Origin of the sequence: Janthinobacterium sp. Mn2066, from assembly GCF_049319705.1 — a bacterium.
Classification (GTDB): Bacteria; Pseudomonadota; Gammaproteobacteria; order Burkholderiales; family Burkholderiaceae_D; genus Janthinobacterium.
The window spans coordinates 115,343-230,685 of record NZ_JBMOUF010000007.1; the positions used below are offsets into that span (position 1 = coordinate 115,343).

The 115,343-nt window shown below is 59.0% G+C and carries 79 protein-coding genes, 2 tRNA genes and 1 pseudogene (2 of these 82 running past the window's edge); 47 read left to right on the forward strand and 35 right to left on the reverse strand.

Annotated elements, in window-relative coordinates; genetic code table 11:
- Positions 1-1,053: the 3' portion of a transketolase gene (gene tkt, locus ACL9RI_RS15065; protein WP_422727333.1), read on the forward strand. It extends 945 nt beyond the left edge of the window; the window shows 1,053 of its 1,998 coding nt (coding positions 946-1,998); its start codon lies off the left edge, out of view; the stop codon is at positions 1,051-1,053.
- A 98-nt stretch (positions 1,054-1,151) separates the two neighbouring features.
- On the forward strand, positions 1,152-2,162 hold the full coding sequence (gene gap, locus ACL9RI_RS15070; RefSeq protein ID WP_422727334.1) for a type I glyceraldehyde-3-phosphate dehydrogenase: 1,011 nt from the start codon (positions 1,152-1,154) through the stop codon (positions 2,160-2,162).
- Positions 2,163-2,222: 60 nt separating this feature from the next.
- Here the strand turns inward: gap and ACL9RI_RS15075 are convergent, their stop codons facing one another.
- The 3 genes from ACL9RI_RS15075 to glnE all read right to left on the reverse strand — a co-directional run bounded on the left by ACL9RI_RS15075 (position 2,223) and on the right by glnE (position 8,734).
- Complete coding sequence (locus ACL9RI_RS15075) at positions 2,223-2,411, reverse strand: hypothetical protein (RefSeq protein WP_422727335.1); 189 nt, start codon at positions 2,409-2,411, stop codon at positions 2,223-2,225.
- 252 nt (positions 2,412-2,663) lie between these two features.
- The gene (locus ACL9RI_RS15080; protein WP_422727336.1) at positions 2,664-5,528 is read right to left on the reverse strand and encodes a TonB-dependent receptor domain-containing protein; all 2,865 of its coding nucleotides are present in this window, start codon (positions 5,526-5,528) and stop codon (positions 2,664-2,666) included.
- Positions 5,529-5,962: 434 nt separating this feature from the next.
- The gene (gene glnE / locus ACL9RI_RS15085) at positions 5,963-8,734 is read right to left on the reverse strand and encodes a bifunctional [glutamate--ammonia ligase]-adenylyl-L-tyrosine phosphorylase/[glutamate--ammonia-ligase] adenylyltransferase (protein WP_422727337.1); all 2,772 of its coding nucleotides are present in this window, start codon (positions 8,732-8,734) and stop codon (positions 5,963-5,965) included.
- A gap of 264 nt (positions 8,735-8,998) precedes the next feature.
- Here glnE and ACL9RI_RS15090 point away from each other — a divergent pair, with 264 nt between their 5' ends.
- From ACL9RI_RS15090 to tldD, 3 genes are read left to right on the forward strand one after another with little or no spacing between them, the layout of a single operon-like run.
- On the forward strand, positions 8,999-13,198 hold the full coding sequence (locus ACL9RI_RS15090) for a YhdP family protein (protein ID WP_422727338.1): 4,200 nt from the start codon (positions 8,999-9,001) through the stop codon (positions 13,196-13,198).
- Positions 13,199-13,234: 36 nt separating this feature from the next.
- Positions 13,235-14,035, forward strand: a complete 801-nt coding sequence (locus ACL9RI_RS15095; protein ID WP_422727339.1) for a carbon-nitrogen hydrolase family protein — start codon at positions 13,235-13,237, stop codon at positions 14,033-14,035.
- Between the two features lie 24 nt (positions 14,036-14,059).
- Positions 14,060-15,520 (forward strand): metalloprotease TldD, encoded by a 1,461-nt coding sequence (gene tldD / locus ACL9RI_RS15100; protein ID WP_422727340.1) that lies wholly within the window; start codon positions 14,060-14,062, stop codon positions 15,518-15,520.
- Between the two features lie 55 nt (positions 15,521-15,575).
- Here tldD and ACL9RI_RS15105 read toward each other — a convergent pair whose 3' ends face one another.
- Together ACL9RI_RS15105 and ACL9RI_RS15110 are read right to left on the reverse strand one after the other, a co-directional pair.
- Positions 15,576-18,452 (reverse strand): TonB-dependent receptor, encoded by a 2,877-nt coding sequence (locus ACL9RI_RS15105; protein WP_422727341.1) that lies wholly within the window; start codon positions 18,450-18,452, stop codon positions 15,576-15,578.
- Positions 18,453-18,654: 202 nt separating this feature from the next.
- Complete coding sequence (locus ACL9RI_RS15110; RefSeq protein WP_422727342.1) at positions 18,655-21,315, reverse strand: TonB-dependent receptor; 2,661 nt, start codon at positions 21,313-21,315, stop codon at positions 18,655-18,657.
- 722 nt (positions 21,316-22,037) lie between these two features.
- Here ACL9RI_RS15110 and aroG point away from each other — a divergent pair.
- Together aroG and ACL9RI_RS15120 are read left to right on the forward strand one after the other, a co-directional pair.
- Positions 22,038-23,102, forward strand: coding sequence for a 3-deoxy-7-phosphoheptulonate synthase AroG (gene aroG / locus ACL9RI_RS15115; protein ID WP_422727343.1), 1,065 nt, complete (start codon positions 22,038-22,040; stop codon positions 23,100-23,102).
- Positions 23,103-23,205: 103 nt separating this feature from the next.
- Complete coding sequence (locus tag ACL9RI_RS15120) at positions 23,206-24,174, forward strand: IS1595 family transposase (RefSeq protein ID WP_422727344.1); 969 nt, start codon at positions 23,206-23,208, stop codon at positions 24,172-24,174.
- 67 nt (positions 24,175-24,241) lie between these two features.
- Here the strand turns inward: ACL9RI_RS15120 and ACL9RI_RS15125 are convergent, their stop codons facing one another.
- The 4 genes from ACL9RI_RS15125 to ACL9RI_RS15140 all read right to left on the reverse strand — a co-directional run bounded on the left by ACL9RI_RS15125 (position 24,242) and on the right by ACL9RI_RS15140 (position 36,082).
- The gene (locus tag ACL9RI_RS15125) at positions 24,242-26,791 is read right to left on the reverse strand and encodes a TonB-dependent receptor (RefSeq protein ID WP_422727345.1); all 2,550 of its coding nucleotides are present in this window, start codon (positions 26,789-26,791) and stop codon (positions 24,242-24,244) included.
- A 486-nt stretch (positions 26,792-27,277) separates the two neighbouring features.
- The gene (locus tag ACL9RI_RS15130; protein WP_422727346.1) at positions 27,278-29,839 is read right to left on the reverse strand and encodes a TonB-dependent receptor; all 2,562 of its coding nucleotides are present in this window, start codon (positions 29,837-29,839) and stop codon (positions 27,278-27,280) included.
- Positions 29,840-30,296: 457 nt separating this feature from the next.
- Entirely contained in the window at positions 30,297-32,966 is a 2,670-nt protein-coding gene (locus ACL9RI_RS15135) for a TonB-dependent receptor (protein ID WP_422727347.1), read from the reverse strand.
- Positions 32,967-33,289: 323 nt separating this feature from the next.
- Positions 33,290-36,082, reverse strand: coding sequence for a TonB-dependent receptor (locus ACL9RI_RS15140; RefSeq protein ID WP_422727348.1), 2,793 nt, complete (start codon positions 36,080-36,082; stop codon positions 33,290-33,292).
- 611 nt (positions 36,083-36,693) lie between these two features.
- Between ACL9RI_RS15140 and ACL9RI_RS15145 the strand changes: the two genes are divergently transcribed.
- The 5 genes from ACL9RI_RS15145 to ACL9RI_RS15165 all read left to right on the forward strand — a co-directional run bounded on the left by ACL9RI_RS15145 (position 36,694) and on the right by ACL9RI_RS15165 (position 44,220).
- Positions 36,694-38,538 carry an ABC transporter substrate-binding protein gene (locus ACL9RI_RS15145; protein WP_422727349.1) on the forward strand — a complete coding sequence of 615 codons (1,845 nt, stop codon included), beginning with the start codon at positions 36,694-36,696 and terminating at the stop codon, positions 38,536-38,538.
- Between the two features lie 28 nt (positions 38,539-38,566).
- Positions 38,567-39,505 (forward strand): ABC transporter permease, encoded by a 939-nt coding sequence (locus tag ACL9RI_RS15150; RefSeq protein ID WP_183680874.1) that lies wholly within the window; start codon positions 38,567-38,569, stop codon positions 39,503-39,505.
- A gap of 7 nt (positions 39,506-39,512) precedes the next feature.
- Positions 39,513-40,634 (forward strand): ABC transporter permease, encoded by a 1,122-nt coding sequence (locus tag ACL9RI_RS15155; RefSeq protein WP_422727350.1) that lies wholly within the window; start codon positions 39,513-39,515, stop codon positions 40,632-40,634.
- 9 nt (positions 40,635-40,643) lie between these two features.
- Positions 40,644-42,335, forward strand: coding sequence for an ABC transporter ATP-binding protein (locus ACL9RI_RS15160; protein WP_422727351.1), 1,692 nt, complete (start codon positions 40,644-40,646; stop codon positions 42,333-42,335).
- Between the two features lie 64 nt (positions 42,336-42,399).
- The gene (locus ACL9RI_RS15165) at positions 42,400-44,220 is read left to right on the forward strand and encodes an ABC transporter substrate-binding protein (RefSeq protein WP_422727352.1); all 1,821 of its coding nucleotides are present in this window, start codon (positions 42,400-42,402) and stop codon (positions 44,218-44,220) included.
- Between the two features lies 1 nt (position 44,221).
- Here ACL9RI_RS15165 and ACL9RI_RS15170 read toward each other — a convergent pair whose 3' ends face one another.
- A complete protein-coding gene (locus ACL9RI_RS15170) occupies positions 44,222-45,238 on the reverse strand; it encodes an alpha/beta fold hydrolase (protein WP_422727353.1) in 1,017 nt (338 codons plus the stop codon).
- Positions 45,239-45,378: 140 nt separating this feature from the next.
- Between ACL9RI_RS15170 and ACL9RI_RS15175 the strand changes: the two genes are divergently transcribed.
- The 10 genes from ACL9RI_RS15175 (at position 45,379) to typA (ending at position 59,843) form a co-directional block, all read left to right on the forward strand.
- Positions 45,379-46,341 (forward strand): DedA family protein/thiosulfate sulfurtransferase GlpE, encoded by a 963-nt coding sequence (locus ACL9RI_RS15175; protein ID WP_422727354.1) that lies wholly within the window; start codon positions 45,379-45,381, stop codon positions 46,339-46,341.
- Between the two features lie 377 nt (positions 46,342-46,718).
- A complete protein-coding gene (locus tag ACL9RI_RS15180; protein ID WP_422727355.1) occupies positions 46,719-47,738 on the forward strand; it encodes a glucokinase in 1,020 nt (339 codons plus the stop codon).
- Between the two features lie 455 nt (positions 47,739-48,193).
- Positions 48,194-48,994 carry an SMC-Scp complex subunit ScpB gene (gene scpB, locus ACL9RI_RS15185; RefSeq protein WP_183680857.1) on the forward strand — a complete coding sequence of 267 codons (801 nt, stop codon included), beginning with the start codon at positions 48,194-48,196 and terminating at the stop codon, positions 48,992-48,994.
- Complete coding sequence (gene rluB, locus ACL9RI_RS15190; RefSeq protein ID WP_422727356.1) at positions 48,987-51,008, forward strand: 23S rRNA pseudouridine(2605) synthase RluB; 2,022 nt, start codon at positions 48,987-48,989, stop codon at positions 51,006-51,008. The genes scpB and rluB overlap by 8 nt, the downstream gene beginning before the upstream one ends.
- Before the next feature lie 348 nt (positions 51,009-51,356).
- On the forward strand, positions 51,357-51,845 hold the full coding sequence (gene rimP, locus ACL9RI_RS15195; protein WP_422727559.1) for a ribosome maturation factor RimP: 489 nt from the start codon (positions 51,357-51,359) through the stop codon (positions 51,843-51,845).
- Entirely contained in the window at positions 51,842-53,407 is a 1,566-nt protein-coding gene (gene nusA / locus ACL9RI_RS15200) for a transcription termination factor NusA (protein ID WP_183680853.1), read from the forward strand. The genes rimP and nusA overlap by 4 nt, the downstream gene beginning before the upstream one ends.
- Before the next feature lie 46 nt (positions 53,408-53,453).
- Positions 53,454-56,318, forward strand: a complete 2,865-nt coding sequence (gene infB, locus ACL9RI_RS15205) for a translation initiation factor IF-2 (protein ID WP_422727357.1) — start codon at positions 53,454-53,456, stop codon at positions 56,316-56,318.
- Between the two features lie 118 nt (positions 56,319-56,436).
- A complete protein-coding gene (gene rbfA, locus ACL9RI_RS15210; RefSeq protein ID WP_422727358.1) occupies positions 56,437-56,853 on the forward strand; it encodes a 30S ribosome-binding factor RbfA in 417 nt (138 codons plus the stop codon).
- Positions 56,854-56,855: 2 nt separating this feature from the next.
- Positions 56,856-57,791, forward strand: coding sequence for a tRNA pseudouridine(55) synthase TruB (gene truB / locus ACL9RI_RS15215; RefSeq protein WP_422727359.1), 936 nt, complete (start codon positions 56,856-56,858; stop codon positions 57,789-57,791).
- Between the two features lie 219 nt (positions 57,792-58,010).
- A complete protein-coding gene (gene typA / locus ACL9RI_RS15220; RefSeq protein ID WP_422727360.1) occupies positions 58,011-59,843 on the forward strand; it encodes a translational GTPase TypA in 1,833 nt (610 codons plus the stop codon).
- Positions 59,844-59,933: 90 nt separating this feature from the next.
- Here the strand turns inward: typA and ACL9RI_RS15225 are convergent, their stop codons facing one another.
- From ACL9RI_RS15225 to ACL9RI_RS15235, 3 genes are all read right to left on the reverse strand, one after another.
- Entirely contained in the window at positions 59,934-61,118 is a 1,185-nt protein-coding gene (locus ACL9RI_RS15225) for a phosphatidylinositol-specific phospholipase C1-like protein (RefSeq protein ID WP_422727361.1), read from the reverse strand.
- Positions 61,119-61,138: 20 nt separating this feature from the next.
- Positions 61,139-63,391 carry a TonB-dependent receptor gene (locus ACL9RI_RS15230; protein ID WP_422727362.1) on the reverse strand — a complete coding sequence of 751 codons (2,253 nt, stop codon included), beginning with the start codon at positions 63,389-63,391 and terminating at the stop codon, positions 61,139-61,141.
- A 134-nt stretch (positions 63,392-63,525) separates the two neighbouring features.
- Positions 63,526-64,779 (reverse strand): TetR family transcriptional regulator, encoded by a 1,254-nt coding sequence (locus tag ACL9RI_RS15235; RefSeq protein WP_422727363.1) that lies wholly within the window; start codon positions 64,777-64,779, stop codon positions 63,526-63,528.
- Positions 64,780-65,123: 344 nt separating this feature from the next.
- Here ACL9RI_RS15235 and dusA point away from each other — a divergent pair, with 344 nt between their 5' ends.
- From dusA to ACL9RI_RS15265, 6 genes are all read left to right on the forward strand, one after another.
- Positions 65,124-66,110, forward strand: coding sequence for a tRNA dihydrouridine(20/20a) synthase DusA (dusA, locus tag ACL9RI_RS15240; RefSeq protein WP_422727364.1), 987 nt, complete (start codon positions 65,124-65,126; stop codon positions 66,108-66,110).
- 566 nt (positions 66,111-66,676) lie between these two features.
- The gene (locus tag ACL9RI_RS15245; protein WP_422727365.1) at positions 66,677-68,440 is read left to right on the forward strand and encodes a methyl-accepting chemotaxis protein; all 1,764 of its coding nucleotides are present in this window, start codon (positions 66,677-66,679) and stop codon (positions 68,438-68,440) included.
- Between the two features lie 12 nt (positions 68,441-68,452).
- Positions 68,453-68,803: an energy transducer TonB gene (locus ACL9RI_RS15250; protein ID WP_422727366.1), complete on the forward strand. Its 351-nt coding sequence runs from the start codon at positions 68,453-68,455 to the stop codon at positions 68,801-68,803.
- 30 nt (positions 68,804-68,833) lie between these two features.
- Entirely contained in the window at positions 68,834-69,181 is a 348-nt protein-coding gene (locus ACL9RI_RS15255; RefSeq protein WP_422727367.1) for an energy transducer TonB, read from the forward strand.
- A 182-nt stretch (positions 69,182-69,363) separates the two neighbouring features.
- Positions 69,364-69,936 carry a hypothetical protein gene (locus ACL9RI_RS15260; protein ID WP_422727368.1) on the forward strand — a complete coding sequence of 191 codons (573 nt, stop codon included), beginning with the start codon at positions 69,364-69,366 and terminating at the stop codon, positions 69,934-69,936.
- Positions 69,937-70,104: 168 nt separating this feature from the next.
- Complete coding sequence (locus ACL9RI_RS15265) at positions 70,105-70,506, forward strand: hypothetical protein (protein WP_422727369.1); 402 nt, start codon at positions 70,105-70,107, stop codon at positions 70,504-70,506.
- A gap of 317 nt (positions 70,507-70,823) precedes the next feature.
- Here ACL9RI_RS15265 and ACL9RI_RS15270 read toward each other — a convergent pair whose 3' ends face one another.
- From ACL9RI_RS15270 to ACL9RI_RS15280, 3 genes are all read right to left on the reverse strand, one after another.
- Positions 70,824-71,273, reverse strand: coding sequence for a hypothetical protein (locus ACL9RI_RS15270; RefSeq protein ID WP_422727370.1), 450 nt, complete (start codon positions 71,271-71,273; stop codon positions 70,824-70,826).
- Between the two features lie 280 nt (positions 71,274-71,553).
- Positions 71,554-71,766 carry an FxDxF family PEP-CTERM protein gene (locus tag ACL9RI_RS15275; protein WP_422727371.1) on the reverse strand — a complete coding sequence of 71 codons (213 nt, stop codon included), beginning with the start codon at positions 71,764-71,766 and terminating at the stop codon, positions 71,554-71,556.
- 81 nt (positions 71,767-71,847) lie between these two features.
- Complete coding sequence (locus tag ACL9RI_RS15280; protein WP_422727372.1) at positions 71,848-74,016, reverse strand: TonB-dependent receptor family protein; 2,169 nt, start codon at positions 74,014-74,016, stop codon at positions 71,848-71,850.
- Positions 74,017-74,281: 265 nt separating this feature from the next.
- On the opposite strand from ACL9RI_RS15280, the gene ACL9RI_RS15285 reads away from it, so the two are divergent.
- From ACL9RI_RS15285 to ACL9RI_RS15295, 3 genes are all read left to right on the forward strand, one after another.
- The gene (locus tag ACL9RI_RS15285; protein WP_422727373.1) at positions 74,282-74,731 is read left to right on the forward strand and encodes a response regulator; all 450 of its coding nucleotides are present in this window, start codon (positions 74,282-74,284) and stop codon (positions 74,729-74,731) included.
- 93 nt (positions 74,732-74,824) lie between these two features.
- Positions 74,825-75,085 (forward strand): type II toxin-antitoxin system Phd/YefM family antitoxin, encoded by a 261-nt coding sequence (locus tag ACL9RI_RS15290; protein ID WP_422727374.1) that lies wholly within the window; start codon positions 74,825-74,827, stop codon positions 75,083-75,085.
- A gap of 2 nt (positions 75,086-75,087) precedes the next feature.
- Positions 75,088-75,414 carry a type II toxin-antitoxin system RelE/ParE family toxin gene (locus ACL9RI_RS15295; RefSeq protein ID WP_422727375.1) on the forward strand — a complete coding sequence of 109 codons (327 nt, stop codon included), beginning with the start codon at positions 75,088-75,090 and terminating at the stop codon, positions 75,412-75,414.
- Between the two features lie 96 nt (positions 75,415-75,510).
- On the opposite strand, the gene ACL9RI_RS15300 is transcribed toward ACL9RI_RS15295, so the two are convergent.
- The 4 genes from ACL9RI_RS15300 to ACL9RI_RS15315 form a co-directional block, all read right to left on the reverse strand.
- Positions 75,511-75,586 (reverse strand) — tRNA-His (locus ACL9RI_RS15300).
- Positions 75,587-75,735: 149 nt separating this feature from the next.
- Positions 75,736-76,617: a glutamate racemase gene (gene murI, locus ACL9RI_RS15305; protein WP_422727376.1), complete on the reverse strand. Its 882-nt coding sequence runs from the start codon at positions 76,615-76,617 to the stop codon at positions 75,736-75,738.
- 66 nt (positions 76,618-76,683) lie between these two features.
- Positions 76,684-78,225 carry a fumarate hydratase gene (locus tag ACL9RI_RS15310; protein ID WP_422727377.1) on the reverse strand — a complete coding sequence of 514 codons (1,542 nt, stop codon included), beginning with the start codon at positions 78,223-78,225 and terminating at the stop codon, positions 76,684-76,686.
- Positions 78,226-78,312: 87 nt separating this feature from the next.
- Positions 78,313-78,924, reverse strand: a complete 612-nt coding sequence (locus ACL9RI_RS15315; protein WP_422727378.1) for a YqhA family protein — start codon at positions 78,922-78,924, stop codon at positions 78,313-78,315.
- Between the two features lie 292 nt (positions 78,925-79,216).
- Between ACL9RI_RS15315 and acs the strand changes: the two genes are divergently transcribed.
- The 4 genes from acs (at position 79,217) to ACL9RI_RS15335 (ending at position 86,331) form a co-directional block, all read left to right on the forward strand.
- Positions 79,217-81,223 (forward strand): acetate--CoA ligase, encoded by a 2,007-nt coding sequence (gene acs, locus ACL9RI_RS15320; RefSeq protein WP_422727379.1) that lies wholly within the window; start codon positions 79,217-79,219, stop codon positions 81,221-81,223.
- A 161-nt stretch (positions 81,224-81,384) separates the two neighbouring features.
- Positions 81,385-81,475, forward strand: a tRNA-Ser gene (locus tag ACL9RI_RS15325).
- Between the two features lie 578 nt (positions 81,476-82,053).
- Positions 82,054-85,245 (forward strand): metallophosphoesterase, encoded by a 3,192-nt coding sequence (locus ACL9RI_RS15330; RefSeq protein ID WP_422727380.1) that lies wholly within the window; start codon positions 82,054-82,056, stop codon positions 85,243-85,245.
- Positions 85,169-86,331 (forward strand): IS3 family transposase gene (locus ACL9RI_RS15335; protein ID WP_422727560.1). Its coding sequence is split into 2 segments (ribosomal slippage): positions 85,169-85,424 and positions 85,424-86,331, totalling 1,164 coding nucleotides; the frame shifts between segments, so codons are not numbered across the junction. Before ACL9RI_RS15330 ends, ACL9RI_RS15335 begins: the two co-directional genes overlap by 77 nt.
- Positions 86,332-86,595: 264 nt before the next feature.
- Here ACL9RI_RS15335 and ACL9RI_RS15340 read toward each other — a convergent pair.
- The 7 genes and pseudogenes from ACL9RI_RS15340 to udk all read right to left on the reverse strand — a co-directional run.
- Positions 86,596-86,709 (reverse strand): annotated as a pseudogene (locus ACL9RI_RS15340) (IS481 family transposase); the annotation flags it as partial.
- Between the two features lie 360 nt (positions 86,710-87,069).
- Positions 87,070-87,495 carry a helix-turn-helix domain-containing protein gene (locus ACL9RI_RS15345; RefSeq protein ID WP_422727381.1) on the reverse strand — a complete coding sequence of 142 codons (426 nt, stop codon included), beginning with the start codon at positions 87,493-87,495 and terminating at the stop codon, positions 87,070-87,072.
- On the reverse strand, positions 87,483-87,764 hold the full coding sequence (locus tag ACL9RI_RS15350) for a type II toxin-antitoxin system HigB family toxin (RefSeq protein WP_422727382.1): 282 nt from the start codon (positions 87,762-87,764) through the stop codon (positions 87,483-87,485). Before ACL9RI_RS15350 ends, ACL9RI_RS15345 begins: the two co-directional genes overlap by 13 nt.
- A 189-nt stretch (positions 87,765-87,953) precedes the next feature.
- Complete coding sequence (locus tag ACL9RI_RS15355; protein WP_422727383.1) at positions 87,954-89,690, reverse strand: MAG1210 family protein; 1,737 nt, start codon at positions 89,688-89,690, stop codon at positions 87,954-87,956.
- Positions 89,687-90,424: a LemA family protein gene (locus ACL9RI_RS15360; protein WP_422727384.1), complete on the reverse strand. Its 738-nt coding sequence runs from the start codon at positions 90,422-90,424 to the stop codon at positions 89,687-89,689. Before ACL9RI_RS15360 ends, ACL9RI_RS15355 begins: the two co-directional genes overlap by 4 nt.
- Before the next feature lie 229 nt (positions 90,425-90,653).
- Entirely contained in the window at positions 90,654-91,457 is an 804-nt protein-coding gene (locus ACL9RI_RS15365; protein WP_422727385.1) for a hypothetical protein, read from the reverse strand.
- A gap of 428 nt (positions 91,458-91,885) precedes the next feature.
- Positions 91,886-92,527: a uridine kinase gene (udk, locus tag ACL9RI_RS15370; protein ID WP_422727386.1), complete on the reverse strand. Its 642-nt coding sequence runs from the start codon at positions 92,525-92,527 to the stop codon at positions 91,886-91,888.
- Between the two features lie 249 nt (positions 92,528-92,776).
- Between udk and ACL9RI_RS15375 the strand changes: the two genes are divergently transcribed.
- Positions 92,777-93,952 carry a lactonase family protein gene (locus ACL9RI_RS15375; RefSeq protein WP_422727387.1) on the forward strand — a complete coding sequence of 392 codons (1,176 nt, stop codon included), beginning with the start codon at positions 92,777-92,779 and terminating at the stop codon, positions 93,950-93,952.
- A 44-nt stretch (positions 93,953-93,996) separates the two neighbouring features.
- On the opposite strand, the gene ACL9RI_RS15380 is transcribed toward ACL9RI_RS15375, so the two are convergent.
- A complete protein-coding gene (locus ACL9RI_RS15380) occupies positions 93,997-94,695 on the reverse strand; it encodes an SDR family NAD(P)-dependent oxidoreductase (protein WP_422727388.1) in 699 nt (232 codons plus the stop codon).
- Between the two features lie 123 nt (positions 94,696-94,818).
- On the opposite strand from ACL9RI_RS15380, the gene ACL9RI_RS15385 reads away from it, so the two are divergent.
- A complete protein-coding gene (locus ACL9RI_RS15385) occupies positions 94,819-95,442 on the forward strand; it encodes a TetR/AcrR family transcriptional regulator (RefSeq protein WP_422727389.1) in 624 nt (207 codons plus the stop codon).
- A gap of 74 nt (positions 95,443-95,516) precedes the next feature.
- Here the strand turns inward: ACL9RI_RS15385 and ACL9RI_RS15390 are convergent, their stop codons facing one another.
- Positions 95,517-96,125, reverse strand: coding sequence for a LysE family translocator (locus ACL9RI_RS15390; RefSeq protein ID WP_422727390.1), 609 nt, complete (start codon positions 96,123-96,125; stop codon positions 95,517-95,519).
- 190 nt (positions 96,126-96,315) lie between these two features.
- Positions 96,316-96,936 (reverse strand): TetR/AcrR family transcriptional regulator, encoded by a 621-nt coding sequence (locus ACL9RI_RS15395; protein ID WP_422727391.1) that lies wholly within the window; start codon positions 96,934-96,936, stop codon positions 96,316-96,318.
- Between the two features lie 112 nt (positions 96,937-97,048).
- Between ACL9RI_RS15395 and ACL9RI_RS15400 the strand changes: the two genes are divergently transcribed.
- A complete protein-coding gene (locus ACL9RI_RS15400) occupies positions 97,049-97,459 on the forward strand; it encodes a nuclear transport factor 2 family protein (RefSeq protein ID WP_422727392.1) in 411 nt (136 codons plus the stop codon).
- 59 nt (positions 97,460-97,518) lie between these two features.
- Here ACL9RI_RS15400 and ACL9RI_RS15405 read toward each other — a convergent pair whose 3' ends face one another.
- The gene (locus ACL9RI_RS15405; RefSeq protein ID WP_422727393.1) at positions 97,519-99,099 is read right to left on the reverse strand and encodes an isocitrate lyase; all 1,581 of its coding nucleotides are present in this window, start codon (positions 99,097-99,099) and stop codon (positions 97,519-97,521) included.
- 484 nt (positions 99,100-99,583) lie between these two features.
- Complete coding sequence (locus ACL9RI_RS15410; protein ID WP_422727394.1) at positions 99,584-100,105, reverse strand: DUF1993 domain-containing protein; 522 nt, start codon at positions 100,103-100,105, stop codon at positions 99,584-99,586.
- A gap of 182 nt (positions 100,106-100,287) precedes the next feature.
- On the opposite strand from ACL9RI_RS15410, the gene ACL9RI_RS15415 reads away from it, so the two are divergent.
- The 5 genes from ACL9RI_RS15415 to ACL9RI_RS15435 all read left to right on the forward strand — a co-directional run bounded on the left by ACL9RI_RS15415 (position 100,288) and on the right by ACL9RI_RS15435 (position 106,334).
- Positions 100,288-101,247, forward strand: coding sequence for a bifunctional helix-turn-helix transcriptional regulator/GNAT family N-acetyltransferase (locus ACL9RI_RS15415; RefSeq protein ID WP_422727395.1), 960 nt, complete (start codon positions 100,288-100,290; stop codon positions 101,245-101,247).
- A 112-nt stretch (positions 101,248-101,359) separates the two neighbouring features.
- On the forward strand, positions 101,360-101,998 hold the full coding sequence (locus ACL9RI_RS15420; protein WP_422727396.1) for a TetR/AcrR family transcriptional regulator: 639 nt from the start codon (positions 101,360-101,362) through the stop codon (positions 101,996-101,998).
- A gap of 114 nt (positions 101,999-102,112) precedes the next feature.
- Positions 102,113-102,919 carry an alpha/beta fold hydrolase gene (locus tag ACL9RI_RS15425; protein ID WP_422727397.1) on the forward strand — a complete coding sequence of 269 codons (807 nt, stop codon included), beginning with the start codon at positions 102,113-102,115 and terminating at the stop codon, positions 102,917-102,919.
- A gap of 150 nt (positions 102,920-103,069) precedes the next feature.
- On the forward strand, positions 103,070-105,265 hold the full coding sequence (locus ACL9RI_RS15430; RefSeq protein ID WP_422727398.1) for a TonB-dependent receptor: 2,196 nt from the start codon (positions 103,070-103,072) through the stop codon (positions 105,263-105,265).
- 73 nt (positions 105,266-105,338) lie between these two features.
- Positions 105,339-106,334, forward strand: a complete 996-nt coding sequence (locus tag ACL9RI_RS15435; protein ID WP_422727399.1) for an alpha/beta hydrolase family esterase — start codon at positions 105,339-105,341, stop codon at positions 106,332-106,334.
- A 7-nt stretch (positions 106,335-106,341) separates the two neighbouring features.
- Here ACL9RI_RS15435 and ACL9RI_RS15440 read toward each other — a convergent pair whose 3' ends face one another.
- Entirely contained in the window at positions 106,342-107,289 is a 948-nt protein-coding gene (locus tag ACL9RI_RS15440) for a nucleoside hydrolase (protein ID WP_422727400.1), read from the reverse strand.
- Positions 107,290-107,444: 155 nt separating this feature from the next.
- On the opposite strand from ACL9RI_RS15440, the gene ACL9RI_RS15445 reads away from it, so the two are divergent.
- The 3 genes from ACL9RI_RS15445 (at position 107,445) to ACL9RI_RS15455 (ending at position 109,534) form a co-directional block, all read left to right on the forward strand.
- Entirely contained in the window at positions 107,445-108,296 is an 852-nt protein-coding gene (locus ACL9RI_RS15445; protein WP_422727401.1) for a hypothetical protein, read from the forward strand.
- A gap of 95 nt (positions 108,297-108,391) precedes the next feature.
- On the forward strand, positions 108,392-109,057 hold the full coding sequence (locus ACL9RI_RS15450; RefSeq protein ID WP_422727402.1) for a hypothetical protein: 666 nt from the start codon (positions 108,392-108,394) through the stop codon (positions 109,055-109,057).
- A gap of 42 nt (positions 109,058-109,099) precedes the next feature.
- Positions 109,100-109,534 carry a DUF695 domain-containing protein gene (locus tag ACL9RI_RS15455; protein ID WP_422727403.1) on the forward strand — a complete coding sequence of 145 codons (435 nt, stop codon included), beginning with the start codon at positions 109,100-109,102 and terminating at the stop codon, positions 109,532-109,534.
- Between the two features lie 3 nt (positions 109,535-109,537).
- On the opposite strand, the gene bla is transcribed toward ACL9RI_RS15455, so the two are convergent.
- Together bla and ACL9RI_RS15465 are read right to left on the reverse strand one after the other, a co-directional pair.
- Entirely contained in the window at positions 109,538-110,428 is an 891-nt protein-coding gene (gene bla / locus ACL9RI_RS15460; protein ID WP_422727404.1) for a class A beta-lactamase, read from the reverse strand.
- 18 nt (positions 110,429-110,446) lie between these two features.
- Positions 110,447-113,443 carry a PAS domain-containing protein gene (locus ACL9RI_RS15465; protein ID WP_422727405.1) on the reverse strand — a complete coding sequence of 999 codons (2,997 nt, stop codon included), beginning with the start codon at positions 113,441-113,443 and terminating at the stop codon, positions 110,447-110,449.
- A 525-nt stretch (positions 113,444-113,968) separates the two neighbouring features.
- On the opposite strand from ACL9RI_RS15465, the gene ACL9RI_RS15470 reads away from it, so the two are divergent.
- Positions 113,969-115,343, forward strand: the 5' portion of a protein-coding gene (locus ACL9RI_RS15470; RefSeq protein ID WP_422727406.1) for a TonB-dependent receptor. Its footprint extends 896 nt past the window's final position; only the first 1,375 of its 2,271 coding nucleotides appear in the window; it begins with the start codon at positions 113,969-113,971; its stop codon lies beyond the right edge, outside the window.

Here is a 115,343-nt window from a genome sequence, read left to right on the forward strand (position 1 = left end):
TACAGCCGCGAATTCCCGCAGCAAGCTGCTGAACTGAACCGCCGCATGAAGGGCGAGCTGCCGGAAGCCTTTGAAGCGGCACTGAGCGCCGCCATCGCTTCCTGCGTGGAAAAGAAAGAAAACATCGCGACCCGCAAGGCCAGCCAGAACGCCATCCAGGCGCTGGCGTCGTCCTTGCCGGAATTCCTGGGCGGCTCGGCCGATTTGACCGGGTCGAACCTGACCAACTGGAAAGAGTGCGTGGCCGTGCGTTCGGGCCAGCCTGGCAACCATATCAACTACGGCGTGCGCGAATTCGGCATGAGCGCCATCATGAACGGCATCACCTTGCACGGCGGTTACATCCCGTTCGGCGCCACCTTCCTGACGTTCTCGGACTACAGCCGCAATGCCCTGCGCATGGCCGCCCTGATGAAACTGCGTTCGATCTTCGTGTTCACCCACGATTCGATCGGCCTGGGCGAAGACGGCCCGACCCACCAATCGGTCGAGCACGTTTCGTCGATGCGTTTGATTCCTAACCTGGACAACTGGCGTCCATGCGACACCGTCGAGTCGGCTGCTGCCTGGGGCGCCGCCGTGCGCCGCAAGGATGGCCCGTCGACCCTGATCTTCTCGCGCCAGAACCTGCCATATCAAGAACGCAGCGCCGAACAGATCAACAACATCTACCGCGGCGGCTATGTGCTGAACGACGTGGCTGACGCCAAGGCGATCCTGATCGCCACCGGTTCCGAAGTGGAACTGGCAGTGGCCGCCGCCAGCGCGCTGGCCGCCGAAGGCATCGCCGTGCGCGTGGTGTCGATGCCGTCGACCGACGTGTATGACCGCCAGGATGCCGGCTACAAGGCCAGCGTCCTGACCAAAGGCGTGCCACGCGTGGCCATCGAAGCGGGCGTGACCAGCTTCTGGTACAAATACGTGGGCCTGGAAGGCGCCGTGGTCGGTATCGATACGTTTGGCGAATCGGCCCCGGCTGGCGTGCTGTTCAAGCATTTCGGCTTCACGGTCGACAACGTCGTGGCCAAGGTCAAGACTGTTATCGCTGGTTAATTGCTTAGTTGCAAGTTCCTGCCGCCAGCGTCTCGCAGATGGGCGCGGCGGCACGCATTTTTTGAATGTGTTCAGTTTTTTTCTATCAGGAGCAGAGTATGACGATCAAAGTTGCAATCAACGGCTACGGCCGCATCGGCCGTAATGTCTTGCGCGCTTTCTACGAAGGCGGCAAGAAACAGGATATCCAGATCGTTGCCATCAACGACCTGGGCGACGCCAAGTCGAACGCCCACCTGACCCGCTACGACACTGCCCACGGCAAGTTCCCGGGCACCGTCACGGTCGAAGGCGACAACATGATCGTGAATGGCGATCCGATCCGCGTGTTTGCACAACGCAACCCTGCTGAAATTCCATGGGGCGAGCTGGGTGTGGACGTGGTGCTGGAGTGCACCGGTTTCTTCACCACCAAGGAAAAAGCCTCGGCCCACCTGAAAGGCGGCGCTAAAAAGGTCATCATTTCCGCACCAGGCGGCAAGGATGTGGACGCGACCGTCGTGTTCGGCGTGAACCACTCGGTACTGAAAGCAACCGACACGGTGATTTCGAACGCTTCGTGCACCACCAACTGCCTGGCGCCGCTGGTCAAGCCGTTGAACGACGCGATCGGTATCGAAACCGGCCTGATGACCACCGTGCACGCCTACACCAACGACCAGGTGTTGTCCGACGTGATGCATGAAGACCTGCGCCGCGCCCGTTCGGCCACCATGAGCATGATCCCGACCAAGACCGGCGCCGCCGCTGCGGTTGGCCTGGTGCTGCCTGAACTGAACGGCAAACTGGACGGTTTCGCCATCCGCGTGCCGACCATCAACGTGTCGCTGGTCGACCTGTCCTTCATCGCCAAGCGCGACACCACCGTGGAAGAAGTCAATGCCCTGATGAAGTCCGCGTCGGAAGGCGCCCTGGAAGGCATCCTGACGTACCAGACCGAGCCGCTGGTATCGATCGACTTCAACCACAATCCAGCTTCGTCGAACTTCGATTCGACCCTGACCAAAGTGTCGGGCCGCCTGGTCAAGGTATCGTCATGGTACGACAATGAGTGGGGTTTCTCGAACCGTATGCTCGACACCACCGTAGCGCTAATGAATGCCAAGTAATTCTTGATCTTTCAAGAAAAAACGCCCGGGATACCCGGGCGTTTTTTTTCGCTATGACATTTATTCTTTGGGTTCGCACTGATTACGCCACTGTTCGCACCATGTCTCCATGCCCTGATAGCACATATTGAGAATGTAATCGCAGTTTGTCGACGGATCCCACGACTGCACGGCTGCGCTGCTCGAGACCGAGGCGGCAAGGCTGACAGCGGCAGTGAAGGCAAACAGGGCTTTTTTAATGGAAATCATTTTTTCGCTTTCAAAATTGGACAACGATAGATAGGGTGCCACATCAAAAGGCCGTCCATCCAGGCCTGCTGGGCCCGCCGGACGCAGAAAAATATTAGCATTAAAATCAGACTGTTATTGCCTTAAAGAAAAATATTTTTGATAAGCAACTGCGCTCTCCTGGCATGATTCGCCTGGCAGCGCAGCATGAAAAAACCCTCCCGGCTTGCACCGGGAGGGTTTTTTTTCGGACTGCTGCGAGAACCGATGTGATTAACGGAACTTGTATTCCGCAGTCAGGCGCACGGCACGGCCGCTGACGTCGGCAGTGTCTTGCGGAATCACGCCGCCGGCATCGCTGAAGGCGCGCAGATCCACCGGTGGGCGACGGTTGGTCACGTTGCGGATGAACATCGACAAGGTCAAGTCCTTGATGCCGGTGTAGTTGACGTTGTAGTCCAGGCGCTCGTAAGCCTTGACCTGGCAATCATCGGCCGACCATTTCAACGCCTTGCAACCCGCCTGGGTGTAATCGGTGTCGTAGTAGTCGGTGTTGAGCGAAGTCCTGCTTTGGTAGTTCAGGCGCAGGCTATTGCTGAAGTTGCCGGTCTGAATCGAGGCGCCAATGTTGGCCGACATTCTCGAGTAGCCATAGCGGCCTGCCAGGTTGTCGCCGAAGGCGTTCAGCTTGCTGCTGAAGTTTTTCAGGTCCAACAGATAGGTTGCGTTGGCAGTCAGGTCGACGCGGCCGAAGCGGGTAGGAATACGGCTATTGCCGCTCAAGTCCAGGCCACTGGTCTTGGTGCGCGACACGTTCAGGAATTCGCCCGAGATCGATGACAGCGGGCCGGCGGTCACGCCATACTTGGCTTGTTCCGCGGCGGTAAAGGTCTTGTCGGCCGACAGCGGCAGGCGGTTGATGATGCCAGCCGGTTGATCCGCTTCCGAGGCCAGCAGGTCAGCCGTCGATTTCAGGCCAATTTCATCCTTGCGCTGGATATTCCAGTAATCGAGCGAAATGCTGGTGCCCTTGACCGGTTCGATCACGAAACCCACCGTGCCGCTATGCGTGGTTTCCGGCTTCAGGTTCGGATTGTTGCGCACGATGCTGGCAACGCCTCCAGCGCACTCATTGCTGTGGACAGAATCGGCGCGTGCCAGCAGCAGTGCCTTGTTCGGATCGCTGGCTGGCAGGGCATTGGCCTGGGCGGTCAGGTCGCTGGCCAATGCTTCGGCCTGGTGACAACGCTTGGGATCATTGGTGCTGTTGTTGAAGGCGAACTTGGTCGATGGCGCACTTTCGGTCAGGTTGGGGGCGCGGAAACCCGATTCCAGCGTGCCACGGAACAGCAGGAAAGGCGTGGCTTCCCAACGTGCGGACAATTTCGGCGAAGCATGGGTTTGGAAGCCAGGGAATTTATCGACGCGCGCCGCACCGACCACTTCCAGGGTGGAGGTGAGTGGCAGGTTGACTTCGGTAAACGCCGCTTCCGTGGTACGGCTGGCATTGGCCGACGATGCGCCATAACCAACGATATCACCGGCCAGCAGATTGTCCGTCGGCGTGATCTGGAACTTCTCGTGGCGTACTTCCATGCCCACCGCCAGGCCGATGGCGCGGTCGCCGATCTTGCCCAATTCCCCGCTCAGTTTGGCGTCGGCGAAATACTGAGTGATCTTGCCGTCATAGCCTTGCGCCGGGAACAGGGTGTTGAGCACATCGGCCGAATTCTTCTGGCCGATCTTGTAACCATGGTTGAAGAAGTTCGGGTCCAGTACGCTGCCCGTATTCGGATCGATCTTGGTGTAGTCGCCCACTTCCTTGATGAAGCCGCTATCGCTCAGGGCGCCGTAAGTGCGGTCCTTGGTTTTGCTGCCCATCACGCCGACGGCGCTTTCCCAGTCAAAGGTGCTCCACTGGCCTTTCAGTCCCGTCAGTACGCGGTACTGGTCGCTGCTCGTTTCGCGGTAAGCGGGGGCATCTGCCCAGCGGTAGCGCAGCTCGATATCCTGGCCACTGTGGTTGAGCGGGTTGGTGCTCGGCAGGTATTGGTAAGTGAAGTCCTTGCCCTGGCCAGTGCTTGGGTTACCCCAGATCGTGTCTGGATTGGCTGAACCGTAGGTGCCAAACGCATTGGTGTAGGTAGTTTTGGTGTGCGAAAACAGCACTTCGGAGAAGCTTTCGGTGCCGCCGCCCAGGTTCAGTTTGCCCGAAATCAAGGCATTCACGCGGTCCGCCTGTGGCACGGCTTCAAAGCGCGAGAAACGGTCATACACGCACAAGCCGGCGGCGTTGAGCGTGGTGCAGCCTGGCACGGCGCCCTGGCCGATCAGGTTGCCAGGATAGGAAAAGGTCGATGGCGCGCCGCGGTTGCCGAACATCTGGCCGCTACCGGGTGCCACCGCAGAGAATTTGGTGCCATAGGTCGGGTTGATGTGGTCGACGACATCGCGCCACATTACTTCGCCGCGCTTGAATACTTCCAGGTTGGCCAGCACATTGTATTTGTCCGTGCTGAAGTCGCCCGTGCCGGCGGTGATGCTGGCCGTCTTGGTATTGAACTGTTCATGGGCAACCGACTGGTCGTAGCCCGCGCGTACCTGCACGCCCTGGTAATCGGAGCGCGTGATGATGTTGATCACACCGGCCACGGCGTCCGAGCCATAGATGGCCGAACCACCGTTGCGCAGCACCTCGATGCGTTCGATGGCGTCCAGCGGCAGCGAGTCCAGGTTGGTGAAGACTTCATTGTAGTCGGCCAGCGCATACGGCGCGACGCGGCGCGAGTTGAGCAAGACCAGGGTCGATTGCTTGCCCAGGTTGCGCAGCGAAACAGCCGAGGCGCCGCCGGCGAAGGAGTTCGAGCCGCCGGTATCGGACAGGCTGCCGGTGGAGGCGGTCAATGTTTCCAGTGCTTCCTTGACCGAGTTCACGCCCAGGCGGACGATGTCTTCATGTTTCAGTATCTGTACCGGCGTTGCGGTTTCCGTGTCGATACGTTTCAGGTTGGAGCCCGTCACGAGGACTTTTTCAATCGGCTTGTCGTCTGAGCCCGAGTCCTGTGCCAGTACCACGTGTGATGTTGCAAGCGTCAGCGCGACAGCGATAACACCCTGTTTCAGTCCGATTTTTTTCACTCAAACTCCCATTTTTACTTTAGTTATGTATAGGTTTTTGTGCGTCACAGATCATGTGACTGCCGTTTTATTATATTTAGCGGTCGGACACTATTTCTAATAGTCAATTACAGAAACAACACTCCATGTGTAACTGACTGTGTCGTTTATTACATTTTGGAAGGAGTGTAAGGATGCGGGCGAGGTAGCTGGACGCGTGAGAGCCGGGGGTTTATCAATGGCAGATGCTGATTTTTACCGGCGGGATGGGCGTAAATTACCGGGTATTTGTGTGGTGGCTAATTTGCCACAGGTGCTTGACGGAGAATTATTTTCGTGGCAATGGCGCCGTGCCCGGTTGGCGCGCTGGTACACCGGCGTGGGTGGGCAGCAGATGTTGTTTGAACACCTGTTGCCCGGGGGCCTGCCGCGCCGTGTCAGCGCAGCCTTGTCTGTCAAGCGATCGCGGTTTCCTGGAAAATCGTTTGCCACAGGCGCCGCACGTTGTCCGCATGCATGCGCACGCGCTCCGGCTCCACGCGGGCCAGGTCTTGTCCCTGCAGCCGCAGCTGATGCTGCAACTTGCGCAGCGCGCGGTAGGCATCGGCGACCAGCGCGGCCAGGGCCGCGTCGATCAGGCCCAGTTCGCCGCACAGGCGCAGCAGGGCGATATTGCCCACGTTGGCCGTCAATTGCGGATAGCGGGCCGCATGCTGTAGCACCAGGTATTGCACCATGAATTCGATATCGATCATGCCGCCCGCATCCTGCTTCAGGTCGAACCAGCCGGCGCGCGGCGGATGGGCGTCGAGCATCTTCTTGCGCATGGCCACCACTTCACCCTTCAGCGGACCGTTTTCAGGACGTTCCTTGCGCAGGATGGTGTCGCGGATGCGTTCGAACTGCTGGCCGATGGCGGCGTCGCCCGCGCAAAAGCGCGCCCGCGTCAGCGCCTGGTGTTCCCACACCCAGGCTGCGCTGCTCTGGTAGCGCTCGAACGCCTGCACGCTGGACACCAGCATGCCCGAGGCGCCATCGGGGCGCAGGGCGATGTCGACGTCGAACAGGATGCCGGCCGAAGTGTGTGAGGTCATCCAGGTAATGAAGCGCTGCGCCAGCCTGGCGTACAGGCCCGGCGCTTCCTGGTCGTCGTCGTCGAACAGGAAGATCACGTCCAGGTCGGACACATAACCGAGCTCCTTGCCGCCCAGCTTGCCGTACGCGATGACGGCGAACTTCGGCACCTCGCGGTGGCGCGTGGCCACGGTTTGCCAGGCGGCCGGGATGGTGGCGGCGACGATGATGTCGGCCAGCTGCGACAGGTAATCGGCCAGTTTCTCCACGCTCAGGTCGCCAGCCAGGTCTTGCGCCAGGCACTGGAACAGCTGTGCATGGTGCATTTCGCGCAGGATATCCATTTGCCGCTCCGTATCGCCGGGCGCGTCATCGAGCTGGCGCTGCAGGTCGAGCGCCAGCGCGGCTGGATCGGGCACGCTATGGCGGATGCGTTCGTCGAGCAATTCGTCAAGCAGGATAGGGTGCTGCGTGAGGAAAGTGGCGGCCCAGCCGCTGGCGCAGACCATGCGCACCACCCGTTCCAGCGTGTGCGGGTATTCCGTCAGCAGCGACAAATATGCCGAACGGCGCGCAATGGCTTCTAAAAAGTCCAGTAATCGCCCTAACGTCGACAATTGGCTGGCTTGGCCCGAAGTGATCGAGCAGTCGGCGATCAGCGGCAAGGCCGAGTTGACCAGCGCAACCAGGCGCGTGCGGCTCGCTTCGGGCAGCGATTGCAGGCGCGGCGCTTGCCAGGTGGCCAGCAGGCGCCGCGCGCAGGCAGCCGGTTCGTCGAAGCCCAGGGCGGCAAATCGCACTTCGATGGCTTCCTGCTGGTCCGAGGCGGTGGAATCGTTCGAACTTTGCGGATCGATCCCGGTGTCGGCCGGCGGCGTGCCGCTGCTCTTGTCACTGAACATTTCGTCGAACTGGCCGGCGACAAACACGCGGTGCGCTTCCAGCTGGGCCAGCAGGGTGGCCGTATCGGGCAAGCCCATCATCTGCGCCACGACCAGGCGGTCGCTGTCATTGGCGGGCAGGGTATGCGTTTGCGCATCGTCCAGGTATTGCAGGCGGTGTTCCAGATTGCGTAAAAAGGTATAGGAAGCGAGGAGTTGCTCGACGATGGCTGGTGTTAGCAAACCTTTTTCGGCCACGGTGCGCAGGGTGGTGCGGGTCGAACGGTCGCGCAGTTCGGCGTCGCGGCCACCGCGTATCAATTGAAACACTTGTGCCAGGAATTCGATTTCGCGGATGCCGCCACGGCCCAGCTTGACGTTGTTGCTGCGGTCGGGATGCAGGCGCTCTTGCCGGTTGACCTCGGCGCGGATCTGGCCGTGCATGGTGCGGATGGCGTCGATCACGCCAAAATCGAGATAGCGGCGGAACACGAACGGGCGCACGATGGCTTCCAGCGCGGCGATGTCGTCAAGCTTGCCCGTCACGGCGCGCGCCTTGACCCAGGCATAGCGCTCCCATTCGCGGCCTTGCACGATCAGGTACTGTTCCACCATGCTGAGGCTGGCGGCCAGCGGCCCCGAGTTGCCGTTCGGGCGCAGCGCCATATCGACGCGGAAAGTAAAGCCATCCTGCGTGATTTCGGCCAGGGCGGCGATCAGCTTTTTACCCAGGCGGATGAAAAACTCATGGTTGGACAGGCTGCGCTGGCCCGGCTGCGTGGCGTGCGTGTCGCCGTCTTCCGGATAAACAAAGATCAGGTCGATGTCCGACGAAACATTCAGTTCGCCGCCGCCCTGTTTGCCCATCGCCAGCACCATCAAGGCCTGTTCCTGCCCCGATTCCTCGCCCACCGGCATGCCGTGTTGGGCCACCATCTCGGCCATCAGTGCATCGACATGGGTGCGAATCGCAAAATCGGCAAACTGCGTCATGGTCGTGACGACTTCATGCAAATCGGCCTGGCCGGCCAGGTCGCGTTCGATCAGGCCGCACACCAGCAGGTTGCGCAGGCGCCGCATGGCGCGTTCAGGCGGCAGCGGCGGATGGACAGCGTTTGCCTGCGCGGCCAGTGCGGCAGGAAAGTCGATCTTGTCCAGTGGAGTGAGCGCCAACTGTGCTAGTTGTTCCGCGCGTTCGGGGGCGGCATCCAGCCAGCGCTGGTAAAAACGGGAAGCGGAACTGGCGACGGAGATCGGGAGCGTAGAACTCATGGTGGCGTTTTCTATCGTGAAGTAGGGGGTGTAGTCGCGTAAAGTGGCTGCGAACGCCGGGGGATGCGGTAAAATTGGGCCGCCGGTAGTTTGCTGCTTATTTGCCGCTTATTTGCTGCTGTGTCCTCCTGAACGATGGTAAGGGAGGCAAGGGCCTTGCGCAAGCACAAGCGGGCCGGCAGCGCCCTTGGGGCGTGCCCGTAGACTGAGAATTCAGACGATTTTTGCCATTATTTGACGCCAGGCCAGTTTATTAGCTTATTGATGCAAAAACCGCCAGAAGCAAGCGAGAGCGAGCATGTGCCACTGGCCCAGCGCTGGCAGCGGCTGCGTGCCGCCTATCGCATGGCCAATCTGGCTACACACCACGTGCTGGGCTTTGCGGTCAAGGCCGTGATGCTGGTCTATTTTGTGTTCGCCATCCTGTTCCTGTTCCTGCGCTACGCGATCTTGCCCAATATCGATTATTACAAGAGTGATATCGAGCACGTGGCCAGCCGCGCGCTGGGCAATCCCGTCAGCATTGCCCGTATTTATGCTTCATGGCATGGTTTGCGGCCCAATCTGTTCCTCGGCGATGTCACCCTGCACGACCAGACGGGCCGCCAGGCGCTGAGCCTGCCCAGCGTTTCGGCCACCTTCTCGTGGTGGAGCATCCTGGGTTCGGTCCGTTTTGAAGAACTGGAAATCACGCGCCCGGACCTGGACGTGCGCCGCAGCGCAGACGGCAAGCTCTACGTGGCCGGCGTGCTGGTCGATAACAGCCAGGGTGGAGACGGCAAGGGCGCCGACTGGCTGCTGGCGCAGCACGACATCATCATCCGCGACGGCAAGGTGCGTTGGACGGACGAGTTGCGCGGTACGCCGGAACTGGCGCTCGAGCAAGTCAATTTATTGCTGCGCAATCGCTGGCGCAGCCATCGCCTGGGCTTGCAGGCGACCCCGCCCGCCAGCCTGGCAGCGCCCATCGATGTGCGCGCCCACTTCACGCATCCGCCTTTCAGCACCCGCATCTCCGATATGTCGATGTGGAAAGGGGAACTGTATGCGGACCTGAAGAATGCCGACCTGGCCGCCTGGCGCCGCTACCTCGATTACCCGTTTGAACTCAGCCAGGGCAAGGGCGCCGTGCGCGCCTGGCTGAGCCTGGACCACGCGCGCCTGGCCGGCTTCACGGCCGACGTGGGGCTGACGGACGTGCAAGCCCGGCTGGGCGAGCATATTGCGCCGCTCGATTTGCTGTCGGTCAGTGGACGTGTTTCTGCCAAGGAAGCATTGTCCGTCCAGACGCCGGTCGGCAAACCCACCTTTGGCGCCAACGGCCATCAGGTGGAACTGACCAATTTCGCTCTGCAAACGCACGATGGCCTCAGCCTGCCGCCGACCACCTTGTCCGAACGGTTCACGGCCGCCACCCGGCGCAAGCCCGCGCACACGGAAATTACGGCCCAGGCGCTCGATTTGCAGACCCTGGCGGCGCTGGCCGACAAATTGCCGCTCAGCGAGCAACAGCGCGAACATCTCACTACCCTGGCGCCGCGCGGCGGCTTGCGGGATTTTTCGGCCGAATGGGACGGCGATTTCGCCACCGCCAGCAGTTACCGCGTGCGCGGCCGCCTGGTGGAGCTGGGCCTGAATGCGCGCCCGGCGCGCCTGGCGGTGGCAAAGACGGCGACGACCCCGGCGCAAGCGGCCGCGCCCGCGATTCCCGGCTTCGATAAGCTCAGCGGCACCATCGACGCCAGCGACAAGGGCGGCAAGATCGATATCGACGCGCATGGCCTGGTCTTGCAATTGCCCAGTTATCTCAGCGATCCAGCCTTGCCGTTCGAACACTTCCAGATGCAGGCAGGCTGGGCTTTCGAAGCGAACAACATGCTGCAGGTTAACCTGGACAAGCTCGATTTCAACCAGCAAGGCTTGCGCGCGACCTTGCATGGCACGCACCGCATGCCGCTCGATGGCAGCAACCTGGGTGAAGTGGACCTGACGGGGACGCTGGACAATTTTGAAGTCAACACCATCGGCCGCTACCTGCCGGTGCAGACGCCCGAACACTTGCGCCATTGGCTGACGGGCGCGCTGGAAGGCGGCGTGGCGCGCGACGTCAGCCTGCGCCTGCGCGGCGAACTCGACCATTTCCCGTTCAAGGCCGACACGGCGGCAGAACGCAGCCGTGGTGAATTCCGCGTGGCTGGCAAGATCGACAATGGCAAGCTCAATTACGCGCCAGGCGAATTCGCCGAAAGCGGGCCGCTGGCGGGCAAGGCGCCGCTGTGGCCGCAGGCGGAAAAGATCAAGGGCAGTTTCCTGTTCGAACGGGCACGCATGGAAATTCGCGGCGATACGGCCACCACCGGTGGCGGCGTGGCCCTGAGCAACGTCAAAGCCGTGATTCCAGACCTGACCGTGTTCGACACCCTGCTCGATATCGATGGCAACGCGGCCGGTCCGATGCAGGAATTCCTCAAATATGTCACGGACAGCCCGGTGCTGGCCTGGATCGATCATTTCACCGATGAAACGACCGCCACCGGCAACGCCAAGCTGGCGCTGAAACTGCACCTGCCGATCGAACGCTTGCTGGAATCGACCGTGCAGGGCAGCCTGCAGCTGGCAGGCAATGACGTAGTATTGTTCCACGACATGCCGCCCGTGCTGGGCACGCAGGGCAAGATCGAGTTCAACGAGAAGGGCGTCAACCTGAACGGCTTGAATGGCACCCTGCTGGGCGGGCCGCTGGCCATTTCTGGCGGCAGCCAGCCCGACAATTCCATCCAGGTGAAAATCGCCGGCAATATGACGGTCGATGGCTTGCGCAAGACCTACCCGACCCCCGTGGTGCAGCGGCTGGCGAAGCATTTGAATGGCGGGGCCCGCTACAACGGCTTGATCACGGCGCGCGATCACTTGCTGGTGGTCAATGTCGAATCGCCGTTGAATGGCCTGGGCCTGGACTTCCCGGCGCCGCTGAAAAAAGCCGCTGGCGAGAGCTTGCCGCTACGCTTTACCTTGACCGGTAACGCCGCCAACGCGGCCGGCCTGCGCACGGACGATATACGCATCAGCCTGGCGAACGGCATCGCCGCGCGCTACCAGCGCCAGAAGCAGGGCAAGGACGCCTGGCGGCTGGTGCGCGGCGGCATCGGCGTCAATGTGCCGGCGCCCGAACCGGACAGCGGCATGATGCTCAATGTGAACATGAAGTCGCTCGATGTGGACAGCTGGATCGCCGCCGGCAGTGCCATTGCAGGCAATGCTGGCGATACGGCCGGCAATGCGGGCGCGGATGCGGATACACCTGATTTTGCGCAATATGTCGTGCCCGATATCATGGCGGCGCGCGCCAGCGAGCTGATGTTGGGCGAGCGCAAGCTGGAAGATGTGGTGGTCGGCGCCACGCATCAAAAAGATGTGTGGCAAGCCAATATCGACGCCAAGCAGGTGTCCGGTTATGTGACTTGGCTGGAAACGCCTTCCGGACTCGGCAAGATGACGGCGCGGCTGTCCTCGCTGATCATTCCGGAATCGGCTGCCAACGATGTGAAAAACCTGCTGGAAGGCAAGAGCAGCGCGCAATCGATCCCCTCGCTCGATATCGTCGCCGAGCAGTTTGAATTGTTCAATAAAAAGATCGGCCGGCTGGAGTTGCAAGCCTATAACACCATGGCCGCTGGCGGGCGCGAGTGGCGTGTCGGCAAGTTGCAATTGTCCAATCCTGACGGCGCCCTGAGCGGCAACGGCAAATGGATACTCAAGGATGGCCAGAGCACCACCAGCCTGCGTTTCGGACTCGATATCGTCGATGCGGGCAAGTTGCTGGACCGCTTCGGCTTCGTCGATACCTTGCGGCGCGGCAAGGGGCGCCTGAGTGGCGACATCGCCTGGAATGGCTTGCCGTATTCGCTGGACATTCCCAGCTTGTCCGGCAATATCGAAATGAACGTGGAGTCGGGCCAGTTCCTCAAGCAGGATCCGGGCGCGGCCAAGCTGCTGGGCGTGCTGAGCCTGCAAGCCTTGCCGCGTTTGCTGAAACTCGATTTCCACGACGTGTTTTCGGAAGGTTTGGCTTTCGATGGCATCACGGCCAATGCCAGCATCAAGCGCGGCGTGGTGACCACCGATAACCTGAAGATGCATGGCGTGGCGGCCACCGTACTGATGGACGGCACGGCGGACATTGCCAACGAAACAACTAACCTGCACGTGGTGGTGATCCCGGAATTTAACCTGGGCACGGGGCCCCTGGTGTATGCGCTGGCCGTCAATCCGGTGATCGGCATCGGCAGCTTCCTGGCGCAATTGTTCCTGCGTGCGCCCGTGATGAAGGCGCTGACTTACCATATGCAGATTGCCGGGCCGTGGAAGTCGCCGGTGGTGACCAAGCTCGATAGTGGTAAATTGGAGCCGGTCCCGCTCCCGGTCCCTGCTGCGGCCGCGACGCCGGATGCAGTAGCGAAATAAGCGCAAGTAGCTGAACTAAGCTGAACGATAGGTGACATGATGCATACAGTGGCAGCAATCCAAATGATTTCCTCGCCCTCCGTCGAGGAAAACCTGGCCACCGCGCGGCGCCTGGTTGCCCAGGCGGCCGCCGGCGGCGCCAGGCTGGTGGTCTTGCCGGAATACTGGGCCATCATGGGCCAGCTGGAAACGGACAAGCTCAGTCATGCCGAGCAGCCTGGCAACGGTCCTATCCAGGATGGCATGGCGCAGATGGCGCGCCAGCATGGCATCTGGCTGATCGGCGGCACCTTGCCGCTGGCCTCCGGACAGGCGGGCAAGGTGCTCAATACCACCCTGGTGTACGACCCGCAAGGCGAGCCTGCCGGTCGCTACGACAAGATCCACCTGTTCGGTTTTACGCGCGGTGCCGAGTCGTACGATGAATCGCGCACCATCGTGGCGGGCGGCCAGGTGCGCAGCATCGAACTGCCGTTTGGCCGGGTCGGCCTGTCGGTGTGTTATGACTTGCGCTTCCCCGAGCTATACCGTGCCATGGGCGATTGCGCGCTGATCGTCTTGCCGGCCGCTTTCACGCATACGACGGGCCGCGCCCACTGGGAAGTGCTGTTGCGTGCGCGCGCCATCGAAAACCAGTGTTATGTACTGGCGTCGGCGCAGGGCGGCTTGCATCCGAACGGGCGCCGTACCTGGGGCCACAGCATGCTGATCGACCCCTGGGGCGAAGTCAAGGCCGTGTTGCCGGAAGGCGAGGGCGTGGTCAGCGGCGTTATCGATACCCTGTTCTTGGCGGGCGTGCGCGAATCGCTGCCGGCTTTGGCTCACCGTACAATGTAAGTTGAATTTCAAGAATAGATAGACATGATCCCATTTGAACCTAATCTGTCCAGCCTGGCTGTAGCGCGCAATATTTTGCTGACACCGTTCGGCCTGGACGAAGACAAGCTGCTCAAGGCGCTGGGCACGATGTTTACGCACAAGGTCGATTATGCCGACCTGTACTTCCAGTTCACCAAGAGCGAAGGCTGGAGCCTGGAAGAGGGTATCGTCAAGACGGGCAGTTTTTCCATCGACCAGGGTGTCGGCGTGCGCGCCGTGTCGGGCGACAAGACGGCTTTTTCGTATTCCGACGAGATTTCCGAACAGGCCTTGCTGGAAGCGGCGGCCGCCACGCGCACGATTGCACGCGCGGGCGCCGGCAAGATCAAGGTAGCCGGCCAGGCGCAGCGCCAGGGCGGCCGTTCGCTGTATCTGCCGAATGATCCGCTCGCTTCGCTCGACGCGACGGCCAAGGTGCAATTGCTGGAGCGTGTGGAAAAAATGGCGCGCGCCAAGGATCCGCGCGTGGTGCAGGTGATGGCGGGCCTGGCCGGTGAATACGATGTGGTGCTGGTGCTGCGCAGCGATGGCGTGCTGGCGGCCGATATCCGGCCACTGGTACGGCTTTCGCTGACGGTGATTGCCGAACAGAACGGCCGCCGTGAAACAGGTTCTTCCGGGGGCGGCGGGCGCTTCAGCTATGATTATTTCAGCGACGCCGTGCTGGAACAATATGCCAGCGACGCCGTCAATTCGGCGCTGGTCAACCTGGAAGCGCGCCCCGCGCCGGCCGGTCCGATGACCATCGTGCTGGGACCGGGCTGGCCCGGTATTTTGTTGCACGAAGCGATAGGCCACGGCCTGGAAGGCGATTTCAACCGCAAGGGCTCGTCCGCGTTTTCAGGCCGCATCGGTGAGCGCGTGGCCGCCAGGGGCGTCACCGTGGTCGATGACGGCACCCTGCCGGACCGCCGCGGTTCGCTCAATATCGACGACGAGGGCAACCCCACGCAATGCACCACCCTGATCGAAGATGGCATCCTGAAAGGCTATATCCAGGACACCATGAATGCGCGCCTGATGAAAATGCCGGTGACGGGCAATGCGCGACGCGAATCGTTTGCCCACCTGCCGATGCCGCGCATGACCAATACCTATATGCTGGGCGGCGACAAGGATCCGGGCGAAATTCTTGCCTCCGTGAAAAATGGTTTGTATGCGGTGAACTTTGGCGGTGGCCAGGTCGATATTACGAACGGCAAGTTCGTCTTCTCGGCCAGCGAAGCGTACATGATTGAAAACGGCAAGCTCAGCTATCCAGTCAAGGGCGCCACCCTGATTGGCAACGGTCCCGACGTGCTGAACCGCGTTTCCATGATCGGCAACGACATGCGCCTCGATTCGGGCGTGGGCGTGTGCGGCAAGGAAGGGCAAAGCGTGCCCGTGGGCGTGGGCCAGCCGACTTTGCGCCTTGATGGCATTACAGTGGGCGGCACTGCCTGATTTACTTGAAAGGCCAGCCCGCAGCGTCCGCCGTGGGCTGGCAACTTTCCTTTCTTTAAAACTTGTACTTCAATCCCGCGCTAAAGAACCGTCCTGCCGCGCCCGCATAGTCGAGCGGGTTGTAGCTGGTGGCGCCGTAGGTCAGCGGGTCGAGCGGGGCGATCTTGTCGAACAGGTTCTGGATCGATGCATACGCTTCCAGCTTGGGCGTGGCCAGCCAGCGTGCCGTCAGGTCCACGCTGGTAAACGAGGCGATGCGGCAGCCGCGCGGTGCATCCGAGCCATCGGCGAAATGCGTGGCGCAGCCATCGGGATCGTTCTTGAACAGCACATTGTCGAGTGCGCCGCGGTAGTTGACGTTGGTCGATACGCGCCAGTTCTGGCGCTCCCAGGTGATGCCCAGGTTGACCCGGTTGTTCGGCGTGCCCATGCAGTTGGACACGTCGCAATTGCCGTGCGTGCCCGCGAAATCACGCTGCGTGCCATCCTGCTCCGTGCGCAGCCATTTGTACAAGTGCGTCCATTTCACGTCGAAGGTCAGGCTGCCATAATCATGGCCCAGGTCGAAGCGCTGGCGGCCGTCCACGTCGATGCCGCGCACCGTCGTTTGCGCCGAATTGACATAGTTGGCCAGCACGGCCGTGATGGCGCCCGGGTCGCCCGGTATGCCGGTGGCGGTGGACGGGTCGCGCGCCACATGGCCTTCGGCAATTGCCGTGTCGGTTTGTTCCTGGTTGATTTCATTCTTGCGGCGGATTTGCCACAGATCAACGGAGAGGCTGGTGCGGGGCAGCGGGTCCCAGATGGCGCCCAGCGAATAGCTGCGCGAGCGTTCCGGCGACAGGTTCGGATTGGGCGAGGTGATGATGGCGATCGAAGCGGGATTACAGGCCGCGGCGACGCCCAGCGCGCAGCGCAGGGGATCGGTGGCGGTGGAAAACGCCGCCAGGCCGCCGACGCCGTTTTCTGCCGCGCTGGGGGCGCGAAAGCCTTTGGCGAAGGTGCCGCGCAGGGCCAGCTCGCGTAGCGGCGTCCATTTGATGCCCGCTTTCGGCGTGTAGGAATTACCCACGTCGCTGAAATGGTCGGCGCGCAAGGCGCCGGACAATTCGACTTGCTTGAGTACCGGCGCCAGCACCTCGGCATAGAGGGCCGAGGCGTTGCGGCTGCCTTTGTAGGCCGAATAGCCCAGGCCGATGATGTTACCCCGTTCCGTGCCCGTGGTCGGTTGCAACTCCGTGGCTTCATGACGGAACTCCGCCCCCACGGCAACGCCCAGCGCACCGCCGTTCAGCTTGCCGACTTCGCGGCTGGCCTTGAAATCGATTTGCGCGATATGCGTCCTGGCATCGTTGGAGAGGGTGGGCGACAGTGCCGCATACAGGGCCGGTGAATTGAGGCCGGCATTTTCCGCGATGCGCCACAGGCTGCCTGCAGGCAGGGCGGCATACGCGGGGTTCAGGCTGGCGGCTGCCACGTTGGCGGCGCTGGGGTTGAGCAGGGCGAAGGCCACGTCGCGCTGCAGGTAGCCATTCTGCTCGTTCGAGACCCGGTTTTGCGAGTACAGCAGGGCGCTGTCGATATCCCAGCCGGCCAGCGTGCCCTTGATGCCCAGCACGTAGCGCTGGAAGGTGGAATCGATGTTCGAGACGCGCGGCCCCACGTCGCCGGCCAGGTAGCGCAGGCGGGCGTCGGTGCCAAAATAAGGGTTGTCCGGATGGGTGGCGCCCAGCGACACGCCCGCATTGCTGACGGGCCCGCCAGGATAGCCGACCGAGCCGCTGACGGTCGATGGCGTCGTTTGCGAAGTCGATTCGCTGTGATACAGGTTGACCTCGGCATACGTCTGCAGCTCGGAGTTCAGTTGCCAGGCGCCGCGGCCGAAGAAGTTCACGTTTTTCTGTTGGGGCTGGATTTGCCCGTATTGTTGCGCGGCATCAATCAAACAGCCGCCGCCCGGATCGCCTTGCGGATGCGTGGTGAAGTTGCTGCAGGCTGCGGCCGGGAAGCTGCGCGTAAAACCCACGCCAGCCAGGTTGCCGCGGTTGTAGTAATCGAGCGTGTCGGGGTTGCGCACATTGCCGTTGATGGCGCTGCCGGCCGCATTGTTGGTGGTGATGGCGCCCGTGCCGCCCAGCGCCTGCTGCGCGCTGAAGCCCAGGTCGCGCAAGTCGCTGCGGCCGACGGCGCCGCGTCCGGCCCGGTCGCGGTTCCAGATCGGCGCCTTTTCGCTGTATTCGAGGTTGAGCAGCACGTTGTAGCGGTCGGCGTCGATATCGCCGAAACCATGCATGATGGCCGCGTGCGCATCGCGGCCATCCCAATCCTTGGTCTTGCCGTAATTGCCTTTGAGCGTGGTGCCCTGGAAGTCGCGCCGCAGGATCACGTTGACCACGCCGGCAATCGCATCGGAGCCATAGATGGCCGAGGCGCCATCCTTGAGGATTTCCACCCTTTCGACGGCGTCGAGGGGAATGATGTTCAGGTCGGCAAAGACCTTTTGGCCATCGTCGGCCAGGCCGTACGGCGCCACCCGGCGGCCATTGAGCAGCACCAGCGTCGAGGCGGTGCCCAGGCCGCGCAGCGAAATGCCCGAGGCGCCGGCCGCGAAGCCATTGCCGAAGGTGGTGGGGACGGAACCCTGGTTGTCGACGGCCAGCGTCTGCAGCAGTTCGGCCACGCTCGATTTACCGGATTTTTCGATGTCGGCGGCGCTCAGTGTCTGCACGGCCGATGCCGTTTCAGCCTGCGCGCGGCGGATGTTGGAACCGGTGATTTCCACGCGGGCGATCGGTGCGCCCGTGGCGCCGTCTTGTGCTTGCGCCGATGCGGGCAGGCCGAGCATCGTCAGCAGAACCGCGCCTGGCGCGAAGACGATGGCGCTGGCTGGGGTGGGGAATGAAGGTGATCGTGTCTTGCAATGTCGTGACATGCTGTTCTCCCGGTTGGATGTGCAGGTGTTTGCCTGAACGTCCAGTGTTGCCGGGGCGCCTGCCGCCAGATTCGATCTGCATCAGTTGTGCACGATTTGCGGATGTTTTATTCACGTTTGTGGATGGTGCGCGACAGTTAAAAAAAGGCCAGAAAAGTATGAACTTTTCTGGCCTTTACTCATCGAGCTTGAGTTGCGCAGCTTAGAACTTGTAGCTGGCTTTCACGTACAGCGTGCGGCCCAGCGGATCCGTGTAGCGTGGATCGTAGCCGGTCTGGAATACCGTACCCTGGTTACTGAATGGCGGGTTGGTGTCAAACAGGTTTTTCACGCCGACGCTGATGTCGGTATTGTGGAAGCCCTTGTACGAACCCGACAGCGAGAACGTGGAATAGGCTTTCACGTGTTGCTGGTATTGTGCGCTGACCAGATTCTGGTCTTGATAACCGCTCATGAATTGGTTCGACAGGCTGGCACCCCATTTGCCCTGCGACCAGTTCAGCGATGCATTGTGCTTCCAGCGGAATACCGGATTGTTGTCAGCATACACGCCGACGTTCTGGATGTACGCGCCGCCAGCTTCGTTCTGGTATTCATAGTTGTGTACCCAGGTGCCGTCGAACTGCACGCCGAAGTCGCCATAGGTGTTGCTGTGTGGCAGTCTCCAGGTCAGGCTGGTATCGACGCCCGAGGTGTGCACTTCACCCAGGTTGGTCAGGTTGGCGTTGACATATTCCAGCGTCTTGCCATCGGCCGAATACACGAAGTCCTGCTGGTACTTGGCGTAGTCGCCGAACAGCGTTTGCTCTGCCACGGTACCGATCTTGTCGCGGATCTTGATGTTGAAGTAATCGAAGGAGACGGTCACGGAGTTGATAGGCTCAAGCACCATGCCCAGCGAGAAGGTCTTCGATTTTTCAGGCTTCAGATTGATGTTGCCACCGCTGCGGATATTTTGCTGCTGGTTGCAGACCACGTTGGCGTTGGCGCCCGGAATGGCCGTGCCGCCTGGGCACAGTTTCGGATCGTCATACGCGTTGCCGGTGAAGGTGGTGGTGGCTGGGCCGTGCAGGTCATACAGGGTCGGGGCGCGGAAGCCCGTGTTGTACGACGTGCGGAACAGCACTTGCTTGGTCGGCTGCCAGCGGAAGCCCACTTTTGGATTGAAGGTGTTGCCGACGTCATTGTAGTGGTCGTAACGCGCTGCCAGCGACAGATCCAGGTCCTTGCGCAGAGGCACGCTCAGTTCCGAGAACAGGGCGGCGATATTGCGTTGGCCGGACTGGTTTTGTGCATCGGCATAACCGGAGCTTTGCGCTTGCGAAGCCAGGGCCGTGTTCACATCGTAGGTAGCCTTGTCGTGGCGGAACTCGGTGCCCAGCGCGAAGCCGACTGCACCTGCAGGCAACTGATAGATATCGCGGCTGATTTTTGCATCGACGCCGGCGCTGGTCATTTTGGCGCCCAGGTATTGGCCATGCAGCTGGGCTGCATCGATATACGCGGTACCGGCGGCGGACTGGTCGCCGAACGGGTTCAGGATGCCATTGGCCACGCCTTGCATGATCTGGCTGTCATTGGTATAGCCATTGACGAAGGCGCTGGCAGCCTTGCTGATCGAGTAGTTGAAGCCGACATCATAGTCCCAGCCTGCAACCAGGCCTTCGGACGACAGGACCAGGCGGTCCGAGGTGCTGGTGTCGTAGCCTTCGCGCTTGCCGGCTGCGACGGTACGCCAGTTCAGGGTCAGGTCGCTGCCATTCAAGCCTGCCACGCCAGGCACAATGCCATTGCCTGGATAGTAAGGGCTGCTCGACGGCATCGAGATACCGATCAGTGGCGATGGCGCGATGCTCGACAGCGTGCTGCTGCGCGCATGCAGGTATTCCACGCTGGCCGTGTTGTCTTCGTTAATCTTGAAGGTTGCCTTGCCCAGATACGATTCCTGCTGCGTTTTCGGGATATCGTCGATGAACGTGGTGGTGTCGGTACGGCAGGTGCCGGTCTTGCTGTTGGCGACCAGGCCCGGGCCTTGGCAGCCGGTAGCGTAGTAAGGGTTGCCGGTCAAGCCGTTGTCGGCAAAGAAGTTGGCCGGTTGCGAGGTGCCACTGGTGCGGTCGACGCCCTTGCCTGGGATCAGGCTGGTATCGGAGAAGCCGCGCGAGGTGGCCGACAGCGCCGATTGCTTGTGCACGTCCGCCACGCCGAAGACATTGAAGCCGTCCTTGTTCAGATCGCCATAACCGCCCGAAATGTTGACGCGCGATTCTTCGCCGCCGCCGCTCTTGGTCGGGCTAAAGCCTTCGACGCTGACGGTGGCGCCTTGCACGGAGCGCTTGGTGATGAAGTTGATCACGCCGCCGATGGCGTCGGTGCCGTAGATGGCCGATGCGCCGTCACGCAGGATCTCCACGCGGTCCAGGGCCGACAGCGGGATGATGTTCAAGTCAACGGAAGAGCCGTTGAACGGGTGGCTGGCGATGCGGCGGCCGTTCAGCAGGACCAGGGTCTTGTCGGCGCCGATGCCGCGCAGGTCGGCGGTCGACTGGCCACCGGTACCCAGGCCGACGGACTGGCTGCTGCCTTGCGAGCTTTGGTTCATCGGGATGGTGTTCATTACGTCTTGCGCCGTCGTCAAGCCTTGCTTGATGAAGTCGTCCGCCTTGATCGAGGTGATCGGCAGTGCCGTCTGCGACGACAGGCGTTTGATGCTCGAACCGGTTACTTCCACGCGCTGAATGCTGGCCGAGTCATCGGTGCTGTTGTCCGTTATGCTCTGCGCGCCCGCCGCGTGCATGCCGAACAGCAGGCCGCTGGCGCAGATGAGGCGCAGCGACCGCGACAGCAATTTTTCTATCATCATGGCAAAACTCCTGATCAATAATTTTTTGTGATTTGTGTTTGTCTACAAGCAAGGGGGTGGCCTTACGCCTGTAACAGAGGTGCCTCGCTGTTTTTTTATGCAGGAGACGTATTCATCAAATCACCTTGCCGGTAGCAGGGTCAAGAACCAAAAAGACAAGTGTGAAAATAACCAACAGTAATGATTAATCACAGATGTAAAGACGAATTGATGCATCGCAGAGGGACTGGGTTGCCCGTGTGTCCAGGCTAATTGCCTGGGGCCGCATGGATGCTGGTGATGGGGTATGGAAGGTGGGCGACAAGGTCGCTTACAAATTGAAACGTTTGTGAGGAAACGCTATGCCAGGCAGGATGGAGATAGCTTACTTTTCAATTGTAAAGTTATGTAGTGACAGGCTGATGACGGAGGAAAAAAAACCACATCCGATGGCAAAGTGTACACGATGCAAGCGTGTTGCACTACCTCGCGCGCACAAATATGCTTGCCAAGCGTTCCAATTTGGCGTTATAGTCAATTAACACTCACTGGATAACTCGCATGTTCGCTCGCTTTTTTACCGCCTACTTTTACTTTAGCAATTCCAACCCAAAGGCGGTGGAGTAGCGGACGGTTCACGTAGCAGCAAAAACGAGATCCCAGCAAATTCTAAAAAACCGCCACCGATGGCGGTTTTTTTTTACCCCACGGTTTTACCTCTGTTCAAATTTTTGGAGAAAATGATGCCCCGCACCGATGATTTGCGTATTCGCGAAATGAAGGAATTGACTCCGCCATCCCACCTGATCCGCGAATTTGCCTGTTCGGAGCTGGCTGCGCAGACTGCTGCCGCATCGCGCGTTGCCTTGCACCGTATCCTGCACGGCCAGGACGACCGCCTGATGGTCGTCATCGGCCCCTGTTCCATCCACGACACCAAGGCCGCCATGGAATATGCGCGCCTGCTGGTCAAGGAGCGCGCGCGCTTTGCCGGCGAACTGGAAATCGTCATGCGCGTCTACTTCGAAAAGCCGCGCACCACGGTGGGCTGGAAGGGCTTGATCAATGATCCTTACATGGACAACAGTTTCCGCATCAACGATGGCTTGCGCATGGCCCGTGAATTGTTGCGCGACATCAATGAGCTGGGCTTGCCTGCCGGCACCGAGTTTCTCGATGTGATCAGTCCGCAATACATCGCCGACCTGATCAGCTGGGGCGCGATCGGCGCACGCACCACCGAATCGCAGGTGCACCGCGAGCTGGCCTCGGGACTGTCGTGTCCGGTCGGCTTCAAGAATGGCACGGACGGCAACGTCAAGATCGCCGTGGAAGCCATCAAGGCCGCCTCGCAGCCGCACCATTTCCTGTCCGTCACCAAGGGGGGCCATTCGGCCATCGTCTCGACCAACGGCAATGAAGATTGCCATATCATCTTGCGCGGCGGTAAGACACCGAACTATGACGCAGCCAGTGTCGACGAAGCCTGCAAGGCCATCGCGGCGCAGGGGCTGGCGTCGCGCCTGATGATCGACGCCTCGCATGCGAACAGCTCGAAAAAGCCGGAAAACCAGATTCCCGTCTGCGCCGATATCGCTGCCCAGGTGGCGGCGGGCGATGAGCGCATCGTGGGCGTGATGGTCGAATCGCATCTGGTGGCGGGCCGCCAGGACTTGGTGCCGGGCAAGGAACTCGTGTATGGCCAGTCTGTCACCGATGGCTGCATCGACTGGAGCGCCAGCGTGGCCGTGCTGGAAAACCTGGCCGCCGCGGTGCGGCAGCGCCGCCTGCAGGGCGACCAGGAATAGACGCTGCCTTGGCCTATGAAAAGGCTCTGTCCTCATTAAATAGGGGAACCTGTCTGCAAAGCTGAGGTCTGACTGATCAGACCAGCCAAACAGGGAGATGGCCATGCAACAGGTTCAATGGCAGGCGTTCTTCATGCAGTTCGCCATGCTGTCTCGGCGCCAACGCCTGGGCAGCGTAGAAATGCTGAGCGGCACGCCGCCCCAGCGAGCGGCTGTCGCGCTGATCGAGCGCACGGCCCAGGCACGCCTATGTTGTCCGGCGTGCCACTCTCGGCATTTGCACCGGCACGGCCGCGCCAACGATCTGCAGCGTTATCGCTGCGTTCCTTGCGGCAAAACATTCAATGCGCTGACGGGCACGCCCTTGGCGCATCTCCGGCATAAAGTCCTGTGGCTGGACTACGCGAATTGCTTGCTGAACTCGGATTCCGTACGCAAGGCTGCCCAGCAACTGGGCATCCATCGCAATACCAGTTTTCGCTGGCGCCACCGTTTTTTATCGCTGGCGAAAACCGACCGCCCGCGCTGCCTGCATGGCATCACCGAGGCCGATGCGCTGTATCTGCTGGAATCGGAAAAAGGGGCGCGGCATTTGCGGCGTCCGGCACGCCGGCGTGGTGGATCTGGCCGGCAACGCGGCATTTCCAGCGAACAGGTCTGTATCCTGGTAGCGCGCGACCGCACCGGGCAAACCATCGATTTCGTTACTGGCAAGGGGCCCATCACGAAGCAGCAACTCCTGACTTGCTTGCCGCCCGTGATCGACCGCGACATCCTGCTGGTGACCGATGGCCATGCGGCGTATGCCGCGTTTGCCCGGGAAAAGGGCATCAGCCATCAAGCCGTCAACTTGCGTGCCGGCATCCGCGTGCGCGGCGCGGTCCACGTACAGAACGTGAACGCTTATCACAGCCGCTTGCGCGGATGGCTGAGCATGTTTCATGGCGTGGCGACACGTTATCTGTCCAATTACCTGGGTTGGCGCTGGATACTCGACGCCAGGCGCATCCTGTCCGCTGAAACATTATTGAAGGCAACCTTGGGAGAGTTCCCACATCTGACGGTGACATAGCCTATGAAAAAAGCCCGGAAAGCTGAGTCAGCTTCCTGGGCCTTTTTGGTTGTAAACTTGCCTCAGTTTAAAACTTGTAGGTAGCGCGCACGTAGAAAGTGCGGCCTAGCGGATCCGTAAAGCGCGGATCGTAGCCGGTCTGGAAGGTACCGATCTGGTTACTGAACGGTGGATCCTGGTTCAGCAGGTTCTTCACGCCGACCGTCACTTCCGTGTTCCGGAAACCCGCATATGCGCCCGACAGCGACCAGACCGAGTATGCCTTGACGCTTTGTTCGAATTCCGGATCGACATAGTTCTGGTCGCGGTAGCCGCTCATGTACTTGTTCGACAGGGTGGCGTTCCAGTTTTTCAGGTTCCATTGCAGAGATGCATTATGTCTCCAGCGGAATACCGGTGCATTGTCGCCGTACACGCCCACGTTTTGCACGTAGTCGCCATTGCGCTCGTTCTGGTACTCATACTTCTGCACCCAGGTACCGTCAAAGTTAAAGGTGAAGTTGCCATACTGGCTGCGTGGCAGCTTCCAGTTCAGGCCCAGGTCCAGCCCCGAGGTATGCATTTCGCCCAGGTTGTCCAGGGTTGCCAGCACGTATTCCAGCTTGGTGCCATCGGCTGAATACACGAAGCTGCTCTTGTATTTGTCGTAGTTGTCGAACAGGGTCTGTTCGGCCACGGTGCCGATCTTGTCGCGCAGCTTGATATTGAAGTAGTCGAGCGACATGGTCAGCGACTTGGTCGGTTCGAGCACGATACCGGCGCTGAAGGTCTTTGATTTTTCCGGCTTGACATCGGGATTGCCGCCCGAACGGATATATTGCTGTGCACGGCATGCCACGTTGTCGTTGGCGCCAGGGATGGCCACGCCGCCCGGGCACAAGCGCGGATCGTTGTACTTATTGGCCGTAAAGGTTTTGGTTTGCGGACCATGCAGGTCATACAGCGTCGGTGCGCGGAAACCCGTGTTGTAGGAGCTGCGCAGCAAGACCTGGCTCGTTGGCTGCCAGCGCAGGCCGACTTTCGGGTTGAAGCTGCCCCCCACGTCATTGTAATGGTCGTAACGCGCGGCCAGCGATAATTCCAGATCTTTCACGACAGGAACGCTCAACTCTGAAAACAGGGCACTGATATTACGGCTGCCGGACTGGCTCAGGGCATCGGCGTAGCCGGAGCTCGACGCCTGGCTGGCCAGGTCCCGGTTGACGTTGTATTCTGCTTTTTCATTGCGGAACTCGCTGCCGACGGCGAAGCCGACGGCGCCTGCAGGCAAGTTGAACAGTTCACGGCTGATTTTCGCGTCCAGCGCCGTGCTGGTCATCTTGGCGCTCAGATACTCGCCTTTCAGCACGGAATCCTGCAGATAGGCTTCGCCGGCGGCGCTTTGGGCGCCAAACGGATTCAAGATGCCATTGGCCATGCCGTCGATGATGCGCTGGTCGTTCAGGTAGCCGCCGGTGAAGGCGCTGGTGGCCTTGCTGACGGAATAACTGAGGCCGGCGTTATAGTCCCACGCACCGAGCACGCCTTCGGCCGCCAGTACCAGGCGGTCCGAAGTGCTGGTGTCGTAGCCGCTGCGCTGGCCCGACGCCACCGGACGCCAGCTGATATCCAGATCTTGCCCGGACAGGCCGGGGACGGCCGGCACGCCGCCGCTGCCGCCTGGATAGTAAGGCGAGCTCGATGGCATCAGCAAGCCGATGTTCGACATCGGCGGTGGCGAGATATGCGCTTGATTGGTGCTGCGCGAATGCAGGTATTCGATGGTGGCCAGGTGATCCTGGTTCAGCTTGAAACTTGCCTTGCCCAGGAAGGATTCCTGCTGGGTTTTTGGAATCGCGTCGATGAAGGGCGTGACATCCATGGCGCAGGTGTTCTTGCCCGACGTGTTTTTGTACAGGTTGGGACCGACGCAGCCGGACGCGAACGCCGGGTTGCCGACCAGGCCGTTGCCGGTATCGTAGAAGTTGGCCGGGAAGGTGGTGCCGCTCAGGTTATCGACGCCCTTGCCGGGAATGTAGCCGCTGGCCGAGAAGGCACGGTTCGCCGCGCTCAAGGCAGATTGGCGATGCACGTCGACGACACCGAAGACATTGAAGCCATCCTTGTTCAGGTCGCCGTAGCCACCCGACAGGTTCAGGCGCGACTCGTCGCCACCGCCCGACTTCTGTGGCTGGTAATGTTCCACGCTCACCGAGCCGCCCTTGACGGAACGCTTGGTAATGAAATTGATCACGCCGCCAATCGCGTCCGTGCCGTAAATGGCGGAAGCGCCGTCACGCAGCACTTCGACACGCTCCAGGGCGGAAATGGGAATGATGTTCAGGTCGACGGACGAGCCATTGAACGGGTGGCTGGCGATGCGCCGGCCATTGAGCAGCACCAGGGTCTTGTCGCCGCCGATGCCGCGCAAGTCCGCCACCGACTGGCCGCCCGTCCCCGAACCGACCGACTGCGAGCTGCTTTGGGTGCTTTGATTCATGGAAATCGTCGACAGCACTTCTTGCGCCGTCGTCAAACCTTGCTTGGCGAAATCGTCCGCCTTGATCGAGGTGATCGGCAGCGCCGTTTCCGACGCCAGGCGCTTGATGCTCGATCCGGTGACCTCGACCCGTTGCATGGTGTTATCGCTTGTCTCCTGTGCATAGGCGGCATGCATCCCCAATGCCATGCTCGTGGCAAACATGAGGCGCAAAGACCGCGCTATTACATTTTCAATCATCATTTTTAATTCCTTATTTTATTGACAAATGCTGCAATTGTCTTGATGAAACTGGTAATTTGATAATTATAATTTTGCTTCTTTTTATATTGACCAGTGAATGTTTGGCAAATTTTTTGAGCACTCATGACAACATTCATGCATGTAATTGTCAATTTTTCGTCCTTTTTTTGGAAAAAAAGTAACAAAACACTGTAATTTTTATAATCCTTGAGTCATAAAATGCTGTGTGGTGTTTTGATTTGTTATTAGTCGCGTAAAATAAAACGGCGCAGACCATGGCTGGCCTGCGCCGCAGAAAAAAACGTACTTCGCCGTGCCATAAAAAAAGCCCGGAAAGCTGTTGCAGCTTTCCGGGCTTCTTGGTTTTCAGCTGAGCTCAGCTTAGAACTTGTAGGTGGCGCGCACGTAGAAAGTACGGCCCAGCGGATCGGCAAAGCGCGGATCGTAGCCGGTCTGGAAGGTGTTGTACTGATTGGTGAACGGTGGGTTTTCGTTCAGCAAGTTCTTCACGCCGACGGTGACTTCGGTATTCTTGAAGCCCGCATACATGCCCGACAGCGACCAGACCGAATACGGTTTGACCTTTTGTACGAACTGGTCATCGACATCGTTCATGTCCTGGTAGCCGCTCATGTATTTGTTCGCCAGGGTGGCGTTCCACTTGCCCAGGTTCCATTGCAGCGATGCATTGTGTCTCCAGCGGAATACCGGACCATTGTCGGCATACACGCCCACGTTCTGCACGTAGGCGCCATTGCGCTCATTCTGGTACTCATACTTCTGTACCCAGGTGCCGTCAAACGCAAAGGTGAAGTTGCCATACTCGCTGCGTGGCAGTCTCCAGTTCAAGCCCAGGTCGACACCGGCCGTGTGCATCTCGCCCAGGTTATCCAGGTTGGCCACCACGTAGTCCAGGCTTCTGCCATCGGCCGAGTACACGAAGTTGTTCTTGTACTTGTCATAGTCGCCGAACAGGGTCTGTTCCGCCACGGTGCCGATCTTGTCGCGCAGGCGGATCTGGAAGTAGTCGACCGATACCGTCACGGATTTGACCGGTTCGATGACGACACCGGCGCTGAAGGTTTTCGATTTTTCAGGCTTGATATCCGGATTGCCGCCCGTGCGGATATATTGTTGCGTGGAGCAGGCGGTATTCTTGTCGGCGCCAGGCACAGGTATGCCACCCGGGCACAGGCGCGGGTCGTTGTACTTGCCGGCCGTGAAGGTTTTGCTCATCGGACCGTGCAGGTCGTACAAGGTCGGTGCGCGGAAACCCGTGTTGTACGAGCCGCGGAACAATACCTGGCTGGTCGGCTGCCAGCGCAGGCCGATTTTCGGATTGAAGCTGCCGCCGACATCGTTGTAATGGTCGTAGCGGGCTGCCAGCGACAGTTCCAGGCTCTTCAGGATGGGGACGCTCAGTTCCGAGAAGATGGCGCCGATATTGCGGCTGCCCGACTGGTCTTTTGCCTCGGCATAGCCGGAGCTCGAGGCTTGCGAAGCGAGTGCCGTATTGATGTTGTACTCGGCCTTTTCATTGCGGAACTCGGTGCCGACGGCAAACCCGACGGCGCCTGCCGGCAAGTCATAGATTTCACGGCTGATCTTGGCGTCAACTCCCGTGTTGGTCATCTTCGCGTTCAGGTATTCGCCTTGCAGCAGCGAATTTTTCATGTAGTCCAGGCCGGCCGCGCTTTGCGGGCCAAACGGGTTCAGCACGCCGCTGGCCACGCCGTCGATCATGCGCTTGTCACCCAGGTAGCCATTGACGAAGGCGCTGGTGGCCTTGCTGACGGAAAAACTCAGGCCGACGTTGTAGTCCCAGCCTGCGACGACGCCTTCCGACGCTGCCACCAGGCGATCCGAGGTGCTGGTGTCGTAGCCGACGCGCTGGCCCATGTCCATCGGACGCCAGCTCAGGTTCAGGGCTTCGCCTGCCAGGCCTGGCACGTTGGGCACGCCAGCGCTGCCGCCTGGATAGTATGGCGAAGTCGGGTCGATGGTCAGGCCGATACGGGTCAGCGTCGGCGGCGTGATGCGCGACTCATTGGTGCTGCGTGCGTGCAGGTATTCCAGGGTCGCCAGATGATCTTCGTCGATCTTGAAGCTGGCTTTGCCCAGGAAGGACTCCTGGTTCGTCTTTGGAATATTTTCGATGTAAGGCGCCGCGTCAAATGAGCAGACCGAGCTGCCATCCGGGTTGGGACGCTGGTTTTGGCCTGCGCAACCGCCTGCAAAGGCCGGGTTACCCGAGAATACTTTCGACTTGTCTTGATTGATGGTCGTGAAGTTGGCGCTCGGCGTGGTGCTGCTCAGGTTATTGACGCCCTTGCCCGGAATGTAGCCGGTCGACGAGAAGGCGCGATCGCTGGCGTTCAGCGCTCCCTGGCGATGCACGTCGACCACGCCGAAGACATTGAAGCCATCCTTGTTCAGGTCGCCGTAGCCACCCGACAGGTTCAGGCGCGATTCATCGCCGCCGCCCGATTTTTCTGGCTGGTAATGTTCCACCGAGACCGAGCCACCCTTGACGGAGCGCTTGGTGATGAAGTTGATGACGCCGCCGATGGCGTCGGTGCCGTAGATCGCGGAGGCGCCGTCACGCAGCACTTCCACGCGTTCCAGGGCCGATACGGGGATGATGTTCAGGTCAACGGAAGAGCCGTTGAATGGGTGGCTGGCGATGCGCCGGCCATTCAGCAGGACCAGGGTCTTGTCGCCGCCGATGCCGCGCAGGTCGGCCACGGACTGGCCGCCGGTGCCGGCGCCAACGGACTGGCTGCTGCCCTGCGAGCTTTGATTCATGGAAATAGTGGCCAGGACTTCCTGTGCCGTCGTCAAACCTTGTTTGGCGAAATCATCTGCCTTGATCGAGGTGATCGGCAGCGCTGTTTCCGAGGACAGGCGCTTGATGCTCGAACCGGTGACTTCGACGCGTTGCATGACACCATCTGTTGCTTCTTGCGCATACGCCGCGTGCATGCCTAACGCCAGACTGCCGGCAAACATGATGCGCAGCGACCGCGCGATTACATTTTCAACCATTCTCTAAAATTCCTCTTTTTATGATTAATTCAGCAATTAATATCTTGTAACAAGATGTAACGCAGTCATTAATTTGCCCTAATTAAAATTGACCGCCGAAAATTCGGAAAATTTTCAACGGCCGTCATCAGAACATTCACACTTCCGATTGTCAATTTCAGAGGTTTCTTTTGGATGAAATGCAACAAAACACTGTTCTTTTTATAATCCTTCAGCAATAAAATATCGTGGACTCTTGTCAGGCGTGCTCAGACGCGTAAAATAAAACGGCGCACACCATCGCTGATGTGCGCCGTCTCATGCGACCGGCAACTGCTTGCCGGTCCTGTCTATCCGATTTCCAGCAAACTCCTCTTTAGAACGTGTAGCTGCCGCGCACGTAGTAGGCGCGCCCGATCGGATCGGTGTAGCGCGGGTCATAGCCTTTTTGGAACAGCGTGCCCTGGTTCGAGAATGGTGGTTGCTTGTCAAACAAGTTCTTCACGCCGGCGATCAGCTGGTAGCCTTTCCAGTTGTAGCTGCCCGACAGGTTGAACAAGCTATAGGTCGGCACGTCCTGCTTGTACTGGGCGGCCACGTTGTTCTGGTCGGTGTAGCCGGACTTGAACGATTGCGACAGGGTCGCGCCCCAGCTGCCCAGGCGCCAGTTGAGGGACGCCGTGTGCTTCCAGCGGAAGACCGGATTGTTGTCTGCATAGCGGCCCACATTGTGGATGAATTCGCCGCCGCGCTCGTTCTGGTAATCGTATTTGTGGGTCCAGGTGCCGTCCACCGACAGGCTGAAATCGCCATAGCTGCTGCGTCCCAGGCGCGAGTTGAGGCTGATGTCGATGCCGTCCGTCTTGACCTCGCCCAGATTGTCGTTCAAGTCGAGAATCGCATACGGCGAGCCATCGGGATTACGCAGGAACAAGGCCTTGTAGCGCTGGTAGTCGCCGAAGATGGATTGCTCGGGCAGGGCAGCAATCTTGTCCTTCAAATGAATGTTCCAGTAATCGATGGCGACCGTGAGGTCCCTGCTTGGCTCGAGCACCACGCCGAAGGCAAAGGTGGTGGATTTTTCCGGTTTCAGCTTTTCGTTGCCACCTTGCAGCTTGTACTGTTGGATATCGCAGTCGCGCAGCGGGTTGGAGCCCGGTTGCGGCACGCCGCCCGGGCACAGGACCGGATCGCTATAGCTATCGTTGGTGTCGTTCTTGGACGGTGGCGCATTTTTTTCAAACAGGGTGGGAGCGCGGAAACCCGTGCTGGCCGACCCGCGCAGCACCAACTGGGGACTGACCTGGTAGCGCACCCCCAGTTTCGGATTGGTGGTGCTGCCCACGTCGCTGTAGTGGTCGTAGCGGGCCGCCAGCTGCACTTCCAGATCCTTGATCAACGGCAGGTTGACTTCACCGAAGAACGCTTCGATATCGCGCGAGCCATTCTTCGACAGCGAGCCGGACAAGCCGGAACTGGCCGCCTGGCCGGCGATATCGCGGTTGACATTGAATTCGGCTTTTTCGCGGCGCAGTTCAGCGCCCAGGGCGACGGCCAGTGGTCCGCCCGCCAGTTGCGTCAGCTCGCGGCTGCCCTTGATATCGAAACCGGTGGTGATGACCTTGGCGTTCTGCACTTCGCCGCGCAGTGCCGTGCTGTCCAGGTAAGCCTTGCCGGCCGCGTCTTGCAGGCCGAAAGGGTTCAGGATGCCATTCAATACGCCGGCCGCAAACGAAGCGTCCTGTACGTAGCCGCCGGTAAATTTTTCGGACGACTTGCTGACCGCATGGCTCAGGCCCGTCTTGTAATCCCAGCCCGCCACTTCGCCTTCCAGCGCCAGTACCAGGCGGTCCGCCTTGCCATCCGAATCGATTTGCCGCTGGCCCGCTTCGACCGGGCGCCAGTTGACGCTCAAGGGCTGGCCCGACAAGCCGGGCTGGGCCGGCACGCCACCGCTATTGCCCGGATAGTATTTGCTGCTGATCGGCAGTACCAGGCCGGTTTGTGGTGGCGGCGCCGTGCGTGCCTTGACCTTGTTTTCAGAATGCAAGTATTCCACGGTGGCCAGATGGCCATCGCCGACCTTGAAAGCGCCCTTGCCGAAGAACGCGACTTGTTCCTGTGCCGGCAAATCATCGATCTGGCGCGTGTAATCCTGGCGGCAAGTGCCGTTGGCGGCCGGCGCGGACAGTGGCGGGTTGCAGCCGGTGGCCGCATACGGATTGCCGGCCAGGCCGTCACCGTTCTTTGCCGCCGCATCAAAGTAATTGCCCGGGAAAGTGGTGCCGCTGGTGACAGACAAGCCGCGCGAGGGAATCACGCCCGTCTTGGAGAAATCGCGGTCTTGCGAGGTCAGCACGTTTTGCTTGTGGTAATCGACGACGCCGAAAATATTGTAGCCATCGCCGTCGAGCTTGCCGAAGCCGGTCGACAGATTCACGCGGTGCTCGCCGCCGCCCTGGTGCTGGGGCGCCACCACTTCCGCCGTGATGTTGGTGACGTTGATCGAGCGCTTGGTAATAAAGTTGATCACGCCGCCGATGGCGTCGGTGCCATAGATGGCCGAGGCGCCGTCGCGCAGTACTTCGATACGGTCGAGTGCGGCGATGGGAATGATGTTCAGGTCGACGCTGGCGCCGTCATACGGATGGTTGGCGATGCGCCGGCCGTTCAGCAGGACCAGCGTCTTGTCGCCGCCCAGCCCGCGCAGATCGGCGCTGGCCTGGCCGCCCGTGGGCAAGCCGCTGGTATTGCCGCCGACCGCGTTGCCGCTACCCAGGCTCGACGAGTTCGAAGGGATCTTGCTCAGTACTTCCTGCGCGGTGGTCAAGCCCTGCTTGGCGAATTCTTCCGCCTTGATGATGGACAGCGGGGTGGACGTTTCGGAAACCAGGCGCTTGATCGATGAACCGGTGACTTCGACCCTTTGCAGGCCGGGGCTGTCGCCGCTGTCTTGTGCCAGTGCCGGCTGGCTGAGCAAACCGGCGGCAAGCCCGCTGGCGCAGATCAAACGAATGGAACGGGACAAGCGTATTTCTCTAAGCATGTTCAAGACTCCTGGTAAAGCAGTTGGCTAAAAGGGGCAAGAACGGCCATCCGGGCAGGCATGTCCGAGCTATCGAAAAGCGGGATTTAATTGTTTGTATCTTTTCAATTTCTCAAATGTAATAAATTGGAAATTATCTTGTCAATAACTGTGTGGGAATTGTGCAGTTAAACAACAAATAGCGACATTTAGCATGATTTGGGATAAATGATTATCAAATATGCTTATTTTATTTTCACCTTTCATGGACTGCGCAGGACCGCCGCGGCATAAAAAAAGGCGGTGATTGCTCACCGCCCTGGTCCTGCAACGTTGGAAACCAGTTAGAAGAACTTGTAGCTGGCGCCCACTTTGAAGTAGCGGCCGATGGCGCCGCTGGCATCCATCGGGTTGTAGCTCATGCCGCCGTAGGTCAATGGGTCGATCGGTGCAATCTTGTCGGTCACGTTATTGATCGACGCGTACAGTTGCAGCTGCTTGCTGACGTTCCAGCGGGTCGACAGGTCCAGCGTGGTGAAGGAAGCGATCTTGCAGCCGTTCGGTGCATCGGCGCCGTTCGCCAGCTTGGAAGCACAGCCTGCACCTTCATACAGGATGTTTTTCATGTCGGAGCGATAGTTCAGCACGCCGCTGAAATTCCAGTTGCCGATGTCCCAGGAACCGGTGACGTTGATCTTGTCTTTCGGCGTACCGGCGCAGTTGGACGTGTCGCAATTGCCATGCGTACCGGCGAACTGGTATTGCACCGTAGCGGACTCGGCGCGTACCCACGAAGCGACGTGGCTCCAGGTCAGGCCGAACGTGGCGCGGCCGTAGTCGCCCAGGCGCACGCGCTGCTTGACGTCCAGGTCGATCCCCTTGACTTCCGTGAAGCTGGAATTGCGGTAGGGCGCCTTGGTGATCAGCAGGGTACCCGTGTTCGGCACCACCACGCCATTGATGGTCAGGTTGTTGTCGGCGCGGATAGCGGTCGGCAGGGCGGCTGCTTCGTTGTACGGCAGCGGGTTGATCTCGTTGCTGCGCTTGATCTTCCAGCCATCGAGCGACAGGCTGGTATCGTTGAACGGATCCCATACCAGGCCCAGCGTGTAGCCTTTCGATTTTTCCGGCTGCAGGTTAGGATCGCCGATCTTCACGGCCGCGACCTGGATCGCGCAGTCGGTCAGCGTGGCGCCAGCCAGTGGCGTGCCGTTCGGGCAGCGGATCGGATCGCGCACGGTCGAGGTGCCCGTCGATTGCGAGTCGGCATTGCTTTCAGCCGGGCCTGGCGCACGGAAGCCTTCCGAGTAGGTGCCGCGCAGTGCAAAGGTTTTCAGCGGGGTCCACTTGGCGCCCAGCTTCGGCGTGGTCGACGAGAAACGGTCATATTTGTCGTAACGCAGTGCGCCCGACAGTTCGACCGTCTTGATCACCGGCGCCAGCACTTCGACGAAGACGGCCGAGACCTTGCTGTCGCCCTTGGCTGCCACATAGCTGGAGTTGATCGAACCGTTTTCGGTGCCGGACAGGGAAGGATTGTCCAGCTTGTCGCGGCGGTGTTCCGCCCCCACTGCCAGGCCCAGCGCGCCGCCCGGCAATTGCATCAGTTCACGCGAGGCCTTGAAGTCGACGATGTCGAGTTTGGTGGTGGAGTCGGACGTGGCGTTCGTCACCATCGCCGCGTACAGCGAGGCGGGATTCTTGCCTGCCTGCGCGCCGATATAGTAGGGGAAGTACTTGCTATTCGGATTGCCCAGCGCATCTTTGACGACGTTCATGTTCAGCATATTGCTGTAATCGAGGTGCAGCTTCGATTCCGAATGCGTGTAGCCTGCATCGTAGTCCCAGCCCATGGCCGATCCTTTGACGCCCAGCACGATACGGTTGAATTCGTTGTTGGCCTGGCGCGTGCTTGGGCCGACGTCGAATGCCTGGTAGCGCACGCGCACCGGTACGCCGTACGGATTTTGCGGGTGGTTCGCGGCCAGCACGATGGTGGTGCCGGCGCCGGAACCGTAGTTGATCACGCCGTTAGGATTGGCGGCATTCGGCGGGAAGGCGATGGTCGGCGTGATCGATGGCGGGATCAGCGTAAATGCCGTATTGCGCTTCGAGTAGCCTGCTTCCGCATAGACCTGGGTGTCGGAATTGACTTGCCAGGTGCCGCGCGTGTACAGATTGACCGACTCTATGCTCGGTTGCATCGAACGGAACTGGTCATGGTGCCACAGGCAGCCGCCTTTCGGGTCTTGCGGCGAGGAAACCGACAAGGTGGAGCAGCCTGGCAGCGACACGTAGTTGAGCGTATTCGGATCGCGGATCAGGCCGGTCGGCGCGGCATTGGCATCGTTGTTGCCATTGATGTAGCCGCCGGCGAACTGCGTGCCGATCGGGTAGCCATACGGACGCAGGTCGGCCTTGCCGATCCATTTGCGGTCGGAGCGGTCCTTGTTCATCAACATGTCCGACTTGGTGTATTCGGCGTTGATCACAAAGTTGAATTTGTCTTCGTCCAGGTTGCCCTTGCCGAAGGTCAGCGAAGCGCGATGCTGCTTGTCGTCGCTATAACCGGAAATACCGGTGTCGGCTTTCAAGGTCAGGCCTTCGAAGTCCTTGCGCAGGATGATGTTGACCACGCCCGCGATGGCGTCGGCGCCATAGGTGGACGAGGCGCCGTCTTTCAGGATCTCGATACGCTCGACGATCTGCATCGGCACGGTAGAGAGGTCGGTGAAGCTTTTCTGGCCATCGTCGGCACGGGCGAAAGGCGCCATGCGGCGGCCGTTCAGCAGTACCAGGGTCGAGGTGGCGCCCAGGCCGCGCAGCGAAATGGCGGTCGAGCCAGCGGCAAAGCCGTTACCGAAACCGGTCGGCAGGGAGCCGGCGCCATCGGCCGTGAGCGTTTGCAGGTATTCGGCGACGGTAGCCTTGCCGGATTTCATCAAATCGTCGCGGCTGATCACCTGCACCGGTGACGCGGTTTCCGCCGTGGCCCGCTTGATGCTCGAGCCGGTAATTTCCACGCGCTGGACATTGGCGTCTTGCGCCATGGCCGGTGCTGCCATCAAACCCAGACTGAGCGCTGCAATGCTGCCTGAAAAAATCAGGCGTACGGAGCGCGATATTACTGTTTCCATCATCATTCTCAAAAACCCCGAAGTGAGCGTGATTACCCGCGATGCGGCCATCACTGCTTGTATGAAAGACGATTGCTGCGTCGGCAATCACTATGGAAAAAAACGGCGTCTTTTTGGTTGCCGCTTTTTCATAAGACCACTTGGCGAGAAGTGCTGTCAACGAGCAACTATGTCAATTCATGTAGAAAACAACACTCAAATTTGTAACATTTGACCATTGTCATAAATGAAAATATTTTTATGTTGCGATGCAATATTCGCATTCTTCGTCGATGACAAAAAGATTCCCCTTCTGGCGTGTAAGGGTTTTTACCAATACGCGGCAGCGGGGAAAAAATGCCGCACTATTGCGACGCAGCAAATTGATATCGCGATGAAGCGCGCCGCGACGCCACTGGCCTGAAGAGGCTGCTCTTTTCGCCCGGCGAGCAAAATATGCGTTATCGTTACGCGTTTTTCAGGCAGTCAGGACACCGGGCTTGTCGAGCTGGAAACAAGGCATAGATCTTGCGTAAATGGACTGGTTTTAGCGGTCTCTTCCTGTATCCCAGGAGGAAGCCAGTAAAGTGCACCAATACGGTGCGGCAGACAATCAAGATGAAGGGTATGACATGAAGTTAGCATGGATGCGGCGCCTGGCGCTGCTGGCCTGTCTGGGAGCATTGCCGCTGGCCGCCAGCGCCGCCGACGCCCCGGCGGCAGCGACGCCGGTGAAAACCTTGCGCTATATTTTGCCGGCTGCCGAAACGGGTTTTGACCCGGCCACCGCGCGCGATTTGTATTCCAACCATATCACCCAGGCTGTTTTCGATACGCTGTACACCTATGATTACCTGGCCCGCCCCGTGAAGGTGGTGCCGGCCGCGGCGGCAGCCATGCCCGAAGTGTCCAGCGACGGCAAGACCTATACCATTCATCTGAAAAAAGGTATTTTATTTACGCCCGACCCCGCGTTTGGCGGCAAGCGCCGTGAACTGACCATGGCCGACTACGTGTATTCGTGGAAGCGTTTGTTCGATCCGCGTTTGTCTTCGCCACATACCTGGTTGTTCGAAGGCAAGGTCGTCGGTCTCGATGACCTGGCCAAGGAAGCCGTCAAAACCAACAAGCTCGATTACAGCAAAAAAGTGGCAGGCCTGGAAATTCTCGATCCCTACACACTGCGCATCACCCTCACCAAGACCGACTTCAATTTCCCCATGATCCTGGCCTATGTGCCGACCGCCGCCGTGGCGCACGAGGTGGTGGAAAAGTATGGCGATGTAAAAGGCGAGGTCGCCTCCAATCCGGTCGGCACCGGTTACTACACGCTCGGCGAATGGGTGCGCGGCAACCGCATCGTGCTCAACAAGAATCCGCTGCACCTGCCGGAAAAATGGAATTTCCTGCCCAGCGACGACCCGGACGACCAGCGCATCGTGCGCCAGATGCAGGGTAAATCGATTCCCGCCATCGACCGCATTGAAATTACCGTCATGACGGAAGACCAGTCGCGCTGGCTGTCGTTCCAGAGCGGCGGCACCGATGTGTTCTGGCTGGACGGCCCGCTGGCGCCGAAAGCGCTGCTGAACGGCAAGCTGCGTCCGGAACTGGCTGAGAAGGGCGTGCAACTGTCGCGCCTGCTGGACCCGGAAATCAGCTATTACTACTGGAATATGGAAGACCCCGTGCTTGGTGGTTTTACTAAGGAAAAAATTGCCCTGCGGCGCGCAATTGCCATGGCGCACAATATCGACGAAGAAATCCGCATCATCTGGAATGGCCAGGCCAAGCGCCTCGACTATCCGATTCCACCGGGCGTGGTCGGCTACGATCCGCACTACAAGAGCTTGCTGCAATACGATCCCGTGCTGGCCAACAAGCTGCTCGACAAGTTCGGCTACAAGAAGGGCCCCGATGGCTGGCGTACCTTGCCAGACGGCAAGCCGCTGGTAATCCGCTACGCCTCGCGCAATGAAGCCAATGGCGTGCTGCAGGCGGAAATGTGGCGCAAGACGTATAACTCGATCGGTATCCGCATGGAAAACGACCGCATGATCTTTTCCGATATTTTGAAAACGGAAAAGCAGTGCAAGCTGCAGACGCGCACGGCGCCGTGGCTGGCCGACTATCCGGATGGCGACAACTTCATGCAGCTGTTCTACGGTCCGAACGCGCACCAGAACAACAACGGCTGCTACCAGGACCCGGTGTATGACAAGTGGTACGAAACCAGCCAGTCGATGCCGGCCAGCCCCGAGCGTGACGAGCTGTACCACAAGATGGCGCGCCGCCTGGAAGTCAATGCCGGCTCCCTGATCGGCTACGCGCGCTACCGCAACATGCTGGCGCAAAAGAATGTGCTGGGCTACAAGAAGCACCCTATCCTGTTCCAGGAGTGGGCGTACATGGACATCGATAACTCGAACGCTCCTGCCACCCCGGCTGCCGCACCTGCCAAGGCTGCGGCCAAATAAGCGCGGCTTATAACAACAAGGAAATAGAATGTTTGCTTATATCCTGCGCCGCCTGTGGCAGATGCTGCCGACCATGCTGGGCGTGGTCTTGCTGGTGTTTATATTGTTCAACTGGGTGGGCGGCGACCCGGCCTACATCCTGGCCGGCAAGATGTCGAATGCGGAAAGCATCGCCAACATCCGCCGCCAGCTGGGTGTGGACCAGCCGTACTACATCCAGCTGTGGATCTTCATCAAGCAGATCGTCACTTTTGACTTTGGTCAAAGCTGGGCCACGGGCGAGACGGTGTCGCACATCATCACTTCGCGCCTGGGACCATCGATGATGGTGTTGATCCCGCTGACCGTGCTGGAAACGTTTTTTGGCGTGGCGCTGGCATTGGCAATCGCCTTCGTGCGCGGTTCGCTGACGGACCGCGCCGTCATGATCGCCTGCACGGTGGGCATGTCGATCTCCATCCTGGTCTACATCATCGTGTTCCAGTACGGCTTTGCCTACAAGCTGGGCCTGTTCCCCGTGCAAGGCTGGGGCGACAGTTTCTGGGAAAACCTGCTGCGCTATTCCACCTTGCCCATCCTGATCGGCCTGGCCGTCTCGATCGCCCCGACCCTGCGCCTGTTCCGCACCTTCGTGCTCGATGAAGCCAACCAGGATTACGTGCGCACGGCGCGCGCCAAGGGCCTCTCGGAAGGGCGCATCATGTGGGTCCACGTGCTGCGCAATGCCGCCATCCCCATCATTACCTACGTGATGTCGAACTTGCCCGCGCTGTTGATCGGCGCGTTCCTGCTGGAACGTTTCTTTGGCATCCCCGGCATCGGGCGTGAAGTGATCCTGGCCGTCGAGCGCAGCGATTTTCCGGTGATCAAGGCGATTACCGTGTATGTCGCCGCCGCCACCATGCTCTTCAATCTGCTCACCGACCTGCTGTACCAGGCGGTCGATCCACGCGTACAACTGAAGTAAGAAAGAAATGATGTCGAATACACATACTTCGCCCGGCTTGTGGGCATTGGCGTGGCGCCGTTTGCGCGGCGACAAGGTGGCAATGGTCTCGCTGGCAGTCGTCGGCGCCTTCTTTTTATTGATGATTGCGTCGGCCAGCGGCCTGGTGGGCGCCAACTGGGAAGATGAGGTGGCGGTCAGCTATGCGCCGCCCACCTTCGTGGGCGCCGATACGGACGGTGGCATCGACGGCGTCGACGGCGTGGTGCACGCCGCCGATGAACACAGCACGCCGACCCCCGTCAACGTGCTCGATCCGCTGGCCGACGATATCGCCGAACTGCGCGCCCAGATGGGCAGCAATCCGGCTGCCGGCGTCGAGATGTACGGCGTGACCGATCCCCTGGCCGACGACTTGACGGCCTTGCGCGCCAGCATGGGCAAGACCAGGAAGGTCATCACCCACAAGGCCTCGACCTTGCCGTTCGGCGCCGACAAATGGGGCCACGACGTGATCGATAAAACCATCAAGGGCGGCGAAACGTCGATCGTGGTGGGGCTGGTGGCCGCCTTGCTGGCGGTGGTGCTGGGCACCGTGTTTGGCGCCGTGTCCGGTTACTTCGGCGGCTTCATCGATGACTTCTTTAACTGGTTCTACAGCATCTTTACCTCGATACCATCGATCCTGATGATTTTGACGGTGGCGGCCGTGCTGCAACAGAAGGGCGTGCTGACCATCGTGCTGATCCTGGGCTTGACGGGCTGGACCGGGCCTTACCGTTTGATCCGCGCCGAATACATCAAGCACAAGGCGCGCGAGTACGTGATGGCGGCCGACGCGATTGGCGCTTCGCACTGGCGCAAGATGTTTTCGCACATCTTCCCCAACATCAGCCATGTGGCGCTGGTGCAGATGTCGATCCTGGTGGTGGGCTTCATCAAGGCCGAAGTGATCTTGAGTTTCCTCGGCTTTGGCGTGCCGGTGGGCACCGTGTCGTGGGGCAGCATGCTCAACGAAGCACAAAATGAACTGATCCTGGGCAAGTGGTGGCAACTGACGGCGGCCGCTGCGGCGATGGCCGTGCTGGTGACGGCGTTCTCGCTGTTTACCGATGCCTTGCGCGATGCGCTCGACCCCAAAGTGAAATAGGAGTTGCTCATGGACCAGAATAACCTGTTGGAAGTGCGCGACCTGCGCGTCATCTTCCGCTTGGACAAGAAAAATACCTTTGAAGCCGTCAAGGGCATCTCGTTTGACGTGCCGCGCAACAGCACCGTGGCCCTGGTGGGCGAATCGGGCAGCGGCAAGTCCGTCAGCTCGCTGGCCGTGATGGGCTTGCTGCCGCCAGACAACACCATCATCGATCCGCAATCGCGCATCCACTTTGGCGGGCGCAACCTGCTGGAACTGTCGATCGCCGAGCGCCGCACCATGTGCGGCAAGGATATCTCGATGATCTTCCAGGAACCGATGTCGTCATTGAACCCCGTGTTCACGGTAGGTTTCCAGATTGCCGAAGTGTTGCGCCAGCACATGGGCATGAACCGCAAGCAGGCCCGCGCGCGTACGTTGGAACTGCTGGAAGAAGTCGGCATTCCCGACCCGGCCACCAAGATCGACGCTTACCCGAGCCAGATGTCGGGCGGCCAGCAGCAGCGCGTGATGATCGCCATGGCGATTGCCTGCGAACCGAAACTGCTGATCGCCGATGAGCCGACCACCGCGCTCGACGTGACGATCCAGAAACAGATCATGGATTTGATTGCCGCGCTGCAAAAGAAACACCAGATGTCGGTACTCTTCATTACCCATGACCTGGGCCTGGTGGGCGAGATCGCCGACCATGTGATCGTCATGCGCCATGGTGAAGTGCGCGAGACGGGAGAAGTGCGGCAAGTGTTTGAAGCGGCCCGGGATACTTATACCCAGGCGCTGCTGCATTGCCGCCCGTCACTGGACGAGCGGCCATGGCGCTTGCCCGTGATTGCCGACTACATGGAAGGCAAGGCGGGCCCCGGCGTGGAAATCGCGCAGCGCACGCGCGGCTATACGCCGGGCGACGAGCCGGTGCTGGTGGTGAAAAACCTCAGTAAAAGTTTTTACCTGCGCGATGGCTGGTTCGGCAAGCGCGAATTCCAGGCCGTCAAGGATGTGTCGTTTACTTTGCCACGCGGCAAGACCTTGGGCGTGGTGGGCGAGTCGGGCTCGGGCAAGACCACGGTGGGCTTGACCCTGCTGCGCCTGCACCAGGCGACGGGCGGTACGGCCATGTTCCACGGCAAGGATTTGATTTCCATGCCGAACAAGGAATACCTGCCGTATAAACGCCGCATCCAGATCATCTTCCAGAATCCGTATGCGTCGCTGAACCCGCGTTTTACGGTGGGGCAGATTTTGCTGGAACCGATGCGCATCCACAATATCGGCGCGAACGACAAGGAACGCATCGCCAAGGCCTATTGGCTGCTCGATAAGGTGGGCTTGCCGGAACAGGCCTTCCACCGTTATCCGCACGAGTTTTCCGGTGGTCAGCGGCAGCGTATCGCGATTGCCCGCTGCCTGACGATGCAGCCGGAAATCCTCGTCTGCGATGAATCCGTGTCGGCGCTGGACGTATCGGTGCAGGCGCAGGTGCTGAACCTGCTGCAGGATTTGCAGGATGAATTCGGCCTGTCCTACATCTTCATTTCGCACGATTTGTCGGTGGTGAAATACATTGCCGACCAGGTGATGGTGATGCACAAGGGGCAGGTGGTGGAAATGGCCGATTCGGACGAGCTGTACCGCAATCCCGTCCACCCTTATACGCAAACCCTGCTGAGCGCGATTCCGCGCGGCGTGCAACTGTAGACATATCAACAGGGGGCAGGCTGATGCTGCGCCCCCGCTACCGTTCCCTACTGAAAGTTTCCCCATGAAATTACTACGCATGCGCCCGCTGGCGCTGGCCGTCTGTTGCATCTTGCCGACTGTCTTGCCTGCCATGATGCCGGCCGCCGATGCCCAGGAACCGGTCAAGGTCTTGCGCTATATCATGGAAGCCGCCGAAAGCGGCCTCGATCCCGCCACCACGGTCGACGAGGGGGGCTTGATGATCGAGGAAGCCATCTTCGACACGCTCTACACCTATGATTACCTGGCCCGCCCCGTGAAGGTGATACCGCAGGCGGCCGCCGCCATGCCGGACATCTCGGCGGACGGCAAGACCTACACCATCCGCCTGAAAAAAGGCATCGTGTTTACGCCCGATCCCGCCTTCAACGGCAAGCGCCGCGAATTGACGATGGCCGATTTCGTGTATTCCTGGAAGCGCTTGCTCGATCCGCGCCTGTCTTCGCCGAATAGCTGGCTGTTCGACGGCAAGGTGGTCGGCCTCGATGAACTGGCGGCGGCCGCCAGCAAAGGCGGCTCATTTAACTACGACAAGAATATTGCTGGCTTCGAATTGCTTGATCCGTATACCCTGCGCATCCATTTGAAACAGACCGATTTCAATTTGCCGATGTTGCTGGCGCAGCCGGCCTCGGCGGCCGTGGCGCACGAAGTGGTGGCGAAATATGGCGACAGCAAGGGCGAAGTGGCCTCGAATCCGGTCGGCACCGGCTTTTATAAACTGGGCGAATGGGTGCGTGGCAACCGCATCGTGCTCAATGAAAATACCGATCACTTGCCGCAAACCTGGGACGTGGCGCCGGGCGACGATCCCGACGACCAGCGCATCGTGTCGCAGATGAAGGGCAAGAAGATGCCGCAAATCGGCCGGGTTGAAATCAGCGTGCAAACGGAAGACCAGTCGCGCTGGCTGTCGTTCCAGAGTGGCGCCGCCGACCTGTTCCGCCTGGGGGGCGCACTGGCGCCGAAAGCGCTGTTGAACGGCAAGCTGCGCCCTGAACTGGCGGCCAAGGGCATGCAGTTGTCGCGCCTGCTCGATCCGGAAATCACCGCCTATTACTGGAATATGCAAGATCCGGTGGTCGGTGGCTTTGGCAAGGAAAAGATTGCCCTGCGCCGCGCGATTGCGATGGCGCATGATGTCAATGAAGAAATTCGCATCACCCTGAATGGCGAAGCCCAGCGCCTGGAATATCCGATACCGCCGGGCGTGGTGGGCCACGATCCGCACTACCGGAGCTTGCTGCAATACGATCCGGCGCTGGCCAACAAGCTGCTGGACCAGTTCGGCTACAAGGTGGGCAAGGATGGCTGGCGGACGCTGCCCGATGGCAAGCCGATGGTGATTCATTTTGCCTCGCGTGCGGGCAGCGCCGGCGAGCTGCAGGCCGAGCTGTGGCGCAAGACGTATAAGTCAATCAATATCCGGATGGAAAGCCAGATGCTGACCTTTGGCGATCTGGTCAAGGAGCAAAAGAATTGCAAACTGCAGGCGTTTGCTTCGCCATGGCTGGCCGACTATCCTGACGGCAGCAATTTCATGCAATTGTTTTATGGCCCGAACACGCATCAAAACAATTCTGCCTGTTACCAGGATGCGCAATATGACCAATGGTATGCGGCCAGCGAAAAATTGCCAGCCGGCCCGGAACGCGATCTGCTGTACCATGAAATGGCGCGCCGGCTGGAAGTGAACGCGGGCGCCATGGTCGCTTACGGGCGCTACCGCAATATGCTGGCGCAAAAGAGCGTGCTGGGCTACAAGAAGCATCCGATCATGCAGGAGGAGTGGCAATATCTTGATATGGATATGGCCACTCCAGTTGCTTCAGCGGCGAAATAACTTACTGGGCCAGCGCTTTCAACAGTTCCTTGTGGAAAGTGGCTGGTTCTTCCATCTGCGGCGCGTGGCCCAGGCCGGGGAATTCAACCAGCTGGCCTTGCGGGATCAGTTTCACCACTTGCTTGCCCAGCACGTTGTAATGGCCGATTCTGGCCTTCACGTCCGGCGGCGCGATATCGCTGCCGATGGCGGTCGTATCGGCGTCGCCGATCATCAGGGTGACCGGCATTTTCAGTTGCGGGAATTCATAGATCACGGGTTGCGTAAAGATCATGTCGTAGAGCAATGCCGAATTCCACGCCACCAGCTTGTGGCCTGGGCCCTGGTTCAGGCCGGCCAGCATGTCCACCCAGCGTTCGTATTCCGGTTTCCAGCGGTTCACGTAATACGTCGATTTTTCATACGAGCGTATGGCGTTGGCATCGAGTTTGAGTTCACGCTCATTCCATTGATCGACCGTGCGGTAGGGGACGCCCAGCGCTTTCCAGTCTTCCAGCCCGATCGGGTTGACCAGCACCAGGCGCGACACGGCTTGCGGATACATCAGCGCATAACGCGTGGCCAGCATGCCGCCCGTCGAATGGCCGATGATGAAGCTGCGCGTGACGCCGATATGCTGCAGCAAGGCTTGCGTATTGCTGGCCAATTGCTGGAAGGTATATTGATAATGCTCAGGCTTGCTCGAGGCGCAAAAGCCGATCTGGTCGGTCGCCACCACGCGGTAGCCGGCATCGCTCAGTGCCGTGATCGTCTGGTCCCAGGTGGCAGCGCAGAAGTTTTTGCCATGCAATAACACTGCCGTCTGGCCGTTGGGCTTGCCCTTCGGCGCCACATCCATGTACGCCATTTTCAAGTTTTGCCCTTGCGAGCTGAAGTTGAACGACTGGATCGGATGGGGATACGCAAAGCCCTGCAGCTCGGGGCCGTAGGTCGAGGGCGCGGCAGCCAGGGCGGTGCTGGAGGCGGTTAGCAACAAGACTGCAACGGCGGCCGGCGCGCTGAAATTCGGGGTGCTCATGAAAACTCCGGAAAGGGAAAAAGGTGTTGGGGGTCATTAATATAGCGCGATTTTGCGAGGTGTGTTGCGTGCTGGCACAAGGCATATCAGATGCATAATGGCCGCGCGCGGGCCTGTGCCAGATGCGATAAAATAGACGGATGCAGACCCTACTTCACCTCCTCGAACATTACGGCGTGCTGATCGTTTTCGGTATCGTACTGGTGGAGCAGCTCGGCTTGCCGATTCCCGCCTTTCCCCTTTTGATCGTGGCCGGGGCGCTGGCCGTGGATGGCGACATGCATTTCGCCACCGTGCTGGCTGCGGCCCTGGCCGCCTGCCTGATCAGCGATTTCACCTGGTTCCGCGCGGGCCGTTATTTTGGCAAGCGCATCCTGCGTTTGCTGTGCCGTATCTCGCTGTCGCCCGATTATTGCGTCAGCCAGACGGAAGATAAATTCAAGCGCTGGGGGCCCAAGGCGCTGGTCGTCTCCAAGTTCATTCCCGGTTTTAATACGATTGCCGCCCCCATGTCGGGCGCCATGGGCACCTCGCCCAAGCGTTTCTTCTTTTACGCCGGCCTGGGCGGTTTGTTGTGGAGTAGCACGGGCATCCTGGTCGGGGTGATTTTCCATGCCAGTGTGCAACAAGTGCTGGACTTGCTCAGCACCATGGGCAGCACGGCCTTGCTGGTGCTGGCGGCCTTGCTGGGCATGTTCCTGCTGTATAAATACCTGGAACGCCGGCGTTTTCGCCAGGCCTTGCAGATCGAGCGCATCGGCATCGATGAATTGCTGGAATTGATAGAGCAGGGCGAAGAGCCGTTGATGGTCGATGCCCGCAGCGCCACGGCGCAAGCGCTGGAACCGGCCGTGCCCGGCGCAATGTTTTTCAATGGCAAGGAACCCGTGCCTGCCATGATTACGATGGACAAGGACCGCCATATCATCGTGTATTGCAGCTGCCCCAATGACGTGACGGCCGCCCAGGTGGCCAAGCTGCTGCACGAACATGGTTTCCACCGTGCCCGGCCTTTGCACGGCGGACTCGATGCCTGGAATGCTGCCTACCGCTCCGATTTGCCCGTGTCTTCCAGCCTGATCAGCGAGGGCTTGCCCTCCTGATGTCCTTTCCTGGCCTGCCACTTTCAGCGCGTAAAAATCCGGTAGTAATAATACGAAAACCAGGTCGCAACGACCATGGAAAAGCGTACTGATCCGTGCTCAGGGCGTACGCGCCAGCGCGCTCCTGCAGACAATTTTCTTCGCCGGCCCACCGTGATTTCTGCTGCTGTGCAGCATGATAATCTGGTGTGTGGCGATAGTGTGCACTCACAACAAAGAGTGGTTATTGGATAACTTATTTCGTAAATGTTGCATTTGGAGTGGAACTACCAACAAATGCCAATTTTGATGTACTTAAACTACAAACTTTGCTTGCATCGAAGCTCGTTCATCCTTTAAGCTTGGCGTCCCATGGGTCCCATTTCAACATTAAAATCATGAGCGCATCGTCTTCTCCTGCACTGCAATCTTCCGCTTTTGCCGATGGTCCACGCCTGCTGGCCGACGTGGGCGGCACGAATGCCCGTTTCGCCCTGGAGCTGTCCCCTGGCAACATTACCCTGGTGGAAGTGTTGCCCTGTGCCGATTACCCCAGCCTGACCGCCGCCCTGCAAGCCTATCTGGCCTTGCCGCACGTGGCCGCTGCCGGCGGGCAGGCGGTGCGCCACGCCGCGATCGACATCGCCAATCCGGTCGATGGCGATTTCCTCAGCATGACGAATCACCACTGGTCTTTTTCGATCAGCGCCATGCGCGAAGAGTGCGGTTTCACGACGCTGGACGTGGTCAATGATTTTACGGCCCTGGCGCGTGCCTTGCCGCTGTTGTCGAATGACGAGAAGCACCAGGTTGGCACGGGTACGGCGCGCCAGAATACGGCGATTGGCCTGATCGGCGCCGGCACGGGCCTGGGCGTCTCGGGCCTGATTCCGGCGCATGGCAGCTGGGTGGCCTTGCAAAGCGAAGGCGGTCACGTCAATTTCGCCCCATCGAACGAGGTGGAAGTGGCGATCCTGCAATATGCCTGGCGTGAATTCGAACATGTCTCGGCCGAGCGTTTGTTGTCCGGCGATGGCCTGGAATTGATTTACCGCGCGCTGGCCGACCGTGCCGGCGTGCCGTTGGAAGACTTGGGTGCGGCAGAAATCACGCGCCGCGCCCTGTCCGGGGAATCGGCGCTGTGCGACGAAGCCATTGAAGCGTTTTGCTGCGTGCTGGGCGCGATGGCGGCCAACGTCGCCGTCACCCTGGGTGCGCTGGGCGGTATTTATATCGGCGGCGGCATCGTGCCCCGCCTGGGCGAGCGCTTCGACCGTTCGGGTTTCCGCGCCCGTTTCGAAAGCAAGGGGCGTTTTACCAATTATGTCTCGCAAATCCCGACCTTCGTGATTACGGCGCAATATCCCGCCTTTTTGGGCGTATCGGCCATCCTGTCGGAAAAGCTGGGCACCGCCTGAGTTGAGGCGTTTGTCTGTTTTTCGCATCGTGACCGGGTAAAACGCGTGTTTTACCCGGTTTTACGCTTTTCCGCTTTTTATCAGGTACAATTGGCATCGTTGGATGAAACGACGACTGTCGCTCACTTGCCCGGCTGATGATTCCGCCGCAGGTGTGGTGATTGCTCCGGATTGCGTTTCATTGCTGGTGACTTGCTGAATTTAATTAAAGTTATTTAATTAAGGTTAATCAAGACCGGCGCCATGGATGGCGGGACGTTCACCGCATCCGCATGACTCCCGCTTTGCGCGCATCGGCCAAGGCGTCGGAAAAAACAGCCTCAACTTGTAACCCAGCATGGCGTCATTACCGATGTCTGCCCTGTCTTATGTTACGTTGAATTGTTACGTTGAAATGAACGTTTTGATTTCTTTCTCTGCATACGAATTGCAACACCTATCCGCACAGAACTGCTATGAATACAATTGAGGCTAAAAAAGTCCTCGAAACCGCGTTGCTGTGCGCTCGTGAATCGTTGACGATCCACAGCCTGAAAAAGCTGTTCGTCGATGCCGACGAGAATGGCCGCGTGCGCGGTGTCGGCGTCGGCGCCGATACCATCAAGCAGTTGCTGGAAGAATTGCGGCAGGATTGGGAAGGCCGTGGCATCGAAGTGGTCAGCCTGGCTTCGGGTTGGCGTTTTCAAAGCCGGCCGGAAATGAAGATGTACCTCGATCGTTTGACGCCGGAGCGTCCGCCCAAGTATTCGCGGGCGACCCTGGAAACCCTGGCCATCATTGCCTATCGCCAGCCCGTGACGCGCGGCGATATCGAGGAAATTCGCGGCGTGGCCGTCAATTCGCAAACGATCAAGATGCTGGAAGACCGGGGCTGGGTCGATGCGATCGGCTACCGCGACGTGGTGGGACGGCCAGCCTTGCTGGCGACCACCAAGCAATTTTTGGATGATCTGGGATTGAGCTCGCTGTCCCAGCTGCCGCCCTTGCAGCAAATCAGCGAGATGCAGGGGAACGGAATGGAAGCCCTGGAAGCGGCCCTGCAAGAAAATTTTGATAAAGCAAAGAATGACGCAACGGATGACGTTGCACAACAGCTTGGTGCAGGTAGCAATGCCGCTGTAACTGACGTGACAGCAAGCCCTGATGCCGGCCCCGATGCTTCGCCCCTGGATGAAGCCTACACTCACGACCCTGCGCCAGAACTAACGGTTGACGCTGCGCCAGGTCAGCACAGCCAAGAAACGAACAATGAATAATCCGAACACTCCCGAGACAAATACCGCCAGCGACGAGGTTGTCGCCAAGCCCAAGCGCCGCACCAAGGCTCAGATAGAAGCCGATGCAGCCGTTACCGGCTCTGCCAGCCCGGCTGCAGAGGTTGCCGCCAAACCGAAACGCCGCACTAAAGCCGATGTGGCCGCCGATGCGCCCGTCGCTGCAGTAGCCGCCGAAGCGGCGCCTGCCGCCAAGAAACCGCGTGCCAAGCCTGCCGCCAAGGGCCTCGTCGCTGCTGCTGAAGCGGCAGCCGATGCCGTTGCAGCACCCGCGCCTGCACCGGCAGCGCGTCCGCCACGTGCCCGCGCCGCCGCCAAGGCAGCCGTTGAATCCGTTGAAGCCGTTGCCGACGAAGCCCCTGCCGCGCGCCAGCCGCGCGGTCCGCGCCAGATGCGTGGCGTGCAAGCCGAACGCGCATTGCGCCAGCCGCCGCGTGAAGCCGTTGAAGTGGCGCCTGCGCCAGCCGCGCCAGCCAGCGAGCCAGTGGAAGCCGACGGCAACGCCGCCGCCGCGCCACGCCAGCCGCGCGGCCAGCGCAACGATCTGCCGGGCACCGGTAAAAATGCCGGCAAGAGCCGCAAAAAAGGCAAGGGCCGCCAGGCTGCGCCAGGTAAAGTCAACGAAGCCGACGCCGTGTTCTCGTTTGTCACCTCCGACGCTTTCGACAGCGAAGAGGGCGGCACGGGCCGCGTGCAAAAGTCCGCCGTGCGCCGCGACCTGACCTCCGACGACGATGCGCCGAAGCTGCACAAGGTGCTGGCTGAAGCCGGTCTTGGTTCGCGCCGCGACATGGAAGACCTGATCATTTCGGGCCGCGTGTCCGTCAATGGCGAGCCGGCGCATATCGGCCAGCGCATCTTGCCGACCGACCATGTGCGCATCAATGGCAAGTTGATTCAGCGCCGCGTCAGCAAGAAGCCGCCACGCGTGCTGGTGTACCACAAGCCGGCCGGCGAAATCGTCAGCCACAACGACCCCGATGGCCGTCCTTCCGTATTCGACCGCCTTCCGACCATGAAGGCGGGCAAATGGCTGGCCGTGGGCCGGCTGGACTTCAATACCGAAGGTTTGCTGCTGTTTACGACTTCCGGTGACCTGGCCAACCGCCTGATGCATCCGCGCTACGGCATCGACCGCGAGTACGCCGTGCGTACCCTGGGCGAGCTGGAAGAAGGCATGCGCCAGAAGCTGCTGGCAGGTGTCGAGCTGGAAGACGGCATGGCGCAATTTTCGAAGATCGCCGATGGCGGCGGTGAAGGCATCAACAAATGGTACCGCGTGGTGATCGGCGAAGGCCGTAACCGCGAAGTGCGCCGCATGTTCGAAGCGATCGGCCTGACCGTCTCGCGCCTGATCCGTACCCGTTACGGCGCGATGGTGCTGCCAAGCGGTCTGAAACGTGGCCGTTGGGAAGAGATGGATGAAAATACCGTGCGCGACCTGCTGGCCGCCTACGGGGTTGAAAAGAAAATGCCGGCTTCCGGTGATCCGCGTGCCGCAGGCGCCGCCAAGGGCCGTGAAGCGCGCAAGTCCAGCCGTGATGATGAGCCCAATGGCAATCGTATCGATGTGAGCAACCGCAACGCCGATCCGTTCCCGGTCGCCCCGCGCCGTGGCCAGCCGCAAGGCCAGTTTGCCCGTCCGCAAGGCCAGGGCCGCCCGGGCGGCGCCGGTCGTCCTGGTGAAAGCCGTGGTCCGGGCCGTGGCCAGCCGCAAGGTCCATTCCAGGGTGTTCCCCGTTCGTCGGCGTCGTTCGATGGCCAGGGTCAAGGCCAGGGTCGTCCGCCGCGTGCGGCCGGCCAGGGTCAAGGTCGTCCGGGTGGTGATGGTCGCGCGCCGCAGCGTGGTCCGCGCCAGCCTGATCCGCTGCAAACGGCGTTTGGTTTTGCTGCGCCTGCACCGCGTCGTAACAATGGCGGCGGGGCCGGCCAGGTACGTTCCGGTGGCCAGCCGCGTGGTGGCATGGATGGCATGCCGCGCCGCCGCAAAGGCTGATCGGGATTGCCTTGTAGCGCATCCGGTTTCTGTGCCGGATGCGCAACTCTTATTGTCGGGACTGTTGTAAGCGGGGCCGCTCCTGTCGTGCGGCATTGCGGCGCAGTTAATAAGAGGTTATAATCTGCAGCCTAATAAAAGTTCTCCGCAGGGTAGTTTGGTGGGGAGTGCTTTCATCTGGTTGGGGAAATACAAGAAGATGGGCAGATGCCCATTTTTTTTTTGTTGAACCGTTTGTAATGGCTCCGCAAGGGGCCATAAATGACTTGAGCGTGTTTTTTTGCATGCCGCCAGCGCCGAAAAAGGATGCTGCAATGCAAAAAACAGGCCTTATTTCTGGAGAATTTCTTGCAGCAGTTGGAATTAATTGAAAAGACAGTCACTGGTCTGGGCTATGAGCTCGTTGATGTCGAACGTGCCGAGCGCGGCCTGCTGCGCGTCTTTATTGATTTCAGCGCCGCCGATGCCGCTGAAAAAGGTCCGATCACGGTCGAAGACTGTGCCACGGTCAGTCACCAGTTATCGCATGTGTTGACGGTAGAGAACGTTCCTTACGAACGTCTCGAGATTTCTTCCCCGGGCCTGGACCGGCCGGTGCGCAAGCTGGAAGACTTTGTCCGTTTCGCAGGCCAGGAAATCATCGTCAAGCTGCGCGTGGCGATGCCGGGTACGAACAACCGGAAATCGTTCCAGGGGACGTTGCAAGAGCCCGTGGGCGATAATTTGTCGTTGGAATTTGAAGGTAAGGATGGTCCGGCGATGTTGGAGTTTACGCTCGCCGACGTGGATAAGGCACGCTTGGTGCCACAGGTGGATTTTAAGGGACGCAAAGCATGAGCCGCGAAGTTTTATTATTGGTTGACGCGCTGGCGCGCGAAAAAAACGTCGATAAAGATGTCGTTTTCGGCGCGCTTGAATTCGCGTTGGCGCAAGCCACGAAGAAACGCTATGAGGGTGAAGTAGACATCCGCGTTTCGATCGACCGCGATTCGGGCGAGTTTGAATCGTTCCGCCGCTGGCACGTGGTGCCCGATGAAGCGGGCCTGCAACTGCCGGATCAGGAGATCCTGCATTTCGAGGCAAAAGAACAGATTCCAGATATCGAAGTCGATGACCACATCGAAGAGCCGATCGAATCCGTCGAATTCGGCCGCCGTTTCGCCCAGGACACCAAACAGGTGGTCCTGCAGCGCGTGCGTGACGCCGAGCGCGAACAGATCCTGGTCGACTTCCTGGAGCGCGGCGATTCGCTGGTGACCGGCACCATCAAGCGCATGGAACGCGGCGATGCCATCGTCGAGTCCGGCAAGATCGAAGCGCGTCTGCCACGCGACCAGATGATCCCGAAAGAGAATCTGCGTATCGGCGACCGCGTACGCGCTTTCATCCTGCGTATCGACCGCAATATGCGCGGCCCGCAAGTGATCCTGTCGCGCACCGCGCCGGACTTCATCATGAAGCTGTTCGAGCTGGAAGTGCCGGAAATCGAGCAAGGCATGCTGGAAATCAAATCGGCCGCCCGCGACGCCGGCGTACGCGCCAAGATCGCCGTCTACACGGCCGACAAGCGCATCGACCCGATCGGTACTTGCGTCGGCATGCGCGGTTCGCGCGTGCAGGCTGTCACCGGTGAGTTGGGTGGCGAACGCGTCGATATCGTGCTGTGGTCCGAAGATCCGGCGCAGTTCGTGATCGGCGCCCTGGCGCCGGCGAACGTCTCGTCGATCATGGTCGATGAAGAAAAGCACGCCATGGACGTGGTGGTCGACGAAGAAAACCTGGCAATCGCGATCGGCCGTTCCGGCCAGAACGTGCGCCTGGCGGCTGACCTGACCGGTTGGAAGATCAACATCATGACGGCCGAAGAATCGGCTGACAAAGCTGCCCAGGAAACGGCTGCCGTGCGCATCCTGTTCATGGAAAAGCTCGATGTTGACCAGGAAGTGGCCGATATTCTGGTGGAAGAAGGTTTCGCCAGTCTGGAAGAAATCGCTTACGTGCCAATTTCCGAAATGCTGGAAATCGAATCGTTTGACGAAGATACCGTCAATGAACTCCGTACCCGTGCGCGTGATGCGCTCGTCACCGAAGCGATTGCTTCGGAAGAGGGTCTGGAAGGCATGGACGAGGCGTTGGTTGGTCTGGAAGGCATGGACCGCGTCACCGCCGGCAAGCTGGGTCTGGCTGGTATCAAGACCGTTGAAGCATTTGCAGCACTGGCATACGACGAATTTGGCGCAATCCTGGCCTTGTCTGCGGACCGTGCGCGTGAACTGATTACAAGTGAATTTAAAGATGTGACCGACGATGAGATGAAGTTGGTTGACTCGAAATACGACGATCGTGCCAAGGCGCTGCAAGCCAAGGCATGGAGTCTGGCCGAATCCGCAAAGGCTTAATTTGAGTATCTTTATCATCTCCGCGACACATAGAAAAGAGGACTGAATGGCGAGTAACAACGTAGCCCAATTTGCCACCGAACTGAAGATGCCTGCAGATTTGCTGCTGACGCAGCTGCGTTCTGCCGGCGTCGAGAAAAGTTCGACGTCAGATCCATTGTCGAAAGATGATAAGGACAAGCTTTTGGATCATCTGCGCCGCACCCATGGCGCAGCGGCTGACACAGAAAAGAAGAAGATCACCGTGACCCGCAAGGAAACGACCGAAATCAAGCAAGCCGATGCAACCGGCAAATCGCGCACCATCCAGGTGGAAGTGCGCAAGAAACGTACGTTCGTCCAGCGCGATGAAGCCGCGCCGGTCGCCGCAGAACCGGTCGCGCCTGCCGCGCCGGTGATCGATCACGCCGAAGTGGCGCGCCGCGAAGAAGAAGCCCGCAAACAGGCTGAACTGATCGCCCGCCAGGAAGCGGATCTGCGCGAAAAGCAGGAACGTCTGGCCAAGCTCGACGCAGAAAAAGAAGCCCAGGCGAAAGCCACGCAACAGGCTGAACTGGCTGCCAAGAAAGAAGCCGAAGCAGAAGCCAAGAAAGCCGCCGCCAAGGCCGCGACCGTGGTCGCTGCCGCTGCCGCAGGTACGCCTGCCGTGGCTGACGACGCTGCTGCCGAAGCGAAAAAAGCTGCTGCCGCTGAAGAAGCGAAGAAAAAAGCCGCGGCTGCTGCCGTTGCTGCCAAGGAAGCTGCTGAAAAAGCCGAAGCCACCGAACGCGCCCGCAAGGCCGTGGCGGACGAGGTTGCCCAGATCAAGGCCATGATGAACGCGCCACGCCGCGCCATCAAAGCCCCTGAGCCAGCACCTGCGCCAGTCAAGCCGAAGGCGCCGGAAGGCACGCTGCACAAGCCGGCCGACAAGAAACCTGGCGAAAAACCAGGCGACAAGAAGCCAGCCGTGGCAGACAAGAAATCGATCAAGTCGGCCAATGTGTCGTCGACCTGGTCGGATGACGCGAAAAAACGCGGCACCACCGGTGGTCCCAAGCCACGCGGCAATAGCGGCCCTGCGGGTCGTGACAGCTGGCGCGGTGGCGCCAAGGGCCGTCGTCCGTCGCACCACGAAGAACGCGAATCGAACTTCCAGGCGCCAACCGAAGCCGTCGTCAAGGACGTGCACGTGCCGGAAACGATCACCGTGGCCGAACTGGCGCACAAAATGTCCGTCAAGGCATCCGAAGTCATCAAGCATTTGATGAAATTGGGCCAGATGTGCACCATCAACCAGGTGCTGGACCAGGAAACGGCCATGATTCTGGTCGAAGAAATGGGCCACAAGGCATTTGCTGCTGAACAAGACGATCCGGAAGCCTTGCTGGCCGACGTGGGCGAACACGCCCACTTCGAGACCAAGCCGCGCGCTCCTGTGGTCACCGTCATGGGTCACGTCGACCATGGTAAGACCTCGTTGCTCGATTACATCCGTCGCGCCAAAGTGGCGTCCGGCGAAGCGGGTGGCATTACGCAGCATATCGGTGCTTACCACGTCGATACGCCACGCGGCATGATCACCTTCCTCGACACCCCGGGCCACGAAGCGTTTACCGCCATGCGTGCCCGTGGTGCGAAAGCAACCGACATCGTGATTCTGGTGGTGGCCGCCGACGATGGCGTGATGCCGCAAACCAAGGAAGCGATTGCCCATGCGAAAGCAGCTGGCGTACCGCTGGTGGTGGCGATCAATAAGGTCGACAAACCGGGTGGCAACGTGGACCGCGTGACGCAAGAACTGGTCGCCGAGCAAGTCGTGCCGGAAGAATACGGTGGCGAATCGCCATTCGTGCCGGTATCGGCCAAAACCGGTCAAGGTATCGACGATCTGCTGGAACAAGTGCTGTTGCAAGCTGAAGTGCTGGAACTGACGGCGCCGGTGGATGCACCTGCACGCGGCCTGGTGGTCGAAGCGCGTCTGGACAAGGGCCGTGGTCCTGTTGCAACGATCCTGGTGCAGTCCGGTACATTGAAGCGCGGCGACGTGATTCTGGCTGGCTCTTCGTATGGCCGCGTGCGCGCCATGCTGGACGAAAACGGCAAGGCGATTGCCGAAGCCGGTCCATCGATCCCGGTTGAAATCCAGGGTCTGACGGAAGTGCCGGTAGCGGGTGAAGAAGTGGTCGTCATGGCTGACGAGCGCAAGGCGCGTGAAATTGGCCTGTTCCGTCAAGGTAAGTTCCGTGACGTGAAACTGGCTAAACAGCAAGCTGCGAAACTGGAAAACATGTTCGACCAGATGGCCGAAGGCGAAGTGAAAAACTTGCCATTGATCATCAAAACCGACGTACAAGGTTCGCAGGAAGCGCTGGTCGGTTCGCTGCAGAAACTGTCGACTTCGGAAGTGCGCGTGCAAGTGGTACACGCTGCCGTTGGTGGCATCACGGAATCGGACGTCAACCTGGCAGTCGCTTCGAAAGCGGTCATCATCGGCTTCAACGCCCGTGCCGACGCACAAGCACGCAAGCTGGCCGAGTCGAATGGCGTGGACATTCGCTACTACAACATCATTTACGATGCGATCGACGAGATCAAATCGGCGTTGTCGGGCATGTTGGCACCAGAGAAACGTGAAACCGTCATTGGCCAGGTCGAGATCCGCCAGGTTATCCTGGTCTCGAAAGTGGGCGCGATTGCCGGCTGTCTGGTCACCGATGGCGTGGTCAAGCGTGCATCTTCCGTCCGCCTGTTGCGCAACAACATCGTGGTCTGGAGCGGCGAGATCGACTCGCTGAAACGCTTCAAGGACGACGCGAAAGAAGTGCGCGCCGGTCTGGAGTGCGGCCTGTCGCTGAAGAACTACAACGACATCCAGGTTGGCGACACCCTGGAAGTATTCGAAGTTCAGGAAATCGCTCGTACCCTGTAATCACAGCAAGAATAGCGCGGACATAGTGATGTCCGCGCAAAACACGTGGGGCGCATTGGTCAACGGGCAACCGTTTGACCCATGCGCCCTGCGGCACTTAGGACAGCATAGAAATATCATGGCTAAACATAGCAAAACCATGCCAGCGCGCGGCTTGCGCGTGGCTGACCAGATCCAGCGCGACCTGGCCGAAATCATCGCCTACGAATTGAAAGACCCGCGCGTTGGCACCATGATCACCGTGACCGAAGTACAGATCACGCCTGATTACGCGCACGCCAAGGTGTTTTTCACGATGTTGAAAGACAGCAAGGAAGCCATCAAGAACACCACCGAAGGCTTGAGCGCTGCGGCCGGCTTCATCCGTGGCCTGTTGGGCAAGCGCCTGCACATCCACACCTTGCCGCAACTGCACTTCGTGCACGACAGCTCGACCTCGCGCGGCATGGAAATGTCCTTGCTGATCGACAAGGCCAACGCCACGCGCGCGGCTGACGCCGAGCCGGACGCGAAACCAGATACGGACGAGCAATAAGCGTGGCCGGAGCAAAACGACCACCCGGCATCAAGCGGGTGCGCGACCTGGTCGATGGCGTCTTGCTGCTGGATAAGCCTGTCGGCTGGTCCAGCAACGATGCCTTGATCAAGGTCAAGCGCGTGTTGAATGCGAAAAAAGCGGGCCATACGGGCACCCTGGATCCGTTCGCCACCGGCTTGTTGCCGCTGTGCTTTGGCGAGGCGACCAAGTTTTCGCAGGATTTGCTGGAAGCGGACAAAACCTATGAAACCGTGGTGCACCTGGGCCTGACCACCGATACGGGCGACACCGAAGGCGCCGTGCTGGAAACGCGCGACGTCAACGTGACGCAGGAGCAGATCGAGGCCGTGCTGGCGCAGTTCCGTGGCCCGATCCTGCAGACGCCGCCCATGTATTCGGCCTTGAAGCGCGATGGCAAGCCGCTGTATGAATATGCGCGCGCCGGCATCACCCTGGAGCGCGAAGCGCGTCCGGTGACCATCCACAAGCTCGAATTCATCCACTATGAAGCGCCGTTTTTGACCTTGTCGGTGATGTGCAGCAAGGGCACGTATATCCGCGTGCTCGGCGAAGACATCGGTGCAGCGCTCGGTTGCGGCGCCCATCTGAACGCCTTGCGCCGCACGCAGGTGGGCAGCCTGACACTGGCTGGCGTCGTCACGCTCGATGAGCTGACTGCCCACGCAGCGCCGTTCGGCTTGCTGGCGCCCGTCGATGCCTTGTTGTCGAGTTTCCCGGCGATCCAGCTGACGGAAGAATTGGCAAAACGCTTTTTGCATGGCCAGCGCATCGCCCTGGGCAAGGAAGAGGTTGTTGTACCAGCCGGGCCGGGCAGGGTGCGCGTGTATCACGACGCCAAACTGCTGGGCACAGGCCAGTTGCAGGAATACAGCATCCTGGCGCCGGAGCGGCTGATCGCCACGGCACAGCAGTAAATTGCGGCAAAGTAACAATAAAGTCATATTACTCAGCGACACTATTGAACCAGTGTCGCTTTTTTAAACCATCCGTCGCCGACCGTTGGAGCCGCCAGCATTTTTGAATAGCGTTGCAGCGCAACATGCTATACTACGCGGTTCCGGAAATAGATTAGCATTCGGGTATCTCGTACACCTACGTACGCACTCCGCAGTTTTTCAGTAACTACTACGACCATGTCAAATACAAAACGCGCAATTCGCAACATCGCAATCATCGCCCACGTTGACCACGGCAAAACCACCCTGGTTGACCAACTGCTGCGTCAGTCCGGCACCTTCCGTGAAAACCAGGCGGTAGACACACGTGTCATGGACTCGAACGACCTCGAAAAGGAGCGCGGCATTACGATTCTGTCGAAGAACTGCGCCGTTGAGTACGAAGGCACCCACATCAATATCGTCGATACCCCAGGCCACGCCGACTTCGGTGGCGAGGTAGAGCGCGTACTGTCGATGGTGGACTCGGTTCTGCTGCTGATCGATGCACAAGAAGGCCCGATGCCGCAAACCCGTTTCGTCACGCGCAAGGCGCTGGCACTGGGTCTGAAACCGATCGTTATCGTCAACAAGATTGACCGTCCGGGCGCGCGCGCTGACTGGGCCATCAACCAGACGTTCGAACTGTTCGACAAACTGGGCGCGACCGACGAGCAACTGGACTTCCCTATCATTTACGCTTCGGGCCTGAACGGCTACGCCGGCCTGACCGAAGACGTACGCGGCGGCGACATGAAGCCGATGTTTGACGCCATCCTGGAACACGTGCCAGTGCGCGACGACAATCCGGAAGGCCCGCTGCAAATGCAAATCACCTCGCTGGACTACTCGTCCTACGTGGGCAAGATCGGCATTGGCCGCGTTAACCGCGGTACCGTTAAAGTGGGCCAGGACGTGCTGGTCGTTAATGGTCCAGGCGCAACCCCAGTCAAAGGCCGTATCAACCAGGTGCTGAACTTCAAGGGCCTGGAGCGCGTGCTGGTCGACGAAGCAGTTGCTGGCGACATTTGCCTGATCAACGGTATCGACGAAATCGGCATCGGTTCGACCCTGTGCGCAATCGACACTCCGGAAGCGCTGCCGATGCTGACCGTCGACGAGCCTACCCTGACCATGAACTTCATGGTGAACAACTCGCCACTGGCTGGCCGCGAAGGCAAGTTTGTTACCTCGCGTCAACTGCGTGACCGTCTGGACAAAGAATTGAAAGCCAACGTTGCTCTGCGCGTTGCGCCAACCGACGACGACACCACGTTCGAAGTTTCGGGTCGCGGCGAGCTGCACCTGACGATTCTGATCGAAAACATGCGTCGCGAAGGCTTCGAGCTGGCTGTATCGCGTCCACGCGTGGTATTCAAAATGGTGGATGGCGTGCGCCAGGAGCCGTTTGAAAACCTGTCGGTTGACGTGGAAGAAGCCAACCAGGGCGGCGTGATGGAAGAACTGGGCCGTCGTCGTGGCGACCTGCAAAACATGGAATCGGATGGCAAGGGCCGTGTACGCCTTGAGTACCTGATCCCGGCACGTGGCCTGATCGGCTTCCAGGGCGAATTCATGACCCTGACCCGCGGTACCGGTTTGATGAGCCACGTATTCCACGAATACGCAGCCGTCGACAACACCCGTGGCGAAATGGCTGGCCGTCGTAACGGCGTGCTGATCTCGCAAGATGACGGCGCCGCTGTTGCCTACGCTATCTGGAAACTGCAAGACCGCGGCCGCATGTTCGTGTCGCACAACGATCCAGTGTACGAAGGCATGATCATCGGTATCCACTCGCGTGACAACGACCTGGTGGTGAACCCGATCAAGGGCAAGCAGCTGACCAACGTGCGTTCGTCGGGTACCGACGAAGCGGTGCGCCTGGTACCACCTATCCAGATGTCGCTGGAATACGCAGTCGAATTCATCGAAGACGACGAACTGGTGGAAATCACCCCGAAATCGATCCGCCTGCGCAAGCGTTTCCTGAAAGAGCACGAGCGTAAAAAAGCATCGCGCGAGTCCTGATCTGTTGTAGCGCATGGCTTGCGGGCCATGCACGCCGCAGCGTCATGTAAAAAGGCCACGGTTATCCGTGGCCTTTTGCATTTCCCGAGATTACCTGGTCGCCGGCGCTGGCTCCGGCCTTGCGCGGGCCGCCTCGCCGCCCGGCAGCCTGATCACATAATCGGTCTGGTAGGCATTGCCCGGCTGTTCAAAGTCGGTCGAGACGATCTGCGCGCCGCTGGCGAAGGCGGCGTTGGCGCGCCGCATATCGTTGGTCTTCGCTTCAAAGGTCTCGATGTCCGAGCGGGTGCGCACCAGATAACCCTGCTCCACGTATTGACGGATTTGCTTGCCACGCACCAGCGCATTGTCCATCAGCAAGAAGGCCGCATGGTCTTCGCCCGGTTCGGCGCGCAAAAAGGCGGCGCGGCCTTTCAACGACGGGTGGCCGGTCAGGTAGCCGGCAGCGCCGCTGGGGCCGTTCGCCGTCATCAGCAGGAACAGCACCTTGCCACGCGCACTGGCCAGCGTCGGCCAGTTGTCGGCGCGCACGGCGGCATTCAAAGTGGGGTAGTTGCCGCGCACATCATCGGGCGTGATGATGCGCTCGCGGCCCATCACCGACAGCAATTCCTTGTCCATGTCATCAAACAGCGCCGGCGTGAACGGCACGGTGTGCGTGGCGCCGGGCAGGATGGGCAGGTCCTGGTTCTTCGCCTCGATCAGGATGAACAGCGGCACGTGGCCGGCGTGGGCATCGGACCAGCCGCGTATCTGCTGCAGGCACAGGTGCAGGGTAGGGCAGTTGCTGCGGAAATCGATGTCCGGAATATGCAGCACCTTGAAGCCGGGCTGGTCCAGGCCGGCCGAATTGAACGGCAGCAAATCCGTGATGCCTTTGTCGCGCAGCATCTTGTAGCCGACCGGATTGGAATAGATACCACCCTTGGGATCGGGATTGATATCAATCTCCAGGCTGCGCACGCCCAGGTTCAGCTGGGTTTCCAGGCTGGGGTGGCTGTATTTCAGCAGTTCCGAGGCCGACATGCTGTTCGGATGCTCTTCCTGGAACAGGGCGCGTGCCGCTGGCGGCATCTTGTCGATGAAGCTGCTGAAGTCGGGGGCTTTTTCCTCAAACAGCTTTTCCATGTGCGGATCGAGTCCCTGGCCGTAGCTGTTATGGGTGCCGAGCACTTGCAACTGGTTGATTTTCAGGTCGGCCGGCAATTGTGGCGCGTCAACAGCATAGGCGGATGGGCAGAGCAGGCAGGCCAGGATAAGTGTGTGCAGTTTCATGATGTTTTGCTTGTCAGTGATTAGTAGTGGTAGTTGGCAAACAGACCCAGCGTGCGGACGGCGTTGGGCGAGGTGTAGTGCAGCAGGCCGAGCGTGCCGTATTGCTGGTAGCCGGTAGAGAAATAGCGGTTGAGCAAGTTGCGCGCATACAGGCCGAATTCGAGGGCGCTGTCATGCGGCGCAAACGTCAGGCGCGCATTGACCAGGCCGTAGCCGGGCACCTCCGAATACGATGGCTGGCCGACCACGGTCCACAGCTTGCTGCGAAACGCGTAGTCTGCATGCGCTTTCAGGGTCAGCTTGCCGCCGACCTCGGTCTGATAGTTGACGCCCAGGTTGCCGGCCCAGCGCGGGGCATTCGTCAGGGCCGTGTTGGTGTAGTCGGTCTTGCTGTCATACACGTAATCCGTAAACTTGGCGCTAGTGTAGGTCAGTGCGCTGTTGAAGGTCAGCGCGGGTGCGGCGCGCCAGGTAGCGCTCACTTCGGCGCCGCCGCTGCGCAGGCCGCCGGCGTTGCCGATCACCGCCTGCAGGGTCGGGCTGCCGGGGATGGTGGTGAGGATGGTGGTCTGGAAGTCCTTGAATTTTTCCAGGAACAGGTCGGCGTTCAGGCGCAGCGTGCGGTTCAGCAGTTCCGACTTGATGCCCAGCTCGTAGCTCTTGACTGTTTCTTCGTGGTAAGGATCGTATTTATTGCCGACAAAGGCGATCCCGGCCGGCTTGTAGCCGGTGGTGTAGTTGGCGTACACCATGGTGTCCTTGCTGAGCTGGTACTGCGGCGAAATGCGGTACGAGAAATTGTGGCCGGACACCGAGCCCTCGGGATACAGCGGCGGCGCGCTGGTGGCGACAAAAGTGTTGTTGACGCCGGTAATCGGCTCGCTGGGCGTGTTGATGTAGCGCAGCGACTGGCTGTTGCGGTCCTGCGTGTAGCGGCCACCCAGCGCCAGGCTCGCTTGTGGCGTGAAGTTCAATTTCAGCTGGCCGAACGCCGCTGCCGTGGTGTTGCGCGTGTTGAACAGGGACGTGTTGCCATCTTCACCGATGGCGCCCGTCAGCGCGTACAACTGCGTGCGCGGCACGCCGGTGGGCGAGACCAGCGGTGCGCCCAGGGTGGCCCATTGCAACTGGCTTTGCCGGGCGTCAAGCTGGTTCCAGAACAAGCCGCCCACATATTCGGCAAATTGCCCGGTGGCGGAAGCCAGGCGGAACTCCTGGCTGTATTTGCTGGTGCTCAGCGCACCCTTGTTGTAGGGCACGTAGGCAAAGATATTGCCCGGCACCAAGTCGGCCGGCGTGTCGTTGTCGTAGGTCGAGCCGCGATAGGCGGTGATCGAGGTCAATGTCGCGCCGTTGCCCAGCTGGTAGCGCAGGCGCAAGGAGCTGCCCCATTCCTCGCTGGTGGTCTGGCCGAACGAAGAATCGGCGCTGTCGGCATTGCGCGGCCCTGGGTGCACGCCGTTGGCGATTTCGGCGGCGGTGACGGCGTCCGGTGCACCAGAAACAGCTGTACGAATATTGCTGTCCCAGTGATGCTGGTAGTCATTGGACAGCGTGACTTCCAGGTCGCGGCTGGGATTGAACAGCGCGCGCGCCCGGTAGCCCCGTTCGCTGACGCTACCCAGTGTGCGGTTAAGCGTGGTGTATCTGCCGTAGCCGTCCTGGCCCTGGTTGAAGGCGGAGATGCGCAAGGCGCTGCTGTCGCCCAGCGGCAGGTTCAGCGTGGCGTTGTAATTATGATCGTTGGGCTGGCCGTAGCTGACACCGGTGTCGAGGCTGGTAGTGCCGATTTCCGGCTTGGCCGTGCTGACCGACATCACGCCCGAGGTGGCGTTCTTGCCGAACAGCGTGCCTTGCGGCCCCATCAGCACATCGACACGCGCAATATCGACCAGGCCGATCAGGCCGTTGGCGCGCTGGGCGTCCATCACCACATCATCGACCACCACGCTGACCGACTTGGCGTTGGAAAAATCGAAGCTTTCGCTGCCGACGCCGCGGATCTGGAAGGCCGCACCCTGGGTCGGGTCGTACTGCAGGCCGGGCACCAGGTATTGCAGGTCGGTCAGCGAGTGGTAGCCGGAATCTTCCAGCGCCTTGCCCGTGACCACGCTGACGGCAATCGGCACGTTTTGTACATTTTCGCTGCGCCGCTGCGCCGTCACGATGACGTCCGGCAGTGCGGTCGATGACTGGTCTTGCGCGGAGGCGGCGCCGCAACTGGCGGCGGCACAGGCGAGCACCAGGCTGCAGAAAGGGGGTGAGAGTGACATGCTTTCCTCGGGAATGAGTCCATGAAAGCGTTTACTGTATCAACCTAATATGACCGTAAAATTACACTTGTACGAAAATATTTTAGATAAAAATAGGGATGGCTTGGAAAAAGAAGACGAATGGTCGAATGAAATCAGGCGCGCTGCGCCCAGCCGATAACGCTGCCGAAGGCCTGATTGACAGCGTGTCGGGCGCTTTCACCGGGGGGCAGGGTATTGGCCAGGCCGATCAGGCCGATGGACATCACCTGCGCCGCCAGCCAGTCCATGCCGGAGGTCTCGGGCGCCAGCTGGGGCAACAGCTTGACCAGGTTGATGCCGCGCCGGCGCCGCATGTCGGCCGCGCACGGCGCCAGCCGGGTCAGGCGAGTGGCGGCGATGGCGACGGCAAAGGTGGCGCGGCTGACATCGAGTCCGTGCTGTTCGCCTTCGCTCAGGAGTTGATGGTTGCCGGTCAAGCCGGCCTTGTCCACCGCGATCAGCAGGTGCGAGATGATGTATTCCAGCCCGGCGATCACCAGGTCCTGCTGGGTAGGAAAGCGGTAGCTGAGCGTGGTATGCGGCACGCCCGCCTCGGCAGCGATCGCGCGGTGCGTCAGGCCGCCGACACCGCGCGCCGACAATTGGATGGCGCAGGCATGGGCGGCGCGCCCCGGCCAGCCGTCGCTGAGGTCGGCGCCCTGGATGACCGATGGTTCGCCCGGCTGATATTCCAGCGCATCGAACAGCAGCGAGAACAAGCCCGTATCGCCGCTCTCGTCCGGCCCTTTGACCAGTCCGGAAAACAGCCGGCGCAGGCACAGGCGGCGCAGCAGCCGGTACGGCGGTGCATGGTTCAACAGCACGCTGTAGGCCAGTTCGTCGATGAAATAACCGGCCAGCCAGCCGCTGTCGAGCAGGGCGGCAGGCAGCCCCGCGCGCGTGCCGAACTCGTGCCAGAACTGTCGGCGCGCCTGCAGCCATGGCGCAAACGCCGCCTGCACTGTCTGGTCCCAGGTCGAGGCCTGCACCAGTTCGACAAACAGCTGCGACAGCGGACGCTGGCGCACTGCCAGTTCTTCCAGGATGATTTCCGCCAGGTCGGCGGCAACGGCGGGCGCCAGCACGTCCAGCGTGACGAGGTCGCGGCGCCAGGCGGTGAATAGCCGCTGCTCTTCAGCCAGTGCCGCGTGGCAGATGGCCGCCAGCACATCGGCGCGCGCGCCATAGTGATTGCTCAGCACCGTGACCGAGATGGCCAGGCTTTCGGCCAGCGGCCGCAAGGTCAGGCCAGCCAGGCCTTCCGCGGCGGCGATGCGGCAGGCGGCCGCCAGCAATGCTTCCCCGGTGGGAGGCTGGCCGCGTTTGCGTGCGGCAGGCAGTTCTGCCAGGTGATCCATTGGGGGCATGGTCAATCTTTTCCTGTTTCTTTTCTGATAGGCGTGCCATCGCTGGCCGTGTTGGCGATCAGGCCGGCCAGCGTCATTTTTGATATGATACGCACCTGCTGGTGTTTTATAGCCAGAATGTTCTACCCGGCCGTAGCCGCCCACCCGACGGCCTGCCCTTCGTGACGAAGGGGAACGCCCTTGCGCCATAGCCTGCTATCTTATTCGTTATCACCTTCATTGCTGAAGCCCTCTCGTCGCCATCCCGTTGCGCCATGAGGTGCCCCAAGTGAAGATTCATTCTATACAGCGATAAACCAATGCAACAAAACCTTCAGTCCCCGGTAGGGGAAGTCAAGAAATCCATGGTTGACTCTGGTCGCCGGATTAGCGTCGCCCCGATGATGGACTGGACCGACCGCCATTGCCGCAAGTTCCATCGCGAAATCACGCGCCACACCTGGCTGTACACGGAAATGGTCACCACCGGTGCGCTGGTCTACGGCGACGTGGAGCGCCATCTGCGCTTCAACGAGGAAGAGCATCCGGTGGCGCTGCAGCTGGGCGGCAGCGATCCGGCGGACCTGGCCATCAGCGCCAAGCTGGGCCAGCAATGGGGCTATGATGAAATCAACCTGAACTGCGGCTGCCCGTCCGAGCGCGTGCAAAAGGGCGCGTTTGGCGCCTGCCTGATGGCCGAGCCACAACTGGTGGCCGATTGCGTGAAAGCCATGCGCGACGTGGTGACGATCGACGTGACGGTAAAGCACCGCATCGGCATCGATGACAGCGAGTCCTACGACTTCGTGCGCGATTTCGTCGGCACCGTGGCCGACGCCGGCTGCGCCACGTTTATCGTGCATGCGCGCAATGCCATCCTGAAAGGCCTGAGCCCGAAGGAAAACCGCGAAGTGCCGCCGCTGAAATACGATTACGCCTATCGCTTGAAGCGCGACTTTCCGCAATTCGAATTCATCATCAATGGCGGCATCAAGACCGTGGATGAAATCGACCTGCACTTGCAGCATCTCGATGGGGTGATGCTGGGCCGCGAGGCTTATCACAATCCCTACGTGATGGCGCAGTTCGACCAGCGTTATTACGGCGATACGGCCGAAGTGAAAACCCGCGAGCAGGTGCTGGCAGCGATGATCCATTATATTAGTGCGCAGCTGGCAAAAGAGGGTGGCCGTTTGAAATTGAACAGCATCACGCGCCACATGCTGGGCCTGATGCAAAACCTGCCTGGCGCGCGCAGCTTCCGCCAGACCCTGTCCGATTCGAAGAAGCTCGCTGCCGGTGATCCGCGCCTGCTGCTGGAAGCGGCGGCGCGCCTGCCTGCGCATGCCTGAGAGCGTGATCCGGTGTTGATGTAATTCGTTGATGTACTCCATGCGGCCGGACCTTCAGTTCCGGCCCATCGGCCTTTGCGCCGCATTTTCCGCCACTTCCAGGCGCTGCCATTTATTGTGTAAATGGCATAAATAATTTTCTTATATGTTGTAAATGCGCATTTTCAGCGCACGCTTGCACGCCCGTGGGGCGTTTCTGCTTGGCAAGAAACGGAGATGTTGTCATTTCCCCGAAGAAAGTTAATCTGCAAATTATTCAGGCAGTTATTGCTTGCTTTGAGGCAAAATTTACACCTATAATTGATTATAGACAAATATTTCTCAGATGAATTTTTGATGTTGCTACGGCTATTAAGCGTGTCGAATATTTAATATGCGGAACAAATTTGCATTCGCAGTCACTGCTTGTTCAGAGGGTTGGGAAGACCAGGAAACACCTCGGGCTGCGTGCGGCCGGATACCGCGAGCGGCCAGTCAGGCCGCTGGCCGATACCGGTGACACGCAGCCTTCGTCTTGTCGTGCCGGGCAAAATTCTTATCAATAGTTTCATTTACGAAGAGCCGAAATGAATTTAGCAAAAATGAAGGTTGGTACACGTCTGGGCCTGGGATTCGCCCTGGTGCTGGTGTTGTTGGTCGCCGTTACGGTGGTTGGCATCGCGCGCATGGCACAGATCCAGGAACGTCTCGATCACGTGATCGACGTCAACAACGTCGTGACCCGCCTGGTCATCGACATGCGTGCCAACGTCAGTGACCGCATCACTTCCTTGCGTATCCTGACCCTGATGACGGATGCAGGGGATATGGAGCCGGAAATGGCGCGTATCAAGACGCAGACCGCGACGTACCAGGAAGCCCAGAAAAAGCTGGAGGCGCAATTCGCCCTCGAGGCGACGACCGAGGAAAAAACCTTGCTGGCGTCGATCAAGGAATATGAAGCAGCGGCCATGCCTGCCATCGGCAAGGCGTCGGCACTGTGGCTGGCCAATGATGCAGAAGGCGCCACGCGCGTGATGATCAAGGAAATCCGCCCGGTGCAAAAGAAATGGATAGAAGCGCTGGAGCAACTGGCGAGCCTGGAAGACAAGCTCAATGCGCAAATGCAGCAAGATGCCCGCACGGCGTTCGACAGCGCCCGTTTGTTCATGATCATCCTCGGCGCGCTGGCAGTCGGGATGGGCGTGGCGGCGGCACTGGTGATTACCCGCGGCTTGCTCAAGCAGCTCGGTGGCGAACCGGATTACACGGCATCGATCGCCGGCAGCATCGCCAATGGCGACTTGTCGATCGGCATCCATACCCAGCCGTCGGACAATTCCAGCCTGCTGGCGGAAATGAAGGAAATGCGTAACAGCCTGGTCAATATCGTGGGCCAGGTACGTGTCGGCACGGAAACCATCGGGACGGCCTCGCGTGAAATCGCCGCGGGCAACCTGGACCTGTCGTCGCGTACGGAAATGCAGGCGAGCGCGCTGGAAAAAACTGCCTCGGCGATGGAAGAGCTGACCTCGACCGTGAAACAGAATGCAGACAATGCGCGTGAAGCCAACAAGCTGGCCGCCACCGCATCGGATGTGGCGCTGAAGGGCGGCTCGGTGGTCTCGCAAGTGGTCGACACCATGAGCTCGATCAACGAATCGGCCAAGAAGATTGTCGACATCATCGGCGTGATCGATGGCATCGCGTTCCAGACCAACATCCTGGCCTTGAACGCCGCGGTGGAAGCAGCGCGTGCCGGTGAGCAAGGCCGCGGCTTTGCGGTGGTTGCTTCCGAAGTGCGTAACCTGGCCCAGCGTTCGGCTGGCGCCGCGAAAGAAATCAAGACCCTGATCGATGACTCGGCCGAGAAGACCGAGCGCGGCACGCGCCTGGTTGGCCAGGCTGGCGTGACGATGGGGGAGGTGGTCGACAGCGTGCGCCGCGTTACCGACATCATGAGCGAGATCGCCAGTGCGAGCCAGGAGCAAAGCGCCGGCATCGCGCAAGTCAATCTGTCCATCATCGAGATGGATGGCATGACACAGCAAAATGCATCGCTGGTGGAAGAAGCGGCTGCCGCAGCGCAAAGCCTGCAGGACCAGGCCGCTGAACTGGCCCACGTGGTCAGCATCTTCAAGCTGGTGGAAGGCGAAGAAAAACCGGCCGCCTACGTGCCGGTGCAAGCCGAGCCGAAAGCAGCGCCCGTGATCGCGCGCAAGCCGGCAGCAGCCTTGCGTCCAGTCAAGTCGCTGGCACGCAAGACGGAAGAGGCTGCGCCAGCGGCGCCTGCACCGGCGCCGAAGCGCGCGGCTGCCAGCACCAGTAATGACGAGTGGGAAGAGTTTTAAGCTCAACGAATCATGCAGGTACTGAATCAGCGTTATCTCGCAGTATTGCTCGCGCTGCTGTCAGGCGGTGCGAGCACCGCGGTCTTGGCAGCCGATGTTGCGCCCGCCTTTGATGTCGAGTTGTGCAGGCCGGCTTATCCGGAAAGTTCCAAAGCCCGCAATGAGCAGGGCGAGCTGGTCTTGTCTGTACTGGTGTCCGTGCAGGGCGTGGCGGCCGATGTGAAGATTGCCAAAAGCACCGGACATCGCGACCTGGACAGGGCAGGTGTGATGGCTGCCGCTCGCTGCAAGTTTGTGCCTGGTAGCGTCGATGGCAAGGTCGTGGAAGGCTGGACTGAGGTTCGTTATTCTTGGAAATTGTAATTGAAACATCTGATAATTATGGGGAAGCAAATGTTTAAAAAAATGCGTTCGATGAGTGTGGCAGCAGCACTGCTGGTTTCGGTTTCTTCCGCTGCATTTGCAGCCGAGGTGCCAGCAACGTTCGATTCTAAAAACTGCAAGGCTGATTATCCAAAAGCCTCGCTGATGAACGAGGAGCAGGGCACGGTCACGATGTCGTTCCTGGTCAATGCCGATGGCAGTGTTGCTGACTCGAAAATCGAGAAAAGCAGCGGTTTCAAGAACCTGGACAAGGCCGCCATCAAGGCGCTGTCCGCGTGCAAGTTCAAGCCGGGCACCAAGGATGGCGCAGCAGCGCAAACCTGGACCAAGGTCGATTACGCCTGGAAACTCGACTAAGCATTTGGCAGTATCTGCTGCGCATGTCTTAAGGCAACAGTAATTTGTGCTACCCATTGCGGGCAGCGTCTGGCAGCAGACGCTGCCCGTTTTTTATGTACGTCACTTATGTGCGCGAGGGCACGGCGCCGTGGCGTGCTTCTGTTACCCTAGCCCCATACCCCCACGAGAAGAGGTTTATCATGCATTGCACCCTGAAACTTTCCATCGTTGCCGGCATTGCCGTGGCCTTGTTCGGTTGTGCCAGCCTGGGCACGCCGGTTGGCCTGCAGGCGGGGCAGACGGTTGCCGTCGTCAATAGCCTCAGCTGGGACAATCCGTTGACGGGCAAGCGCGATGGCGTGCGTACCAGCTGGCCCTTGAAGGATGGCAAAGTGGCTGCTGAATATTTTCCACTGGCGCAATTGAAACAATGTGATGCTGATAACAAGGCTTGTGCCTGGGGCGTGATGCGCGCGTGGCGGAACGCCCCCACGTTCAGCTATGTGCAAGGTGGCGTCGATCTATCGCTGGCACTGGAGATGGACGTGGCGCGGCGCCAGCAGGCGCGCCAGGGTGAGGTACAGACTGCGATGACGATCCCGCAAGATGTGGCGGCGCTGGCTGGCAAAAGCCAGGTGCGTCCTTCGTTGCATTTGCAATATGGAAAAGTGGAGCAGGTCGACCTCGATTACGGCGTGCGCTACCAGGTTTGCGTGCAGCGCTATGATGCCGCCGGGAAAGTTATCGATCGTTGTGAGATTCCCTATATCTGATGCTGTCTTGGCATGGGGAATCATTGGAAAAATGCGCGCTGGAACTGGTTTGTGGCGGCGCCGCCACGTTTCATGTTGCACTCTGCGTAGGGGTGTAACAATAGGTAAATGCACAGCAAAGGCGCGCGTTATTTCTTATAGTACTTAATTAGAGATAGGAGAATTTCGATGAAAACCTTGTTGGCAGTAATTTCGCTGGCCGCCCTGGGTGGCTGTGCCGTAGCGCCCCCTGGGCCTGCCTATTACGGCACGCGTGCCCCGCAAGCGGCATACAATCCGTATGAATGGCATACCGTGTCGTCGACCCCGGTAGTACAGAACAGTACTGTGGTCAGTACGCCTAGCGTGCAATATACGGATCAACCCGTGTACGTGCAGCAACAGCCTGTGTATGTCGAGCAGCCTGTATATGTGCCGGCACCCGTGTATGCGCAGCCTTACTACTATAACCCGCCTGTTTCGGTCGACCTGGTGTTCGGCTTCGGTGGCGGCTACCGTGGCGGCTGGGGTGGCTACCGCGGCGGCTGGGGCGGTTATCGTGGTGGTTGGGGACGCGGCCGCTGGCGCTGATCAGGCCGCATAAAACCTGCTGCTCCGGTTTGCCGAGCTTGTAAATCAGAAAGGCAGGCGTCCGTCTCAATGAAAGTAGACCGACGCCTGATGCAGCACGTCCGCCGAGCACAACAGATATATCGCCAAGCCTGCCACTCCGATTTGCAAGGCGCCAAAGCTGATGGGGATGAGGCGGGACATGTCGTACTCCTGGTGGCTAGCGGTTTGTCTGGTGACGATGTTTGCATCTTAAAATGATCTGATGCCTACAGGAATCAGATGAATGTCCGCCACCATGTAGGACAACTACCCGTCGCCGATGCGTCCAGCCGCTGTTAACGGCCTTTCCAGCGCACCACCGTATCTTCCGGCGCCGTGTCGAGCAGGTCCGAGATGGTCAGCCAGTGCGTGAGGCGTTCGGGCTGCTTGATATTGATGCCCATGCCATCGATGATACCGACCTGTTCCAGCAAACGCGCATCCAGTTTTGCCTTGGACACCGTGGGCGCGCCCATGACCATGCGGTCATATGCCTTGCGCGCCTTGTTTTCCCATTTATGCAGGCTGCTGTCGTCGAAGCGGTTGCCTTCGAAATACACGGTCAGGGTGCCATCCAGATTGCCGAAGCCGACGATGCCGGCGCCCTTGCGGATGGTGGTCGTGTTGCCGAGATCAAAGTCGGCCGTCGGCACAAAAATGCCGGCCCGGCCATCGACGTCAGGACGACCCACGGGCGTTTCCTTGCCGTAGGAGCTCGTTTCGGTAATGGTTTTCTCTACAGACATAGTGCGTACTGGGCGCCCGGGACCGTAGCGGACACGCTGCCGGCGGCGCCACCTCTCCTGTTCAATAAGTGCGTGTTGTTGGCAAGGCTGGAAACAGCTTGGGCCTGGCGATATTGATGATTGCTTGATCTGGATGATTGCGTGATCTGCGCTGCCTATTGTAGTCCCAATTTAGTTCTCCTGCGCAACATTTTGGCATCACGGCAGTGCCATCTCCAGATAAAAAAAGCCGCCCGGCATCGCGTGCGGGGCGGCTGGCCTGAGGCAGGCTACGGCAAGTTTACGCCTGGCGTGTGCGGCGCGCCACGAAACCCATCAAGCCCAGGCCCAGCAGCAACATGGCATAGGTTTGCGGCTCGGGCACGGCGGACACCAGCGAGACCTGGTCCAGGTAGGAGCCGTAAGTGGGGGCCGAGACGGGGCCGACCGATTCGAAGCGCAGCACGGTCGAGGAACCGAGGGCGCTGAGGCTCTGGCTATACGTCTGCCACACGCCAATAGTGGTGCAGGTTTTTATGCCGTGCCGGGCGGTCCGGCGGCTATCGATCTGATCGCCGTGCCGTCAGTCCACCGCTTAGAATGCCAGGCGCCCTTGCAGATACACCATGCGCGGTGCGCCGACCATCTTGCCCAGGTTGCTGTCGGAAGTGCGCGTGAAGTAGCGCTTGTCCGTCAGGTTATTGGCGCCCGCTACCAGTTCCAGCCCTTTTTGCCCTGGCACTTTCCATTTCACCTGGGTATTCCAGGTACGGTAGCCGGGGATGATGCCGAGGTTCCCCGCTGCATTTTCCTGCACGGTATTGGCTTCATCGGCAAACTGGCGGCTTTGGTGCGTGGTCGACAAGTCAAAGCCCCAGGCGCCCTGCTGGTAATGGGCGCCCAGCGTATCGGTGTTGCGCGAATAGAAGGACACGTCGTTGCCGGCATTCACGCCATCCTGCAAGGTCGCCTTGGTGTAGGTGTAGGTGGCGTAGGTGCTCCAGCCAGCCAGCGGGCCTTGCTCGTCGAAGTGGTAATCGACCGCTGTTTCCAGGCCACGGTGATGGGTGGCGCCGATATTGAAGAAGATGGTATTGATGCCGCTGCCAACCGACTGGATCTGGTTGTCGAACTTGATATTGAACAAGGTGGCTTCGGCCGACAGTTGTGCGCTCTTCCAGCGCGCGCCCAGTTCCGCCGTTTTCGCCAGTTCCGGTTGCAGCGGGTTATTTGCCGACTGCGAGTTGAGCTGGGTGTTTTGCACGGCGCCAAACGAGCTGTTGTAGTCGGTGAACAGGGTCACGTTACTGTTCAGCAAGTAGGCCACATTGATCGATGGCAAGGCCTTGTTGTTGAGCAGGGCGATTTCCTGGTCGGTCGGTATGTGGTTGACGCGCACTGTCTTGATATGTTCGTAGCGCACGCCCGGCGTGATGCGCCAGGAATCGATGGCGATCTTGTCGTCGATATACAGCGATTGCGCATCGGTGGAGTTATTCGCGAAGGCCGTCGGCGCCAGTTGCGCGTTGGTGGCGAGCACCGTGTTGTAGACGGTCTCGTCAGCACGCTCGCGCAGGTAGCGGTAGCCGACGGTCACGTCTTGCGACACCTTGCCGGTGCTGAAGCGCTGCGTGTAGCGCGGCTCGATGGCGATGGTCTCATAGTTGCGCGGCTGGTGGCCCAGGTTCAGGCCATTGATCAGGGTGCTTTGGCGCGAGCTGGTGTTGTAATAGCTGCGGATTTCAAATTCCTGGGTGGCGGAAATGGAATTGAGATAGCCGATATCGAACGCCGTGCGGTCGCCGCTCCAGAAGTCGGTCGGTCGCGTGTTCTGGAACGGGTTGGCCTTGTATTGCGCCACCGTCAGGCCGCCTGGCGTGCGCGAATTGACGTCATAGTAAGACAGCTTGCCGTAGATTTCAGAAGTCGGGCTCAGGTCATAGTGGTATTTGATCGCGAAATCGTTGACCTTTTCATCGCTGCCCACGCGCCAGTCGCTGCCGCGCACACCCGAATACAATATGGCCAGGCCCAGGCCATTGTCGAGCTGGCCGCCGGCAAACACGCTGTACTGCTGGTTTTGTCCCGTTTCGCTATAGCTGTTGTAGCGCACGCTGGCGTCGCCCGTGATGCCGGGTGTATTGGGAATCGCGCGCGTCTTGAAGTTGATGATGCCGCCCACGTTTTGCGGGCCGAAGCGCACGGCGCCGCCGCCGCGCACCACGTCGACCGTGTCGATATTGGCCAGGCTGACGGGGGCGAACGACAGTTGCGGCTGGCCATAGGGCGCCACCGCCATCGGTATGCCGTCGAGCAATACCGTGCTGCGCGGTGAATAGCGTCCGGCCAGGCCGCGCACGCCGATGTTGAGCGACACGGCGCTGCCGGAACTGCCCGAGTTATCGCTGATCTGCACGCCGGGAATGCGGCGCATCACGTCGCTGACGCTGGTGGCGCCCGAATTCTGGATGGCATCCTTTTGTACCACCGTGCGTGCGCCGGCAAAGTTCTTGGTGCTGGCCGACATGGTGGTGCCCAGCAAATTGCTGCTGACCTGGATCGCTTCGAGCACCGGGCCGGCATTGTCGGCGCTGCTGCCTGGGGCGGCGGTATTGTCGGCAGCTGCGGCCGCAGCAGTGGTATCGGTGCTGATGTTGTTGGCGTCCTCTGCCTGGGCCGCATACGGCATGGCCAGGCAGGCGAGGGCGATGGCCAGCGCGGCAGGGCGCAGTGTCAGGGGAGTGGTATAAGGTGCGGCGGCCATGCATGTGCTCCAGTGAGTCCGGTGGGAATGGTTGCGCAGACGGTAAGACGGCGCGACATGACGTGGCGTAGGCATCCGGCAGCAAAGGATGAGAATGATAATGATTCCCATTTTTATCGTCAATGACGCAGACTACGTAGATTTGCAGGCAAGTCAGTCTCCATGCGGGTTTTAGATGCCATCCAGACACTTTGCTGGGGTGCGGCAGCATCTGCGGTCCATCTTGTATACTGCCGTTTTTGCAGCTGTTGGACGTGAAGGTGCTATGAGCTATCTAATGGAAAACAAGGCGGAAACCACGCCACCGGAGCGCCGCCATACGGGCGCCGCCTTATCGGAAGGCAAGCGTCAGTTGCACCTGCTGGTGGTGGACGACAATCAGGAAGTGGGCGAAACCCTGGCCCTGTTGCTGGAAACCTTCGGCCACCAGGTGGTGGTGGTGCGCAACTGGCAGATGGCCGCCGAGCAAGTCAAGCTGCGCGTGCCCGACGCCGTCTACCTCGACATCGAAATGCCCGGGATCAGCGGCATCGAAATCGGCCGCCGCCTGCGCAACAATCCCGACACCGCCAGCGCCGTGCTGATCGCCGTCACCGGCCACAGCCTGCCCATGTATATGGACGACGCACTGACGGTGGGCTTCCGCCACTTCCTCGTCAAACCGGTGCGCATGGAAGACCTGGCGACGACAGTGGAGTCGGTGCTGGCGGGGTGATCAGCCTGTCGCCAGTGTTTGCGCGAGCGGGTCTATCGCCAATGGGATAGAATTCAGACTGTATTCTGTCCACATCATTAGCAAGGAGCCATCATGTCCCTGGCGGAGCAGATCAGACCCATTACCTACCTGAAGTCCAGCGCGGCGGAAATCGTCAAGGAATTCGCTGTCAACCCCGAACCCATCATCATCACCCAAAACGGCGAAGCCAAGATGGTGGTCATGGACATCACCGAGTATGAAAAGCAACAAGAAACAATGGCCTTGCTGAAGTTGCTGGCATTAGGGAAGAAAGAGTTCAAGGAAGGAAAGTTCAGCGATGCTGAAGCATTTCTTGACGAGATGGACGACTGATAGTGACTAGAAGAATCGTTATTCTTGACAGCGCCAAGGAAGAGTTCAGGGATATCAAGGCGTATGTCAAAAGGCAGTTCGGTGACACTGTCTGGAGCACGGTCAATGCCGAATATAAGCATTCTTTCCAGCTCATCAAAGCCAATCCGAAAATTGGCCATGTGATTGACGGCTTGAGTGAGTTCGGCACCAGCAACATTCGATACACCTTGGTCAGGCAGACGAGGGGCGTTTATGAATTCGACGATAGTGTGGTGCTGATACACATGTTTATCAGTACTAAGAGGGACTTCAGGACGCATCTGTTTAAAAGACTGCTTCAGCAATAAGTTAAGCCGTCTTTGTAGTGCCCGCTCATCGCTGTCAGAAATGAAAAAAGGGTTACAAGCCTAAGCATGTAACCCTTTAATTTACTGCGCATTCTGTGGGGTGGCTGATGGGGCTCGAACCCACGACAACAGGAATCACAATCCTGGACTCTACCAACTGAGCTACAGCCACCACTGTCTTACAAATCTGCTTCACTACTTCAGCTATTTAGCTGTTTTGCTGAACAGGTGCCGAATTATACAAAGGATTCGGCAAAGTGGCAAATCTAAATCCAGTCTTTTTTAATTATTCGAAAGATTGCCTGTAAACCCTGCTTTTCCCTATACGGACAGATGTTCCACCGGGGGATGCAAGTCCAGCAAACCGGCGAATGCCTTCTCCAGCGTCTCGACGCCTGCCGTCGTGTAGCCGCGCAGCTGCGGTGCAGGGTTGCTGTCGCGGCGTAAGCTTGCCGCGTCCAGCAGGCGGGCCAGTTGCCGCGCTACCGCTTCGCCGGTATCGACCAGGGTGACGGGGCTAGCCGTATGGGCGCGCACCGTGCGCTCGATGGCGTCTTGCACGAAGGGGTAGTGGGTGCAGCCGAGTACCAGGGTGTCGACGCCTTCTGCCAGCAGCGGCGCGATGTAGCGTTCGAGCATGACGCTGGTGGCGTCGTTGCTGTCCTGTCCCAGCGAGCATTGCTCGATCAGTTCGACCAGGCCGACGCAGGGCTGCAGCAGGAATTGCGCCTGGCTGGCGGCGCTGATCTGTTCGCGCAGCAGCAAAAACTTTTCACCGGACAAGGTGCGGCTGGTGGCCAGCACGCCCACCTTGCCATTGCGGGTGATGGCTGCGGCCGGTTTCAAGCCGGGTTCGACGCCGACCAGCGGCAAGTCGGGGTAGTGCGCGCGCAGCGCCTTGATGGCGGCCACGGTGGCCGTGTTGCAGGCCACCACGATGGCCTTGGCGCCTTGCGCCAGCAGGTAGGCGGCAATCGCCAGCGAGCGGGCTATGACTTGTTGTTCCGTCTTGTCGCCATACGGTGCATAGCCGGAATCGGCAAAGTAGATGACGTCTTCCTGCGGCAGCTGCGTGCGGATATGGCGCAGCACCGATAGGCCGCCTACGCCGGAATCGAAGACGCCGATAGGCAGCTTGACTGCCGGGGTCAGACCCGTCGGGTCTGACCCCAGTTTTACGCCATGAGGTGTGTTCAAAGTCATATGTAACTGGTGAGTATAAAAAACGCCGCGCTGATATTGCTGCGCGGCGTTCATAGTAGTGCTTGTTTAAGCGACAGTCACGGGAATCTTGCTGACGCTATTGAGTTGCTCGATCTTCGCCTGCCATTCTTTCGGACCGGTGTTGTGCACCGAAGTACCCTTGGCGTCGACGGCCACCGTGACCGGCATGTCGACCACGTCGAATTCATAGATCGCTTCCATGCCCATGTCGGCAAAGCCCAGCACCTTGGCGCCCTTGATGGCTTTCGACACCAGGTAGGCGGAACCGCCGACGGCCATCAGGTAGGCCGACTGGTGTTTCTGGATCGATTCGATGGCGACCGGGCCGCGCTCGGCCTTGCCGATCATGGCGATCAATCCCGTTTTTTCCAGCATCATGTCGGTGAACTTGTCCATGCGGGTGGCGGTGGTCGGGCCGGCTGGGCCTACCACTTCGTCGCGCACCGGATCGACCGGGCCGACGTAGTAAATCACGCGGTTCTTGAAATCGACCGGCAGTTCTTCGCCACGCGCCAGCATGTCCTGGATGCGTTTATGCGCAGCGTCGCGGCCGGTCAGCATCTTGCCGTTCAACAGCAAGGTCTGGCCTGGCGTCCAGGAAGCGACTTCTTCCTTGGTCAGGGTGTTGAGGTCAACGCGCCTGGATTTTTCCGTGTCCGGCGCCCAGCTCACGTCTGGCCAGGTCGACAACGGTGGCGGGGTCATGTAGGCAGGGCCCGAACCGTCCAGCACGAAGTGGCCGTGGCGGGTAGCTGCGCAGTTAGGAATCATGGCGACCGGTTTCGAGGCAGCGTGCGTCGGGTGCATCATGATCTTGACGTCCAGCACGGTGGTCAGGCCGCCCAAGCCTTGCGCGCCGATGCCCAGCGAGTTGATCTTGTCGCACAGTTCGATGCGCAGTTCTTCCAGCTTGTTTTGCGGGCCGCGTTGTTTCAGCTCATACATGTCGATGTCTTCCATCAACACTTCTTTTGCCATCAGCATGGCTTTCTCGGCCGTGCCGCCGATACCGATGCCCAGCATGCCGGGCGGGCACCAGCCGGCGCCCATGGTCGGCACGGTTTTCATGACCCAGTCCACCAGCGAATCGGATGGGTTCATCATGATCATCTTCGATTTGTTTTCCGATCCACCGCCCTTGGCCGCCACTTTCACGTCAACGGTGTTGCCTTCGACCAGTTCCATGTGCACCACGGCTGGCGTGTTGTCCTTGGTATTCTTGCGGTCGAAATGCGGGTCGGCCACGATCGAGGCGCGCAGCTTGTTGTCATCGTAGTTATAGGCGCGGCGCACGCCTTCGTTGACGGCGTCGGTCACGGTGCCGCTGAAACCTTCGAAGCGCACGCCCATGCCGATTTTCAGGAAGACGTTGACGATGCCCGTGTCCTGGCAGATCGGGCGCTTGCCTTCCGCGCACATGCGCGAGTTGGTCAGGATTTGCGCGATCGCATCCTTGGCCGCCGGGCTTTGCTCGGTCTCGTAGGCACGCGCCAGGTGCTCGATGTAATCAGCAGGGTGGTAGTAGCTAATGTACTGCAACGCTGCGGCGACGGATTCGATCAGGTCTTCTTGCTTTATGACAGTCATGGTGTTCTCGCGAGGGATAAGAAGGGTAAGACTTGTTACTGCATCAAAAAAAAGCCCACGCGCCGCTGGCGGTCGTGGGCTTGAGGTTTAGTGGGGACGCGCCTGGTTTTGCGTCACGGTCATGATCCGGTCTGTATAAGCAATCGCCATGGCTGAAATGATGAAGACCATATGGATCACCGTTTGCGCGATGATCACGTCCAGCTTGTACGAACTGGCATTGATGAAAGTCTTCAGCAGGTGGATCGACGAGATGCCGATGATGGCCATGGCCAGCTTGGTTTTCAGCACCGACGCATTGACGTGCGACAGCCATTCTGGTTGATCGGGATGGTCGTCCAGGTGCATGCGCGATACAAAGGTTTCATAGCCGCCGATGATGACCATGATCAACAGGTTCGAAATCATCACCACGTCGATCAGGCCCAGCACCACCAGCATGATGGAGGTTTCATTGAGCTTGGTCGGCAATGGCGCACCCGGCACGGCGACAGCCGTCAGCACGTGCTGCAAGGCGGCATCATTGCCAAACACGGCGCCGATCAAGTCCGACAGTTCCACCCAGAAATGAAATACATACACGCACTGGGCCAGGATCAAACCCAGGTACAGCGGCAGTTGCAACCAGCGCGACATGAAGATGAAGGCCGACAAAGGGTGCAATTTAGTTGGTATGGTTTTTTTCTGGTGGTCGTTCATTAAAGATTTCCTGAGATTAATGCAATTTTTCGCTACGCCCGATATTTTACACGGGCTGGCGGGCAGTGCGCTCGGCCTTGCTTTGGATTGTTGACCTTGATGAAAGACAAAGTGGTATTAACTATTCGGTACATTCTTTATTTTTCCATCAAAAATACTGTGTTGCGCCCCCTTGACGCCTGTTGCTGATGGCGATTACTGTTAGTCTAGATAGAGGAAACGCTGCATGTAAGGCGTCCGTAAGGCACTGCGCTTATCGTGTTGGCAAACAATTACTACACTGGAGACAAGCATGGCCGGTACAGAAAACCAAGGGCAGGGCACGCAGCAGCAAGGACCAGAAGAGTCACGCGTATTTGACCCATCGGCGGCATTTGCCGCACAAGCAACGATCTCGGGCATGGACGCTTACCATGCAATGGTGGCCGACGCCGAGCGCGACTACGAAGGTTTCTGGGCCAAGCTGGCGCGCGAAAACCTGAGCTGGAAAAAGCCCTTCACCCGCACCCTGAACGAAGACAATGCGCCGTTCTACAAATGGTTCGAAGACGGCCAGCTGAACGTGTCCTATAACTGCCTGGACCGCAACATCGACAATGGCCTGGGCGACAAGACCGCCATCATCTTCGAAGCCGACGACGGCACCGTCACCAAGGCTACTTATAAACAACTGCACGAAAAAGTCTGCAAGTTCGCCAACGGCCTGAAATCCAAGGGGATTACTAAAGGCGACCGCGTCATCATCTATATGTCGATGTCGGTCGAAGGCGTAGCCGCCATGCAAGCCTGTGCGCGCATCGGCGCCACCCACTCCGTGGTGTTCGGTGGTTTCTCGGCCAAATCTTTGCAAGAGCGCATCATCGACGCGGGCGCCGTGGCCGTCATCACCGGTGACGAACAACTGCGCGGCGGCAAGAAGCTGCCATTGAAATCCATCGTCGACGAAGCGCTGGCGCTGGGCGGCTGCGAGTCTGTCAAAAACGTCATCGTCTACCAACGCACGGGCAGCGACTTGGCGATGCAAGCGGGCCGCGATACCTGGCTGCACGACCTGGTCGAAGGCCAGAGCGCCGTATGCGAACCGGAATGGGTGGATGCCGAGCATCCCTTGTTCATTCTGTACACCTCCGGCTCGACCGGCACCCCGAAAGGCGTGCAGCATTCCAGCGGCGGCTACCTGCTGTGGGCCGCCTTGACGATGAAATGGAGTTTCGACATCAAGTCGAACGACGTGTTCTGGTGCACGGCCGACATCGGCTGGGTGACGGGCCACAGCTACATCGCCTATGGTCCGATGGCCGTGGGCGCCACGCAAGTGGTATTCGAGGGTATCCCGACTTACCCGAACGCGGGCCGTTTCTGGGAAACCATCAAAAAGCACAACGTTAGCATCTTCTACACGGCGCCGACGGCCATCCGTTCGCTGATCAAGGCGGCCGACGTGGACCCGAAAGTCCACCCTAGCCACTACGACCTGTCCAGCCTGCGCCTGCTGGGCACGGTGGGTGAACCGATCAATCCGGAAGCGTGGATGTGGTACTACAAAAACATCGGCGGCGAGAAATGCCCGATCGTCGATACTTTCTGGCAAACGGAAACGGGCGGCCACATGATCACTCCATTGCCAGGCGCCACGCCGATGGTGCCCGGTTCCTGCACCCTGCCATTGCCAGGCATCATGGCCGCCATCGTCGACGAAGCAGGCCATGACGTGCCGAACGGCCAGGGCGGCATCCTGGTCGTGAAACGCCCATGGCCATCGATGATACGCACGATCTGGAACAACCCGGACCGTTTCAAGGCCAGCTATTTCCCGGATGAACTGGGCGGCAAGATGTACCTGGCCGGCGACGGCGCCATCCGCAACAAGGACACCGGCTACTTCACCATCACGGGCCGCATCGATGACGTGCTGAACGTTTCCGGCCACCGCATGGGCACGATGGAAATCGAATCGGCCCTGGTGGCCAACCCGCTGGTGGCCGAAGCAGCCGTGGTAGGCCGCCCGGACGACACCACGGGCGAATCGATCTGCGCCTTCGTGGTCCTGAAGCAAGCCCGCCCCACCGGCGAGGAAGCGAAAAAACTGGCGCTGGAGCTGCGCAACTGGGTCGGCAAGGAAATCGGCCCGATCGCCAAACCAAAGGAAATCCGCTTCGGCGACAACCTGCCAAAAACCCGCTCCGGCAAAATCATGCGCCGTTTGCTGCGCGTGCTGGCCAAGGGCGAGACGATTACGCAGGATGTGTCGACCTTAGAGAATCCAGCGATCCTGGAGCAGTTGAAAGAAGCGTCGTAATAACCCAAAACAAGATCTAGGGTCGTGCCCTGAGGGTACGACCCTGGTCAGTTCCGGGTTACTTTTACCCCAGGGTAAATATCTTTGGCACTCTGTAGAATCTTTGCTATAATCTGCGGCTTCGCGACAAGCGAGATGCAGTAAGCAAGAAATTGCATGCAGGAGAGGTGGATGAGTGGTTGAAGTCGCACGCCTGGAAAGCGTGTATAGGTTCATAGCCTATCGGGGGTTCGAATCCCCCTCTCTCCGCCACAGACGAAAAAAGAAAAAGCTACCCTCGGGTAGCTTTTTTTTTCGTCTGTACGCGGAGAGAAGCACGCCCCCTGCGGGGCGTGCGCGGGGGATTCGAAGGGTCGGGCCTACCGGCCCGGCCCTCTCCGAATCGCCCAACTGCTGCCGCTACGCGGCAGCTTCGCGCGCCTCCGGCGCGCGTTTGTGGTTCTAATCAGGTTTCGACTGAGCTAGCTTTTACTGCGGCTCATGCATCAGTCCGTGTCTGAATGGCAGAACTGCCCCTCGCTCCCCGTGCTCCCATGAGCTGATGAGATTAAGTTTCCTGTGTCCACTCAATTAGAGCTACCGATGCCCCAAAGCATCTGTCAGCGACGCTTAACCTCTAGTGCGAATCTTGTCATGCAAGCATCAATAAACCTGGCTGCCAGCTAGTCTTTGTATGCCAAATGAAAAATTCCACTTCTATTATCCAAACAAATATCGTGACATTTTTGGCATCTTACATAAGGGCAAGGTGGTATCCTGTATGCATTAGGCCGCCGTTGGCCAATAGTTAACATTATAATTAAAATTAATTTTTATAATTACATATCATTTTGAAAAAAATAAACTGGTTGCATCTCAGCGATTTTCATTGTGGGCAAAAGTCACAATGGATGTGGAATAATTTTAAAAACGTATTTTTGAATGATCTCCGTCACATTAGTTCTGAACTAGGACAGATCGATCTTGTAGTTTTTTCTGGTGACATGACACAGTCAGGCAGTCAAGAGGAATTTAAGCTACTCAATTTACAGTTGATTGAAATTTGGAAGGTATTGAATGAAAATGGTTCCGTTCCACTGCTTTTCCACGTCCCTGGAAACCATGACTTAACTAGACCGAACCCGAAGGATGCAAAGGTAAAAATGTTGTCTCGTTGGCATAGTGATGTCGACGTTCCCAATGAGTTTTGGTCAGAGGGCAAAAAGAGTCAATATACCGAGGTCGTAGAGGCAGCCTTCGCAAATTATGTGGCGTGGGCTGCTGATCTGGGTAGCTTAGGAATTCCTCTAGCGAATGTAACCCGCGGCATAATTCCAGGTGATTATTCAACCTCACTTGATATTAATGGTATCTCAGTGGGCCTTATCGGTCTCAATACTTCGTTCCTCCATTTGGGTGATGGAGCTAAGGGTTCCCTTGAACTCAGCTTACATCAACTCAATGCACTGACAGAAAAAGATCCTGCTGTATGGATAGATAGACATGAAGTAAATTTTTTGGTAACACACCATCCTACGGACTGGTTGAGCGAGGCCGCACGAGAAAGTTATCAAACTGAAATAGCGCCAACAGGGCGCTTTACCGCACATATGTTTGGACATATGCACGAGCCTGAGATTGTTGAAATTAAAAAAGGGGGGAGTAAAGGTCGAAGGTTTGTCCAAGCGGCATCAATGTTCGGACTTGAACATTTAAGTGATGGCAAAACTGAGAGGATTCATGGCTACTCAGCTGGACAGATAACGATCTCACCGGCTCAAGCGTTGCTACGTATCTGGCCAAGGATCAGTGTCGTTAGCAAGCGTAGCAGGGATCGGAAAATTACCCCAGATCATGAAAATTTTGATTTACTTACTGGAAAAGAATATTTAGAAGAAAGCCTAACAGACCTAGGTATGGGAGGAGGACTTTTCCCTACGGAAACAAAAACGGATCTTTTGCTAAATGTAGAAATAGATCGTGCTGCTTGGGAAAAAGCACTAAGTACGACGCGACATATTTTGCCACAGAGTCCATCACATATTCCTGTTCGCTTACTTCAACAGCGAGTATGCATTGATAGCCTAAAGAAAAACAGGTTTACATGGATTGCTGCAGACTGGGGACTTGGAAGTGATGGATTCATTTGGTCTGTACTGCAAGGTATGGGGACTGACTCGACTCAATTATTTAAGGTGTCTTTGAGGAATTATATTGACCGAGATAGTTTCGTTGATCAATTCGGTATTGATGTAGGATGTTCGTTCGCGGAATATAGCAATGCATTGGTAGCATTCGGAAAGGCTGTGCTAATACTTGATGAGGCTCCAGTATCTCCTACGGACTACCAAGGGAAAAGAATTGAGTATGATGTTATAAAATTAACTGAAATGATTTTGGATTTCTGCCCACAATTAATTCTTGTTGTCGTCTCTCGTACAAAACCTCAGAATCTTTCAACTGGATCTATTGCATTAGAACCTTTGGATGAGCCCGATACACGAAGCTATTTACTGAGCCAGCCTAACCTATCAGCCAGCGCAACTACTCCTAGCGGTGTTGATCTGATTTTTCGGAGATCGGGCGGTCTGCCAGGAAAAATAGATAGTACTCTTCGCACCTTACGTGTCTTATCACTTGCCGAACTCACTAACGAAGCCGCACGTGATACGTCGGCTGTGCCGATAGTCGGTGAATCTGTTCCGTTCGCGTTGGTTCAGGCGATTGATGAACTATCAACGTCAAAAGATTCGGTGCTGGCGCGTGCATTTTGGCTTTTAAAGGCGCTAACGGTATTGCCACATGGAGAAACAGTTGAAAGACTGAAGCGGATCGATCCAACGCTTCCTATTTTTTCTAAACATGCGGAAGAGTTGCTGGATAGAGACTTGATTCAGGTTCGGTCATCAACCATCTCACTTACTACTGACTCATCAACCGAAGATCGGATGAGGATAATATTTACGCCTCAACAAGTCGCCGACTATGTTCTTTCAAGAATGAGTAAGCGAGAGATAAATTCTCTAGTTAAAAAAGCAGTAACGCTTTATTTTGGTGAAAAGTGGAGGGAAAGTGGCGAGCCACTTAGGAAATTAACTGGTGTACTCGTGTCTGATGAAGGAACGCTAGTAGCTAACCCACATTCGCTCGTATTACGCCTTCTCGCTGATGATGCAACTTGGTCCGATGAAAAGTCTCCCGTATCTGCATTTAATCTTTGTCGAACCTATACGCGCGCACTTATTGATAGCGAACATTACCGTAGTGCAGTAGTCGCTTGCAAAGAAATACTTGCCGCTAATGGCGAACGTTATAAAGGCCAGGAGATCGCCGATATAGAATTTACCCTCGCACGCTCACTTCGTATGATAGGTGACGTCGAACCTGCACGCGAATTACTAGAAAAATTAAAAAATGTAAAAGGTTCGAAATCAAGAAAAGCACATATTCTACTAAATTTGGCCTTGACGTTGCAAAGCTTGGATGATTCAACTGCTATCGCAACAGCTGTTTCAGTTATTGATTTAGTTCCTGATACTGCGCATGCTCTTCATGCTCAATCGATGATATTGGAGTTGGAAGAGGATAAAACAAACAAAAAAGAATTGATTCAGCTTGAGCAAGATGCTAGACGACGAGGATTTAATATAGTTGCTAATAATCTTGCACTAGGCCGGGTTTCGTCGAACACAGATCGCCAAAGTAATATAAATTTCAGTGTTTTAGAAGATGTTTATAAAAGTGCTATTTCAATTGGAGATAAGTACACAGCTGCCAGGGCAATGGATAAAATTGGCAGATTATCGCTAAAGGCATCCCGTTCGTTGAGCGACAACCAAGTACATTCTTTGATGGAGACGTATGAGTATCTTTATGGGGAGCGGCTGGGTGGTATGTTTAACTGTAGTGTTTTAATGTACCCGGACACTAATTTAGGCGAGAATGCTCGCCATGGAGAGGTGTTTGATGAGCAAGCAAAGACGTACGTTTTCCCCCGAGTTCAAACAGCAGGCGGCATGCCTGGTACTGGATCAAGGATATAGCCATACTGAGGCAAGCCGGTCGGTCGGCATCGGCGAATCAGTGCTGCGCCGCTGGGTGCAGCAGCTGCAGTTGGAGCGGCAAGGCATCACGCCGCAGAGTAAGGCAATGACGCCTGATCAGCAACGAATACAGGAACTCGAAGCACGCATTGAGCGTCTCGAGCGGGAGAAGTCCATTTTAAAAAAGGCTACCGCGCTCTTGATGTCGGAAGGGATAGAACGTACGAGGTAATCGATCAGATTTGCGGTAACGAATCAATCGAGTTGATCTGCGCGGTGTTCGACGTAGCGCGGTCATCCCTGTATGCGCATCGGGAGCGCGCCCGGCACATTCATGTTGAGCGCATGGCATTGCGTAGCCGCGTGCACGAGCTGTTCGTCGAGAGTCGCAGTTCGGCGGGAAGCCGCAGCATCATGGGCATGATGCGCGAGGAAGGCGCGGCAATTGGCCGCTTCAAAGTTAGTCGTTTGATGGAAGAGTTAGGGCTGGTCTGCAAACAACCGGGCAGGCACGCCTACAAGCAGGCCACAGTGGAGCGGATCGACATTCCGAATCACCTCAACCGAGAGTTCACGGTGGAAGCGCCAAATCAGGCCTGGTGCGGCGATATCACATATATTTGGGCGCAGGGGCGATGGTATTACTTGGCCGTGGTGTTGGATCTGTTCGCTCGCCGAGCGGTGGGCTGGGCATTCTCGCTACGACCCGATGCCGACCTTGTTGTGCAAGCGCTGGAAATGGCTTACGAACAGCGAGGTCGACCGCAGGGACTACTGTTTCATTCGGATCAAGGTAGCCAGTACGCCAGTCGAAAATTCCGTCAGCGCTTGTGGCGCTATCGGATACGACAGAGTATGAGCCGCCGGGGAAATTGTTGGGATAACTCCCCAATGGAACGGCTGTTCCGCAGCTTCAAAACTGAATGGCTGCCGTCAACCGGTTACGTGACGGCACAGGAAGCACAACGGGACATCAGTCATTATCTGATGCACCGGTATAACTGGATACGGCCACATCAGTTCAATCACGGATTGGCACCGGCCGTCGCCGAAGAAAAACTTAACGGAGTGTCCGGAATGGGTTGACCACTACAAACAGTGTTCATCATACTTTGTGGAATTATTTTGAAAAACTAAATGACGTTCCGAATCTACTAAGTTTATTTCGACATAGTTCATTCATTTGGCGATTGGAAGATGATGAAAGAACAGAACAAAAATATGCTGAAAAACTTATCGAAAATGCAAAGCAAATACTGGGAGTCGATATATTAAGCACCGATAAAGATACGGCATATTTTTTACTACGGATTTCAAAAATTAATAAAAATGAATAGTTTCATAGGGAAATTAATTTTCTGATCCCACTTGATCATAAACATGCTTCACGAATAGCACCGGCTTCTTCTGCTGCCATTCTTTAAGCGCCTGGATGGGTGTTTTTGCATCGATGGCTCGTTGTGGAGTGAGGAGTCAGGGCCAGTCCTGCCATTCAGACACGGCCTAGACAATAGATAGCATATCTAGGGCATGTGTTTTGCGCCTCCCTGGCTGGACAAGTCGGGGGAGGATTGCGCTTGCAAGTGCAATCCAGTATCGCTTTGGCGAGCTATTGCTCGCCAAAGCCCCGTTAAATCTCCGCGTCGCGTATCCAAGCACGCATGAGCCAGCGAGCGCAGTGTCAGTCCTGCCGCTCAAACACAGCCAGCACCGTCCGCCAGCCCCGCGCAACGCAGGCGCTCGTTCGTAGCTCCAACCAGATTCTCACCCAAGCCACTACATCAAGCACCCCACGCCCAAATACCAAACCACAGCCCCCCCCCATCACCCCACAAACACCCCCACAGGCAAATCAAACCGCTTAGCCAATGCCTTCACCTGACGAATATTGAGTTCCCGCTTCCCGCTCAAGACTTCGGATACGACGCCCTGGCTACCGATCTCGGCCAAGTCTCTTTGAGTCAATTGATGCTGTTCCATCAGTGAGCGTATCACTGCCGCAGGCGAGACTGGTGGGGCGGGATAGTGCTGATCGTCATATTTACTGATCAACATACCGAGCGTGTCAACGAGCGTGGCCAAGGGGTGATTTTCATCGGCTGCACCGGCATCGAGCAGGCCGTTCAAGATACCGACTGCGCGCTCATAATCTGCCTCATCGTTCAGTGGATGCAGAGGCACCAGTGTCGATAAGGCTTGGTAATGCGTCGTGATTTGTTCGACCACTTTGCGATCAGTCAGGGCTTCCATGCGTCATATTCCTTGTGGGTGTACACGTTTCGAATGTAGAGGAGCTGTCGATTGAAGTGTATTGCAGCGATGATGCGATACTTGTTTCCGCCTATGTCAAATACATAATAATTGGCGACACGATCAGTTGCCTTGAAGGTGTTCTTTAACGCGGCAAAACTGACAAAATGACGAGACTCGACGATCTTGCGCCAGGCTTGCATAGGCTCATCCGCAGCAGGATAGCGTTCGGCAAAATCAGTAAGTGCTTTGTTAGAGATAACTCGCATACCGGTTTTCAGGTGGTCACCCTTTTCGAGAAGATTATCTCAAAATGAGATTAAGTGCAAGTAAAGCCTTGTGCAACTGCCAGTTTGATGTCACAAACAAAAAAGCCCGTGTCTCCACGAGCTTTCTTGCAATTTCATGCAGCAGCAACCAACCCCCACCACCGCAATCCACAAAAATACCAAACTTGCCTACCCACCCAAAACCGTCGAAAAAATCGACCTGCGCAGCACAGTCCTCCCCCCATCCAGCCCCAGCTGTGAAAACGCCGCCGGTACTGCAACATTCTCTTCAGCAGCGTGGCCTGGGGCGCTGGCCGTTTCCTTGACCAGCATGCTGGCTCTATTCTCGACCTCGAAATACTCGTCCCACTGCACGGGCACCCGGTGCGAGCGGCCATCGCCGCCGCGCACGGAGACGTAGTCGGTGCGGCTGACGCTGCGAAAGCCGCTGGCCGTCACGTGCACTTTCTGCGCGCCATCGGTCGCGCTTTGCATGGCGGTCTTCAGGATGCTGCGGGTGACGCATTCGGGATGCTTGAACACCGCCTCGCCGTGGTAATTGGCAATCGCTTCATGCTCCCAGAAGCAGGGTTGGTGCGAATACGTGTCCTTGTAGATGTCCGAGTGCGGCCGATGCTGCTGGTACAGGGGGATGGCCAGCAGCGGGGCGATGCCAAAGTAGAAGGACTTGAAGAATTCATTGTGATAGCTGTTGAAAAACGCGCGTGCCTGGGCGAGTTCGTAGGCATAGAATTTTTCCGGCGCGCCGCTGATATCGGTAGGGCGCATATGTGCCGATTCCAGGACGTTGATCATATGCGTTTTCTCGAAAGTAAAGGTGTCGCCAAAGCCGATTTGACTATCCTTGAGCAGCTTCAACATTTCCTGCTGCGCCAGCGGCGTGAACAATAGCCGGAACTGCACTTCATGGTTGCGGTCCGTGGCATCGAACAAGGCGTCGAATTCACGGTTGGACATCACGGTAAAATTATTCCCCTCGCCAACGTCGCGCGACTTTGCTTCCAGCTTCCTGATGGCGCGGTTCTTGCGCCATTTGTCGAAAAAGCCGTCTTCCAGGCTGGACAGTTTGGAAGGGTGGCGGCTGAACACGAGATCCGGCGCCGCTTCGTTGCCGTAGACGATAAACGTGCGGTTTTCGTACGCCGGCATGGGACGCTCGATCGATGCCCGTAGCGTCTCGTAGCGGGTCCGGGTTTCCGATTTGCCTTGCGCATTGCGGTACTGTTCCGTCCAGCTGATACTGAGCGAGCCATGGTAGGTTTTGCTACCCATCCAGTGCGACAAGGTGCGCGCAAGAATGAAGGGGTTGCCGTTCAGTACACCGCTGTGCGAGAACACGATGGAGTGGTTCTCGCCGAGATGGCCGGACCAGCCAAAACTGTTGCGCAGCTCTTCCATGCGGCCGTTACTGAAATACGCATCGAATGCGATGCGGGGCACCGTTTGCTGCATCAGCCTGGCGATGATATCCCAGTCGAACAGGCGGTTCAGCGGCACCATCTGGTTCCACGCCACAGCACGCTTCTCTTCGCAGGCTTGCTGCAGCCGCTTTAATTTCGCGTTGGAATCGTTGATGACCCGGTTCAGCACATAAATCGCAGGGGCAAGCGCAAGCGCTGGCAGCAGCAGCCACGGCCGTGCGTAATAGGCGAAGATATACAGCGCCGCCAGCAGCGCAGCGGCGATGGCTGCGCCGCGCAGGATGCGCCACCACAGGTAGCTGGAACCGGCGCCCTCGGCCTGCCGCTCCAGCGCGCGCAGTTCCTGCACCGTCTTGATGTTGGCGTTCTCGTCTACGCCGGAACGGCGTACAAGGTCCTCGAAAAAGTCCGACGTATTGGTGACGTGCGCATGCTTGAAGTGCGTGGAATACTGCTGCAATGGTTCATGGACGTCGTCGATCAAAAGAAGACGCTCCGGGCGGCAGCCTTGGTTTCGGCGGAGGCAGTGAAAGGAATGCGCGTGGTATAGCCTGCACGCGCCGCAACGATCTGCTTGGTCGGCCAGGCAAAGATGTCCTGGTTCCACATGCCGACGGTATCGTTGTATAGCGTGCGCGCCGCCGTCACTTCTTTTTGCAGATAACTGTTCTGGCGCATGGCGTCGGCGATGACGGCGTGCGCTTTCAGGTCCGGGTAAGACTCAACGGCCAGATTGATACGGGAAAAAATCCCGTCGATTTGCTGCGAAGCCTGGTTGCGTTCGGCATCGGCCTTGTGTCCGCTCCGATACGCCGCGACCGACTTCATGACGTCCTTGTCGAGATCGATCGCTTTCGCGACCAGGCCAACCACGTTGCTGAGGACGACGACGCGCTGCTCCAGGTAATTGTCGATCTGCGACGCATCGGCCTGGATTTTCTGCTGCAGCTTGCGCAGATACGCCAGGGCGGAAATCTTCATGAACAGGAAGATCAGGCCAGGCAGGGCGCCCAGCACCAGCAGTGCCAGGCTGTACGTTTGCGGCAAGACGCCGGTCAGCAGCGCCAGGGCGCCGATCAGCGGCAGGACCACCCACAGGGCGATTTCGAAGATGAGCGAGCCGATGCCGATTTGAACGGGAATCTGCTTGCTGATGACGTTGATGTCGCGGCCCTGTTCATTGATCGGGCCAGTTACTTCGTCTAAATCGTTTGCCATGCGTGAAAATCCTTGGTCTTGAGCGTCTCTCGCCCGGTTGCAAAATATTTCGCCGCTCTTTTGGAGTGATTGAGCGAAATGTTGGTGTGTTGTGTAGATCGATTGAAATTACTTTTTATCATCATATCTTGCAGGATGGCATCCAATCAAGTGCGGTGAAGCCGACCCCATGCTGATTGCGCCGGATCGATCGCCGCCATCGATGGCAGAACTGTTCCTCGTCGCTGTATTACCGGAAGCGCGCCTTTTCAAACCGGCTCGCTTCAATTTGACCAGCATTTCGAATCAAGTCCCGTACCGTTTCAGCATTCTTGATCCCCGACAGCCACAGGCCAGACACATACAGGTTCGAGCGGCCAAACAAGCGCAGGAAAAACGGCGTATAAACGTGTCCTCCATTCAGGCTGTGCAGTTCGTAAGTATTCGATGCCTTGCTAAAAATACCTGACTCTATCTTGAGCCGCTGCGACGTCATGCTGTATTTGATATTTTTGATGCGCCAGGCGCGTCCGATAAACCGTAAAGCTTGAATCAAAAATACCAGCACGCCGCCAGCAAGGACCAGGAAGTACATTGCCTCGGCGTTGGTGCGTTCGCTGTTTTTCTGGGATGGCGCCGCGGTCTTTGCCTGGCTTGCATCTTCAGTATGTTTTGCCTTCTTTTTCTTGACCGGCGCTGCCTGCGCTTTGGCGATCTTTTCCGCTTCCAAAACTAGCTGCGCCTGTTCGGCTGCAATCGCCTGCTTCATTGCATTGGAGAAGTGAGAAAGTACCGCGAGCCAAATAAGGAAAATCACCAGCCATTTGAAAACGTTTGACAACATGATGGCCAAAGACGGCGAGTCCTGCCAAATGAAGGCTTCAGGATCATAGTTGAGCACCTTTTGGGCCACTGATGTCACCCGTGCATTGCCGATGTCAGGCGATGCATGGACGACGAGTTCGTCGATATCTTGAATTTGTGCAACGGATATCTGTTCGGAGTTCCTGTTTTCCGTGTCGCTCAGTGCCGTGACAGTATTGTTATTTCCCATGCATTCGCCCTTAAAAGCAGTAAATATTGTAAAAAACTTATTGCAATTTATAATATTATATTTCCTGAAGGAAATCAATCTGTCGACGAGGCAAATTGATGCTGGAGCCGATGCGGGGCCCTGGGGAGCTCCATGTGCGGGAGGTCCAAGGCGCTCGGTCATGCAAGAGTTCGGGGGGAGGATTTTGGCGTGGCGCGCTGCAGGCGCCACCAGGCCCCATCGGGGCTGGATTCAGTGACTGCTCAGGAAGGATAGGCGGGCGCTACAGGAAGGATCGCCGTGCCGAGTTGCTCAAGCGCTCATTCTCGCTGGTGCTCGAATGCCAGTGCGCTGGCGCTGGCATCCGGAGTTCTTTATTAAACAGGCGATAGCAGGGGCGTCAGCCCGTGTCCGAATCTCGGACGCACGCCTCATTCCCCACAATCAACTCACGCGGGCTTCAAGCCACCAATCACGCTCGCCACCTTGGTCGTGATCATATCGACCGCCGGTCCATTGGCGCCATGCGGCAAGATGATGTCGGCGTTGCGCTTGGTGGGTTCGATAAATTGCTTGTGCATCGGGCGTACTGTTTCCAGATATTGCTCGATGACGCTTTCTACTGAACGGCCGCGTTCGGTGATATCCCGTTGCATGCGGCGGATGAAACGCACGTCGGAGGCGGTGTCGACAAAGATCTTCAGCGACATCATGTCGCGCAAGTCTTCGTCATACAGGGCAAACAGGCCTTCGATCACGATCACCGGGGCGGGTTTGACGGAAATGGTCCTGCTGGAGCGGTTGTGCAGCGTGAAGTCGTACTCAGGCATCTCGATCGCTATGCCATTGCGCAAGGCCTGCACGTGTTGCACCAGCAAGGGCCACTCGAAAGCCTGCGGATGGTCGTAATTCTGCTGGCTGCGCACTTCAGGGCTGAGATGGGTTTGGTCGCAGTAATAGTCGTCCTGCATCACGACCGAGACCATGTCCGCGCCAAAGGACGCCAGTACTTGCTGGGAAACGGTGGATTTGCCACTGCCGCTACCGCCAGCGACACCAATGATAAAAGGTTGGAAGGAAATATTGTTCATGCCGAATGATACCGGAACCGCGACCGAACTGACAGGGACAGGTCTGCATCTGGGGGAAAGATATGCTCACGCCTCCATCGCCTGCCATCTGCGCCAGACCCAGGAAGTTACAACAAATTTCTCCCGGCTGTAACCAAATCTCTCCACCCAGCGAACTATCGTCCGAAGCCCCAACGCCAAGCCCCTGGCCGATGGCACAACAGCGTAGCCAATCCCGGCTGCGCCAGATAAAACTTTGTGGAGAAACAAATGATCAAGAATATTTTCATCGCCAGTGCGGTAGCGACCTTGCTGGCGGCTTGCGGTGGCGGGAGCGGCAGCCAGCCTGCACCGGTTTCGCAATTGTTTGCCCAGACCAATGACAGCAGCAATATGGTGGTGCAATATCTGCGCAACACGGATGGCACGCTGACCGCAATGGCGCCAGTCGCGACGGGCGGCAAGGGGACCAATGGCGTGAATTATTTCATGGGCAATACGGTCGCGCCCGATGCGCTGACCAGCAATCACAGCGTGGTGGTGTCCGATGATGGCAAGCAGTTGTTCGTGGCCAATGCGGGTGACAATACGGTCAGCGTCTTCACGATCGCGCCGACTGGCGGCGTGACCTTGCTGGGCGTGTCGACCACGGGCGGTATCCGGCCGACCTCGCTGGCTTTCAATAACGGTGTGTTGTACGTGACGCATCAGCAGGGCGTAAACGAGCTGGGCGCTTACCGCGTGGGCGCCGATGGCAAGCTGACGCAGCTGGGCTCGTACGCGGTGCTGCAGCAGGATGCGCTGCCGACCGAAGTGTCGATCAGCCCTGACCATAAATATGTTGTGGTCAATGGTTTCCTCAGTTCATTGACACCCGTCACGCCGGGCAACACCTTGCTGGCGTTTGCGATCAACAGCGATGGCACCCTGGGCAAGCCGGTCAATTCGGCGACAGTGGGCGTGGGGCCATTTGGCGGTGTGTTCGGCCATGGCGCGCAAGCGAGCGTGTACCTGACGGCGGACGCAGCCGGCACCACGGCCAGCGCCTACAATTTTACGTCCGGCGGCAGCTTTAGCTCGCTGGGCGCCCCGATCACCGTCACGGGCCAGAAGGCGCCGTGCTGGATCGTCATCACGCCAGACAACCGTTTTGTGTATGTGAGCAATGGCAGCGGCGCCGTGTCCCAGTTCTCGCTCGATGCGACAGGCCATTTGACCCTGGTCAACGCCGCCGCGGCTGTTGAACCGGCACTGACTGCGGGCGCATCGAGCTTCGCGGCCGACGCCTGGGTCAGCCCGGATGGCAAGTTCCTGTACCAGGATTTCGCCGGCAACGACAAGATCGTCGTCTACGCCATCGGCAGCGATGGTTCGCTCAAGCGCAGCAGTGAGCAGGTGGTGCACAGCAAGTCGGGCATCAGCTTGCAGGGTTTGGCTGGCGTCTGATTAGCTGGCACGCGAGGGGCAGGGCGCCCCTCGCCCAGATACGCTTACCAGTCGATCTTGCCCGTTTCATCGTAGAAGCCGCCAGTCGGTCCATGCGCGCTCATATTGGCGACGGATACGATGATGGCGGCGCCTTCGGCCGGAGTCTTGCCTTGCATGCCGCTGAGTTTGGTGGCGACCCGGCCCGGGCAGCAGGCGTTGACCCGGATGCCGTCCTGTTCCAGCGATTTTGCCAGCATGACGGTGGCGCCATTGAGGGCCGTCTTGGAAATGGGATAGGCGTAATACAGTTGCTCCGGGTTCATCTTCAGATAATCGCTGGCCAGGAACGAGAAGCGGCCCGCGCCGCTCGAGACATTGACCACGCGTCCTGCCTTTGATTTGCGCAGCAGCGGCACGCATAGCTGCGTCAGCAGCACGGGGCCATGCAGGTTTGCCTGAAACACGGTGGCGATGATGTCCGGGCTGTTGCCCGCCAGGGCGACACCCGCGTTATTGACGAGCAGGTCGAGGCGGTCTTGTTCTTCTTCGATCCGGGCGATGGCGGCGCGCATGCTGGCTTCATCGGCCAGGTCAAGGCGGACCGGGCGCACATCGCCCGCGCCGGATAGTTCGCTTGCGGCAGTGATGCCTTTGTCCCGGTCGCGGCTGGCCAGATACACCGTCATTCCGTCCTGGGCCAGTTGCCGCACCACTTCATATCCCATACCGGAATTTCCACCGGTGACCAGTGCTACTTGCATTGCTTATCTCCTAAAATGGACATGCTCCTGTCGCCGCAGCACAGGAGGCGTTAGACTTGCCGGGCCATCCGGCATACCTGTTCAATTCACTTGAAAATTTCTGCACTGAGTGCAGTTTATCATATGTCGACTTTTGAAATGCAAGACCGCGTAGCGCGTGCCGATGGTGTGCCTGGTGGCGTACGTGAAAGCAAGCGCCGCGCCACGCATCGCCGAATTACCGAGGAGGGCATCCGCCTGTTTCTTGAACGGGGTTATGACGCGACCACCCTGGACGAGATTGCCGCAGCGGCAGAAATCTCGCGTCGCAGCTTCTTTGCCTATTTCAAAAGCAAGGATGAAATCCTGCTGACCTGGCAACGCAGCGGCTGGGAAGATTTGCTGGCTGAAGTGCGGCTGGCGTCTGCCGACGATTCGCCGCTGCAGGTGGTACGCCACGCCTTGTCACGGCGCATGGCGGGTTATGAAACGGCGCAGTTGAAAGCAATTGCCAGGGTCATGTGCAGCAACGAGACCTTGCAAGCGACGCGGTTTTCCGCGTTCGCCGAGCAGGAAAAGACCTTGTTCGAGGTACTGTATGAAAGATGGCCCGAACCCGAGCGCAGGCTGGCGCTACGGCTGGTGGCGATGACCGCCATGGGCGCGCTGCGCGTGGCAGTGGAAAGGTGGGAATTGCCGGATAACCAGCGCTCGCTTGAGCAATTGTTTCTTGAGACTGTCGATGCGCTGGCGGCGTCAATTGCCTGATGCTGGAAAGCTGCTACAAGGGCAAGGGTATCAATGGAGCATGAGGCAATGCCCTTGGTCTATGAACAGGCAATCTACTTTTTGCCTTCCCAGGCCATCTTCACGGCCAGGCCTGTCAGCACGCCACCCATCATCCAGCGCTGCAGCAACACCCATCCGGGGCGCCTTGCCAAGAATCCGGCAATCGATCCAGCCATCACGGCAATCACGGCATTGACTGTCACGCTGATGAGAATTTGAACGCAGCCCAGCGCTATCGATTGTGTCAGTATGCTGCCGTGACCTGGTGTAATAAATTGCGGCAGCAGCGACAAATACATGACGGCGATCTTGGGGTTGGCGAGGTTGGTAATAAACCCCATGAGAAAGAGTTTCCGCGGGCCATCGACCGGCAAGTCGCGCACGGCAAACGCAGAGCGTCCACCCGGCTTGAGGGTTTGCCAGGCCAGGTACAGCAGATAGGCGGCGCCGCCAAAGCGCAGTGCGTCATAGGCGTAGGGCACGGCAAAGACAAAGGCGGTGATGCCGAATGCGGCGCACAGCATGTAGAACAGGAAGCCCAGCGCTACGCCGCCGAGAGAAATGAAGCCTGCGCGCCGCCCCTGGCTGATGGAGCGGGAAATCAGGTAGATCATATTGGGGCCGGGCGTCAAGGCCATGCCCAGCGCGACGAGTCCAAACATCAGTAAGGCGCTTGCATCAGGCACGCTATAGCTCCACAAGAAATAATGTCATGGCCGGCGACACGCCAGCATGCTGACGCTGAGTGGGCCGGGCAGGGAGGCAAAGAGTAGCACAGCTCAACCTTGCTTGTTGGAGATGGAGATTTCAGGGAGCTTGCGTCAGGACCGCCATGCTCAGGCCAGCTTGCGTCTAGGGCAATGATGCCCGCTTTTTTCCGCCAGCTACTGCCTCGAACGCCCTCATCGCGGCCTGCACCGCCAGTTCCAGCTCCCCCCGCGTCGCCCCATCGCGCGCCCGTAGAGACAAGCCTTGCAGCACGGTGGAAATCAACTGCGTCACACCCTCTACATGGGTAGCGTCCAGCTGGCCCTCCTGCACACCACGCTGCAAACGGCTGCGGATGCTGTCGACGTTGCTTCGGCGGATGTTTTCCAGCCGCTGGCACAGCTGGGCGTTGTCGGGCGTGCGGTGGATCAGTCCCAGGACCAGCAGGCAGCCGCCGGCGGGGGCATCCAGGGCGGTATGGATGCTCTCACTGAGCATGGCGCGGATGGCGTCTTTGACTTGCGGCGTGTGTTCGAGCACGTGGATGATCTTGCTGCCCGCTGTGCGCAGGTACAGATCGATGGCTTCATTGAAGGCGGCTTGCTTGGAACCGAAGGCGGCGTAAAAGCTGGGCGGTTTGATGCCCATGGCCGCCGTCAGGTCGGCTACCTGGGTCAGGTCGTAGCCTTTTTCCCAAAATATGATCAATGCCGTTTGCAACGCTTGTTCACGGTCAAACGCGCGCGGGCGGCCTCGGGTGGTCATCGTGTCTGTTCTCCATTACTTGATTTTTGTAACGCATCATACAGAAATCATTGACACGCGTGGCGGCAGGCTTGGATAATTGTTTAATATTGACTACATAAATGGAGCAAGCATGGACAATCACCGCAGCACGCGCGAGACGATCGAGCATTTATTTGCCACTGTAGGCTCTGGCGCCAGCCCGGAACAGATCGCGACGCTGTTCAGTGCCGAGATCGATTGGCATATCGCCGGCGACCTGGCGACCGTGCCGTGGATAGGCCGCAAGGTGGGGCGGGCCGGCGTGGCCGAGTTTTACCAGCAGATACGCGAGCAGCTCATTTCGGAGCGCTTCGAGGTGCACGCCATCCTGGCCGAAGGCGAACGCGGCGTGGTGCTGGGTCAGCTGGCTTCGCGCGCGCGCAGTACCGGCAAGCTGATGGAGACGGCGTTTGCTTTTGATCTGACCGTGCGTGGTGGCTTGATCGTGCGTTGCCATATGCTGGAAGACAGCTATGCCGTGGCGCAAGCTTTGCAGCCCTAACTCTTCACTCCAAAAAATAAGCTCGCCGCAGCGAGCTTATTGACCTCAAGACGACAACATCAGAACTGGTTCATGGTGTTGTCCTTGCCGGCCGCTTTCAACGCGGCTTCACCACTGAAATAATCCTTGTGGTCATCGCCGATGTCCGAGCCCGACATGTTCTGGTGCTTGACGCAGGCGATGCCCTGGCGGATTTCCTTGCGCTGCACGCCGGCCACGTAGCCCAGCATGCCCTGCTCGCCGAAGTATTCCCGGGCCAGGTTGTCGGTCGACAAGGCGGCCGTGTGGTAGGTCGGCAAGGTGATCAGGTGGTGGAAGATGCCGGCTTCGCGGGCCGAGTCGGCCTGGAAGGTGCGGATCTTTTCATCGGCCGTGGCCGCCAGTTCGCTCTGGTCGTATTCCACGCTCATCAGCTGGGACCGCTCATAGGCGGACACGTCCTTACCCTCCGCTTTCATCGCATCGTAGACTTGCTGGCGGAAGTTCAGGGTCCAGTTGAACGAGGGGCTGTTGTTATACACCAGCTTGGCGTTCGGGATCACCTTGCGGATCTCGCTGACCATGCCGCCGATTTGCGCGATATGCGGTTTTTCCGTTTCGATCCACAGCAGGTCGGCGCCGTTTTGCAGCGAGGTGATGCAATCCAATACGCAACGTGCCTCGCCGGTGCCGGCGCGGAACTGGAACAGGTTGCTGGGCAGGCGCTTCGGGCGCAGCAGCTTTCCGTCGCGCTTGATGATCACGTCGCCATTGCCCAGGGCGTCCGCCGACACTTCTTCGCAATCGAGGAAGCTATTGTATTGGTCGCCCAGGTCGCCTGGCGTATTGGTCACGGCGATCTGCTTGGTCAGGCCGGCGCCCAGCGAATCGGTGCGGGCCACGATGATGCCGTCATCCACGCCCAGTTCCAGGAAGGCGTAGCGGATGGCGCGGATCTTGGCCAGGAAATCTTCGTGCGGTACCGTGACTTTACCGTCCTGATGGCCGCATTGTTTCTCGTCGGACACCTGGTTTTCGATCTGGATGCAGCAGGCGCCCGCTTCGATAAACTGCTTGGCCAGCAGATAGGTCGCTTCGGCGTTGCCGAAACCGGCGTCGATGTCGGCGATGATGGGCACCACGTGCGTGACGTGGCCATCGATCTTGGCCTGGATGGCTTGCTTGGCGCTGCCCTCGGCGGCATCGAGCTGGCGGAACAGCCCGCCCAGTTCGCGCGCATCGGCCTGGCGCAAGAAAGTGTACAGCTCGCGGATCAGGCTGGTGACGGCCGTTTTCTCATGCATCGATTGGTCGGGCAGCGGGCCGAATTCGGAGCGCAGCGCGGCCACCATCCAGCCGGACAGGTAGAGGTAGCGGCGGTCGGTGCTGTTGAAGTGTTTCTTGATCGAGATCATCTTTTGCTGGCCGATAAAACCGTGCCAGCAGCCCAGCGACTGCGTGTATTGCGATGGGTCTGCATCGTAGGCGGCCATGTCGGTGCGCATGATCTTGGCCGTATATCTGGCGATGTCCAGGCCCGTCTTGAAACGGTTCTGGGCGCGCATGCGGGCGGCCGACTCGGGATTGATGGCGTTCCATGCGCTGCCTTGTTGCTCTTTCAAACCGGCAACTGCCTTGATGTCGTCTTGATATTGGGACATGTCTATCTCCTGAAGAAAAAAACTAAGTTTGAGAAAATCGTCGAGTCTGCCGCCACGTCTGTTTGTCGCCGCCTGCATGAATTAATAGTAGGCTTTTCGCTCACGATCATCAAGTCTTATATAAGACATATAACTTAATTTAAATCCTTGTTTTTCAATGACTTGCCATAAAAATTTCATGATATGGGATGTATTTTCAAAAAGTGAGAGCGTGTTTGTGGCCGATGACTGCTGTTGTTTTCGCGATGTGAAACAGGTTTTCAGCTTTTGATGTGGCAAGGGTCACCGGGTATCCCAGTTGTACTGAACAAAACACTTTTATGATTTGCTTCGAATCAATTTAATAAAAGGAGACAGCATGAAGATCATCGTCACAGGCGCCAGCAGGGGGGGAAAGCTGTAGTGGATCGGGGAGGGCATGGCTACGCCCGCCCAGGCCCTCATCGAGATGGTCAATATCAATGGATGCGTTAAGCCTGAAATTTCAAGGTTGGCGCAAATAGGCAAACATATGCTGCACATATTCGGTCTTGCCGAGCGGCACGCCGTTGTGGCGCAGGATGTTGTAGGCCGTTACCAGGTGAAAATAGAACTGTGGCGTGGCCCAGTTCACGGCAAATTCATGGCCTGTCATATCGAAGATGAGGCCATCGGCCAATGTGATTGATACTTGCCGATCGGTACCGCCGTCGATCGATGCGCGGTCGGTGGCGGCAAGCATGGCAAGGGTAAGCTCGATCAGCGCCTTTGCCTGCTGCATATTGCTGGGAGTATCGAGTTTGGGCAAAGGTTGCTGCGTCAGCCGGCATATGGTTTCCTGGGCCTGGGTGCACGCAAATTCCACCTGCCTGGCCAGCTTATGCATATCGGGCGCCAGACGCGCGTCGAGCAGGTTTTGGGGATCGAAGCCCAGTGCCGAGGCCCGCTCTTCTCCCTTGATCAGCATGATGTTCAGGGCGCGCAGCATTTGAGCGTAGCAGGGAATGGTGATGGCGTAGACCGACATGGATGCTCCTGGCATGGATGATGCGCTGAAAATGGTTTAAATATTATCATATTGAAATTAATATTTAATTGATAAATTTCTTGCGGGTAATCTTTAAAATCGATGGGATGATTGCTAGTTGACGGTAAAAGTCAGTTTACGTTACGGTATACGTAACTACTTACGTATATCAGATAAAACCCATGTCCACTCTGCAAACCTATGGCTCCCTGGTGCTGGGCAGCCGCCTGCGCCGTCTTTCCGATCAACTGTATGCCGGCGTCGATAGCAGCTACCAGGCGGCTGGTGTCGCACTGAGTTCGCGCTGTTTTCCTTTGTTAATGCTGCTGCGCGACAATGGCCCCACCTCGATCACGGTGCTGGCGGCGCAGATAGGGCAGACGCATCCTGTCGTGGTGCAACTGGGGCGCAAGTTGCTGGATGCTGGCGTGGTGGTGGAAATGTCCGAGCCGAAAGATGAGCGCCGCCGCTTGCTGGCGCTGTCGGAGTCCGGGCAGGCTTTGCTGCGGACCATGGCGCCGCTGTGGAGCGATGTCAAGGCCGCCATCGATGTGGTGCTGGAAGGCAAGGCAGCGGCGTGGATCGCCACCCTGGACAAGATCGAGGCCAGCTTGCAGGAGCAGGCTTTCGGCGAGGTGATTGCCACGTGCCGGCGCCAGCGCGAGCGGGCGGCAGTGGAGATGATCGATTACGAGGCGCAATACGCGGCGGACTTCAAGCGCCTGAATGTCGAGTGGCTGGAGCGCTATTTTTATGTCGAGGCGCTGGACGACCAGGTGCTATCCGATCCGCAAGCGTCGATACTCGATGGCGGCGGGCAAATTTTCCTGGCGCGTCTCGATGGCCGCATCGTCGGCACGTGCAGCTTGATCAGCGCCGGCGCCGATATGTTCGAATTGTCGAAGATGGCCGTCACCCCCGCCTGCCAGGGACTGGGCATTGCGCGCCGCTTGCTGTTGCGTGCATTGCAGGCGTTCGAAGCCAGCGGCGCCAGGCTGCTGTTCCTGGAGTCGAACAGCAAGTTATTACCTGCCATACAGTTGTATGAGAGCACAGGTTTTGTGCACGTGGCGCGGCCCGATGGCGAAGTCCATTATCAGCGGGCCGACGTGTATATGGAGTGGCGCGGCCACCCTGCCTGAGCGGGTGGCAGGGCGCACGCTTGCAGAACGCCCCCATTCTGCGGCGCTCGCGTTACAATATGTCTCCCTCATAACGGAACCTCGGTTCCACTATCACGAGACACAGGCGAGCATGCCCCCATCCCCGATTCCTTTTCCGCAAATGATCGTGCCACCGGAACCCACGCAGGCGCGCAGCAAGCAGGCGTTTGAACGCTTGCTGCAAGTGGGGGAGCAGTTGCTGGCGGAAAACCGCTTTGATGAAATCGGCGTGGCCGACCTGGCCAGGCTGGCCGAAACTTCCGTGGGCACTTTTTATCGCTTGCTGGGCGACAAGGACACCTTGAGCCGTTTGCTGCTGCAGCGCTTTTTTTCCGACATGGTGGAACAAGTCGAGACTTTGACTGAGCTGCATCAATGGGAAGGGCGCAGCCTGGAAGACTTTATTCGCGCCATGGTGGCGATGTTTGTCGGCGTCAATGGCGGCCGACGCGGCGTGCTGCGGGCGCTGATCACGCGCTCGTCGCAAGATGCGCAATTCCGCGACCGGGTGCACCAGATCAACCACTTGATTTCGCAACGCACGGTGGCCGTGCTGGCCAGCAAGTCGGCCAGCATCCGCCATCCCGACCCCACGCAAGCGATGATGGTGATACCGCCCGTGCTGCTGGGGATTCTGAACCAGCATACCTTGACGGGCTCGCTGTCCTTCCTGTCAGCGCCTGCTCTGGAAGATGAATTGGTGCGTGTTGCTTTAAATTACCTGACTTGAGATAAATCCAGATTTAACTTGAAATCGGAATTCTGATTCCGTATTATGTTTCCAACAGCAGGGAAACATATCCCTGCGCTGAACACAAAGCATGTTCAACAGCAAGGAGACAGAATGCGGCGTCACACGACATCCGATGTTCCATTGCATTACCTCGGCCTTGGCCTCGCTAAGCCTGGCGGGCAAAGTGAAGCTATCCTGCTGCTGCATGGCCTGGGTTCCTGCGCGCAAGACTGGCAGCCGCAGATCGAGGCCCTTTCCCCGACGCACCGCCTGATCGTGCCCGACATGCGCGGCCATGGCCGCAGCCCGGCCCCCGATGGCGCCTGGCAAATTGCCGACTTTGCCAACGATATTTTCAATCTGATGGACCAGCTCGACCTGCCGCGTGTCCATGTCGTCGGTTTTTCGCTGGGCGGCATGGTGGGCCTGGAAATGGCCAACCGCGCTCCTGGCCGTATCGCCAGCTTGTGCCTGATCAATTCGCAACCGTTCCAGGGCAGCAAGCCGCCCGCACTGCTGTTTGCCTACTGGCTGCGCCGCACGGTGATCGCCACCTTCGGCTTGAAAACCATGGGCAAGATTATCGGCAAGAAACTCTTTCCCGATCCCAGCCAGCAGCCGCTGGTGGACCGCTTCGCCGCGCAGATGGCGGGCATGCATAAACGCGCCTACCTGGCGGCGCTGGACGCCATCTTTCACTGGCAGATACAGCCACGCTTCGAGACCTTATTGATGCCAGTCAAGATCATGGCGGCCGACCAGGATTACACGCCCGTCGCCAGCAAGCGGGCCTTTGCGGCACAGTTTCACCACTGCGAATTCGAGGTGATTTCGAATTCGCGTCATGCCACGCCCCTGGACCAGGCGCAGCGTGTGAATACCTTGTTGCGGTCCTTCCTTGCTACACATTCAAAATAAATAAACAGGCCACTGCTGTCACGGCAGGGGCCGGGTTTCGTCATTGCAGGACAGGTGCTCGCCAGGTGCGTGCGGGGACCGTGACGTCTTGCGATTTCGCAACCTGGCCATCTGCCCGCGCTGCCAGCGAGCCTGATAACAGGAGACGCCATGAAACTTGCTACACAACTGATACCGATCACCCTGGCCGTTGCAGGAGCTTTCAGCCTGGCCAGCGAGGCCCACGCACAGCAGGCAGCCCCATCCAGTGACGATGCGCAGGCGCAAGAGCGCATGGACACCGTCACAGTCTCGGCCCGCCGCCGCGAAGAACGCTTGCAGGATGTGCCGCTGGCCGTCACGGCGTTTTCTGCCAAGGCACTGGAGCGGGCGAATATCCAGAACCTGGCCGACTTGCAGGAACGGGTGCCCAACCTGACCGTCTACGCCTCGCGCGGCACCAATACCACCCTGACGGCCTTCATCCGTGGTGTAGGCCAGGCGGACCCGGTCTGGGGCGTCGATCCTGGCGTGGGGATTTATTTCGATGACGTGTATATGGCCCGGCCGCAAGGCGCCTTGCTCGATGTATTCGACGTGCAGCGCATCGAAGTGCTGCGCGGCCCGCAAGGCACTTTGTATGGCAAGAACACCATCGGCGGCGCCATCAAATATATCTCGCGTCCGCTGGCCAGGGAAAACACGGCCTCGGCCGAAGTGGGGCTGGGCAACTATCACCAGCGCAATTTCAAGGCGGCTTTTAATGTCGCCAACGAGAACGGCACCTGGCGCGCGCGCCTGGCTGCCGCCAAGCTGGACCGCGACGGCTTTGGCCGCAACACGTTTAATGGCGAACAGGTCAGCGACCAGGACAGCACGGCGGCGCGCATATCCGTCGGCTACTTTCCGCAAGAGATCCCTTTGACTGTCGTGCTGAGCCTGGACGCCACCGACGATAAATCGGGCGTGCGCGGTTTCCAGCGCATGGGCGTGAGCGCCTTCGATCCTTTGCGCCGGCCAGCGAGCACCAGCGCCTACGATATCCAGAGCGGCATGCCGGGCAACAACTTCACGCATAACCGGGGCGGCTCGCTGGTGGCCAATTACACGCTGTCGAATGACTGGTCGCTGAAAGCCATCGCTGCCAAGCGGCGCAGCACCTCCGAGCAAACCATCGATTTCGACGGCTTGCCGCAACCGATCGCCGACGTGTTCGGCGATTCCCACGACGACCAGAAAAGCCTGGAATTGCAGGCGTCCTACAGCGGCGATTACGGCGCCGGCGTGATCGGCCTGTACCGTTTTGAGGGCACGGCGGGTGGCGGCATCTACAATAATTTCCTGGGGCGTCAGTTCACGGCCGCCGTCAGCACGGTAGAGACCGACAGCACGGCACTGTACACGGACTGGACCTGGCCGCTGGGCCAGTTATGGAGCCTGAACGCGGGCGTGCGCCACACGCGCGAAGAAAAGCGCGCCATTGTGCTCAACCGCGCCTTTGCCGATGTGGGTTTCACGCGGCCGATCCAGACGGCGGCCGACTTCGATAAATCGTTGTCGGTCAGCAATACGTCGCCGAAGCTGTCCTTGCGCTACCAGGCATCGAGCACGACCAATCTGTATGGCAACGTCTCGCGCGGTTTTAAATCGGGCGGCTACAACGTGCGCGCCAACAACCTGGTGGTGCCCGATTCGGCTCGTCCTTACCGCGATGAAACACTCGATGCGCTGGAAGTGGGGCTGAAGTACGCCAAGCCGGACGACACGCTGGATGTCAATGTGGCCCTGTTCTACAACCGCTACAAGGATATCCAGTTATCGGTCTTCACCAGCTATGTGCAGCCCGGTGGCTTGCCCGGCTTTTATGGCGACTTCACGAACGCGGGCAAGGCGACCGTGAAAGGCGCGGAGTTCGAATTCTCGTGGCGGCCGAACCGCCAGTGGGATGTGAACGGTTTCGTGGCACTGCTGAGCGCAGGCTATGGCGAATTCCTCAGCGGTGGCCAGAACATTGCGTCTACGCAAAGGTTCAGCAATACGCCGAGCCGGCAAGTGGGCTTGAATCTGACGCGCACGGACCGCAACGTGCTGGGCGGCACCTTGCGCAGCCTGGTCGGCTTTGGCTACCGCAGCAAGGTGTACCCGACCACCGACTTGAGCGAAGTGCTGGCGCAGGGCGGCTACAGCCTGTGGACGGCCGGTGTGGTGTGGGAGGGAATGAAAAACTGGACCTTCAGCTTGCACGGCAGCAACCTGGGCAATAAACGCTACCGCACGGATGGCTACAACATCCCGGCCCTGTACATCCTCGACGGTTTTTATGGACCGCCGCGCCAGGTGATCGCCAAGGCTGGCTACAAGTTTTAAAGCGTTGTAACCCAGGGGCAGTCCCGCCGGGACTGACCCCAGCATTTAATCCTGAGCATTCATGGAGATGAGCATGGCCTATCTGCGTTTGCATCTGCGTCACTTTTTATCCACCCTGATCACCGCCTGCGGCTTGCTGGCCGCGCTGCCGGCCAGCGCCGGCCAATGGGATTTTGGCCTGTACGCCAGCCTGTGGGGCTCGCGCGAATACCAGGTCTGGCTGCCGACCAATTACCAGTCGGGCACGCCTTTACCGGTGGTGTTGATGCTGCATGGCTGCGGTTCCGAGCCGAACAGCATGGCGGCCGTCAGCCGCTACAACGAACTGGCCGACCGCGAGAATTTTATCGTCGTGTATCCGCGCCAGAATGCCACGGCCAACCCTATGCGCTGCTGGAATTTCATGTTGCCGCTGAACCAGGAGCGGGGCACGGGCGAACCGGCCGTCTTCATGGGCATCTTGAACAAGGTCAAGAGTAAATACAGCGTCGATGAGCACCGCGTGTACGTCACGGGCATCTCGGCTGGCGGCGCGATGGCCTCCATCATGGCCGCCTGTTATTCCGATGTGTTCGCCGCCGTGATGGTGCATTCGGGCGGCATGTACAAGGGCGCGACGGGCCTGGTGACGGCGGCCGATTCGCTGTTCAATGGCAGCTCGTTCGACCCGAAAGTGCGCGGCAAGGATGCCTGGCGCTGTTCCGGTTCGCCGCGCCGCCTGATGCCGACCATGGTGTTTCACGGCACGGCGGACATCGTCGTCAACCCGATCAATGGCGAACAAACCATCGAGCAATTCTTGCAGACCAGCGATTACGGCGACGATGGCCTGGACAATGACAGCGTGCGCTACCGTGCCGACAGCATCGTGCGCCAGACGGTGCCGTATGGCCGCAGCTACAGCATCGACACCTATGTTGCGAATGGTATCGTGGTCGCGCAGAAATACACGGTGGAAGGCATGAACCACGCGTGGAGCGGTGGTCCTCCGGGCTGGCCGTTCAGCGATGAACTGGGTCCGGACGCCACCACCATCAGCTGGAATTTTTTCAAGAATTACCAGCGCTGACCTTGTTTTACTTCAACAGCCGCTGCATGAAGACATTGAAGAAGCGCGGCTGGTCCGAGGCCAGGCAGACCTGGGCGTTGGGCTTGCCCGCACCCTCCCGCGTGTAGCCGTCATCGGTGACGGTGATGTGCAGCGGCGTGACGGGGCAGCTGGCCGGGTCGATCAGATAGGTGACGGGCACCACGTCGAACAGTGACGGCATATTGCTGGACCACGGTTGATACGCATCAATCCACTGGTGATACAGCAGGGTGATGGCGTCCGTCACGGGCGAGCCGTGGCCGAAGATGGCGTTGCGCTCGACTTCATCGAGGCGTATCTGGGTCGAGTCGAGCGGCATCATGACGATGGGCACGCCGGAACCGAACAGCGCCTGCGCGCCCTTGACGTCCGAGGCAATGTTGTATTCCTTGTCGGCCGGACGGCTGGGCACGTACTGCGATTTGCGGTAGCCGGCGCGTACCGAGCCGCCCATCATGACGACCTGTTTCAAGTTCCCGAAAGCGGTCTTGTCGCGCGCAATGGCGGCGCCCACATTGGTCAGTGGACCTAATGCCAGCAAAGTTATCTGGCCGGGCTGGCGCGCCGCTTCGCGCAAGATGAAATCGACGGCGCCCAACTGCGGTGCGGGCGCCTGTCCGCGCTGCGCATAACGCGCTTGCGTGAACGGCGTCGGGTTGTTGCTGGTCACGATGCCTTGCGCGACAGGAATGCCGGCATGGCCCGTGTCGCGCAGCAGGCGTTCCAGCAGGCGGCCGCGCAAGGCCGTGTCGCCCCATGCCGTGGTGATGCCGACGATCTCGATGTCGGGGCTTTGCAGCAACAGCGCCAGGGCGAAGGCGTCATCGATATCATCGCCGATATCCATGTCGACGATCACTTTATGGACGGGCTGGACCGCTGGCGCAGCAAAGGCCGCGTTGGTCCACAGGGTGGCGGCCAGGAGGGGAAGCAAAGAACGAAGCAAAAGACGGCGCAGTAGCATGGCGAACCTGAAGAAGGGTTGGGGGCGGGCCGATTTTAGCAGGCAGGCACAGACTCGGTACAATGGCCGACACCCGTATCCATGTGAAAGCTGTTATGTTGCCTTCTCGTCTATTGCTCATCGCCATGTCCTTAGCCGTGTGCTTATTCATGCTGGGCGGCTGCGCCAGCCTGGACATGCCCTCGACCGCTTACACGGCCGCCTTCGAGCAGGCGGCCAGCCAGGACAGCATGCGCGCCGAGTGCGACTGGAGCGTGCATTACGCGCCGGTAGCGGTGCCGGGCGCCAGCTTAGCCCAGTTGAAGACGATCGCCACCAGCCGCCTGGCGGCCTTGCAGCTGACACCGTCCTGGCAACTGGACATGCCCGAAAGCCAGGCGCACAGCTTCACCGATAGCGCGCAAGACCGGGCCGGCCTGCAATTGCTGCTGAGCATAGTGCTGCCCGCGCTGGAACGCTATCCCGTTTCCGTCTTTGCGCAGACGGGCTTGCGCCATGTGGTGCTGGTAAAAGACTTGAGCGTGGACGGCCAGCGCCGCCTGGCTATGCCGGCGCCCGAAATCGATAGCGTGGTGTATGCCGACAATATGCTGGCCGCGCTGTGCCCATCCGGCATGGAAATGCGCGTGCATCACGAGTTTTACCATTTCATTGAATACCGTCAATTCAACGATTTTTACTACCGCGACCCCGTCTGGCTGGCCCTGAATCCGCCCGACACCAAATATGGCCACGGCGGCGTGACAGCCTACGGCAAAGGCTTCCAGAACCTGGGCCACCCGCACCCCGGCATGGTCAGCATGTACGCCGAATACGGCCCCGAGGAAGACAAGGCCGAAGTGTTTGGCTGGATGATGACGCCCGTGTATGCGGCGCGGCTGCAGCAGTGGACACGCGACGATGCGGCGTTGTCGGCCAAGCGCCAGTTGCTGCAGGATGTCTTGCGTCTGAAATCGGTGGCGGCATCAGGCGGATAAAGTGCATGACAGCGTGGCGTCACGGCATCACCCGCTGACGCTATAATCTGCGCCTGGGCGGTGCCCGCTCTTGATCCCTCTGCTAAAGGAATGACATGCCAGCATGCCTCGTGCGCCCCATGGTGCTTTTTGTCTTGTCGGCTGCCCTGGTATCGGCCAGCGCTTTTGCCGATGATGTGACGGCGACCGCCGCAGAACGCGCGTCGCTGTTGCAGTTTTATGGACAGCAATACCCGGACCAGCCGGCTGCGCGCACGGTGTTCCACAGCGTGCCGGTGGTGGGGGGGCATTTGCGCGAATTGGTGGGCAGCGTGGAAACGGCGCCGTATCGGGGGCATGGCGCGCTGTGCCGTACGCAGCGCACGAAATTCGTGCTGCAGGGAACGGGCAAGCAGGAGCGCTGGCAAGAGGCGGGCATCGAGTATTACGCCTGGCTGGACCGTGGCGCATGCCGGCCCGTGGCCGAACCGGTGCGTCTGCTGCAAAGGGTGCCCGATACGGAACTGGAAGGCGTCTTGCTGTACCAGAAGCCGCTGCTGGAACGGGCACGTTTGTTGATGGCTGGCAATACGGCCTGTGCCCCGCTGCGTTCGCTCAAATTCAGCCTGGCGGCGGTCGATGTGGGCGCGTCCGTGCGCCATGATGAAGAGCGTTATGCGCTGGTGTTCAAGAGCGACCGCGACAGCTATGCACGGGTCTGGCTGCGCAAGAGCGCAGGGCAATATGATGCCTGGAATGTGACTTGCCCGCCGATGCTGTAAGCTGCGTGCCTGTTATTGATCCTCACACTGAATTTAGCACTTATGAATCCGAATTCCACTTCCGCCCGCAGCTGGGGCACCATCGTGACGCATAGCGACGAAATGGCCATCATCTACCGCTATGTCGATACCTTCCATGACGACTGGGATTTGTCGTCGCAGCCGGACCGCATCATCATCGCCTGGCGTTATGAAGATGAAACCGGCATGCCGGCGCCGAATGAACGCGAGCACATGGAAGAGCTGGAAGCGGCGCTGGAACCGGTGGTCGAACAGGATGGCTTTTCTACGCTGGCGCTGGTCTCGACCGGTGAAAACCTGCGTGAATGGATTTATTACACGCAGTCGGGCGAAGACTTTTTCAACCGCCTCAACACGGCGCTGGCCGACCGTCCGAAGTTCCCGATTGAAATTCGCAGCGCCGCCGATCCCGCCTGGTCGACCTATTCCAGCTTCATGGCCGCACTGCCCAAGTAAGTTCTACGTCAACGCGCTCACCACGATGCGCGTGGCTGCCGTGATGATGTCCTGGTTGGTGGGCGCGTCTTGCTGTTCGCGCGTGTAGTACACGGCGATCACCAGCGGTGCACCGCTGGCCGGCCAGGTCACGCCGATATCGTTGACGGTGCCGTAGGCGCCCGAGCCTGTCTTGTCGGCTGCGCTCCAGCCGGCCGGCAGGCCGGCGCGGATGCGCTGGTCGCCGGTCGTGTTGCCGCGCATCCATGTTTCCAGTTGCTGGCGCTGCGGCGCAGGCAAGCTGTTCCCTAACAACAATTGTTGCAGGCTGTGCGCCATCGACGCAGGGCTGGCCGTGTCACGCACTTCGCCGGGGATGGCGCTATTCAATGCCGTTTCCCAGCGTTCCAGCTGGAACACCGGGTTGCCGATGCTGCGCGCAAAGGCCGTGACAGCGTGCGGGCCGCCCAGTAGTTTCATCAGGAAATTGGCAGCGCTGTTGTCGCTGTATTGCAGGGCGGCGGCGCACAGCGCGGCCACCGTCATGCCGTCCGCCAGGTGTTTTTCCGTCAGCGGCGAATACGTGACCAACTCCCTGGCCGTATAGCGGATGGTTTTTTCCAGCAAGCCTGGCTCGCTGGCGCTGCGGGCCAGCACGGCGGCGGCCAGCATGGCCTTGAAGGTGCTGCATACGGGAAAGCGTTCATCGGCGCGATGGGCGATGCGCGCGCCGCCATCCGTGCGCCAGGCGGAAACGCCCAGGCGCCCACCGGCTTGTTGCTCCAGCGCCGTCAGTTGTGCGTGCGCGGCAGCAGGCGTGGTGCCAGCCAGTAATAGGCCGGATGGGAAAAACAGGGCGGCGCCGGCAGCCAGCAGATAATGGCGGCGTTGTATGCTGGACAAGGTAGCAGTCATGGTCGTGTCGATTTTCTATCAAGGGTGGGATAGGGTAGCGAGCAATTCGGCGATCGCTTGCAGGTTGGCCGGTTTGGTTAAGTGATGGTCGAAGCCGGCCGCATTCGACAGGCTGCGGTCGTTTTCTGCGCCCCAGCCGGTCAGCGCGACCAGCACCAGTTGCGCGCCCGCCGGCGTCTGGCGCAACGCGCGGGCCACCTCGTAGCCGCTCATGCCGGGCAGGCCGATATCGAGGAAGATCACGTCGGGAGCAAATTGCGGCGCCACGGCCAGTGCCTGGACGCCATCGTGCGCCACTTGCGTGGCATGGCCCATCATGCCGAGCACGGCGGCCAGGGTTTCGGCCGCATCGATATTGTCGTCCACCACCAGCACGCGGAAATGCTGTTCTGGCGGCGCGGGCGTGGCATCCTGGCTGGCGGGCAATACCGGCAAGCTGGCCGCCAGCGGCAGGCGCACGGTGAAGGTGCTGCCCCGGCAGGCGCCGTTGCTGGCCGCCGTGGCGCTGCCGCCATGCAATTGCGCCAGGCGCCGTACCAGCGACAGGCCGATGCCCAGGCCACCCTGGGCGCGGCCCATGTTTTGTCCCACTTGCGTGAACATGTCAAAGATGGAGTCCAGCGCTTCGTGCGGGATGCCGATGCCGCTGTCGCGCACCTGGATCACGGCATCGCCGCCATCGCGTTTTGCCGTGAGGTTGATATGGCCACCGGCCGGCGTGTATTTGGCGGCATTGTTGAGCAGATTGCCCAGCACTTGCGCCAAACGGGTTGGATCGGCGTCGAGCGGCAGCGCCTGCTCGTCCAGCTCGACTTGCAACTGGTGCCGGTTGGCATCGATCAACGGCATGCCCGTCTCCACTGCGGCGGCGATCACGGTTTTCAGTTCCAGCCGCTCCAGCTTGAGCTCGATCTGCCCCCGCGTGATACGGGCCACGTCGAGCAAGTCATTTACCAGGTGCACCATCTGGTTCACCTGCCGTTCCATCACGTCGCGCACGCGCGTCACCGTGGCGGGCTGGTCGGCTGCCAGGCGCATGATTTGCAAACCGTTGCGGATGGGCGCCAGCGGATTGCGCAATTCGTGCGCCAGGGTGGCCAGGAATTCGGTCTTGCGCCGGTCCATCTCCGACAGGTTGTCGGCCAGCTGGCGCAATTGCCGTTCCGAACGTTTGCGTTCAGAAATATCGCTGAACAGCACGGCCAGCTTGCGGCTGCCGGCGCCGCCCACGCGCGCCGCAAAGATATCGAACCAGCGGTCCATCGCATGCGCTTCGTTTTCATAGCGCACGGCCTGGCCTGTCTTGAGCACCTGGTCGTACAAGGTGAACCAGTGCTGGTCGTGATCGGGCACCATCTCGCGTATCGTGCGGCCGATGGCGTTTTCCAGTCCCGACTGCTTGACGAAGGCCGGGTTGCCTTCCAGGTAGCGGAAATCAACGGGAGCGCCGTCGTCGTCGTACAGCATTTCAATGATGCAGAAGGCCTGGTCCATCAAGGCGATCAGGGTGCTGTAGCGTTCCTCGCTACGGCGCAGTGCATCTTCTACCTGTTTCTGGCGCGTGATGTCGAGTATCACGCCCGGCAATTGCAAGGGAGCGCCATCCGAACCGTATTCGACCCGGCCCCGCGCCAGCACATGGCGGTAGTGGCCCTCGGTCCCCAGCACGCGGTAGTCGGCCTCGAAGGGCTGGTGCTGCGCTATCGCCTGCCTGATCAGTATGTCCAGCCTGGCGCGGTCGTCAGGGTGGATCAATTCCATATAGTGTGCCAGCGGCTGTGCCGGCTGCGTGGTGTCGACGGCAAACAGGCGCGCCATATTGCTGTCGGCCGTGACCCGGTCGGCCGCGATATCCCAGTTCCAGATGGCCACTTCGCCAGCGGCCAGGGTCAGGCGCAGGGCTTCTTCATTTTGCTTGCTGGTGGTGAGGTCGAGCGAGATGCCGGACAGGGCGATCACCTTGCCGGCGCCGTCGCTGGTGCAAGTGCCGCGCATGTGCGCCCAGTGCAGCGAGCCGTCGGGCCAGCGCACGCGTATCTCGATTTCGAAATCGCTGGCGGTGGCGATCGCCGCGTGGACCACTGCGCGCCAGTGTGCCTGGTCGCCGTCAAGCATGGCGCCCGTCAGGCGCGGATAGTCGATGCGGGCATCGGCTGGGAAACCGAAGTTGGCCTTGCAGGCATCGGAACATTCCATGCTGCCGCTGCCCAGGTCGATTTCCCAGGTGCCCATGCGCCCGCCCTGCATGGCCAGGCGCAAGCGCTGTTCCGTCTGGCGCTGCGCCGTCACGTCGCAATGCGAGCCGACCCATTCGCGGATGCCGCCATCTGGACCGTAGACGGGCAGCATGCGCACCACGACGTTGCGGTAGGCGCCGCTGACATGGCGCAGCCGGTATTCGGCTTCAAACACACGGCTCAGGTTTGAGGGCATCACGTGGGGCATGGCCCGGTCGTCGGGATGCACGGCGTTGAGCCAGCCGCGCCCCAGCATTTCAGTTTCGCTTTGGCCTGTGTAGGCGCGCCAGCTGGGCTGGTCGGCGTCGAACTGGCCGAAGGTGCGCGTGCTCCAGACAATATCGCAGTGCGCGCCCAGCAAGAGACGCGCGCGCTGTTCGCTTTCAGCCAGGTGGCGGGCGGCATTCAAGGGGCCGCTGATGTCATGCAGGATGACCAGCACGCTGCCCTTGTCATTCCCCTTGTGATTACCCTTATCTTGCGGCGCGGGCAAAAGGGTCAGCCTGGCTTGCCAGTGCGTGCCATCGCCAGCCAATAGCGTGGTCCATTCTGCCGCGCCATGATCCCAGGCGCGTTGCAAGGCTTGCGCTGCTGCCGCGCGGTTGTCGCCTGTCCATAATTGCGGCCAATGTGTACCCAACAGGCAAGACCGTGCAGCCGCATTGGGCGCGCCGACGGCACCTGTGGGATCGACGGTAAACATCGGGTCGGCGCCATGCTCGTAGGCATACCAGGCGGGTGAGAAGGGCGCGCTGTCGGGCTGGCTAATTTGGGGCATGGGAGGTAGGTATTGGTGCAGCGCAGTGATTTCCGCACAAGATTCGGGCATAGCTGGGCCGTTATGGATATGCCGATATTACAACCATTTGCGCCGGTGGGCCTGTCCTGTAAACGATGTCGTGCTGTATGAATATCTGATAGCTTCTGTCAAGAAAAATCGCAAAAATCGCAAAAATGCCTATTTTTTGTGCAAATTGTGGCTGAATAACCACTAGTAAGGCATTTCTTATTGTCGATTAAATATTTCATATAACAATATTCTTGCAGCGCATAAGGTGCTTGAATTAAATTGGCGCCTTGCTTGAAAGTTGGCGTTCATCAGACATCCAAGAGATGCGGCCAGGACCGCTGCCGTCACCACGGCAGGCGAGGCAGAGCCAGTGACGCCGAGAGTGGGGGGACACCCGCTCGCGCTGCCGCACCACGACGGTGCAGGCCGATACAAGGCGCCGCACAGAAGAAATCCCGGAGACGAGTTGCAGGACAGGTTACGTAATTTTTATTTAAACTTCTGGGAAACAACATGATCAAAATGTCCAAGATGCACAAGCGGTTATGCGCCAAAAGCGCTGCCATGCTGGCACTGTCCGCAGTCTTGCCTATCGGTACGGCTTACGCTGACGAAGCCGCTGCAGCGCCGGCCGCCATGACCGATGCCGCACCTGCCGCCGCGACCGATGCTGCACCTGCTGCTGGCCAGCTGGAAACGGTGACCGTGACGGCGCAGCGCCGCAAGGAAAACATCCGCGACGTGCCTGTTTCCGTGTCCCTGTTGCGCGATGAAAAACTGGACGTGCTGGTGTCTGGCGGCCAGGATATCCGCATGCTGGCCGGCAAAGTGCCGAGCCTGAACGTGGAATCGTCGAATGGCCGTACCTTCCCGCGCTTCTACATCCGCGGCTACGGCAATACCGACTTCAACATTTTTGCTTCGCAACCTGTTTCCCTGATTTATGACGACGTGGTGCAGGAAAACCCGATCCTGAAGGGTTACCCGCTGTTCGACGTGGCTGGCGTGGAAGTCTTGCGCGGTCCTCAAGGCACCTTGTTTGGCCGTAACACGCCCGCTGGCGTGGTCAAGTTCGAATCGGTCAAGCCTAACCTGGACAAGGTCGAAGGTTATTACAACGTTTCCACCGCGACCCACAACACCAGCAATTTCGATGGCGCCGTGAACGTGCCGCTGAGCAAAGAGTGGGCGATGCGTTTCTCGACCCTGCGCCAGCACCGCGACGATTATGTCGACAATACCTTTACCGGCCAGAAAAACGCCCTCGACGGCTACAACGAACACGCCGAGCGTGTGCAATTGCTGTACGCCCCAACCGGCAGCGGCTTCAATGCCCTGTTCAACGTGCATCAACGCACGACGGCCGGCAGCGCGCGCCTGTTCTTCGCCAACCTGATCAAGCCAGGCACCAACGACATCGTTGATGGTTTCGATCCGACCAAGATCAATATCAATGCGCCCAACTTCCAAAGCCTGAGCACGAATGGCGCCAGCGCCCGCCTGAGCTGGGATCTGGACGGCATCAAGCTGTATTCGATCACCGGCTTCGAGCACGTGGGTCAATACGCATCGCATGGCGACATCGACGGCGGCGCGCCGAACGGCCCCGGTTTCATTCCTTTCCAGGTTGAAACGCAAGGCGGCATCACCAGCGTAAAACAGTACTCGCAAGAATTCCGCGCCGAATCGAAGAATGCCGGCCCGCTGAACTGGCAGGCAGGCTTGTACTACTTCAACGAAGATGCCAACGGTTACTCGGACAGCTATTTCTCCGATACCCATTTGCTGCAAAATCATCTGGCCAGCCGCCAGAAGAACACGGCCTGGGCGACTTTCGGTTCCGTCAACTATGCTGTCAGCGATGACTTCATGCTGCGCGGCGGCTTGC

What these genes read in the sequence shown, in the direction of transcription:
- gap (WP_422727334.1), top strand. Translation starts at nt 1,152, where the DNA reads ATGACGATCAAAGTTGCAATCAACGGCTACGGCCGCATCGGCCGTAAT.
- ACL9RI_RS15075 (WP_422727335.1), bottom strand. Translation starts at nt 2,411, where the DNA reads ATGATTTCCATTAAAAAAGCCCTGTTTGCCTTCACTGCCGCTGTCAGC.
- glnE (WP_422727337.1), bottom strand. Translation starts at nt 8,734, where the DNA reads ATGAGTTCTACGCTCCCGATCTCCGTCGCCAGTTCCGCTTCCCGTTTT.
- ACL9RI_RS15090 (WP_422727338.1), top strand. Translation starts at nt 8,999, where the DNA reads ATGCAAAAACCGCCAGAAGCAAGCGAGAGCGAGCATGTGCCACTGGCC.
- ACL9RI_RS15095 (WP_422727339.1), top strand. Translation starts at nt 13,235, where the DNA reads ATGATGCATACAGTGGCAGCAATCCAAATGATTTCCTCGCCCTCCGTC.
- tldD (WP_422727340.1), top strand. Translation starts at nt 14,060, where the DNA reads ATGATCCCATTTGAACCTAATCTGTCCAGCCTGGCTGTAGCGCGCAAT.
- ACL9RI_RS15105 (WP_422727341.1), bottom strand. Translation starts at nt 18,452, where the DNA reads ATGTCACGACATTGCAAGACACGATCACCTTCATTCCCCACCCCAGCC.
- ACL9RI_RS15110 (WP_422727342.1), bottom strand. Translation starts at nt 21,315, where the DNA reads ATGATGATAGAAAAATTGCTGTCGCGGTCGCTGCGCCTCATCTGCGCC.
- aroG (WP_422727343.1), top strand. Translation starts at nt 22,038, where the DNA reads ATGCCCCGCACCGATGATTTGCGTATTCGCGAAATGAAGGAATTGACT.
- ACL9RI_RS15120 (WP_422727344.1), top strand. Translation starts at nt 23,206, where the DNA reads ATGCAACAGGTTCAATGGCAGGCGTTCTTCATGCAGTTCGCCATGCTG.
- ACL9RI_RS15125 (WP_422727345.1), bottom strand. Translation starts at nt 26,791, where the DNA reads ATGCAACGGGTCGAGGTCACCGGATCGAGCATCAAGCGCCTGGCGTCG.
- ACL9RI_RS15130 (WP_422727346.1), bottom strand. Translation starts at nt 29,839, where the DNA reads ATGCAACGCGTCGAAGTCACCGGTTCGAGCATCAAGCGCCTGTCCTCG.
- ACL9RI_RS15135 (WP_422727347.1), bottom strand. Translation starts at nt 32,966, where the DNA reads ATGCTTAGAGAAATACGCTTGTCCCGTTCCATTCGTTTGATCTGCGCC.
- ACL9RI_RS15140 (WP_422727348.1), bottom strand. Translation starts at nt 36,082, where the DNA reads ATGGAAACAGTAATATCGCGCTCCGTACGCCTGATTTTTTCAGGCAGC.
- ACL9RI_RS15145 (WP_422727349.1), top strand. Translation starts at nt 36,694, where the DNA reads ATGAAGTTAGCATGGATGCGGCGCCTGGCGCTGCTGGCCTGTCTGGGA.
- ACL9RI_RS15150 (WP_183680874.1), top strand. Translation starts at nt 38,567, where the DNA reads ATGTTTGCTTATATCCTGCGCCGCCTGTGGCAGATGCTGCCGACCATG.
- ACL9RI_RS15155 (WP_422727350.1), top strand. Translation starts at nt 39,513, where the DNA reads ATGATGTCGAATACACATACTTCGCCCGGCTTGTGGGCATTGGCGTGG.
- ACL9RI_RS15160 (WP_422727351.1), top strand. Translation starts at nt 40,644, where the DNA reads ATGGACCAGAATAACCTGTTGGAAGTGCGCGACCTGCGCGTCATCTTC.
- ACL9RI_RS15165 (WP_422727352.1), top strand. Translation starts at nt 42,400, where the DNA reads ATGAAATTACTACGCATGCGCCCGCTGGCGCTGGCCGTCTGTTGCATC.
- ACL9RI_RS15170 (WP_422727353.1), bottom strand. Translation starts at nt 45,238, where the DNA reads ATGAGCACCCCGAATTTCAGCGCGCCGGCCGCCGTTGCAGTCTTGTTG.
- ACL9RI_RS15175 (WP_422727354.1), top strand. Translation starts at nt 45,379, where the DNA reads ATGCAGACCCTACTTCACCTCCTCGAACATTACGGCGTGCTGATCGTT.
- ACL9RI_RS15180 (WP_422727355.1), top strand. Translation starts at nt 46,719, where the DNA reads ATGAGCGCATCGTCTTCTCCTGCACTGCAATCTTCCGCTTTTGCCGAT.
- scpB (WP_183680857.1), top strand. Translation starts at nt 48,194, where the DNA reads ATGAATACAATTGAGGCTAAAAAAGTCCTCGAAACCGCGTTGCTGTGC.
- rluB (WP_422727356.1), top strand. Translation starts at nt 48,987, where the DNA reads ATGAATAATCCGAACACTCCCGAGACAAATACCGCCAGCGACGAGGTT.
- nusA (WP_183680853.1), top strand. Translation starts at nt 51,842, where the DNA reads ATGAGCCGCGAAGTTTTATTATTGGTTGACGCGCTGGCGCGCGAAAAA.
- infB (WP_422727357.1), top strand. Translation starts at nt 53,454, where the DNA reads ATGGCGAGTAACAACGTAGCCCAATTTGCCACCGAACTGAAGATGCCT.
- rbfA (WP_422727358.1), top strand. Translation starts at nt 56,437, where the DNA reads ATGGCTAAACATAGCAAAACCATGCCAGCGCGCGGCTTGCGCGTGGCT.
- typA (WP_422727360.1), top strand. Translation starts at nt 58,011, where the DNA reads ATGTCAAATACAAAACGCGCAATTCGCAACATCGCAATCATCGCCCAC.
- ACL9RI_RS15225 (WP_422727361.1), bottom strand. Translation starts at nt 61,118, where the DNA reads ATGAAACTGCACACACTTATCCTGGCCTGCCTGCTCTGCCCATCCGCC.
- ACL9RI_RS15230 (WP_422727362.1), bottom strand. Translation starts at nt 63,391, where the DNA reads ATGTCACTCTCACCCCCTTTCTGCAGCCTGGTGCTCGCCTGTGCCGCC.
- ACL9RI_RS15235 (WP_422727363.1), bottom strand. Translation starts at nt 64,779, where the DNA reads ATGCCCCCAATGGATCACCTGGCAGAACTGCCTGCCGCACGCAAACGC.
- dusA (WP_422727364.1), top strand. Translation starts at nt 65,124, where the DNA reads ATGGTTGACTCTGGTCGCCGGATTAGCGTCGCCCCGATGATGGACTGG.
- ACL9RI_RS15245 (WP_422727365.1), top strand. Translation starts at nt 66,677, where the DNA reads ATGAATTTAGCAAAAATGAAGGTTGGTACACGTCTGGGCCTGGGATTC.
- ACL9RI_RS15250 (WP_422727366.1), top strand. Translation starts at nt 68,453, where the DNA reads ATGCAGGTACTGAATCAGCGTTATCTCGCAGTATTGCTCGCGCTGCTG.
- ACL9RI_RS15255 (WP_422727367.1), top strand. Translation starts at nt 68,834, where the DNA reads ATGTTTAAAAAAATGCGTTCGATGAGTGTGGCAGCAGCACTGCTGGTT.
- ACL9RI_RS15260 (WP_422727368.1), top strand. Translation starts at nt 69,364, where the DNA reads ATGCATTGCACCCTGAAACTTTCCATCGTTGCCGGCATTGCCGTGGCC.
- ACL9RI_RS15265 (WP_422727369.1), top strand. Translation starts at nt 70,105, where the DNA reads ATGAAAACCTTGTTGGCAGTAATTTCGCTGGCCGCCCTGGGTGGCTGT.
- ACL9RI_RS15270 (WP_422727370.1), bottom strand. Translation starts at nt 71,273, where the DNA reads ATGTCTGTAGAGAAAACCATTACCGAAACGAGCTCCTACGGCAAGGAA.
- ACL9RI_RS15280 (WP_422727372.1), bottom strand. Translation starts at nt 74,016, where the DNA reads ATGGCCGCCGCACCTTATACCACTCCCCTGACACTGCGCCCTGCCGCG.
- ACL9RI_RS15285 (WP_422727373.1), top strand. Translation starts at nt 74,282, where the DNA reads ATGAGCTATCTAATGGAAAACAAGGCGGAAACCACGCCACCGGAGCGC.
- ACL9RI_RS15290 (WP_422727374.1), top strand. Translation starts at nt 74,825, where the DNA reads ATGTCCCTGGCGGAGCAGATCAGACCCATTACCTACCTGAAGTCCAGC.
- murI (WP_422727376.1), bottom strand. Translation starts at nt 76,617, where the DNA reads ATGACTTTGAACACACCTCATGGCGTAAAACTGGGGTCAGACCCGACG.
- ACL9RI_RS15310 (WP_422727377.1), bottom strand. Translation starts at nt 78,225, where the DNA reads ATGACTGTCATAAAGCAAGAAGACCTGATCGAATCCGTCGCCGCAGCG.
- ACL9RI_RS15315 (WP_422727378.1), bottom strand. Translation starts at nt 78,924, where the DNA reads ATGAACGACCACCAGAAAAAAACCATACCAACTAAATTGCACCCTTTG.
- acs (WP_422727379.1), top strand. Translation starts at nt 79,217, where the DNA reads ATGGCCGGTACAGAAAACCAAGGGCAGGGCACGCAGCAGCAAGGACCA.
- ACL9RI_RS15345 (WP_422727381.1), bottom strand. Translation starts at nt 87,495, where the DNA reads ATGGAAGCCCTGACTGATCGCAAAGTGGTCGAACAAATCACGACGCAT.
- ACL9RI_RS15350 (WP_422727382.1), bottom strand. Translation starts at nt 87,764, where the DNA reads ATGCGAGTTATCTCTAACAAAGCACTTACTGATTTTGCCGAACGCTAT.
- ACL9RI_RS15360 (WP_422727384.1), bottom strand. Translation starts at nt 90,424, where the DNA reads ATGGCAAACGATTTAGACGAAGTAACTGGCCCGATCAATGAACAGGGC.
- ACL9RI_RS15365 (WP_422727385.1), bottom strand. Translation starts at nt 91,457, where the DNA reads ATGGGAAATAACAATACTGTCACGGCACTGAGCGACACGGAAAACAGG.
- udk (WP_422727386.1), bottom strand. Translation starts at nt 92,527, where the DNA reads ATGAACAATATTTCCTTCCAACCTTTTATCATTGGTGTCGCTGGCGGT.
- ACL9RI_RS15375 (WP_422727387.1), top strand. Translation starts at nt 92,777, where the DNA reads ATGATCAAGAATATTTTCATCGCCAGTGCGGTAGCGACCTTGCTGGCG.
- ACL9RI_RS15380 (WP_422727388.1), bottom strand. Translation starts at nt 94,695, where the DNA reads ATGCAAGTAGCACTGGTCACCGGTGGAAATTCCGGTATGGGATATGAA.
- ACL9RI_RS15385 (WP_422727389.1), top strand. Translation starts at nt 94,819, where the DNA reads ATGTCGACTTTTGAAATGCAAGACCGCGTAGCGCGTGCCGATGGTGTG.
- ACL9RI_RS15390 (WP_422727390.1), bottom strand. Translation starts at nt 96,125, where the DNA reads ATGTTTGGACTCGTCGCGCTGGGCATGGCCTTGACGCCCGGCCCCAAT.
- ACL9RI_RS15395 (WP_422727391.1), bottom strand. Translation starts at nt 96,936, where the DNA reads ATGACCACCCGAGGCCGCCCGCGCGCGTTTGACCGTGAACAAGCGTTG.
- ACL9RI_RS15400 (WP_422727392.1), top strand. Translation starts at nt 97,049, where the DNA reads ATGGACAATCACCGCAGCACGCGCGAGACGATCGAGCATTTATTTGCC.
- ACL9RI_RS15405 (WP_422727393.1), bottom strand. Translation starts at nt 99,099, where the DNA reads ATGTCCCAATATCAAGACGACATCAAGGCAGTTGCCGGTTTGAAAGAG.
- ACL9RI_RS15410 (WP_422727394.1), bottom strand. Translation starts at nt 100,105, where the DNA reads ATGTCGGTCTACGCCATCACCATTCCCTGCTACGCTCAAATGCTGCGC.
- ACL9RI_RS15415 (WP_422727395.1), top strand. Translation starts at nt 100,288, where the DNA reads ATGTCCACTCTGCAAACCTATGGCTCCCTGGTGCTGGGCAGCCGCCTG.
- ACL9RI_RS15420 (WP_422727396.1), top strand. Translation starts at nt 101,360, where the DNA reads ATGCCCCCATCCCCGATTCCTTTTCCGCAAATGATCGTGCCACCGGAA.
- ACL9RI_RS15425 (WP_422727397.1), top strand. Translation starts at nt 102,113, where the DNA reads ATGCGGCGTCACACGACATCCGATGTTCCATTGCATTACCTCGGCCTT.
- ACL9RI_RS15430 (WP_422727398.1), top strand. Translation starts at nt 103,070, where the DNA reads ATGAAACTTGCTACACAACTGATACCGATCACCCTGGCCGTTGCAGGA.
- ACL9RI_RS15435 (WP_422727399.1), top strand. Translation starts at nt 105,339, where the DNA reads ATGGCCTATCTGCGTTTGCATCTGCGTCACTTTTTATCCACCCTGATC.
- ACL9RI_RS15445 (WP_422727401.1), top strand. Translation starts at nt 107,445, where the DNA reads ATGTCCTTAGCCGTGTGCTTATTCATGCTGGGCGGCTGCGCCAGCCTG.
- ACL9RI_RS15450 (WP_422727402.1), top strand. Translation starts at nt 108,392, where the DNA reads ATGCCAGCATGCCTCGTGCGCCCCATGGTGCTTTTTGTCTTGTCGGCT.
- ACL9RI_RS15455 (WP_422727403.1), top strand. Translation starts at nt 109,100, where the DNA reads ATGAATCCGAATTCCACTTCCGCCCGCAGCTGGGGCACCATCGTGACG.
- bla (WP_422727404.1), bottom strand. Translation starts at nt 110,428, where the DNA reads ATGACTGCTACCTTGTCCAGCATACAACGCCGCCATTATCTGCTGGCT.
- ACL9RI_RS15465 (WP_422727405.1), bottom strand. Translation starts at nt 113,443, where the DNA reads ATGCCCCAAATTAGCCAGCCCGACAGCGCGCCCTTCTCACCCGCCTGG.